Source organism: Nocardioides luteus, from assembly GCF_000960475.2.
Taxonomy (GTDB): domain Bacteria; phylum Actinomycetota; class Actinomycetes; order Propionibacteriales; family Nocardioidaceae; genus Nocardioides; species Nocardioides luteus_A.
The window spans coordinates 1-89283 of sequence record NZ_JZDQ02000028.1; the positions used below are offsets into that span (position 1 = coordinate 1).

The 89283-nt window shown below is 70.7% G+C and carries 76 protein-coding genes, 2 pseudogenes and 5 riboswitches; of the genes and pseudogenes, 42 read left to right on the top strand and 36 right to left on the bottom strand.

Features of this window, described 5'->3' with window-relative positions:
* The first annotated feature begins 284 nt into the window (after window positions 1-284).
* From kdgD to UG56_RS18895, 5 genes are all read left to right on the top strand, one after another.
* Window positions 285-1199 carry a 5-dehydro-4-deoxyglucarate dehydratase gene (gene kdgD, locus UG56_RS18875; protein ID WP_045550688.1) on the top strand — a complete coding sequence of 305 codons (915 nt, stop codon included), beginning with the start codon at window positions 285-287 and terminating at the stop codon, window positions 1197-1199.
* Between the two features lie 48 nt (window positions 1200-1247).
* On the top strand, window positions 1248-2741 hold the full coding sequence (locus UG56_RS18880; RefSeq protein WP_052693972.1) for an aldehyde dehydrogenase (NADP(+)): 1494 nt from the start codon (window positions 1248-1250) through the stop codon (window positions 2739-2741).
* Entirely contained in the window at window positions 2738-4063 is a 1326-nt protein-coding gene (locus tag UG56_RS18885) for an enolase C-terminal domain-like protein (protein ID WP_045550689.1), read from the top strand. The genes UG56_RS18880 and UG56_RS18885 overlap by 4 nt, the downstream gene beginning before the upstream one ends.
* Window positions 4053-4844 carry a sulfite exporter TauE/SafE family protein gene (locus UG56_RS18890; protein WP_071327195.1) on the top strand — a complete coding sequence of 264 codons (792 nt, stop codon included), beginning with the start codon at window positions 4053-4055 and terminating at the stop codon, window positions 4842-4844. The genes UG56_RS18885 and UG56_RS18890 overlap by 11 nt, the downstream gene beginning before the upstream one ends.
* Before the next feature lie 63 nt (window positions 4845-4907).
* A complete protein-coding gene (locus UG56_RS18895) occupies window positions 4908-5726 on the top strand; it encodes an ion transporter (RefSeq protein WP_084101292.1) in 819 nt (272 codons plus the stop codon).
* A 12-nt stretch (window positions 5727-5738) separates the two neighbouring features.
* On the opposite strand, the gene UG56_RS18900 is transcribed toward UG56_RS18895, so the two are convergent.
* The gene (locus UG56_RS18900; protein WP_045550690.1) at window positions 5739-6425 is read right to left on the bottom strand and encodes a response regulator; all 687 of its coding nucleotides are present in this window, start codon (window positions 6423-6425) and stop codon (window positions 5739-5741) included.
* Complete coding sequence (locus UG56_RS18905; protein WP_045550691.1) at window positions 6422-8014, bottom strand: ATP-binding protein; 1593 nt, start codon at window positions 8012-8014, stop codon at window positions 6422-6424. The genes UG56_RS18900 and UG56_RS18905 overlap by 4 nt, the downstream gene beginning before the upstream one ends.
* 157 nt (window positions 8015-8171) lie before the next feature.
* On the opposite strand from UG56_RS18905, the gene UG56_RS18910 reads away from it, so the two are divergent.
* From UG56_RS18910 to UG56_RS18920, 3 genes are read left to right on the top strand one after another with little or no spacing between them, the layout of a single operon-like run.
* Entirely contained in the window at window positions 8172-9179 is a 1008-nt protein-coding gene (locus tag UG56_RS18910; protein WP_045550692.1) for a Bug family tripartite tricarboxylate transporter substrate binding protein, read from the top strand.
* Window positions 9176-9703 (top strand): tripartite tricarboxylate transporter TctB family protein, encoded by a 528-nt coding sequence (locus UG56_RS18915; protein WP_143055109.1) that lies wholly within the window; start codon window positions 9176-9178, stop codon window positions 9701-9703. Before UG56_RS18910 ends, UG56_RS18915 begins: the two co-directional genes overlap by 4 nt.
* Window positions 9696-11222 (top strand): tripartite tricarboxylate transporter permease, encoded by a 1527-nt coding sequence (locus UG56_RS18920; RefSeq protein ID WP_045550693.1) that lies wholly within the window; start codon window positions 9696-9698, stop codon window positions 11220-11222. Before UG56_RS18915 ends, UG56_RS18920 begins: the two co-directional genes overlap by 8 nt.
* Before the next feature lie 48 nt (window positions 11223-11270).
* Here UG56_RS18920 and UG56_RS18925 read toward each other — a convergent pair whose 3' ends face one another.
* Window positions 11271-12437 carry an ABC transporter substrate-binding protein gene (locus UG56_RS18925; protein WP_052693976.1) on the bottom strand — a complete coding sequence of 389 codons (1167 nt, stop codon included), beginning with the start codon at window positions 12435-12437 and terminating at the stop codon, window positions 11271-11273.
* A gap of 104 nt (window positions 12438-12541) precedes the next feature.
* Window positions 12542-12745, top strand: a riboswitch (cobalamin riboswitch).
* 118 nt (window positions 12746-12863) lie between these two features.
* Here UG56_RS18925 and UG56_RS28890 point away from each other — a divergent pair.
* From UG56_RS28890 to UG56_RS18950, 6 genes and pseudogenes are all read left to right on the top strand, one after another.
* A pseudogene (locus UG56_RS28890) lies at window positions 12864-12992 on the top strand (nitrite reductase); the annotation flags it as partial.
* A 687-nt stretch (window positions 12993-13679) separates the two neighbouring features.
* Window positions 13680-14288 (top strand): precorrin-8X methylmutase, encoded by a 609-nt coding sequence (locus UG56_RS28475; RefSeq protein WP_256206752.1) that lies wholly within the window; start codon window positions 13680-13682, stop codon window positions 14286-14288.
* A complete protein-coding gene (gene cobJ, locus UG56_RS18935; protein WP_045550996.1) occupies window positions 14285-15832 on the top strand; it encodes a precorrin-3B C(17)-methyltransferase in 1548 nt (515 codons plus the stop codon). The genes UG56_RS28475 and cobJ overlap by 4 nt, the downstream gene beginning before the upstream one ends.
* Window positions 15829-16593 carry a precorrin-4 C(11)-methyltransferase gene (cobM, locus tag UG56_RS18940; protein WP_045550995.1) on the top strand — a complete coding sequence of 255 codons (765 nt, stop codon included), beginning with the start codon at window positions 15829-15831 and terminating at the stop codon, window positions 16591-16593. Before cobJ ends, cobM begins: the two co-directional genes overlap by 4 nt.
* Window positions 16593-17210, top strand: a complete 618-nt coding sequence (gene bluB, locus UG56_RS18945; RefSeq protein ID WP_045550994.1) for a 5,6-dimethylbenzimidazole synthase — start codon at window positions 16593-16595, stop codon at window positions 17208-17210. Before cobM ends, bluB begins: the two co-directional genes overlap by 1 nt.
* Before the next feature lie 17 nt (window positions 17211-17227).
* Window positions 17228-17863, top strand: a complete 636-nt coding sequence (locus UG56_RS18950; RefSeq protein ID WP_045550993.1) for an HAD family hydrolase — start codon at window positions 17228-17230, stop codon at window positions 17861-17863.
* A gap of 58 nt (window positions 17864-17921) precedes the next feature.
* On the opposite strand, the gene UG56_RS18955 is transcribed toward UG56_RS18950, so the two are convergent.
* Entirely contained in the window at window positions 17922-19112 is a 1191-nt protein-coding gene (locus tag UG56_RS18955; protein ID WP_045550992.1) for a bifunctional cobalt-precorrin-7 (C(5))-methyltransferase/cobalt-precorrin-6B (C(15))-methyltransferase, read from the bottom strand.
* Window positions 19113-19128: 16 nt separating this feature from the next.
* A riboswitch (cobalamin riboswitch) is annotated at window positions 19129-19269 on the top strand.
* Window positions 19270-19294: 25 nt separating this feature from the next.
* On the opposite strand from UG56_RS18955, the gene UG56_RS18960 reads away from it, so the two are divergent.
* From UG56_RS18960 to UG56_RS18975, 4 genes are read left to right on the top strand one after another with little or no spacing between them, the layout of a single operon-like run.
* Window positions 19295-21376 (top strand): VWA domain-containing protein, encoded by a 2082-nt coding sequence (locus UG56_RS18960; RefSeq protein WP_045550991.1) that lies wholly within the window; start codon window positions 19295-19297, stop codon window positions 21374-21376.
* Window positions 21376-21990 (top strand): cob(I)yrinic acid a,c-diamide adenosyltransferase, encoded by a 615-nt coding sequence (cobO, locus tag UG56_RS18965; protein ID WP_045550990.1) that lies wholly within the window; start codon window positions 21376-21378, stop codon window positions 21988-21990. Before UG56_RS18960 ends, cobO begins: the two co-directional genes overlap by 1 nt.
* Window positions 21984-24509 (top strand): cobyrinate a,c-diamide synthase, encoded by a 2526-nt coding sequence (locus tag UG56_RS18970; protein ID WP_045550989.1) that lies wholly within the window; start codon window positions 21984-21986, stop codon window positions 24507-24509. The genes cobO and UG56_RS18970 overlap by 7 nt, the downstream gene beginning before the upstream one ends.
* Window positions 24506-25429 carry a cobalamin biosynthesis protein gene (locus UG56_RS18975; protein WP_071327196.1) on the top strand — a complete coding sequence of 308 codons (924 nt, stop codon included), beginning with the start codon at window positions 24506-24508 and terminating at the stop codon, window positions 25427-25429. The genes UG56_RS18970 and UG56_RS18975 overlap by 4 nt, the downstream gene beginning before the upstream one ends.
* On the opposite strand, the gene UG56_RS18980 is transcribed toward UG56_RS18975, so the two are convergent.
* The 3 genes from UG56_RS18980 to UG56_RS18990 form a co-directional block, all read right to left on the bottom strand.
* Window positions 25417-25776 (bottom strand): hypothetical protein, encoded by a 360-nt coding sequence (locus UG56_RS18980; RefSeq protein ID WP_071327197.1) that lies wholly within the window; start codon window positions 25774-25776, stop codon window positions 25417-25419. The two genes, UG56_RS18975 and UG56_RS18980, sit on opposite strands and share 13 nt — an antisense overlap.
* Window positions 25777-25891: 115 nt before the next feature.
* Window positions 25892-27616 carry a ribonucleotide reductase N-terminal alpha domain-containing protein gene (locus UG56_RS18985; RefSeq protein WP_045551828.1) on the bottom strand — a complete coding sequence of 575 codons (1725 nt, stop codon included), beginning with the start codon at window positions 27614-27616 and terminating at the stop codon, window positions 25892-25894.
* Window positions 27616-28614 carry a ribonucleotide-diphosphate reductase subunit beta gene (locus UG56_RS18990; RefSeq protein ID WP_218145248.1) on the bottom strand — a complete coding sequence of 333 codons (999 nt, stop codon included), beginning with the start codon at window positions 28612-28614 and terminating at the stop codon, window positions 27616-27618. Before UG56_RS18990 ends, UG56_RS18985 begins: the two co-directional genes overlap by 1 nt.
* Window positions 28615-28738: 124 nt before the next feature.
* Window positions 28739-28956, bottom strand: a riboswitch (cobalamin riboswitch).
* Between the two features lie 233 nt (window positions 28957-29189).
* Between UG56_RS18990 and UG56_RS18995 the strand changes: the two genes are divergently transcribed.
* Both UG56_RS18995 and UG56_RS19000 read left to right on the top strand, forming a co-directional pair.
* Window positions 29190-29405: a CbtB domain-containing protein gene (locus UG56_RS18995; RefSeq protein ID WP_045551829.1), complete on the top strand. Its 216-nt coding sequence runs from the start codon at window positions 29190-29192 to the stop codon at window positions 29403-29405.
* Window positions 29406-29422: 17 nt separating this feature from the next.
* A pseudogene (locus tag UG56_RS19000) lies at window positions 29423-30190 on the top strand (CbtA family protein); the annotation flags it as partial.
* A 26-nt stretch (window positions 30191-30216) separates the two neighbouring features.
* On the opposite strand, the gene UG56_RS19005 reads toward UG56_RS19000, so the two are convergent.
* From UG56_RS19005 to pcaH, 10 genes are all read right to left on the bottom strand, one after another.
* On the bottom strand, window positions 30217-30888 hold the full coding sequence (locus UG56_RS19005; protein ID WP_071327198.1) for a (2Fe-2S) ferredoxin domain-containing protein: 672 nt from the start codon (window positions 30886-30888) through the stop codon (window positions 30217-30219).
* Window positions 30885-31610 carry a cobalt-precorrin-6A reductase gene (locus tag UG56_RS19010; RefSeq protein ID WP_071327199.1) on the bottom strand — a complete coding sequence of 242 codons (726 nt, stop codon included), beginning with the start codon at window positions 31608-31610 and terminating at the stop codon, window positions 30885-30887. Before UG56_RS19010 ends, UG56_RS19005 begins: the two co-directional genes overlap by 4 nt.
* On the bottom strand, window positions 31607-33082 hold the full coding sequence (locus tag UG56_RS19015) for a cobyric acid synthase (protein WP_045551452.1): 1476 nt from the start codon (window positions 33080-33082) through the stop codon (window positions 31607-31609). Before UG56_RS19015 ends, UG56_RS19010 begins: the two co-directional genes overlap by 4 nt.
* Window positions 33079-33864, bottom strand: a complete 786-nt coding sequence (gene cobF / locus UG56_RS19020) for a precorrin-6A synthase (deacetylating) (protein WP_045551451.1) — start codon at window positions 33862-33864, stop codon at window positions 33079-33081. Before cobF ends, UG56_RS19015 begins: the two co-directional genes overlap by 4 nt.
* Complete coding sequence (cobN, locus tag UG56_RS19025) at window positions 33861-37457, bottom strand: cobaltochelatase subunit CobN (RefSeq protein ID WP_045551450.1); 3597 nt, start codon at window positions 37455-37457, stop codon at window positions 33861-33863. The genes cobF and cobN overlap by 4 nt, the downstream gene beginning before the upstream one ends.
* A 33-nt stretch (window positions 37458-37490) precedes the next feature.
* Window positions 37491-37635, bottom strand: a riboswitch (cobalamin riboswitch).
* Window positions 37613-38173 (bottom strand): GNAT family N-acetyltransferase, encoded by a 561-nt coding sequence (locus tag UG56_RS19030; RefSeq protein WP_045551449.1) that lies wholly within the window; start codon window positions 38171-38173, stop codon window positions 37613-37615. It overlaps the preceding riboswitch by 23 nt.
* A gap of 67 nt (window positions 38174-38240) precedes the next feature.
* Window positions 38241-39392, bottom strand: coding sequence for a bifunctional 3-oxoadipate enol-lactonase/4-carboxymuconolactone decarboxylase PcaDC (gene pcaDC / locus UG56_RS19035; protein WP_045551448.1), 1152 nt, complete (start codon window positions 39390-39392; stop codon window positions 38241-38243).
* An 11-nt stretch (window positions 39393-39403) separates the two neighbouring features.
* The gene (locus tag UG56_RS19040; RefSeq protein ID WP_071327200.1) at window positions 39404-40663 is read right to left on the bottom strand and encodes a lyase family protein; all 1260 of its coding nucleotides are present in this window, start codon (window positions 40661-40663) and stop codon (window positions 39404-39406) included.
* Window positions 40664-40671: 8 nt separating this feature from the next.
* Window positions 40672-41220 carry a protocatechuate 3,4-dioxygenase subunit alpha gene (pcaG, locus tag UG56_RS19045; protein WP_045551981.1) on the bottom strand — a complete coding sequence of 183 codons (549 nt, stop codon included), beginning with the start codon at window positions 41218-41220 and terminating at the stop codon, window positions 40672-40674.
* Window positions 41217-42014: a protocatechuate 3,4-dioxygenase subunit beta gene (gene pcaH / locus UG56_RS19050; RefSeq protein ID WP_045551980.1), complete on the bottom strand. Its 798-nt coding sequence runs from the start codon at window positions 42012-42014 to the stop codon at window positions 41217-41219. The genes pcaG and pcaH overlap by 4 nt, the downstream gene beginning before the upstream one ends.
* A gap of 72 nt (window positions 42015-42086) precedes the next feature.
* Between pcaH and UG56_RS19055 the strand changes: the two genes are divergently transcribed.
* The 3 genes from UG56_RS19055 to cobS are packed head-to-tail and all read left to right on the top strand — an operon-like array spanning window position 42087 to window position 44685.
* On the top strand, window positions 42087-42830 hold the full coding sequence (locus tag UG56_RS19055; protein ID WP_045551979.1) for an IclR family transcriptional regulator: 744 nt from the start codon (window positions 42087-42089) through the stop codon (window positions 42828-42830).
* 32 nt (window positions 42831-42862) lie between these two features.
* Entirely contained in the window at window positions 42863-43912 is a 1050-nt protein-coding gene (gene cobT, locus UG56_RS19060; protein ID WP_084101307.1) for a nicotinate-nucleotide--dimethylbenzimidazole phosphoribosyltransferase, read from the top strand.
* A complete protein-coding gene (gene cobS / locus UG56_RS19065) occupies window positions 43912-44685 on the top strand; it encodes an adenosylcobinamide-GDP ribazoletransferase (protein WP_045550103.1) in 774 nt (257 codons plus the stop codon). The genes cobT and cobS overlap by 1 nt, the downstream gene beginning before the upstream one ends.
* Here the strand turns inward: cobS and cobU are convergent.
* Window positions 44682-45221, bottom strand: a complete 540-nt coding sequence (gene cobU, locus UG56_RS19070) for a bifunctional adenosylcobinamide kinase/adenosylcobinamide-phosphate guanylyltransferase (protein WP_045550102.1) — start codon at window positions 45219-45221, stop codon at window positions 44682-44684. The genes cobS and cobU overlap by 4 nt on opposite strands.
* Window positions 45222-45258: 37 nt before the next feature.
* On the opposite strand from cobU, the gene UG56_RS19075 reads away from it, so the two are divergent.
* Window positions 45259-46059, top strand: a complete 801-nt coding sequence (locus UG56_RS19075) for a metallophosphoesterase family protein (RefSeq protein ID WP_045550101.1) — start codon at window positions 45259-45261, stop codon at window positions 46057-46059.
* Window positions 46060-46101: 42 nt separating this feature from the next.
* On the opposite strand, the gene UG56_RS19080 is transcribed toward UG56_RS19075, so the two are convergent.
* From UG56_RS19080 to UG56_RS19110, 7 genes are all read right to left on the bottom strand, one after another.
* Complete coding sequence (locus tag UG56_RS19080; protein WP_045550100.1) at window positions 46102-46872, bottom strand: ABC transporter permease; 771 nt, start codon at window positions 46870-46872, stop codon at window positions 46102-46104.
* A complete protein-coding gene (locus tag UG56_RS19085; protein WP_045550099.1) occupies window positions 46869-47657 on the bottom strand; it encodes an ABC transporter ATP-binding protein in 789 nt (262 codons plus the stop codon). The genes UG56_RS19080 and UG56_RS19085 overlap by 4 nt, the downstream gene beginning before the upstream one ends.
* Entirely contained in the window at window positions 47654-48025 is a 372-nt protein-coding gene (locus UG56_RS19090; RefSeq protein WP_256206746.1) for a DUF1048 domain-containing protein, read from the bottom strand. Before UG56_RS19090 ends, UG56_RS19085 begins: the two co-directional genes overlap by 4 nt.
* Before the next feature lie 3 nt (window positions 48026-48028).
* Window positions 48029-48358, bottom strand: a complete 330-nt coding sequence (locus UG56_RS19095) for a PadR family transcriptional regulator (protein ID WP_045550098.1) — start codon at window positions 48356-48358, stop codon at window positions 48029-48031.
* A gap of 162 nt (window positions 48359-48520) precedes the next feature.
* Window positions 48521-49078, bottom strand: coding sequence for a hypothetical protein (locus UG56_RS19100; protein WP_045550097.1), 558 nt, complete (start codon window positions 49076-49078; stop codon window positions 48521-48523).
* A 28-nt stretch (window positions 49079-49106) separates the two neighbouring features.
* Window positions 49107-51446 carry a hypothetical protein gene (locus tag UG56_RS19105; protein ID WP_045550096.1) on the bottom strand — a complete coding sequence of 780 codons (2340 nt, stop codon included), beginning with the start codon at window positions 51444-51446 and terminating at the stop codon, window positions 49107-49109.
* The gene (locus UG56_RS19110) at window positions 51446-51754 is read right to left on the bottom strand and encodes a hypothetical protein (RefSeq protein WP_045550095.1); all 309 of its coding nucleotides are present in this window, start codon (window positions 51752-51754) and stop codon (window positions 51446-51448) included. Before UG56_RS19110 ends, UG56_RS19105 begins: the two co-directional genes overlap by 1 nt.
* Before the next feature lie 340 nt (window positions 51755-52094).
* On the opposite strand from UG56_RS19110, the gene UG56_RS19115 reads away from it, so the two are divergent.
* Window positions 52095-52424 (top strand): hypothetical protein, encoded by a 330-nt coding sequence (locus tag UG56_RS19115; protein WP_143055110.1) that lies wholly within the window; start codon window positions 52095-52097, stop codon window positions 52422-52424.
* A 27-nt stretch (window positions 52425-52451) separates the two neighbouring features.
* On the opposite strand, the gene UG56_RS19120 is transcribed toward UG56_RS19115, so the two are convergent.
* From UG56_RS19120 to UG56_RS19130, 3 genes are all read right to left on the bottom strand, one after another.
* Window positions 52452-53018 (bottom strand): DUF6199 family natural product biosynthesis protein, encoded by a 567-nt coding sequence (locus tag UG56_RS19120; RefSeq protein WP_045550093.1) that lies wholly within the window; start codon window positions 53016-53018, stop codon window positions 52452-52454.
* Window positions 53019-53130: 112 nt separating this feature from the next.
* Window positions 53131-54753: an alkaline phosphatase D family protein gene (locus tag UG56_RS19125; protein ID WP_045550092.1), complete on the bottom strand. Its 1623-nt coding sequence runs from the start codon at window positions 54751-54753 to the stop codon at window positions 53131-53133.
* A gap of 86 nt (window positions 54754-54839) precedes the next feature.
* A complete protein-coding gene (locus UG56_RS19130; protein ID WP_045550091.1) occupies window positions 54840-55724 on the bottom strand; it encodes an oxygenase MpaB family protein in 885 nt (294 codons plus the stop codon).
* A 76-nt stretch (window positions 55725-55800) separates the two neighbouring features.
* On the opposite strand from UG56_RS19130, the gene UG56_RS19135 reads away from it, so the two are divergent.
* From UG56_RS19135 to holA, 14 genes are all read left to right on the top strand, one after another.
* The gene (locus tag UG56_RS19135) at window positions 55801-56898 is read left to right on the top strand and encodes a hypothetical protein (protein WP_045550090.1); all 1098 of its coding nucleotides are present in this window, start codon (window positions 55801-55803) and stop codon (window positions 56896-56898) included.
* 8 nt (window positions 56899-56906) lie between these two features.
* On the top strand, window positions 56907-58349 hold the full coding sequence (locus UG56_RS19140) for a protein kinase domain-containing protein (RefSeq protein ID WP_052693836.1): 1443 nt from the start codon (window positions 56907-56909) through the stop codon (window positions 58347-58349).
* A 41-nt stretch (window positions 58350-58390) separates the two neighbouring features.
* Window positions 58391-59587, top strand: coding sequence for an MFS transporter (locus tag UG56_RS19145; RefSeq protein ID WP_045550089.1), 1197 nt, complete (start codon window positions 58391-58393; stop codon window positions 59585-59587).
* A gap of 31 nt (window positions 59588-59618) precedes the next feature.
* A complete protein-coding gene (locus tag UG56_RS19150) occupies window positions 59619-60050 on the top strand; it encodes a Fur family transcriptional regulator (RefSeq protein ID WP_008363669.1) in 432 nt (143 codons plus the stop codon).
* 40 nt (window positions 60051-60090) lie between these two features.
* A complete protein-coding gene (gene katG / locus UG56_RS19155; protein ID WP_045550088.1) occupies window positions 60091-62241 on the top strand; it encodes a catalase/peroxidase HPI in 2151 nt (716 codons plus the stop codon).
* Between the two features lie 294 nt (window positions 62242-62535).
* Entirely contained in the window at window positions 62536-64833 is a 2298-nt protein-coding gene (locus UG56_RS19160) for a transglycosylase domain-containing protein (protein ID WP_256206747.1), read from the top strand.
* Window positions 64834-64907: 74 nt separating this feature from the next.
* Window positions 64908-65021: riboswitch (SAM riboswitch) on the top strand.
* A gap of 56 nt (window positions 65022-65077) precedes the next feature.
* Window positions 65078-66397, top strand: a complete 1320-nt coding sequence (locus UG56_RS19165; RefSeq protein WP_071327202.1) for an aminotransferase class V-fold PLP-dependent enzyme — start codon at window positions 65078-65080, stop codon at window positions 66395-66397.
* Between the two features lie 39 nt (window positions 66398-66436).
* Window positions 66437-67492: a lipoate--protein ligase family protein gene (locus UG56_RS19170; RefSeq protein ID WP_256206748.1), complete on the top strand. Its 1056-nt coding sequence runs from the start codon at window positions 66437-66439 to the stop codon at window positions 67490-67492.
* Between the two features lie 573 nt (window positions 67493-68065).
* Window positions 68066-70549, top strand: coding sequence for a leucine--tRNA ligase (leuS, locus tag UG56_RS19175; protein WP_045550084.1), 2484 nt, complete (start codon window positions 68066-68068; stop codon window positions 70547-70549).
* Window positions 70550-70562: 13 nt separating this feature from the next.
* Window positions 70563-71300, top strand: coding sequence for an aminotransferase class IV (locus tag UG56_RS19180; RefSeq protein ID WP_256206749.1), 738 nt, complete (start codon window positions 70563-70565; stop codon window positions 71298-71300).
* 239 nt (window positions 71301-71539) lie between these two features.
* A complete protein-coding gene (locus tag UG56_RS19185) occupies window positions 71540-72400 on the top strand; it encodes a DegV family protein (RefSeq protein WP_045550083.1) in 861 nt (286 codons plus the stop codon).
* 103 nt (window positions 72401-72503) lie between these two features.
* A complete protein-coding gene (locus UG56_RS19190; RefSeq protein ID WP_143055111.1) occupies window positions 72504-73400 on the top strand; it encodes a helix-hairpin-helix domain-containing protein in 897 nt (298 codons plus the stop codon).
* Between the two features lie 98 nt (window positions 73401-73498).
* Window positions 73499-75685, top strand: coding sequence for a ComEC/Rec2 family competence protein (locus tag UG56_RS19195; RefSeq protein WP_256206750.1), 2187 nt, complete (start codon window positions 73499-73501; stop codon window positions 75683-75685).
* Window positions 75686-75842: 157 nt separating this feature from the next.
* The gene (gene holA / locus UG56_RS19200) at window positions 75843-76826 is read left to right on the top strand and encodes a DNA polymerase III subunit delta (RefSeq protein ID WP_045550081.1); all 984 of its coding nucleotides are present in this window, start codon (window positions 75843-75845) and stop codon (window positions 76824-76826) included.
* Window positions 76827-77081: 255 nt separating this feature from the next.
* Here the strand turns inward: holA and rpsT are convergent, their stop codons facing one another.
* Window positions 77082-77342, bottom strand: coding sequence for a 30S ribosomal protein S20 (rpsT, locus tag UG56_RS19205; RefSeq protein ID WP_045550080.1), 261 nt, complete (start codon window positions 77340-77342; stop codon window positions 77082-77084).
* Between the two features lie 309 nt (window positions 77343-77651).
* Between rpsT and UG56_RS19210 the strand changes: the two genes are divergently transcribed.
* Window positions 77652-79511 (top strand): AMP-dependent synthetase/ligase, encoded by a 1860-nt coding sequence (locus UG56_RS19210; RefSeq protein ID WP_045550079.1) that lies wholly within the window; start codon window positions 77652-77654, stop codon window positions 79509-79511.
* Here the strand turns inward: UG56_RS19210 and UG56_RS19215 are convergent.
* The 7 genes from UG56_RS19215 to UG56_RS19245 form a co-directional block, all read right to left on the bottom strand.
* A complete protein-coding gene (locus UG56_RS19215; protein ID WP_045550078.1) occupies window positions 79496-80446 on the bottom strand; it encodes a hypothetical protein in 951 nt (316 codons plus the stop codon). The two genes, UG56_RS19210 and UG56_RS19215, sit on opposite strands and share 16 nt — an antisense overlap.
* Before the next feature lie 45 nt (window positions 80447-80491).
* The gene (locus UG56_RS19220; RefSeq protein ID WP_071327203.1) at window positions 80492-81550 is read right to left on the bottom strand and encodes a WD40 repeat domain-containing protein; all 1059 of its coding nucleotides are present in this window, start codon (window positions 81548-81550) and stop codon (window positions 80492-80494) included.
* Window positions 81551-81645: 95 nt separating this feature from the next.
* Window positions 81646-82716: a hypothetical protein gene (locus tag UG56_RS19225; RefSeq protein WP_045550143.1), complete on the bottom strand. Its 1071-nt coding sequence runs from the start codon at window positions 82714-82716 to the stop codon at window positions 81646-81648.
* Window positions 82716-83213, bottom strand: coding sequence for a DUF4919 domain-containing protein (locus tag UG56_RS19230; RefSeq protein WP_045550144.1), 498 nt, complete (start codon window positions 83211-83213; stop codon window positions 82716-82718). The genes UG56_RS19225 and UG56_RS19230 overlap by 1 nt, the downstream gene beginning before the upstream one ends.
* Window positions 83210-84265, bottom strand: coding sequence for a hypothetical protein (locus tag UG56_RS19235; RefSeq protein WP_045550145.1), 1056 nt, complete (start codon window positions 84263-84265; stop codon window positions 83210-83212). The genes UG56_RS19230 and UG56_RS19235 overlap by 4 nt, the downstream gene beginning before the upstream one ends.
* A complete protein-coding gene (locus UG56_RS19240) occupies window positions 84265-84567 on the bottom strand; it encodes a hypothetical protein (protein WP_045550146.1) in 303 nt (100 codons plus the stop codon). Before UG56_RS19240 ends, UG56_RS19235 begins: the two co-directional genes overlap by 1 nt.
* Before the next feature lie 79 nt (window positions 84568-84646).
* Window positions 84647-86227, bottom strand: coding sequence for an alkaline phosphatase D family protein (locus tag UG56_RS19245; protein WP_045550147.1), 1581 nt, complete (start codon window positions 86225-86227; stop codon window positions 84647-84649).
* A gap of 91 nt (window positions 86228-86318) precedes the next feature.
* On the opposite strand from UG56_RS19245, the gene UG56_RS19250 reads away from it, so the two are divergent.
* Together UG56_RS19250 and lepA are read left to right on the top strand one after the other, a co-directional pair.
* A complete protein-coding gene (locus UG56_RS19250) occupies window positions 86319-87293 on the top strand; it encodes a hypothetical protein (protein WP_256206751.1) in 975 nt (324 codons plus the stop codon).
* Window positions 87294-87315: 22 nt separating this feature from the next.
* Window positions 87316-89169: a translation elongation factor 4 gene (gene lepA / locus UG56_RS19255; protein WP_084101305.1), complete on the top strand. Its 1854-nt coding sequence runs from the start codon at window positions 87316-87318 to the stop codon at window positions 89167-89169.
* Window positions 89170-89283: the final 114 nt, after the last annotated feature.

The window sequence follows — 89283 nt, forward strand, 5'->3', positions numbered from 1 at the left end:
CCCACACCGGCCAGGAAGAAGCAGCCCCGCACGGGGGTGGTCTCGACAAGCTCGACCACCGGGGCACCACCGGCCCGCGAGCCGGGTCTGTGGCTCACACCCGCCATGAAGAACAGCTCCACTAAGAAGGTGGTCTCGACAAGCTCGACCACCCACCCTCGCCATGCACCCAAGGCATCACGAGATTCAAATTCGGGCTTGGACAGGCATCATTGAGCGTACATAGCGTGATGGTCACCACCTTCCCCTCAGCAACACTCACCAACCTCCGAAGGACGTGACTCGTGACCGAGTACAGCCCGACCGACCTGGCCGCCCAGCTCAAGAGCGGGCTTCTCTCGTTCCCTGTCACCCACTTCACCGCGGACCTCCGGTTCGACGAGGAGGGGTACCGGAAGCACCTGAGCTGGCTGGCCGAGTACCCGGTCGCAGGGCTCTTCGCGGCCGGCGGGACGGGGGAGGGGTTCTCGCTGAACGCGGAGGAGACCGACCAGGTCGTACGTGCGGCCGTCGACGAGGTGGCCGGGGCCGTACCGGTGCTCGCGCCGGCGACGGGCAGCACGGCCAACGCGGTGGCGCAGGCGAAGGCGGCGGAGGCCGCGGGGGCGGACGGGATCCTGCTGATGCCGCCCTACCTCACCGAGGCGGGGCAGGCCGGCCTGGTCGAGCACGCCAGCCGCGTGTGCGAGGCGACCGGGCTCGGGGTGATCGTCTACAGCCGCGCCAACGCGGTGCTGCGCGACGAGGCCGTCGCGCAGCTCGCCGATCGCAACCCCACGCTGATCGGCTTCAAGGACGGTGTCGGCAACATCGAGCAGATGACCCGCACCTACGCCCGGGTCGGCGACCGGCTCACCTACATCGGCGGCCTGCCGACGGCGGAGACCTTCGCGCTGCCGCTGCTGCAGCTCGGCGTGAGCACCTACTCCTCGGCGCTGTTCAACTTCGCGCCGAGGTGGGCGATCGAGTTCTACGATGCCGTACGTGCCCAGGACCGCGACGAGGTCTACCGTCGTCTCAACGAGTTCGTGATCCCCTACCTCGACATCCGGGACCGTACGGCCGGCTATGCCGTCTCGATCGTCAAGGGCGGTCTGGCCGCGATCGGCCGGCCCGCCGGTCCGGTACGCCCGCCGCTCACCGACCTGCGCGAGGACGAGATCGCCGAGCTGCGCGACCTGATCGCCCGCATCTCCTGACGCCGACCGCCCGAGACGCACCGAGACCGACCCGATAGGAAAGGGACCATGAGCTACCGCTCGATCATCGCCGGAGCCGACTCCGAGCAGCCCGACGTCACCGCCGCCACCGGCGCCGCGGCCGAGGCCTTCGCCGGCTACCGCGCCACGTCCCCCGAGGCCCGGGCGGACTTTCTCGAGGCGGTCGCCGCCGAGATCGAGGCGGCCCGTGCCGAGATCGTCGAGGCCGCCGTCGCCGAGTCGCACCTGCCCGAGGGCCGGATCAGCGGAGAGGTCGGCCGCACCACGGGCCAGCTCCGGATGTTCGCCGGCGTCGTACGCCGCGGCGACCACCTCGGCGTACGCATCGACCCGGCCCTCCCGGACCGGACCCCGCTCCCGCGGGCCGACATCCGCCAGCGCCAGATCCCGCTCGGCCCGGTGGCGGTCTTCGGGGCCAGCAACTTCCCGCTCGCCTTCTCCACCGCCGGCGGCGACACCGCCTCGGCGCTCGCCGCGGGCTGCCCGGTGGTCGTCAAGGGCCACCCGGCGCACCCGCTCACCGGCTACCTGGTCGCCCAGGCGATCACCCGTGCGGTCGAGAAGGCCGGACTGCCCGCGGGCACCTTCTCCTTCCTCCTCGACACCACCAGCCAGGGAGGCATCGAGCTCGGCCAGACCCTCGTGTCGGACCCGCGGATCAAGGCCGTCGGCTTCACCGGCTCCCGCGGCGGCGGGCTCGCGATCGCCGCGGCCGCGGCGGCCCGGCCCGAGCCCATCCCGGTCTACGCCGAGATGTCCTCGATCAACCCTGTCGTCGTCCTCCCCGGGGCCCTCGACGGCGACCCGGACGCGCTCGCCACCGCCTACGTCGGCTCCCTCACCCTCGGCTCCGGCCAGTTCTGCACCAACCCCGGTCTGCTCTTCCTCCCGACGGGCGAGGCGGGCGACGCCTTCCTGGCCGCCGCCGGCCGCGCCACGGCCGAGGCCGTAGGCGCCACCATGCTGACCCCCGCGATCGCCCGGGCCTACGAGGCGGGCACCGAGAAGCTCCGCGCCACCGACGGCGTCACCGTCGTCGGCGAGGGCACCGCCGGGGACACGGACGCCCCCGCGCCCCAGATCGTCGAGACCGCCAGCCTCGCCGGCGTGACCGACGAGGTCTTCGGCGCCTCCGGCGTCGTGGTCCGCTACGAAAGCGTCGACGACCTCCTTCCCAGCCTGGGCTCCCTCGAGGGCCAGCTCACCGCGACGGTCCACGCGACCGACAGCGACCACGAGGCAGCTGCCCGGGTGGTCGAGGCCCTCGAGCTCAAGGCCGGCCGGATCCTCTTCAACGGCTGGCCCACGGGCGTCGAGGTCGGCCACGCGATGGTCCACGGCGGCCCCTTCCCGGCCACCTCCGACTCCCGCACCACCTCGGTCGGCAGCCTCGCGATCGAGCGCTTCCAGCGTCCGGTCGCCTACCAGGACGTCCCTGCGGCCCTCCTCCCGGAGCCCGTACGCGACGACAACCCCTGGCACCTCGCCCGCCGCATCGACGGGGAGCTCCAGCTGCCATGAGCACCACGACGATCGCCAAGGTCGAGGTCGTCCCGGTCGCCGGCCACGACTCGATGCTGCTCAACCTCAGCGGCGCGCACGCCCCGTTCTTCACCCGCAACATCGCGATCCTCACCGACTCCGAGGGACGCGAGGGGGTCGGCGAGGTCCCCGGCGGCGAGCCGATCCGCCGCACGATCGAGGAGGCCGCCGAGCTGCTCGTCGGCCAGCCGGTCACCCGCTACCGCAGCCTGCTGCGCCAGGTCTCGCACACCTTCGCCGACCGCGACGCGGGCGGCCGCGGCGCCCAGACCTTCGACCTGCGTACGACCGTCCACGCCGTCACCGCGCTGGAGTCCGCGCTCCTCGATCTCGCAGGTCAGGCCCAGGGGGTGCCGGTCGCCGAGCTGCTCGGCGAGGGCCAGCAGCGCGACTCGGTGCCGATGCTCGGCTACCTCTTCTACGTCGGCGACCCCGACAAGACCGATCTGCCCTACCTGCGGGAGGCCGACGCTGCCGACGACTGGGACGGCCTGCGCCGAGAGGTGGCGCTGACCCCCGAGGCGGTCGTACGCCTCGCCGAGGCCGCCCAGGCCCGCTACGGCTTCGCCGACTTCAAGCTCAAGGGCGGCGTCCTGGCCGGTGAGGAGGAGGTCGCGGCGGTGACCGCCCTTCACGACCGCTTCCCGGACGCCCGGATCACCCTCGACCCCAACGGCGGCTGGCTGCTCGCCGACGCGGTCCGGCTCTTGAGGGGCAAGGACGACGTGCTCGCGTACGCCGAGGACCCCTGCGGCGCCGAGGGCGGCTACTCGGGGCGCGAGATCATGGCCGAGTTCAAGCGCGCCACCGGGCTGCGTACGGCGACCAACATGATCGCCACCGACTGGCGCCAGATGGCGCATGCCATCCGCACCGACGCGGTCGACATCCCCCTCGCCGACCCGCACTTCTGGACCATGTCCGGCTCCGTCCGCGTCGCCCAGCTGTGCCACGAGTTCGGGCTGACCTGGGGCTCCCACTCCAACAACCACTTCGACGTCTCGCTGGCCATGTTCACCCACGTCGGCGCCGCCGCGCCGGGGGAGATCACCGCCCTGGACACCCACTGGATCTGGCAGGACGGCCAGGGGCTGACCGAGTCGCCGCTGGAGATCCGCGACGGTGCGATCGCGGTGCCGACCGCCCCGGGCCTCGGGATCCGGCTCGACCGCGAGCGGGTCGCGTCCGCGCACGAGCTCTACCTCGAGCACGGGCTCGGCGTACGCGACGACGGCGTCGCCATGCAGTACCTGGTGCCCGGGTGGAGCTTCGACCCCAAGCGCCCGTGCCTTGTCCGCTGAGCTCGCCTGGCTCCTGCTCGCCGGCATCGGGGCGGGACTGACCGGCTCGGTGGCTGGTCTGGCCTCGCTGGTCAGCTACCCCTCCCTGCTGGCCGCGGGGCTGCCGCCGGTGGTCGCCAACGTCACCAACACGGTGGCCATGTTCGGCGTCACCGGCGGCACCGTCGCCGGGTCACGGCGCGAGCTCCGCGGCCAGGGCCGCAGGATCGCCTGGCTGGCCCTGGCCTCCTTCCTCGGTGGCGCGGTCGGCGCGGCCCTGCTGCTCACCACACCCGCCGAGGCGTTCGAGGCGGTCGTGCCCTGGCTCGTCGGCGGCGGCGCGATCCTCCTCCTGCTCCGCGACCGCATCCGCCTCTGGGCCGCGGCGCTCGCGACCAGGAGGACGCCACGGCAGGACCCGGTCGACCAGGGGGAGCGGCGTACGCTCGCCCGAGCCCTCGGCTGGGGCGTGATCGTGTTCGTGCTCGGCATCTACGGCGGCTACTTCGGGGCCGGCGTCGGCATCATCGCGCTCGCGGTCCTCGTCCTCGAGCGCACCGAGGCGCTCGCCGTCACCAACGCGGTCAAGAACGTCGCCACCGGCGTCGCGAACGGCACCGCCGCGATCGCGTACGTCTTCTTCGCTCCTGTCCACTGGCCCGCCGCGGTCGCCCTCGGGATCGGCGCCGTGATCGGCGGCTACCTCGGCCCGGCGATCGTCCGGGTCGCCCCCGAGCGGCCGCTGCGCTGGCTCGTCGGTCTCGCCGGGCTCGGCCTCGCCGTGCACCTCGCGACGGCCTGAGGCCGGGCCGATAGGCTCCGGGCCGCTGTCACGGGTCACAGGTCTCAGGAGGACGAAGCGAACATGGGTTCGGGCAACATGCGCGGTCGGGTGCGCGCCTTGGTCGACGACGACACCTTCCAGAAGGTGATCATCGGGGTGATCATCCTCAACGCCGTGGTCCTCGGTGTGGAGACGATGGTCCCCGAGCACCTCGCGCACGAGCTGGCCCTCTTCGACATGGCCCTGCTCGGCGTCTTCGTCATCGAGCTGATGCTGCGGCTGGTGGCGTACGGCCCGAGGTTCTTCCTCGACCCGTGGAACATCTTCGACACCGTGATCGTCGCGATCGCGCTCGTGCCCGCCACCGGGCCGCTCTCGGTGCTGCGGGCGCTGCGGATCCTGCGCGTGCTGCGGCTGGTCAACTCGGTCCCGTCGATGCGCCGCGTCGTCGACGGCCTGATCGCGGCGATGCCCGGGATGGGCTCGGTCGCGGCGCTGCTGGTGCTGATGATGTACGTCGCGGTGGTCATCTCGACCAACCTCTACGGGGAGATCGCGCCGGAGTACTTCGGCGACCTCGGCACCAGCGCGTTCACCCTCTTCCAGACCATGACCGGCGAGGCCTGGCCCGACATCGCCCGCGAGGTGATGGCCGCGGACCCCTCGGCGTGGATCTTCTTCGTCGTCTTCATCCTGGTGATGACCTTCGCCGTCCTCAACCTCTTCCTCGCCGTCGTCGTCTCCGGCATGGAGAGCGTCGAGAGCCTCGCCCAGCACGAGGAGGAGTCCGACGCCGAGATGATGGCCGTGCTGACCTCGCTGCGCGAGGACCTCACCGCCGTACGCGAGGAGCTGGCCGCCACCCGGGAGGAGCTGCGGAGCACCCGCTCGGAGGTCTGAGCCGGGCCGTGGTCAGCGGCGCAGCAGGTAGCGGTGCTCGGGCCGCCCGGGCCCGCCGTACCGAGGCACGACCTCGGCCCGGCCGCGGTCGACGAGGTGCTCCAGATAGCGCCGCGCGCTGACCCGGGAGAGACCCACGTCCTCGGCCACCTCGGTGGCCGAGGCATCCTCGGGACGGCTCTCCAGCGCCCGCAGCACCAGTTCCAACGTACGCCGCGACAACCCCTTCGGCAGGCTGCTTCCCCAGGTGGCCCGTGGCTGGGCGAGCAGCCGGTCGACCGCCGCCTGGTCGAGCGGCTCGGACGCGCTGCGCTGGATCTCTCCCCGGTGACGCAGGTAGTCGGTGAGCCGCTCGCGCAGCGTCGCCGCCGAGAACGGCTTCACCAGGTAGTGGAGCACGCCACCCGCCATCGCCGCCCGCACCGTCTCCAGCTCACGCGCGGCGGTGATCGCGATGACGTCGACCTCGTCGGACCAGGGGGAGGACCGGATCGCGCGGAGCACGTCGATCCCGGAGATGTCGGGCAGGAACACGTCGAGCAGCACCAGGTCGGGCCTGGTGGACTCGACCAGATCGAGCGCGTCGGCGCCGGTGTAGGCGACCCCGGTCACCTCGAAGCCGCCGTGCGACTCGACGAACCGGCGATGCAGCTGCGCGACCGAGAAGTCGTCGTCGACGACCAGCACCCGGGGCTTCATCGCACGCCTCCCGTCGTGATCGCCGCCGGCGTGTGCTCCATGACCACCGCGAACCTGGCCCCGCCGAGCGAGGAGTCGTCGACCTCGACCGAGCCGCCGCGGCGCGCGACGATGCGCGAGACCAGCGCCAGCCCGAGGCCCCGGGCGTCCGCGCCGGAGGTGGAGTAGCCCGACCGGAAGATCCGCTCCCGGTCGGCGGCCGGCACCCCGGGCCCGTCGTCCTCGACGACCAGTCGCAGCACTCCGCTGCCCGGCTCGTCGGTGAGCGTGACCTGCACCGTGCCCCCGCTGCCCGCTGCGTCGACCGCGTTGTCGATCAGGTTGCCGACGACGGTGACCACGTCGGCGGTGTCATCGGGCGGGCAGGTCGACCCGGGGTCGACCTCCAGGCTCACCCCACGCTCGCGGGCGGTGGCCAGCTTGGCCATCAGCAGGGCCGTCACCGCCGGATCGGTGACCGCGGGCACCAGCCCGCCCGCGGTGAGCGCGCCGCCGTATCCGGAGCGGGCGATGAAGTCGACGGCCTCGCCGGGCCGGCCGATCTCGAGGAGACCCGAGACGGTGTGCATCAGGTTGGCGAACTCGTGCGCCTGGGCGCGCAGCGCCGAGGTGAGGTCGCGGGCGCCGTCGAGGTCACGCAGCACGGTGTGCAGCTCGGTGCGGTCACGCAGGATCAGCACCGTCCCGACCCGGTCGCCCTCCACGACCGCCTCGCTGCGCTGGGCGACCAGGATCCGCTCGCCCGAGAGCACCAGGCGGCGCGTGTCGGGGTCGGCGTCGAGCAGGGCGAGAACGTCCGGGTCGAGCACGGCACGGGCCTCCTCGCCGACGGCATCGGGGGAGAGCCCGAGCAGGCGCTGCGCCTCGTCGTTGAGCAGCGCCAGCCGCCCGTGGGCATCGATGGCGACCAGGCCCTCGCCGATGCTGTGCAGCATCGCGTCCCGCGTCTCGAGCAGCGCGGCGATCTCCTCGGGCTCGAGCCGGTGGATCCGGCGCCACACCACCCGGGAGACCCAGTAGGCGCCGAGCAGGCCCACCAGGGCGGCGCCGACCAGCCACAGGACCAGCCGGGGGAGCTGGGCCAGCAGGTCCGAGCGCAGCTGTGACTCCAGGATGCCGACCGAGGCGGTGCCGATGACCTTGCCGGCGTCGTCACGGATGGGCACCTTCACCCGCCAGGACTCGCCGAGGGTGCCGGTCTGGGTGCCGACGTACATCTTCCCCGACAGCGGGACCGAGGGGTCGGTCGAGACCCGCTCGCCGATCCGGTCGGGGTTGGGGTGGGAGTAGCGGATGCCGTGCTCGTCGGTGACCACGACGTACGTCACGCCCGACGCCTTCCGGATCAGCTCGGCGATCGGCTGGATCTCGGTCGCGGGCTCGGGGTCGTCCATCGCGCTGCGTACGGCCGGGAGCCGGGCCACGCTCTGGGCCACGCCGATCATCTGCTGCTCGTAGGACGCCCGGATCTGGTTCGCCTGGGCGATGCTCGCCGCCACGCCGACGCCGGCCACGGCGGTGAGCACGATCGCCACCTGCAGCAGCAGCATCTGCGCCCGCAGAGACATCCGGCGCCTGGTTCTGGCCATTGGCTGATTGTGCCCCCGTCACGCGGGCTTGGGGAGACCGTCGCGGATGACCAGAACGACCAAAACCACCATTACCTCCAGATGCTTCCGGCCACCTCGTGGGCGCACCTACGTTCTCCGCCATGAAGTGACGTACGTCACTCCCGAAGGAGAAGCAATGAACCCCCTCATCCGTACCGCCGCGATCGCCGTCGCCACGGCCGTGGCCGGCACCTCGCTCGTCGCCTGCAGCTCGGTCAACAAGTCCGGCTCGTCCGCCGACGAAGCACCGACGAGCGTGAACATCGTCGTCCCCGCCGACCCGGGCGGCGGCTGGGACCAGACCGGGCGCGCGCTCTCCGACGTGCTGACCGGCGAGAAGATCCTCGAGACCGCCTCGGTGTCCAACACCCCTGGCGCCGGTGGCACCGTCGGCCTGGCAGCGCTCGCCAACGAGACCGACCCGCACACCCTGATGGTGATGGGCCTGGTCATGGTCGGCGCGATCGAGACCAACAAGTCGGCCACCAAGCTCTCCGACACCACCCCGATCGCGAAGCTGACCGAGGAGCAGGAGGTCGTCGTCGTCCCGGCCGACTCGAAGTACCAGACCATCAACGACCTGGTCGACGACATCAAGGCCAACGGCCAGGGCGTCGCGATCGCCGGCGGCTCCGCGGGCGGCACCGACCAGATCCTCGCCGGCCAGCTCCTCAAGGCCTCCGGGGTTGCCTCCGGGGACATCGCCAAGAGCCTCAACTACGTGCCCTTCGACGGCGGCGCCGAGTCGGTGACCGCGCTGCTCGGCGGCAAGGTCGACGCCGGGATCTCCGGCGTCGGCGAGTACGCCGAGCAGATCAAGGCCGGCAAGCTCCGTGCGCTCGCTGTCTCCGGCGAGAAGCCCTCCGGCCTGCTGCCGGACGTGCCGACCCTCACCGACGAGGGCATCGACCTGGTGCTCACCAACTGGCGCGGCGTCGTCGCACCCGGCGACCTCGATGCCGCCGACAAGAAGGCCCTGACCGACGTCGTCACCGAGGCGGCCGAGTCCGACGCCTGGGCCAAGGTCCTCGAGACCAACGACTGGGACGACGCGTTCATGGCGGGCGACGAGTTCGAGACGTACGTCGACGAGGAGGTCGCCTCCGCACAGACCACGCTCAAGGAAATCGGTCTCGTCCAGTGAACCCCACGACCCCCACCCAGCCTGGCCGGCTCTCCTTCGGGGAGCCGGCCATGGCCGGGGGCATCCTGGCCCTCGGTGTGTTCGCGCTGGTCCGCGCGGGCAGCATCGCCGAGCCGGTCACCGCGGCCGGCGCGATCGGGCCGCGGACGATGCCCTACTTCGTCGGTGGCCTGCTGGTCGTCACCGGCGGGATCACCCTGGCGCGTGTCCTGCGCGGCGAGCGCGGTGAGGCCGAGGGCGGCGAGGACGTCGACCTCTCCGGCGGCACCGACTGGCTCACCGCCGTACTGCTCGCCGTGGCCGTCCTGGGCCACGCCCTCCTGATCGGCGTGATCGGCTGGCCGCTGGCCGGCGCGGCGCTGTTCACCGCGGGTGCGGTGATCCTCGGGGCCCGTCCCTGGTGGCGCGCGCTCGTGGTCGGTCTGATCATGGCGTTCGCGATCCAGCTCGTCTTCGCCGGCGGTCTCGGGGTCTCACTGCCGCCGGGCCCGTTGCTCGAAGGGGTGGCGTTCCTCCATGGATAACCTGAACCTGCTGCTGCAGGGGTTCGCCACCGCGGCGCACCCCGAGTACCTCGCCTTCGCCTTCATCGGTGTCATCCTCGGCACCGCGGTCGGCGTCCTGCCCGGCATCGGCCCGTCGATGACGGTCGCGCTGCTGCTGCCGCTGACGTACGCCCTGGACCCGACGGCCGCGCTGATCACCTTCGCCGGGATCTACTACGGCGGCATGTACGGCGGGTCGACCACCTCGATCCTGCTCAACACGCCGGGCGAGGCGTCCTCGATGATCACCGCGCTCGAGGGCAACAAGATGGCGAAGCGGGGCAAGGGTGCCGCGGCGCTCGCGACCGCCGCCATCGGCTCGTTCGTGGCGGGCACGCTCGCCACGGCCGCGCTCACCTTCCTGGCGCCGGTGGCCGCGGACCTGGCGGTCAAGCTCGGTCCCGTCGAGAAGGTGGCCCTGATGGTGCTCGCCTTCACCACCGTCGGGGCGCTGCTGGGCCGCTCGGTCTCCCGCGGGCTGGCGGCACTGGGCGTGGGCATGTTCATCGGGCTCATGGGCGTCGACGGCATGTCGGGCCAGATGCGGTTCACCTTCGGCGTACCCGTGCTCAACGACGGCATCGACGTCGTGGTCGTGGCGGTCGCGCTCTTCGCCGTCGGCGAGGCGCTGTACGTCGGTGCGCAGCTGCGCCGCGGACCGCAGCAGCTCGTCCCGGTGACCCGGGGCTGGCGCACCTGGATGACGCGTGAGGACTGGCGGCGTTCCTGGAAGCCGTGGCTGCGCGGCACCGCGATCGGCTTCCCGATCGGCACCCTGCCGGCCGGTGGTGCCGAGGTCGGCACGTTCCTGTCGTACTCCGCCGAGCGCAAGCTGGCTCGCGGGAAGGCGAAGGAGGAGTTCGGCCACGGAGCGATCGAGGGCGTCGCCGGGCCCGAGGCGGCCAACAACGCCTCGGCGGCCGGTGTGCTCGTGCCGCTGCTGACCCTCGGGATCCCGACCTCGGCCACGGCCGCGGTGATCCTGGTGGCCCTCCAGCACTACAACATCCAGCCCGGGCCGCTGCTGTTCAAGGACCACGGCGACCTGGTCTGGCCGCTGGTGGCGAGCCTCTACATCGGCAACGTGCTGCTGCTGGTGCTCAACCTCCCGCTGGTCGGGCTGTGGGTGAAGGTGCTCCAGATCCCGCGGCACTATCTCTACGCCGGGATCCTGCTGTTCGCGGCCCTGGGCGCCTTCGCGGTGCACTTCAGCCCGCAGGACGTCATCGTCCTGCTCGTGCTCGGCATCCTCGGCTTCTTCATGCGCCGCTACGGCTATCCCGTGGCGCCGATGGTGGTCGGGCTGATCCTCGGGCCGATCTTCGAGCGGCAGCTGCGCTCCGCCCTGCAGATCGCCCAGGGGGACTGGCTGACGCTGGTGCAGTCGCCGTTCGCGATCGTCGTGTACGTCGCGCTGCTGCTCGCGCTCGGCGGGTCGGTCCTGCTCCGGCGCAAGGAGGACGACCTGGAGCACGAGCTGGTCGAGGCGGCCAGGTGAGCCGGGCGGCTGCGACCGTGCCCCCGACCGGTCGCAGCCGTCCTCACCTCAGCTCCCTGTGGCGGCGATCTTCCGCAGCATGACGTTGCGCGGGCCGTCGGTGGTGTCCCTGACCACGCGCAGGAAGTAGGACTGGTCGGGGTTGTGGTTGGGGTCGAAGGACCAGTTCCCGCGGGGGCTGACGATGGTACCGACGGACCCGAGAGAGTCGGCGATCTCCGTGCGGCTGACGTCGTCGGAGAGGTCGAGGGCCTTGTCGAGCGCGGCCGCGGCGTCGTAGGCCTGCACCGCGTAGACCGTCGGGGTGGCGTCGTACGCCTTGCGGTAGGCCTTCACGAAGGCCTTGTTCGTCAGCGAGTCCATCGTGTCGCTGTAGTGCAGGACGGTCCTCACCCCGGCAGCGGCTGCGCCGAGGGAGGACAGCACGTCGCCCTCGGTGAGGAAGCCGGGGCCGTAGAGCCGGACCTTCCGGGCCAGGACGGAGTCGCGGTACTGCTGCACGAACGCCTCCGCCTCCTTCCCCGCATAGGCCGCGTAGATCGCGTCCGCGCCGGACTTCTCGACCTCGTCGAAGATGTCCGACCAGTCCTCGGTCTCGCCGGCCGGGGTGTAGCTCTGGCCCGCGACGCCGCCGCCCGACGCCTCCATCGCGATCATGAAGCTGTCGGAGAGCTCGTGACCGGCACCGTCGTCGGAGGCGATGACGTAGGCCGTGCCCTGCCTGGTCTCGTGGGCGATCGCCTTCCCGAGCGAGCCGCCCAGCTCGGCGTTGATCGAGGACGTACGCCACAGGTAGTCGGAGCCGTCGGCGAACTCGTCGGCTCCGGCACCGGTCACGATCAGTGGCGTCTCGCTGTCGTTCGCGACCTGCTTGGCCGCGAGCGCCGTCTCCGGGTTCACCACGCCGACGACCGCCTGGACCTCGTCGTCCTCGATCAGGCGGGTCACCGCGGCGACACCGGTCTTCACCCGCTCGCCCTCGTCGGCCTCGATGACGTCGACCAGCCGGCCACCGAGCTTCCCGCCGTGCTGGTCGAGGTAGAGATCGAACCCGCGGGTCATGTCGGTGCCGATCGCCTCGTGGGCGCCGGAGGCCGGCACCACCAGACCGATCGCGACCTTCGACCCCGACGTCGTCGCGCACGCCGCGAGGCCGAACCCGAGCGCCGAGACCGTCGCGAGCACGAACAGCTGTCGGCGGGGCGATCCGGTCACGGGAGACTCCATCTGTGGGAGGGCGTGGAGGAGGTTCCGAGTAGCCGAACACTGGCACAGCCCACCGCGGGGCGGCGAGCAATTCGGCGCCGTGTCCCCAAGTAGGTAGTCTCGCCCTGCCAGTCGTACTCCATGCCTGATGGGGTCAGGGAACCCGGTGAAAGTCCGGGACTGACGCGCAGCGGTGAGGATGACGGGCGGGGCACGCCCCTTCTCCGGGAGGGGCAGCCACTGGAGCCTGGCTCCGGGAAGGCGCACCGCACCGATCGATTCCGAGTCCGAAGACCTGCTGGCTCTGGCGGCGCCCGCCGCCAGGTCACCACGTGCCCCGCGGAAGGGCACCTGACCAGAGCAGGTGTGGCGATGTCCCGAGTCCGATCCGACCGGTGCCCAGGAGTCGGCCGTCCGTGGCCGGCCGAGGACGGCATGCTGGTGCGGCTGCGCCTGATCGGCGGCTCCGTCTCCTCGGCCTCCCTGCTCTCCTTGGTCTCCGTGGCCGAGACCTACGGCGACGGCAAGATCCATCTCACCGGCCGTGCCAACCTGCAGGTGCGTGGCCTGCCCGCCGTCGACGGTGGGCTCCCTGGTGAGGTGCTCACCGCGCTGAAGGCGACCGGCCTGGTGCCGGCGCAGACCCACGAGCTCGTCCGCAACGTGATGGTCTCCCCGCAGACCGGGCTCGCCGGGGGACGGGCCGACCTGCGCGGCGTGGCCGCGTCGCTGGACCGGCTGCTGTGCGCCTCGTCGCGGCTGGCGGCGCTGCCGGGACGGTTCCTCTTCGTGCTCGACGACGGTCGTGGCGACCTGGTCGCGCGGGAGTGCGATCTGGGCGTCGTGGCGCTGTCGGCCACCGAAGGCCAGCTGCGCGTGGGTGAGTCGTGGGGCCCGGTCGTGCCGCTCACCGAGGCCGCTGCCCGGCTGGTCTCGTTGGCCACCCGGTTCCTGGACGTACGTGGCGAGGGGCCGTCGGCGCCCTGGCACGTCTCCGAGCTCGACGCTCCTCTGGTCGAGCCGGTCGCGGCCGATGCTCGCGTCCCGGAGCCGGTGGCCGAGCTCGGGTTCGGCGAGGTGCCCGGCGGCGAGCACGTCGCCGCCCCCGACGGGGCCCTGGACCGGGCCGCCGTCGAGACGCTGGCGGAGCGGGCGCCGGCGGTCGTGGTGACACCGTGGCGTGGCGTACTCGTGCCGTCGCCGCAGGCCCGCCCGACCCGGCGCTACGACTACATCGACCAGGGGCCGGCGATCTACGTCGACTCCTTCGCGACCATCCGGCGCGAGGCCGACCTCTCCGCGGTGCCCGCCGACGCCGAGCGGCTCGCGGTCCGGATGATCCACGGCAGCGGACAGGTCGATCTCGCCGCAGACCTGGTCATCCACCCCGGCCTGGTGAAGGCCGCACGCGGTGCGCTGGAGGCCGGGGCCCCGATCCTGTGCGACGCGACCATGGTCGCGACCGGGGTCACCCGCAGCCGGCTGCCGCGCGAGAACGAGGTGCTCTGCATGCTCGGCGACGACCGGGTCCCGGCGCGCGCCCGCACGTGGGGCACGACCCGCACCGCCGCCGCCCTGTCGCTGTGGGAGCCCTACCTCGAGGGTGCCGTCGTCGCCATCGGCAACGCCCCGACGGCGCTCTTCCACCTGCTCGAGATGATCCTCGACGGCGGTCCGCGACCGGCCGCGATCGTCGGCTGCCCGGTCGGCTTCATCGGCGCCGCCGAGTCCAAGGAGGCGCTCGCCTCCTTCGCCGACGACCACGGGATCGACATCCCCTTCGTCACCGTGCGCGGCCGCCGCGGCGGCTCCGCGATGACCTCCTCCGCACTCAACGCACTCGCCCAGGAGCAGGAATGACCACCGACGTACGCGGCAGGTTCACCGTCGTCGGCATCGGCCCGGGCGACCCCGAGCTGATCACCCTCAAGGCCGCCCGGCTGATCGGCGCGGCCCCGGTGGTCGCCTACCACGCCGGGGTGCGCAAGCAGTCCCACGCCCGCCGGATCGCCTCCTCGCTGATCCCTGCGGGGGCGATCGAGGAGGAGCTGCGCTACCCGGTCACCACCGGGACCACCTCGCACCCGGGTGGCTACGTGGGGGCGATGGCGGAGTTCTACGAGTCCTGCGCGGTCCGGCTCTCGGCCCATCTCGACGCCGGCCGCGACGTGGTCCTGCTCGCCGAGGGCGACCCGCTCTTCTACGGCTCCTCGATGTACCTCCACGACCGGTTCAAGGAGATCTACGAGACCTCGGTCGTGCCCGGTGTCCCCGCGTTCGCGGCCGCCACCGCGGCCGTCTCGACGCCGCTGGTACGTCAGACCGACGTCCTCACGGTGCTGCCCGGCACCCTGCCCGAGCCCGAGCTCGCCCGGCGCCTGGCCGACACCGAGGCCGCGATCATCATGAAGCTCGGCCGGACCTTCCCCGCGGTCCGCTCCGCGCTCGAGGCCGCCGGGCGGCTCGAGGGTGCCTGGTACGTCGAGCGTGCCTCGCAGCCCGAGGAGCGCTGGCTGCCGGTGGCGGATGTGGACCCGTCGTCCGTGCCGTACTTCTCGCTCATCGTCGTTCCCGGGGACTCGGCTCCTGCTCCCGCCTCGCCTGCTGCGCGGCTGCGGCAGGAGTCCTCGGAAGAGCCGTCGGTCACCGAGCCTGTCGAGGTGACGTCCGGGGGTGGAGAGGTTCTGGTCGTCGGGCTGGGTCCGGGACCCGACGGGTGGCTGACGCCCGAGGTGTCGGCCGCGCTGGACGAGGTGGGCCACGTCGTCGGCTATGCGCCCTACGTCAACCGGGTGCCGCAGCGGGCCGGTCTGCAGCGGCACGCGTCGGGCAACACGGTCGAGGTCGACCGGGCCCGGCACGCCCTGGACCTGGCGCTCGCGGGAGAGCGGGTCGCCGTCGTCTCCGGCGGCGACGCCGGGGTCTTCGGGATGGCGTCCGCGGTGTTCGAGGCGGCCTCGGACCCGGCCTATGCCGGCGTACGCGTCCGGGTGCTGCCCGGCGTCAGCGCGGTCCAGGCGGTGGCCGCTCGGGCGGGCGCCCCGGTCGGCGCCGACTTCGCGGTGATGTCCCTCTCCGACCGGCTCAAGCCGTGGTCCGTCATCGAGGACCGGCTGCGCGCGGTCGCGGCCGCCGACCTGGTGCTGGCCATCTACAACCCGGCCTCGCGCTCGCGCACCGAGCAGATCGGGCTGGCCCGTGACGTACTCCTCGAGCAGCGCAAGCCCGACACCGTCGTCATCGTCGGCCGCGACGTCGGACGGGCCGAGGAGTCGCTGACCGTGACCACGCTCGGCGAGCTCGACCCGGACTCCATCGACATGAAGTGCCTGGTCATCGTGGGGGCGAGCTCGACCCGGGTGACCCCGGCCGGGCAGGTCTGGACGCCGAGGTTCGTCCGATGACCGACCCTGTGACCGATCCCGTGACCGTCCACTTCGTCGGCGCCGGCCCCGGCGCGGCCGACCTGCTCACCGTGCGCGCCACCAGGCTGCTCGAGGCCGCGGACGTGGTGCTCTATCCGGGCACCTACCTCGATCCCGAGGTGCTGGCCCACTGCAGTCCCGAGGCCGAGCTCGTCGACACCCAGAAGCTCGACCTGGACCAGATCGTCGCCGAGATCATCACCGCCCAGCGGGCCGGTCACCAGGTCGTACGCCTCGTCTCCGGCGACCCGTCGGTCTACTCGGCCGTCGCGGAGCAGACCCGGCGGCTGGACGCGGCCGAGGTGCCCTGGGACGTGACCCCCGGCGTCCCCGCCTACGCGGCCGCGGCCGCCCTGGTGGGACGGGAGCTGACCGTGCCGCTGGTGGCGCAGTCGGTCGTCCTCACCCGCACCCAGGCCCGGTCGACGGCGATGCCGGAGGGCGAGTCGCTGGCCGCCTACGCCGCGACCGGAGCCACGCTCGTGCTCCACCTCGCGATCCGGCGCACCCGCGAGCTGATGGCCGAGCTGCTGCCCTACTACGGACCGGAGTGTCCTGTCGTGGTCGTCTACCGGGCCAGCCAGCCCGACGAGCTGGTGCTGCGCGGGACCGTCTCGACGATCGCCGACGCGGTCGAGGAGGCCGGGCTCCGCCAGGCCGCGGTGATCCTCGCCGGGCCCGCGCTGGCCCGCGACGGCGGCGAGTCGTTCCTCTACGACGCAGCCAGGGAGCGTGCCTGATGGACCTCTACGACGCCATCAACCGCCGCCGCGACACCCGCGCGGAGTTCACCGGCGAGCCGGTCGCTCCCGAGGTCCTGGAGCGGCTCCTGTCCGCTGCCCACGCCGCCCCGAGCGTCGGCATGTCGCAGCCATGGGACTTCGTGCTCGTACGCGACGCCGACCGTCTCGAGCGCTTCCACGCCCACGTCGCGACCGAGCGGGAGACCTTCGCCGCCACCCTGTCCGGCGAGCGGGCCGAGACCTTCTCCCGGATCAAGATCGAGGGCATCCGCGAGTCCGGGCTGGGCATCGTGGTCGGCTACGACCCGACCCGCGGCGGTCCCAACGTCCTCGGCCGCCACGCCATCGCCGACGCCGGCCTCTACTCGGTCGTCTGCGCCATCCAGAACCTCTGGCTCGCGGCCACCGCCGAAGGCCTCGGTGTCGGCTGGGTCAGCTTCTACCGCGAGGAGTTCCTGCGGGACCTGGTCGGGATGCCCGAAGGCGTACGCCCCGTCGCCTGGCTCTGCGTCGGGCCCGTCGCCGACCTCCCCGACGTGCCCGACCTGGAGCGCTTCGGCTGGCGCCACCGCTCGCCGCTCTCGACGGTGGTCCACGAGGAGACCTTCGGGTAGTCCGTCAGAATCGGCGGGTGAAGAAGTACATCCTCTTCGACCATGATGGTGTTCTGGTGGACACCGAGCCCTGGTATTTCAGGGCCGGTGCACGAGCCTTGGCGGATATCGGCGTGACGCTGGACCAGGAGCGATACCTCCGGGACATGAGCCTGGGTCTGGGCACCTGGGAGCAGGCGCGAGCGGCCGGCGTCGACGAGCAGGTCATCACCAGGCTGCGGGAGGTTCGCGACGCCCGCTACCAGGAGTATCTGCGGACCGAGGCGATCGAGATCGAGGGCGTCGTCGAGGTGCTGGCGGAGCTGTCGGAGCACGTCCGGATGGCCATCGTGACGACGGCGAAGCGTGCGGACTTCGAGCTGATCCACGAACACCGCCGGATCAGGAGGTTCATGGACTTCGTCCTGGTCCGTGAGGACTACGAGCACTCCAAACCGCACCCGGAGCCCTATCTGACCGGCTTGAAGCGGTTCGGGGCGGCCACGGAGGAGACGCTCGTCGTCGAGGACTCGTCCCGAGGCCTGAGCTCGGCCGTCGCGGCCGGTATCGACTGCGCGGTGGTGCGCAACGACTTCACCAGCACCCAGGACTTCTCCCGGGCCACTCACCGGATCGACAGCCTGGGGGAGCTGAGGGGCATCGTCCTCGGATGAGATGCGGAGCTTTTACTAGACGATGACACCTTGTGAGTGCTTCACAAGGTGTCATCGTCTAGTAAAAGGCGCGCTGAAGCGTCCACTGCACGACCGTGCGCTGGGGTGCCCAGCCGCGGAAGGTGCCGATCATGTCGACGGACTCGACCGAGATCCGGGTCAGCTCGCCGCCCAGCTCGGCATGCTGTCGCGCCAGGAGCTGCTCGGTCTCCAGGGTGACGCCGTGGACGACGAGGCGGCCTCCGGGGCGGAGGGCGGCGAGGCAGGTGTCGAGCACGCCGGGGCGGGTCGCGCCGCCGCCGATGAAGATCGCATCCGGAGCCGCGAGGCCGGCCAGGGCGTCGGGTGCACGGCCCTCGACCACGCGCAGTCCCGGGACCCCGAGTCGGGTGGCGTTGCGGGCGATCCTGGCGGCCCGCTCGGCGTTGCCCTCGATGGCGGTCGTGGTGCAGGTCGGGTGCGCCCGCATCCATTCGATCCCGACCGAGCCGGCACCGGCGCCCACGTCCCACAGGTGCGCCCCGGGCGTGGGTGCCAGCCGTGCCAGCGCCGAGGCCCGCAGGTCGCGCTTGGTCAGCTGGCCGTCGTTCTCGAAGACGTCGTCGGGCAGGCCGGCGGCCCAGCCGCGAGCGGGTACGCCGACGCACTCGATCGCCACGATGTTGAGGCGTGGCGACTCGCCGGCCCAGGACGAGGCCGTCCCGGTCCGTGCGCTCTCGGTCTCCGCCCCCAGCTCGCCCAGCACGGTCATCGTCGATGCGCCGAACCCGGTCGTGACCAGCAGGTTCGCGACCGACGCGGCCGTCGACTCGTCGGCGGAGAGCGCCAGGATCCGGCGGCCGGGGGCGAGCTCGCGGGCGACCAGCGCCACGTCGCGGCCGACCAGGCTGACGGCCACGCACGACTCGGCCGGCCAGCCCATCCGGGCGCGGGCGAGGGCGACGGAGGAGACGGCGGGCTCGATGCGTACGTTCTCCCGGCCGAGGAGCGAGATCAGGGTCGTGCCGATGCCGGAGACCAGCGGGTCACCCGAAGCCAGGGCGACCGCGTCCCCGATGCCGTCGAGCAGCGCCGGCAGGCCCTCGCGCAGCGGCGACGGCCAGGGCTCGCGCCGCTGGCCGGGGACGTCCGGGACGAGGTCGAGATGACGCTTGCCGCCGAGGAGGACCGGGGACTCCCGGATCAGCTGCTGGTGACGTACGGGAATCTCGTCCCACCCTCCGGCACCGATGCCCACCACGACGATCATGAGGCCAGACGCTACAGTGACCGCACAGGCGCGAGGTGCCCCGACTGGGGAGAATCTGGGAAGCCGGTGGGAATCCGGCACAGGCCCGCTGCGGTGAATCGAGCCCCACACGGGGGACTCGACAAGTCCGAAGACCGGCCCCGCGTCCAACCATCCAACGCGATAGGGAGCGGGAGCCTCTCATGCCGGTGCACTACCCATTTTCTGCCGTCCTCGGCTGCCAGGCAGATGACCTCGACGACATGGGCCTCGCGCTCGTGCTCACCACGATCTCCCCGGAGATCGGCGGGGTACTGGTCCGTGGCGAGAAGGGGACCGCGAAGTCGACGGCCGTACGCGGCCTGGCAGCCGTGCTGCCCTCGATCTCCGTCTACGCGGGGGACCGGTTCTCGATCGACCCCGCCGACCCGTCCGCGGAGTCGCCCGACGGGCCCTTCGGGTCCGCGGCCGTCGTGGAGAGCCGGCCGGTGCGGCTGGTCGAGCTCCCGGTCGGTGCCACCGAGGACCGGGTCGTCGGCTCGCTCCACCTGGAGAGCGCACTCTCGCGCGGTGCGGTCGAGTTCGAGCCGGGGCTGCTCGCCCGGGCCCACCGCGGCCTGCTCTACGTCGACGAGGTCAACCTGCTCCACGACCACCTGGTCGACCTGCTCCTGGACGCGGCCGCGATGGGCCGGGTCTCGGTCGAACGCGACGGGGTCTCGGTCGAGCACGCCGCCCGGTTCGTGCTGATCGGCACCATGAATCCCGAGGAGGGCGAGCTGCGCCCGCAGCTGCTGGATCGCTTCGGGCTCACCGTCGAGGTCGCTGCGCCTCGTGATCCCTCCCTGCGAGCCGAGGTCGTACGCCGCCGGATGGCCTTCGACCTGGACGCCCCCGCGTTCGTCGAGCGCTACGTGGCCGCCGAGCGGGACCTGACCGCACGGATCTCCGCCGCTCGCGCCCTGGTCGGGAAGGTCCGGCTCACCGCGCCGGGCCTGCTCAAGATCGCCGAGGTCTGCGCTGCGTTCGAGGTCGACGGGCTGCGTGCCGACATCGTCACCGCCCGCACCGCGGTCGCCCACGCCGCCTGGGCCGGTCGCTCCGAGGTCACCCGCGCCGACATCCGCCGCGCCGCCCTGCTCGCGCTGCCCCACCGCCGCCGTCGCAACCCCTTCGACGCTCCGGGTCTCGACGAGGACCTGCTCGACCGCATCCTCGGCGACGAGGAGCTGCCGCCGGAGCCTCCGGAGGGTGGGCCTTCGGATGGCTCGGACAGCGAAGACTCTGTTGGTCCCGACACGCCTCCGCCTAGCGGCTCCGGCGGCTCGACCGACGCGGAACCCCCGTCGGTCGAGCCCGCGAGCGAAGCGAGCGGTGTCGAGACCAACACAGCCGATGACGCACCCGACCAGGCCCAGTCTCCTTCCGGTGTCGCACCCGAGTCCGTCACCGCCGCCGCCCCGGCCTACCGCCCCCGCCTCCTGACCGTCACCGGCCTCGGCACCGGCCGCACCGGCGGTCGCAGCAAGGCGATCGGCAGCAGCGGCCGCCGGATCGGGGCGAACACCAGCACCCGTGGCTCGCTCCATCTCGTCGAGACGCTCAAGGCGGCCGCGGGCAAGCAGGCCGCCCGCCCACGTACGTCTGCGAAGGTCGAGCTGCGGATCGAGGACCTGCGGACCGCGGTCCGCGAGGGTCGCGAGGCCAACCTGGTGCTCTTCTGCGTGGACGCCTCCGGGTCGATGGCCGCGCGCAAGCGGATGGCGCAGGTGAAGGCCGCGGTCCTCTCGCTGCTCCTCGACGCCTACCGGCGCCGCGACAAGGTCGGGATGATCACCTTCCGCGGCGAGGGCGCCGAGCTGGTGCTGCCCCCGACCGGCTCGGTCGACCTCGCGGCCGCACGTCTGGACGAGGTGCCCGCCGGAGGCCGTACGCCGCTGGCCGAAGGCCTCCTCGAGGCCGCCCGGGTGCTGCAGCGCGAGCACCTGCGCGACCCCGACCTGCGCCCGCTGCTGGTGGTCGTCACCGACGGTCGCGCGAACTCCAAGGCTCACGGCAAGGAGGCGGTGCGGCGCTCGCAGCAGGCCGCCGCGTACGTCGCCGGTCTGGGCGTCACCACCGTCGTCATCGACTCCGAGAGCGGGCCGATGCGGCTCGGGCTGGCCCGTCAGCTGGCCGAGCACCTTGGCGCCGAGCACGTACCGGTCGCCGAGGTGAGCGCCGAGGCGCTGACGTCGGCCGTGCACGGCTTCACCGGATCCACCATGGGAAGGGGCGCTGCCTGATGCCGAAGGGACAGCCGCTGAACGTACCCGACGACGGGCTCACCACCCGCCAGCGCCGCAACCGGCCGCTGGTGATGGTCCACACCGGTCCTGGCAAGGGCAAGTCGACCGCGGCCTTCGGTCTCGCGCTGCGCGGCTGGAACCAGGGCTGGCGGATCGGGGTCTTCCAGTTCGTGAAGTCGGCCAAGTGGCGCATCGGCGAGCAGACGGTCTTGGAGCGGCTCGGGCAGCTGCACGAGGAGACCGGCGAGGGCGGGCCGGTCGACTGGCACAAGATGGGCTCCGGTTGGTCCTGGAGCCGCAAGCAGGGTGAGGCCGAGGACCACGCCGCGGCCGCCGCCGAGGGCTGGGCCGAGATCAAGCGGTGCCTGGCCGACGAGCGCTACGACCTGCTGGTCCTCGACGAGTTCACCTACCCGATCAAGTGGGGCTGGGTCGACGCCGAAGAGGTCGCGTCGGTGCTCGCCGAGCGACCGGGACGCCAGCACGTCGTGATCACCGGCCGCGACGCCGACCCGGCGCTGCTCGAGGTCGCCGACCTGGTCACCGAGATGACGAAGATCAAGCACCCGATGGACGCCGGCCAGAAGGGCCAGAAGGGCATCGAATGGTGACCCTGCCCCGGCTGGTGGTCGCGGCTCCCTCGACGGGTTCGGGGAAGACGACGATCGCGACCGGGCTGATGGCCGCGCTGCGCGCTTCCGGGATGACCGTGAGCGGGCACAAGGTCGGACCGGACTACATCGACCCCGGCTACCACGCGCTCGCCACCGGACGTCCGGGCCGCAACCTCGACCCGCACCTGGTCGGTGTCGAACGGGTGGTGCCGCTGCTGCTCCACGGCGCCGCCGGGGCCGACGTGGCGGTCGTCGAGGGCGTCATGGGCCTCTACGACGGCCGCCTCGGCACCGACGGCTTCGCCTCCACCAGCCACGTCGCGGCCCTGACCTCCTCGCCGGTGGTCCTCGTCCTCGACGTCGCCCGGCTGTCCCGCTCCGCTGCCGCGATCGCCGCGGGGATGGCGGCCTTCGACCCGTCCGTACGCATCGGGGGAGTAGTCCTCAACCGCTGCTCGCCCGGCCGCAACGCCGACGAGATCCGGCGCGGGCTGGAGCAGGTCGGGCTGCCGGTCCTGGGCATGCTCCCGCGGGACGAGTCGCTCGCCTCCCCGTCGCGTCACCTGGGCCTCGTACCCGTCGCCGAGCGCGACGAGTCCGTCGCGCTGATCGAGCGCCTGGGGGAGCAGGTCGCCGCCCACCTCGACCTCGCGGCGCTCCTCGACGTCGCCCGCGCGGCCCCCGACCTCGGCGACGTCGCCTGGGACCCGACCCGGGAGCTGGAGACCGGCTCCTCGCCGGATCGGGAGCGCCCGGTGGTGGCCGTCGCCGGCGGCAGGGCGTTCACCTTCCGCTACCCCGAGACCGAGGAGCTCCTGGAGGCGGCGGGCTGCGACGTACGCTCCTTCGACCCGCTCACCGATCCCGCGCTCCCCGAGGGCACCAGAGGGATCTACCTCGGCGGTGGGTTCCCCGAGATGTACGCCGCCGAGCTCGCCGCCAACACGAGCCTCCTGCGCGACCTGAGGGCCGCCGTCGAGGCCGGGATCCCGACGGTGGCCGAGTGCGCCGGGCTCCTCTACCTGGCCGAGTCGCTCGACGGCGTACCCATGGCCGGCGCCATCCCCGCCCGAGCCGCCATGAGCGAGCGCCTGACCCTGCGCTACCCGGTCGCCACCGCCGTCTCCGACTCCCTCCTCACCCGCGCCGGCGAGCAGGTCACCGGCCACGAGTTCCACCGCACCACCACCTCGCCCCCGGCGGGGACCCAGGCGGCGTGGACCGTCGACGAGATGCCGACCGGCTTCAGCAGCGACACCGTCCACGCGTCCTACCTCCACGTGCACTGGGCCGGCCATCCGCACCTGGCCCGCCGCTTCGCCGAATCCGTCGGTCGGGCCGCCCCCGTCGGTCGAGCCGCGAGCGCTAGCGAGCGTGTCGAGACCAACACAGTCGAATCGAGCGCGACAGCGAACCGTGTTGGTCTCGACACGCCTCCGCCTAGCGGCTCCGGCGGCTCGACCAGCGGGGAATCCGGCTCGACCAGAGGTAAGGACGGCACAGTCGGCGATCCGCTGCGGCATCACGGCGACGTCGAGGTGGGCGATGGGCTGCTCGACTTCGCGGTGAACGTCTACCCGGACCCGCGGCCGGAGTGGCTGGACGAGGCACTCCGCGACTCGCTCGCACCGACCGCCTACCCCGACGAGGAGCCGGCTCGGGCGGCGCTGGCCAAGCACCACGGCCGCGAGCGGAGCGAGGTGCTCCCGACGGCCGGGGCCGCCGAGGCGTTCACGCTGGTCGCGCGGGCCAGGACGTGGCGAAAGCCGGTCGTGGTCCATCCGCAGTTCACCGAGCCCCACGCCGCGCTCGAGCAGGCCGGCCATGCGGTCACCGAGGTCCGCCTCCGCGCCGAGGACGGGTTCACCCTCGACCCGGCTGCGGTGCCCGCCGACGCGGACCTGGTCGTCGTCGGCAACCCGACCAACCCCACCGGCGTACTCCACCCGGCCGCCACCCTCCGCGCCCTCCTCCGCCCCGGCCGCCTGGTCGTGGTCGACGAGGCGTTCATGGACGCGGTACCGGGCGAGCCGGAGACCCTCACCGGCGAGCACGCCGAGGGTCTGCTGGTGATCCGCAGCCTCACCAAGCACTGGTCGATCCCGGGGGTCAGGGCCGGCTATGTCGTCGGCGACGCCACCGCGATCAGCGACCTCGAGGCCGTACGCACGCCGTGGTCCGTCTCGGCCACCGCCGCCGCTGCGATGCTCGCCTGCGCCACCGAGCGCGCGAGCGCCGAGGCCCGCGAGCGCGCCGAGCGGATCGCCGTGTGGAGGGACCACCTCGAGGCCGGCCTGCGCGAGCAGCAGATCGAGTACGTCCCCTCGACCGCCTCCTTCGTCCTGGCCCGCCCGGGCGCCGGAGTCCGTGAGACCCTGCGCGAGCAGGGCATCGCCGTACGCCGCGCCGACACCTTCCCGGGTCTCGGCCCGGACTGGGTGCGGATCGCAGTACGCCCCGAGGATCCGACCGACCAGCTCCTGGCCGCCCTGCGCCGGACCGGGGGAGACCGGTGAGCCCACGGGCGATCGGGCTGTTGGCCGGCTTCGCGCTCGACCGCCTGCTGGGCGATCCCCGGCGCTACCACCCGGTCGCCGGCTTCGGCACGGTCGCGATGAAAACGGAGGAGACGTGGTACGCGGACGATCGTGCCCGGGGAGTCCTCCACACCGCCACCCTCGTCGGGGGAGCGGTCGTCCTCGGCGCCGTCGCCGAGCGCCTCGCTCCCGGCCGGGCCGGGAAGACGTTGGTCACCGCCGCCGCCACCTGGGCGGTCCTGGGCGGCCGCTCGCTGGAGCGCGAGGCGCTGGCTGTCCACGAACATCTCGACAGCGCCGACCTGCCGGGCGCCCGACAGCGGCTGACCCACCTCGTCGGCCGCGACACCGACCAGCTCGACGCCTCCGAGGTCTCCCGCGCGGTCGTCGAGAGCGTCGCCGAGAACACCTCCGACGCGGTCGTCGCGCCGCTGGTGTGGGGTGCCGTGGCCGGCGTACCCGGCCTGCTCGGCTACCGCGCGGCCAACACCCTGGACGCGATGGTCGGCCACCACAACGAGCGCTACGAGCGCTTCGGCTGGGCGAGCGCCCGCCTCGACGACCTGCTCAACCTGCCCGGATCCCGGCTCTCCGGCCTGCTCACGATGGCCGCGGCACCGTCACGGGCGAAGCAGGCATGGCGGGCCTGGCGCCGCGACGCCGCGCGGCACCCGAGCCCGAACGCCGGCGTGGTCGAGGCGACCTTCGCCGGTGCCCTCGACATCCGCCTCGGCGGCACCAACCGCTACTACGGCAACCGGGTCGAGCACCGCGCGGTGATGGGCGACGGCCGCGCCGCCGCCCCCGCCGACGTCGTCAGCGCCACCACCCTGGCCCGCCGGGTCGGCATCGGCGCGGCCCTGGTCGCCGCGGCGTACGCAGCAGCTCAGCGCCCGTGACGGAAGGCCCGGGCCATGACCGCGGGCGGGGCATCGGCGATGCCCGGCCCGCCGGCGCGGGTCCACTGGGCCAGCGCGTCGGCGACATGGGCCGTGCCCGCCCGGGCGACCCAGACCGGCCGGGCGCCGCGCTCGCGACCAGCAGGTGAGGGGCCGACCACTACGACGTCGGCCCGCTCGCACGGGCCGAGGCAGTCGGCGACACGTACCGTCGCCGACTCCCCGGCCGCCGCGTTCAGCGTGCTGAGCACGGCGGCATGGTCCACCCCGGGCGACTTCCGCTCGGTCCCGCAGCAGCAGCCGCGGCAGACCGTCAGCGTCGGCCGCCCGCCCGCGGACTCAGTCACCCTTCGCAGGCCTCGCAGTCCGGGCCGTTCTCGATGGCACAGACCGCGGCGTCGCTCCAGTCGTCCCAGCTCAGGTCGTCGATGGCGTCGGTGGTGGTCGGGTTCTCGTTCATGGTCACGCCTTTGCGGTCGAAGTGGTCGAAGTGGTCGAAGCGGACTGCTTGCTGGCCTGGATGCCGGCACGCGAGCGCAGGTAGTACAGGCTCTTGATGTTCGGGTCGAGCAGCGCGAGCTTGTGGATCTTGCTGATGTACTGCGGGGTCGCGTCGGCCTGGAAGAACAGGTTGAGCGACTGGGACTGGTCGATGTAGACCTGCCGGTCGGAGGCCCGGGCGAGCAGGATCTCCTGGTCGATCTCGTAGCCGGTCCGGAAGACCTCCTTCTCGTGGTCGTCGAGCCACGAGACGTGCTGCACGGATCCACCGTGGTCGATGATGTCGGAGATGTGGGCCTGGTCGTAGACGCCACGCTCCTTCATCACCTCGACGAGGTTCTGGTTGGCCCGCGGCATCTCGCCGGCCGAGGTGGTCTGGTTCCAGACGTTGGCGACGTACGGCTCGATGCCCTGGCTGGTGCCGCCGACGATCACCGCGGTGCTCATCGTCGGCGCGATCGCCATCAGGTGGGAGTTGCGCCGGCCGACGCACCACTCCGGGATGCCCGCGACCGAGCCCATCCAGCGCGACGCCGCATCGGCGCGCGTGGAGATGCGCTCGAAGATGTCCTTGTTCAGCGCCGCCGCCTTGTCCGACTCGAACGGCACCCGGTGCTTCTGCAGGTAGTCGTGGTAGCCCATCACGCCCAGGCCCAGGCTGCGGGCCTTCTCGGTGTAGCGCACCGCCCGCTCCAGGCCGCGGATGGTGCGGGCCTTGCGTACGAACGCCTCGGCGACCGCGTCGAGGAAGACGGTCGCGACGTACGCGGTGTCCTGGTCCTTCCACTCGTCGTAGGTCGACAGGTTCAGCGAGGAGAGCACGCAGGTGTAGGAGTGGTCCTCGTCGCTGAACAGGGTGATCTCGGAGCAGAGGTTGGAGGCCTTGTTGGCCAGCCCGTTGGCCCGGTAGGACTCGGTCTGGGCCGCGTTGACGGTGTCGACCTTCCAGATGTAGCCCTTGCCCAGCACCACCCGGATCTTCAGCACCCGCTGGTAGCGCTCGAGCGCATCCTTGTCGCCGGCCAGCATCCGGTCGATGAACTCCTGGCTGAAGATCCAGCCGACGTTCTTGTTGGCCGGCTCGCGGAAGATCAGGTCGGCGAGCTCGTAGAAGTCCGGGTGGTCCACCGGCAGGTAGCCCGCCCAGGAGCCGCGGCGGGTGGCGCCCTGGCTGATCTGGTTGGTCATCTCCACGAAGTTGCAGAAGACCGGGACCACGCCGTTGGCCTTGCCGTTGTCGCTGAACTTCGCGCCGCGGGGACGGACGTCACCGAGGTAGGCCGAGGTGCCGAACCCGTTCTGGGACAGGATCGCGGCCTCCTTGAGCGTCTCGTAGAAGCCCCAGACCGAGTCCTCGACGTAGGAGCCCTCGCACGAGACCGGCAGGCCCCGGTCGGTGCCGAGGTTGGACAGGACCGGCGTCGAGGGGGAGAGCCAGCCGTTCCAGATCGCCTCGAAGAACCGCTCGGTCCAGGAGCCGCCGTCCTCGCGGGCGTACATCTCGTCGGCCAGCTCGCCGGCGGTCCGGGCGATGGTCTCGTAGCGCTCCCGGACGCTCTGGCCGGCCACGGTGTACTTGGCCTTGAACATGGCGTAGCCCGCCGTGGTCATGAAGGCAGGCACGGTGCCCTCGGCCTGCAGTGCCTTGCGCTCGGCGGAGAGCGCCTCCCAGCTGTTGCTGCTCATCAGAACTCGAACTCCGTCTCGCCGATGTTGCGGTTGTATTCGTTGCCGGTGACCTGGAAGAAGTCGTGGAACTGGGTGCCGTTGATGCCGTTGTAGAACCATTCGGCGACCGGGTTGGCCTCGACCCCGAACAGCGGCTCCATCCGCATGTTCTCCAGCGTCATGTCGACCCGGGACTTCACGAACGTCTCCAGGTCGGCCTGCTCGATGCCGGTGATCGGGCCGTCGGCGAAGAGCATCTCCACGATGCGGGCCTCGTGGGCATAGAGGTGCTCGGCCACGCCGCGGACGCGATTGATGAGGTCCTCACGCTCGGCCTCGAACTTGTCGGCCGGCACCGTGGCGGCGTACTCGTCCAGGGTCGTGTTGAACAGCCAGGCGCCGCCGGTGGCGTGCAGGTTCTCGTCGCGGGCGGAGAAGTTGATGCCGCTGATCACGTTCTGCAGCAGGTTCTTCCCGCCGGACTGGAAGTGCTTGAGGAAGGCGAAGTTCGAGTAGAGGACGCAGTTCTCCATCAGCGTGAAGACGCTCAGCGCGTAGAGCAGGTCCTCGTCGGCGATGGCGTCCCACACGAAGGCGATCCGCTCGGCCAGCACCGGGTCGTTCTTGTAGGAGTCGTAGAACTCCTCGGTGTCGATCATCAGCGTCTTGTTGAGCTTCGCGTAGAACGGTGCGTGCATGTTCAGCTCGGCGAACGAGAAGGCGTTGGTCATCATCTGGATCTCGGGCCGCGGGAAGGCGTGGAAGAGCCGGTCGCCCCACACCTCGCCGCCGAGGATCAGCTCGTAGATGGTGAACAGCTTCAGCGTGGTCTTGACCGCGGCCTGCTCGGCGTCGGTCATGTTGACCAGGAAGTCCTGCTTGTCGTTCTCGACCGGGATCTCCTCGGCGGTCCAGAAGATGCTCCGCTGCTTCTTGGCCAGGTCCTCGGCCATCGGATAGTCGAAGACGTACGCCGACTTCTCGGTGCGGATCGGTAGACCCTCGGTGTCGATCAACTCATCAGCCCTTCTTCCGCGCCCCCGCGGCTCGCTCGGATGTCTCGTGCATCCGTGCCGGGGCAGGAGAGGACGGCGTCGTACGCGCTCGATCCCCTGACCTTCCCTCGAGGTCGCGGACCCCACCATGAGGTGGGCACTGGCAGGTCTTCGGACTCGTGGGCGTGAAAGTGCTCGGTCCTAGTGGCCGTCGCTTCCCAGGAGCCGGCTTGCTCCCAGTGCTTCGTGACGGCGGTCGTTCCCACTCACCGCTGCGGGGCAGTCCCGGACTCGCACCGGGTTCCCTCTTGCCTCTCCCGCCCCGTCGCCGAGGTGGGAGAACCAGCTGCGAGGACCACTATATGCGGGAATTACACCAATGCAACTTCCTAGATGTTGTGCTTCTCCCGGTCGTTGGAACGGCGTGGATGCGGGCCCGGGCCGGACGTGGCATGATGCGGTCAACGGACATGAGGAAGCCGGTGGAACTCCGGCACAGTCGCGCTACTGTGACATCGCCTCGCGGCGGTGGAGTCAGACCCGAAGGTCCGTCCAACCCCAACGAACAGGGACGCAGGTATCCCTGAGGAGGACATATGTCGCAGCACGCTGTCGCACCCGTCGCCGGTGCGGAACTGCCCACCATCCCGCTCCGTGAGCTCGCCCCCTGGGCGCTCTTCTTCGGTCTGCTCGGTCTTCTGGCGCTCTTCTTCATCAGCGCCGACCAGGGCGCGATCTCGATCCCGTCCGGCACCCTGATCCACGAGTGGGTCCACGACGGGCGTCACCTGCTCGGCTACCCCTGCCACTGATGAGCCCGCGTGCCTTTCTCGTACGCGGCCTGCTAGCCGGCCTCCTCGCCGGAGTCGTCACCTTCCTGGTGGCGTACTCCGTCGGTGAGCCGCAGGTCGGTGCTGCCATCGCACTGGAGGAGGCCGGCGGCGACGGACACTCGCACTCGCATGCCGCCGAAGGCGCTGGGGGTGCTGAGGGTGAGGAGGAGACCGCCGAGGTCTCCCGCACCAACCAGAGCACCTGGGGCCTGCTGACCGGCACCCTGGCGATCGGCGTCGCGCTCGGGGGCATCCTCGGGCTGGTCGCCGCCGCCACGCTGGGCCGGCTCGGACGGCTCACGCCCGGCCAGTCGACGGCGCTCGTGACCCTGATCGGGTTCGTCGCGGTCGCGCTGGTGCCGTTCCTCAAGTACCCGGCGACGCCGCCGGCGGTCGGCAGCGGCGACACCATCGGCACCCGCACCGCGGTCTACTTCGCCTTCCAGGCCCTCTCGGTCGTGGCGGCGGTGGTCACGACGTACGCCGCCGTGCGGCTGCGCGGGCGGTTCGGCACCTACCTCGCCGTCGTCGGCGGGGTCGCGGCCTACCTGGTCGTGATGGTCGTCGCCGGAGAGCTGTTCACGACGGTCAACGAGGTCGGGGACTTCCCGGCCGACACGCTGTGGTTCTTCCGCCGGGCCTCGCTGATCACGCTCGCCACCATGTGGGGCGTGCTCGGGGTGGCGCTGACCGGGCTGGTCATTCGTCTGTACGCGGCAGAGCGCGCTGTCGCGGAGCGCAAGGCCCTGGCCGCCAGCCTGTGACATCCGCGCCCTCCGGGCGCGGCAGGCTAGCGGGGGAGGCGGTAGGCCTCCACCGGACGGCCGCCGTCCAGGTGATCACGCACGATCACCCGGGCGGCGGCCGCTTCCACGTGGCCGTACCAGACGTCGTCGGGCTGCACGCTGAGCACCGGCGCCTGGTTGCACGGGAACTGGCAGCCGGTGTGGGTGATCAGCAGGTCGTCGTCGCCGAGACCGGCCTCCATCGCGCCCAGGATCACGGCCCTGGCGGTCTCCTCGGAGCCCTTCGCGGTGCAGCGCGGGCCGCGGCAGATCAGCACCTGACGTACGTGGCCGGAGACGTGTTCCCAGGCCGGCGAGGTGAGCCCGGGCTCGGTGCCGGTGATCGGCCTGGTCTCGGCCAGCACCACGGAGAGCTCGTCGCGCGTGGTCGCCAGCGCGGTCGCCACCTCGATCGTGGGGCGGTCGCCCGCGCGCTCGCGCCACCAGTGGGCCGCGATCCGGCGCAGCCAGGAGTGGCCAGGCGCTAGCGGGCCGAGGCTGACCCCGGCCAGGGTGATGGTCGCCGCGCCGGCGTCGGCGAGCCGGGTCAGCTCGGCGGAGAGCGAGGGCCCGCCCATCTGCAGGAAGGCCAGGCTCGCCTCGAGCTCGCCGGCCCAGCCGAGCAGCTCCTGGCGCCGGTCGACGTCGGTCACCGACATCCCGACGACCACCCTCATCCGAGGCTCCGGACCCAGGCGACCGCCTCGGCGACGTCGTCGACCGTGCGGACGCCGTCGGCGGCCGTGGGGCGGCGTACGACCACGACGGGCACGCCGAGCTCGGCTGCCGCGGCCATCTTCGGCCAGGTGAAGGAGCCGCCGGAGTCCTTGGTGATGAGCACGTCGATCCGGTTCTCGCGCATCAGCGCGAGCTCGCCCTCGATCTCGTAGGGGCCACGGCTGGTCAGCAGCGTCCATGGCTCGGGCAGGTCGAGGTCGGGCGGGTCGACCACGCGGGCCAGAGCCGCGTGGCCGGCCAGCGCCGGGACGAAGCGCGCCAGCTCCTGGCGCCCGACCGTGATGAAGGGACGCCTCCCGAGACAGGCGGCGAGCGCGGCGGCCCGGTCGTGGGTGTCGGCGTAGGTCCAGGACGGGTCCGCCGGCCAGCCCGGCCGCTCCAGTCGGAGCAGCGGGTGTCCCGTCCGCGCGCAGGCCGCGGCCGCGTTGGCCGACATCCCGCGCGCGAACGGGTGCGTGGCGTCGACGACGGCGTCGAAGTGGTCGAGAGCCCCCCTCAAGCCCTCGACCCCTCCGAAGCCGCCGATCCGTACCGCCCCCACCGGCAGCCGCGGCCGGGCCACCCGGCCCGCCAGTGAGGAGGTGACCTCCACCCCCTCCTCGACCAGCCGCGCCGCCAGGTCCCGAGCCTCTCCGGTCCCGCCCAGGATCAGGAGTCTCATCGTTCGGTTCCCCCGCCGGCGCTCGCGGCTCGACCGACGGGGGAGACGGCGAGATCGAGCAGAGCGTCGACGTCGAGGTGCTCCTCGACGAGGTCTCCGATCAGATCCAGGCGCCGCTCACGGGCCGCTGAGAAGGAGACCGAGGACGGTTCGCGACCCAGCGTCGCGGCGAGGAACGCGCCGCGCAGGGCGTCGCCCTCCAGGGACCCGTGCCACATCGTCCCGAAGACGTTGCCGGCCTGAGCGCCACCGAGGAACTCGGCGACCCCGTCGCCGCGGGTGATCCGGCCGTGGTGGATCTCGTAGCCGCTCGCCTCGACCCCGAGCGCCGACCCGGTGGGCAGGCGGAGGTTCTTGGCGGGGGCGAAGTCGGTGCGTACGTCGAGCAGGCCCAGCCCCTCGACCTCGGCGACCGACCCCTCGACCCCGTCGGGGTCGGCGATCACGCCACCGAGCATCTGGAAGCCGCCGCAGATCCCGAGGAGCGGGCGGCCCCGGCGGACGTGCTCGAGGATCGCCACGTCGAGACCGCGCGAGCGCAGCCAGGCCAGGTCGCTGATCGTGGACCGGGTGCCGGGCAGGACGATCAGGTCGGCGTCGGCGACGTCGGCCGGCGAGGAGGCGAAGACGACGTCGAGGTCCGGCTCCAGGCCGAGCGCGTCGACGTCGGTGAAGTTGGAGATGCGGGGGAGGCGTACGACCGCGACCTTGCGGGTGGCGCCCGCCGGCGCGCGGCGCCCCTCGAGGTCGAGCGCGTCCTCGGAGTCGAGCCAGAGCGACGGCTCCCAGGGGAGCACCCCGAAGACCCGGCGCTGCGTGAGCGACTCCAGCGAGTCGAGCCCGGGCTTCAGCAGCCTGGCGTCACCGCGGAACTTGTTGATCACGAACCCGCTGATCAGAGCCTGGTCCTCGGGCTCGAGCAGGGCCAGGGTTCCGTACATCGCCGCGAACACCCCGCCCCGGTCGATGTCACCCACGACCACGGTCGGGAGTCCGGCGTGCCGGGCCAGCCCCATGTTGACGTAGTCGCCGGCGCGGAGGTTGATCTCGGCCGGGCTGCCGGCGCCCTCGGCGACGATCACCTCGAAGCGCGAGGCGAGGTCGTCGTACGCAGCATGGGCCGCGGTCGCCAGATGCCGGCGCCCCTCCTCCCAGTCGTGCGAGGACACCTCGCCGGCGGGATGCCCCATCAGCACCACGTGGCTGCGGCGGTCGGAGCCGGGCTTGAGCAGCACCGGGTTCATCGCCGGCTCCGGCGTGACCCGGGCGGCCAGCGCCTGGACCCACTGTGCCCGGCCGATCTCGGCGGACTTGCCGTCCGGCCCGGCACAGACCATCGAGTTGTTGGACATGTTCTGGGCCTTGTAGGGCACCACCTTGACGCCGCGGCGGGCGAACGCCCGGCACAGCCCGGTCGTCACGACCGACTTGCCGGCGTCGGAGGTGGTGCCGGCGACCAGCAGCCCGCTCATCGGCGGGGTGCTCGCAGCAGGTAGATGTCCATCACCCAGCCGGCCGACTCCCGCAGTCGCGCCCGAGCCGACTCGATCGCAGGCAGGACCTCGCCGACGGTGCCGGCGACCAGCTCCTCCTCGCGCGTGCCGAGGTTGCCGCCCCACCAGATCCGCCAGTCCTCGAGCCCGGGGAGCTCGACGACGCGGTTGAGCATCACCACGAGGTTGTCGTGGCCGGCCTCGACGGCTTCGAGCACGGCGCGGCCGGTGGTGACGTAGAGCGGACGGCCGACGTCGTGGAGCACCAGCCGGTGACGGGCGGCGAGCAGCTGCACCGAGGAGATCCCGGGGATGACGTCGACCTCGACGTCGAGCTGTTCGGCGATCTGGTCGACGACCCGGATCGTGGAGTCGTAGAAGGCCGGGTCGCCCCAGACCAGGAAGCCGACGTCGCCGGGGTGCTCGGCGAGCACGGCGAGGTAGCGCTCGACCCGGGCGCGGTGCCAGTCCCGGACGGCCGCCTGGTAGTCCTCGTCGGTCCCGGTGAACTCCTCGCGCCGCTCACGGGGAGCGTCATCGACCTTCACCACCCGCGCGGGCGTGGACAGATGGCGGTCGAGGAGCTCCTCGCGGGCCCGCACCAGCGGGTCGGGCATGCCCTTCTTCACCGTGCCGGACTTGTCGGTGACCAGGAAGTAGTCGACCGACCGCATCGCGGCCACGGCCTCGAGGGTGACCTGGTCGGGGTCGCCGGGACCGACGCCGATGATCTTGATCCGACGCTGCCCAGAAGATGTCACTGGTCGTCCTCCAGGTCACCTTCGATGTCGAGATAGATCTCCTGCATCTGCGCGACGAGATCGGGGTCGGGCTCCTCCCACAGCCCCCGCTCTGCCGCCTCGTGCAGCCGCTCCACGATCCCACGCAGCGCCCACGGGTTCGAGGTCCGCATGAACTCCTGGTTGGTCTCGTCCAGGACGTACTCGCGGGCGAGCTTCTCGTACATCCAGTCCTGCACGACACCGGCGGTCGCGTCGAAGCCGAAGAGGTAGTCGACGGTCGCGGCCAGCTCGAAGGCGCCCTTGTAGCCGTGGCGCTGCATCGCCGAGATCCAGCGCGGGTTGACCACCCGGGCCCGGAAGACGCGGTTGGTCTCCTCCTGCAGCGTGCGGGTCTTGATGGCGTCGGGGGAGGTGGAGTCGCCGACGTACGCCTTCGGGTCGGAGCCGGTCAGTGCGCGGACGGTCGCGACCATGCCGCCGTGGTACTGGAAGTAGTCGTCGGAGTCGGCGATGTCGTGCTCGGCGGAGTCGACGTTCTTGGCGGCGACCTTGATCCGGCGGTAGTTGGCGCGCATGTCGTCGGCCGCCGGGGCGCCGTCGAGGTCGCGGCCGTAGGCGAACCCGCCCCACGCCGTGTAGACGTCCGCCAGATCGGCATCGGAGCGCCAGTTGCCGGCCTCGATGACCTGCAGGATCCCGGCACCGTACGAACCGGGCTTGGAGCCGAAGATCCGGGACGTCGCGCGGCGCTGGTCACCGTGCTCGGCAAGGTCCTCCAGAGTGTGCGCCCGGACGAAGTTGTCCTCGGCCGGCTCGTCGAGGTCGGCCACCATCCGGACCGCGTCGTCGAGCATCGAGACGACGTGCGGGAACGCGTCGCGGAAGAACCCGGAGATGCGTACGGTCACGTCGATCCGCGGCCTGCCCAGCTCGTCCAGCGGGATGACGTCGAGGTGGGTGATGCGGCGGGAGGCCTCGTCCCATTCGGGACGGACCCCGAGCAGCGCGAGCACCTCGGCGACGTCGTCGCCGGACGTACGCATCGCGCTCGTGCCCCAGACGGAGAGCCCGACCGAGGTCGGGTAGTCGCCGGTCTCGTCCAGGTAGCGCTGCAGCAGCGAGTCGGCCATCGCCTGCCCGGTCTGCCACGCCAGCCGGCTCGGGACCGCGCGGGGGTCGACGGTGTAGAAGTTGCGCCCCGTCGGAAGTACGTTGACGAGCCCCCGCAGCGGCGAGCCCGACGGCCCCGCGGGGACGAAGCCACCGTCCAGCGCGTGCAGGACGGCGGACAGCTCGTCGGTCGTCCTCGCCAGCCGCGGCACGACCTCGGTGGCGGCGAAGGCGAGCACCTGCTGGACGGCCGGGTCGTCGTGGAGCGTCTCCGCGACGGCCGGGTCCCAGCCGGCCGCGTCCATGCGCTGCACGAGGTCGCGCGCCTGGGTCTCGATCTCGTCGACGGCCCGGGTGTCGGCGCCCTCCTTGAGGCCGAGCGCCGCCCGCAGACCGGGCACGGCGCCGCCGACACCGCCCCACACCTGCGCGGCGCGCAGGATGGAGAGGACCAGGTTGATCCGCGCCTCGCCCTCGGGGGCGCCGCCGAGCACGTGCAGCCCGTCGCGGATCTGGGCGTCCTTGATCTCGCAGAGCCAGCCGTCGATGTGGAGCATGAAGTCGTCGAAGTCGTCGTCTTCCGGCCGCTCCTCCATGCCGAGGTCGCGGTGGAGCTCGGCGGCCTTCATCAGCTGCCAGATCTCGCCGCGGATGGCGGGCAGCTTGGCCGGGTCCATCGAGGAGATCCGGTCGTACTCCTCCATCAGCGACTCCAGCCGCGCGATGTCGCCGTAGGACTCCGCGCGCGCCATCGGCGGCACCAGGTGGTCGACGATCGTGGCATGCGCGCGGCGCTTGGCCTGGGCGCCCTCGCCCGGGTCGTTGACCAGGAACGGGTAGATCAGCGGCATGTTGCCGATCGCGGCGTCCGGGCCGCAGCTCGCCGAGAGCGCGGCGTTCTTGCCCGGCAGCCACTCCATCGAGCCGTGCTTTCCCAGGTGCACGACCGCGTCGGCACCGAAGCCGTGCTCGAGCCAGCGGTAGGCACCGAGGTAGTGGTGCGAAGGCGGCAGGTCCGGGTCGTGGTAGATCGCGACCGGGTTCTCGCCGAACCCGCGCGGAGGCTGGATCAGGATGACGATGTTGCCGGCCTGGAGGGTGGCCAGCACGAGCTCGCCGTCGTCGTTGACGAACAGGTTCCCCGGCGTCGGACCCCAGGTCTCGACCATTTGTTCGCGCAGGTCAGCCGGGAGATCCTTGGTCCACTCGTCGTAGGACGCCTTCGAGATCCGCACGTGGGCGTCGGTGAGCTGCGCGTTGGTCAGCCACTCCTCGTCCTGGCCGCCGGCGGCGATCAGCGCGTGGATCAGCGCGTCACCCGCAGCGGTGTCGTCGGAGCCGTCGAGGATGCGTACGACCTCGTTGTCCTGGCCCAGGTCGTAGCCCTCCTCGCGGAGCCGGCGCAGCATCCGGATCGCGGAGACCGGGGTGTCGAGGCCGACCGCGTTGCCGATGCGGGCGTGCTTGGTGGGGTAGGCGGAGAGGACGAGGGCGAGGCGCTTCTCGGCGTTGGGCGTGCGGCGCAGACGCGCGTGGTTGACCGCGATCCGGGCCACCCGCGCGGCCCGCTCGGGCTCGGCGACGTAGTGGGGGAGACCCTGCTCGTCGATCTCCTTGAACGAGAACGGGGCGGTGATGATCCGGCCGTCGAACTCGGGGATCGCGATCTGGTTGGCCGAGTCGAGCGGCGTCACGCCGTCGTCGGAGGCCTCCCACTCCGCGCGACTCGAGGTCAGGCACAGACCCTGGAGCACCGGGATGTCCAGCGCCGCCATCCGCTCCACGTCCCAGGCCTCGTCCTCGCCGCCGGCGGAGGCGGACGCGGGCACGGAGCCGCCCGCCGCGAGCACGGTCACGATGAGCGCGTCGAGGGTGCCGAGCGCCTCGTAGAGGTCGTCGGGCGCGGAGCGCAGCGAGCCCGCGAAGACGGGTACGCCGGTGGCCGCTCCGGTCGCGTCGATGGCGTCGGCCAGCGCGTGCGCGAAGGCGGTGTTGCCGCTGGTCTCGTGGGCGCGGTAGTAGAGGACACCGATGCGAGGAAGGGCGTCATCGGCGGGCGCAGGGCGCTCCGCGAAGCCCCAAGCAGGCACCTCCGCCGGCGGCTCGAACCCGAACCCGGTCAGCAGGACCGTGTCGGAGAGGAACGCGTGCAGCTGGGCGAGGTTGGCCGGGCCGCCCTCGGCGAGATAGCGGTGCGCCTCCGCGGCGACGCCCATCGGCACCGTGGAGTGCTCCATCAGCTCGGCGCTCGGCTGCTGCTCACCGCCGAGGACCACCACCGGGGTGCCGCGCTCCTTGACCGCGCTCAGGCCGTCCCACAGATCCGTGGGCGAGCCGAGGAGCCGGAAGACCACCAGGTCGGCGTCGGCGACGACGGCCTCGAGGTCGGTCGCCCGCGACGGGTTCGCCCAGGTGTAGTCGGCGCCACTGGCACGGGCCGAGAGCAGGTCGGTGTCCGAGGTGGACAGAAGAGCGATGCGTACGCGTGCAGGGTCGGCCATGCCGGGGTCCTCCTAGGGGTTCTCGCCCCGTCGATCGGTCGGATGCCCGCGGCCAGTGTCTGGCTGTGTCCGTGCCCAGCATCGGAACGGACATCACAGTGGCGGAACCGCCCCGGACTCTCACCGGGTTCCTGCGCCACGAGCGTGCTCGCAGCCTACCCCGCGCGGCCCGCGAGCCAGGTCTCGCGGGTGATCTCGTACTCGACCTCGCCGTCGGCGTGACCGGCGAGCGGCTCCTCGAAGTCCTCGTGGAAGGCGCGCACGAAGCTCATCCCGACCGACGCCATGGTGGCCCGGGAGGGTTTGTTGACGGCCATCGTCTGCGCGATCACCCGGTCGAAGCCGAGGTCCTCGAAGGCGTGCCGGAGCAGCTCGAGCGACCCCTCCTTCGCGAACCCCTGGCGCCAGTGGCGCTGGGGCAGCCGGTAGCCCAGCTCGGCGGCATCGGTCCGGGGCGGGACGTCGGGCGGCTCGAGCATGTAGAGGCCCACGGCCTCACCCGCTGCGTACCCGATCCACTTGCCCTGCCCCTCGGTCTCCTTCGCCGCCCTGATCCACGCGTGCATCCGCGCCTCGGTCTCCTCCGCGGTGAGCGCGCGGGTGAACAGGTAGCGCAGCACCACCGGGTCCGAGTTGAGCTCGACGAGGAACGGCAGGTGCTCCTCGCTCAGCGGGACCAGGTCGAGGCGCTCGGTGCGCAGACGGGCTTGCGGCATGGGCGAGACGTTAGCCAGGACGTACGCCGCCGGCACCTGGTTTCCGCGTCGCCGCCAGGTGGCCGGATCACTCGTTCAGGACGCGGTTGGCGACGGCGAACGCGGTGTTGGCGGCCGGTACGCCGACGTAGATCGAGGTCTGCAGGAGCACCTCGATGATCTCCTCGCGGGTCAGCCCGTTGGTGAGCGCGGCGCGGAGGTGGAACTCGAGCTCCTCGAAGTGGCGTCCGGCGACGAGGGCGGTGAGCACGCCGATCGAGCGGTCGCGGCGGGCGAGGCCGGGGCGGGTCCAGATCGTGCCCCAGGCATAGCGGGTGATCAGGTCCTGGTAGTCGCGGTTGACGTCCGTGATCGCGGCGGTGGCCCGGTCGACGTGGGGGTCGCCGAGCACCTGGCGGCGTACGTTCATGCCGGCCGCATACGCGGGGTCCGACGTGGTCACGTGCGAGGTGATCAGGGTGGAGACGGCGTGCGGAGCCTCGGCGGGAGCGAGGTGGCCGACGGCGTCGAGGGTGACGAACCGCCCGTTGCGCACCCCGATGGCGATCTCCTCGAGCGAAGCCGGTGGCGTCGGGGCGTCGTCGACACCCGCGATCGTCAGGACCGGCGCGACGATCTCGGCGAGCCGACCCCGGACGTCGTACGCCGCCAGCGCCTCGCACACCAGCGCATAGCTCTCCGCGTCGGCGTCGCGCAGCGAGTGGAGCAGGGCACCGCCCCGGGCGGGCTCGCGCTCGAGGAAGCCGGGGGAGAACCAGCGCTGCGTGGAGCCGGCGATCTGGGAGGCGGTGCCGGCGGCGCGTACGGTCGCAGCGCGGTCGGTCCAGCCCGCGGGCTCGCCGATCTTGGCGCCGGTGTTGGTGAGCACTGCGCCGCTCACCCGGGCGGGTGCGTCGAGCAGGAGCTGGAGGCCGACGGCCCCGCCGACCGAGTCGCCGGCATAGGCGAACGTGCCGTGGCGCTCGCCGCGGTCGGTGAGCACCCGGTCGACGCAGGCGAGCACTCCGGCAGCGAGGTCCGCCATGGAGAACGGCTCCGTGGTGGGGGCGCCGTGGCCGTGGCCCGGGAGCTCCCAGCCGATGACGTGGAAGCTGTCCGCGAGCAGCTCGGCGGTGGCGGACCAGAGCGCGGTCACCGAGGTGCCGAGCGACGGGCCGACGACCAGGATCGGCTTGCTCGGGTCCCCGGCCAGCTCGACGGGGGTGATTCTCGGGGTCATGACCCATCCCTTCAAGGTTCGGTCTTCCAGATTTCGTGGGCGCGGGTGAGGGCGGAGTCGATGAGGGCGTCGGTGGCGCCGAGATAGTCGTCGAGACCGGTCGCGGCATCGGTGCCGGCCAGTACGTCGCCCCCGACGAACCCGGTCAGCGACCGCTGCTCGGCCAGCAGGTCCGCCCCCGCGGCCTCGGCCGTGGCCCGCATCCGGGCGGCGTCGACGCGGAGCCCGGCGAGCAGCTCGGTGGTCTGCGAGGCGGCGACGACGCTGCGCCGGGCCAGCGTGGCCAGGGTCTCCCACTCGACGTGCCAGGCGCCGTCGGGCCGCTCGTCGACGTAGGTCGCCGCCGCGGTGTGGAGCGTCGCGGCCAGCGGGGGAGCGGCGAGCGCGTGGCGGCGGACGAGCACCGAGAGCACCGGGTTGGACTTGTGCGGCATCGTCGAGGAGCCACCGCGCCCCTCGCCGGCCGGCTCGGCGAGCTCGCCGATCTCGGGCCGGGTGAGCAGGGTGACGTCGGTGGCGATCCGGCCCCAGGCGTCGGCCGCGGTGACGAGCGCGTCGCCCGCGGCGGTCAGCGGGGCACGGTTGGTGTGCCAGGGCGCCCGCGCGGTCAGCCCGAGGGCGGCGGCCGTCGCGTCCGCCGCGGTCTGGGCGGCACCCACCGGGTCGGCCAGACCCCGGAGCCGGGCCAGTCCGACGACCGCGGCCAGGGTGCCGGCCGCGCCGCCGATCTGGGCGGGCAGCGACGTACGTGTCCGGCGGAGCGCCTCGGCCGCGTCGCTCAGCCCGGAGAGCCAGGTCGCCGCCTTGAGGCCGAAGGTGATCGGCACCGCGTGCTGCGTCAGCGTGCGGCCGGACATCACCGTGGCCCGGTGCTCCCGGGCGAGGCCCACCAGCGAGGTGGCCTGGGCCGCCAGTTCGTCCTCGACGCGGTCGAGCACATCGCGCAGGCAGAGCACGAGCGCGGTGTCGACCACGTCCTGGCTGGTCAGGCCCTTGTGCAGCCACCGCGCGGCCTCACCCTCGAGGCGGCCGCGCAGGAGCTTGACCAGGCCGATGACCGGGTTGCCCCCGGCCTCGGCACCCTCGGCAAGTCCCGGGAGGTCGGCCTCGGAGACGAGGCCGGCCAGCGGCGTACGCGCTTCTTCGGGGGCGATCCCCGAGGACGCGGTCGCGGCCAGCCAGGCCTCTTCGACCCGCACCATCGCGGCGAGGTAGGCCGCCTCGGAGAAGAGATCCCCGGCGCGCTCCTCGCCTGGCCACAGCAGCGACATTCGACTCCTCAGCCGTAGTTGAGAAAGGTGGTCTCGCGGTCGCCCTGGAGGTGGATGTCGAACCGCAACCCGGTTGCGTCCGCGGTGGCCACCAGCGTCGCACGCTCGTCCTCGGACAGCGACACCAGCAGGGGGTCACCGGCGTTGGCGGGGTGCTCGGGCAGGTAGATCCGGGTCTGCAGCTTGTCGAGCAGACCACGGGCGAAGACGGTGAGGGCGAAGAACGGTGCCGTGCCCTCCTCGGTCGGACCGGGAAGAACCGTCGTGAACGAGTAGTGGCCGTTCAGGTCGCAGGCGGCGCGGCCGAAACCGGTGAAGGTCCAGCCGTCGCGGTGCAGCGACCCCTCGGCCTGCGGGACGTTGCCCTCGGCGTCGGTCTGCCAGATCTCGAGGAGCGCGTCGGGGATCGGCCGGCCGGCACCGTCGTAGATCGTGCCGTGGAGCCGGATGGCGTCGGGGCGAGCCGACGGGACCAGGTCGGCGTCGCCCTCGTAGGGCAGCGCGTAGCCGAAGAACGGGCCGATCGTGTGTCCCGGAGTGGGGAGAGGGTTGCTCACTTGTCGTTCTCCTCGGGCTCGGTCCAGGTGCGGCTCGGGCCGGTCAGGACGATGTCCCAGTTGTAGCCCATGGAGTATTCCGGCACGGAGAGGTCGTGGTCGTACGTCGCGACCAGGGCGTCACGAGCCTTCTGGTCGGTGATCGACTGGTAGATCGGGTCGAGCGCGAAGAGCGGGTCGCCGGGGAAGTACATCTGGGTGATCAGCCGCTGCGTGAACGCCCGGCCGAAGAGCGAGAAGTGGATGTGGGCGGGACGCCACGCGTTGAGGTGGTTGCCCCACGGGTACGGGCCGGGCTTGATCGTCTGGAAGCGGTAGCGGCCCTCGTCGTCGGTGAGGCAGCGGCCGACGCCGGTGAAGTTGGGGTCGAGCGGGGCCGGGTGCTGCTCGTGCTTGTGGATGTAGCGACCGGCCGAGTTCGCCTGCCAGATCTCGACCAGCTGGTTGCGCACCGGACGGCCCTCGCCGTCGAGGACGCGGCCACTGACGGTGATGCGCTCACCGATCGGCTCCCCGGTGAACTGGGTGTTCCAGCTGGAGTCGACGCCGATGGTGAGATCGGCCTCGAGCGGGTTGACGTCGGAGTGACCGAAGCAGGGCGACCACAGCTCGATCGTCTCCGGGTCCGCGTGGCGCGGGTCCTTGGTGGGATGGCGCAGGGCGCTGGATCGATAGGGCGGGTAGTCCAGCAGGGGCTGGCGGCTGGGCTTGCCTTCCTTGGCTAGGCCCTCCGCGTCGGCCTTGATCTTGTCGATCTCAGCCGAGATGTCAGCTTGAGTCTCGGGAGTTGTCACCCTCCGAACGCTAGGTGCGGGAGGCGTACGATGAAAGCACGGACTTCTGCTGAGCGAAAGTGGGCGGGTCGAATGGCAGGTGGCAGCGGAGGGCGCACCGTCACCTCGCGCGTCCTCGGTCTCATCGGCGCCTTCGACGCCACCCATCGCCGGCTCACGCTGAGCGAGCTCGCGTCCCGGGCGGACGTCTCGCTCCCGACCGCCCACCGCCTGGTCGCCGAGCTGGTCGAGTGGGGCGCCCTGGTGCGGAACGAGGACGGCACCTACGCCGTCGGCCGGCGGCTGTGGGACGCCGGCCTGCTCGCCCCGGTCGCCACCGACCTGCGCTCGGTCGCGGCGCCGTTCCTCCACGACCTCTACGGCGCGACGCTGGAGACGGTCCATCTGGCCGTGCGCGAGGACGACCACGTGCTCTACCTCGAGACGCTCCGCGGCACCCGCAACGTACCCATCGTCTCCTCCGTTGGCTCCCGCCTGCCGATGTACTCCACCGGCGTCGGCAAGGTGCTGCTGGCCCATGCGCCCGAGGACGTACGCACCCGGGTGCTGTCCGGCCCGCTCCGGCCGTTCACCCGCCACACCATCACCACCCCCGGCCTGCTGCGCCGTCAGCTCGACCGGGTGATCACCGAGGGCTACGCCACCACCGCCGAGGAGATGACGCTCGGCGCCTGCTCGGTCGCGGTCCCGATCACCACCTCGTCGGGGGTCGTCGGCTCCCTCGGCATCGTCGTCTCGGACCTCCGCCGCAACCGCCTCCGCCTCGTCTCCGCCCTCCGCGTCGCCGCCCAGGGCGTCTCCCGCGGACTCGCATGAAGCCGCTCGGAGGGGTGGGGTACCTTGCGCTGGTGACGATCGAGACCCCGAACGAAGACGTACGCCGCGCCGCCGCCGAGCGCCTCGGAGCCCTCGCGACCCCGCCAGGTGCCCTGGGCCGCCTCGGAGAGCTGGCGGTCTGGGTGGCGGCCTGCCAGGGCGAAGTGCCGCCGCGACCGGTCGACAACGTCCGCCTGGTGATCTTCGCCGGCGACCACGGCGTCGCCCAGCACGGGGTCTCGGCGTTCCCGCCGGCGATCACCGGCGCGATGGTGCGTACGTTCCTGGGCGGCCGCGCCGGGGTCAGCGCGCTCGCCAAGGCGCACGGCGTCCAGGTCCGGGTGCTCGACCTCGGTGTCGACGAGGAGTTCGAGGACCTCGACGCGGCGACCCGCGAGGCGCTGACCGCGCACAAGATCCGGCGGGGGAGCGGTGCCATCCACCTCGAGGACGCGCTGAGCGCCGAGGAGACGACCGCCGCGCTGGAGGCCGGCGCCGCCGTCGCCCGCGAGGAGATCGCGGCCGGCGCGCAGCTGCTGATCAGCGGCGACATGGGCATCGGCAACACCACGCCCGCGGCGGCGATGGTGGCCGCCGGGCTCGGCCTGCCCGCGAGCGAGGTCACCGGTCGTGGCACCGGCATCGGCGACGACGCGCTGCGTCTGAAGGCAGACGTGATCACCACCGCGCTGGCCCGCGCCGGTGAGCGCACCGCCGACCCGGTCCAGACCCTCGCCGCGCTCGGCAGCGCGGACCTCGCCGCGACCACCGGCTACCTCCTCGAGGCCGCCCGGCGCGGCACCCCGGTCCTCCTCGACGGCCTGATGAGCGTCGCCTGCGCCCTCACCGCCGACCGGATCGAGCCGGGTGCGGCGGCATGGTTCGCCGCCGGACACCGCTCCACCGAGCCCGCCCAGTCGATGGCCCTGGAGAAGCTCGCCCTGGTGCCGCTGCTCGACCTCGACCTGCGGCTCGGCGAGGGCTCCGGCGCCGTCGCCGCAGTGCCGGTCGTCCGCAGCGCCGTCGCTCTCCTGCGTAACGTCGCTCTGCTCTCCGAGCTCGCTCCGGGAGACCCCGCCTGATGCTCGTGCGGGACGCCTGGCGTCTTGCGGTCGGCACGCTGACCGCGATGCCCGTGCCTCCTCCCGAGCTCGTCGACCGCCGCCGTGCCGCGGCGGCGATGACGCTGGCGCCGCTGGCCGCACTGCCGCTCGCACTGGCCGCCGGCGCTATCGCACTGCTGGGGCAGCTCGCCGGGCTACCGCACCTGGTCACCGCCCTGCTCGCGATCGGCGCGGTGGTCGCGGGCAACCGGGCGTTCCACCTCGACGGTCTCGCCGACACGGTCGACGGCATGGCCGCCTCCTTCGACCGCGAGCGCTCGCTGGCGGTCATGAAGACCGGCACCTCGGGACCGGCGGGCGTCACCGCGATCGTCCTCGTCCTCGGTCTCCAGGTGGCGGCGCTCGCCTCGCTGCTGGACGGGTCGGTCCTCCGGTCGTCGGTGCTCGTCGCCGTCGCCGTCTGTGCCTCGCGCGCGGCCCTGGCGCTCTGCTGCACCCGCGGCATCAAGCCGGCGCGTGCGGACGGGCTGGGGCGTACGTTCACCCAGACCCTGCCGCCCCTCGTGACGGTCGTCGTCTGGATCGTCGTCGCGGCCGCGCTCGCCGGTGCCGGCGCCTGGGCCGGTCTGCCGTGGTGGCGGGGAGCCGTCGCGGTCGCCGCTGCCGCAGCCGTCGTCGGCGTGATCGTCCGGCGGGCGGTCAAGCGGTTCGGGGGAGTGACCGGCGACGTCTTCGGCGCCGCCGTCGAAGTGGCGCTGGCGACCATCCTGGTCACGCTGAGCGCCGGCTAGAGCTTCAGCACCCGTCCGGCGATCACCAGGTGCACCTCGTCGCAGGCGGCCGCGAGCCGCTGGTTGACCAGCCCGAGCAGGTCGCGGAAGAGACGGCCCGAGCGATGGGCCGGCACGACCCCGAGGCCGACCTCGTTGGTCACCAGCACCACGTCGCCACTGTGGCGGTCGAGGACCGCGACGGCATCGTCGACCTCCGCCGAGACGGCAGCGGTCGCCTCCTCGGACGTCGCCTCCCACAACCCGCGCGAGTCCATCACCGCGGTGAGCCAGGTGCCCAGGCAGTCGACCATCACCGCGTCGCCGCTGGTCAGCCCCTCCGCCAGCGCCCCCGCGAGATCACGCGACTCGACGGTGCGCCACCGCTCCGGCCGCCTGGCCCGGTGCGAAGCCAGCCGCGCGGCCCAGTCCGGATCCGGCTCCTCCTCGAGCGTCGGCCCCGGCGCGACGTACGCCACCGACGGCGCGGCCGCGAGCAGCGACTCGGCGTGCCGGGACTTCCCCGACCGCACCCCACCCGTCACCAGAATCCTCACCGGGCCAGTCTCCCAGCCATCGCATAGCCTGCGACCCATGACCCCAGAGCGCATCGCGCTGATCTCGGACGTACACGGCAATCTCACCGCCCTCGAGGCCGTCCTCGCCGACATCGAGGCGCGCGGAATCACCAGGATCTTCAACCTCGGCGACTACGTCGGCAAGGGCCCGCGAGGACGCGAGGTCGCCGAGCTCTGCCGGGAGCGGTGCGAGGTGAACATCCTGGGCAACTGGGAGGACTTCCTGCTCACCCCCGAGCCCGACTTCGGCCGCGAGTCGGTCGGGCTGATGTGGTGGCGGCTGCAGGCGTGGGAGCAGGCCGAGTGGCTGCGTACGCTCCCGTTCAGCCACGACTTCTGGATCAGCGGTCGTCGGGTCAGGCTCTTCCACGCCTCCGAGGAGACGGTCCACCGCCGGGTCAGGTTCGACCACGACGAGAAGGAGTTCCTGGGCCTGTTCCAGAACACCGAGGCGACCGGCTTCGACCTGCCGGAGCCCGACATCGTCGGCTACGCGGACACCCACGATCCCTACTACGAGACCGACCGCAACCGGCGCACGGTCTTCAACACCGGCAGCGTCGGCAACTGCATGAGCGACCCGACCCCGGTCTACGTGATCCTCGAGGGCGTCATGGACAGCGACCAGGAGGCGCCGTTCGGCATCCAGTGGGTCCGGGTCCCCTACGACGCGGAGGCCGAGATCGCGTACGCCGCCGAGGTCGGGATGCCGGAGCTGGAGGAGTACACCTACGAGCTGCGCACGGGCTTCTACCGGGGCAACCTGAGGGAAGGCCTCGAGGACGGCGAGCAGCCGACCTACCACCGGAAGGGGTAGATCGGCTCTTCACCGCTCTCGCAGTGCTTGTGATGGCCCGGCTCAACTGATCTTGCGCCGGTAGGCAACCATGGCGAAGGCGTACGAGACCACGAGGATGCCCACGCACCAGGCCAGGGCCACCCAGATGTCGTCACCGACCGGCCGCTCGGCGAAGAGCGCCTGGATGGTGTTGACGATCGAGGTCACCGGCTGGTTCTCCGCGAAGGCGCGCACCGGGCTGGGCATCGTCTCCGTCGGCGCGAACGCCGAGCTGATGAACGGCAGGAAGATCAGCGGGTAGGAGAACCCGGTCGCCCCCTCCATGGTCTGCGCGGCCAGCCCGGGGATGACCGCGAGCCAGGTCAGCGCCAGGGTGAGCAGCGCCAGGATCCCGGCGACCGCGAGCCAGGCACCGAGCCCCGCCGAGGTGCGGAAGCCCATCACGAACGCGACGCCCAGGATGATCACCAGAGTGAGCATGTTGGCCACCATCGAGGTCCCGACGTGCGCCCACAGCACCGCCGAGCGGGCGATCGGCATCGACTGGAACCGCTCGAAGATCCCGCTCTTCATGTCGGTGAAGAGCCTCAGTGCCGTGTACGCGATGCCCGAGGCGATCGCCATGATCATGATCCCGGGGAGCACGTAGTTGACGTAGCTGCCCGGGCTGCCCGGGCCGGTGCTGATCGCGCCGCCCAGCACGTAGACGAAGAGCAGCATCATCGCGATCGGGGTGAGCGCGGTGGTGATGATCGTGTCCGGGCTGCGGGTGATGTGGCGCAGCGAGCGTGCCAGCAGGGTGCCGGCATCGGCGAGTGCGTACTTGTTCATGAGTGGTCTCCTTGCTTGGTGGAGCCGGTGAGCGAAAGAAATATTTCTTCCAGCGACGGCTGCTTCTCGACGTACTCGACCTTTGCCGGCGGCAGCAGCGCCTTGAGCTCGGCGAGGGTGCCGTTGGCGATGATCGTCCCGCCGTGGAGGATGGCGATCCGGTCGGCGAGCTGCTCGGCCTCCTCCAGGTACTGCGTGGTCAGCAGCACCGTCGTGCCCTGCTCGGTCAGCTCCTTGACGACCTTCCACACCTCCAGCCGCGCCTCCGGGTCCAGCCCGGTCGTCGGCTCGTCGAGGAAGATCACCGACGGCGAGCCGATCAGCGACATCGCGATGTCGAGCCGCCGCCGCATGCCGCCGGAGTAGGTCGCGACCTTCCGCCCGCCCGCCTCGACCAGGTCGAAGCGCTCGAGCAGCCCGTCGGCGATGTCGCCGGGGGAGGGCAGGTGGCGCAGCTTCGCGACCAGCACCAGGTTCTCCCGCCCGGTCAGGATCTCGTCGACCGCCGCGAACTGGCCGGTCAGCGAGATCGCCTCCCGCACCCGCTGTGCCTCCTCGACCACCGAGGCACCCTCGACCAGCGCCGTGCCGGCATCAGGCTTCAGGAGGGTCGAGAGGATGCGTACGGCCGTGGTCTTGCCGGCTCCGTTGGACCCGAGCAGCGCGAAGATCGAGCCCCGCGCCACCTCGAAGTCCACGCCCTTCAATACCGGTGATCGAGCTTGTCGAGATCCCTTGTAGGACTTCTCCAATCCCCGTACGGAGATCGCGGCTGTCGCGCTCATGACTCCTCCTCCTTGTTGATGGTCTCGATGGCCTCGTTGAGCCGGGCGCGCTCCTTCTTGATCCAGGCGCCCTCGGCGTAGTTCCTGCCGAACTCCTCGGCGAACTCGACCGGGTTGTCACCGACGATCGCGCTGACCGGGGTGCCGTCGGCGGCGCTCTGCTCGAAGAGCTCGAGGAGGTCCTCGGCCATCGCCGTCAGGATCGCGCCGTCGGCGATGCCGGCGGAGTACATCAGGTAGCGCTCGACCGCGTCGTGCGCCTTGCGGTGGTTTTCCGGAAGCTGCTGCTTGCGGGCCTTGAGCTGCCGCCAGCGCTTCTTCAGCTCGAGCTCGCCGACGACGGTCTCGAACATCGATCGGATGGACATTCCTTACTTCCCTTCCGTACGGAGGCTCTCCAGCCGTTCGGCCAGGAACCCCCAGGTGGTCCAGAACTCTTCGAGGTACTTCTCGCCGTCTGAGTTGAGCGAGTAGACCTTCCGCGGCGGCCCCTTCTCGCTCGGCCGCTTCTCCACGTCCACCAGCCCGTTCTTCTCGATCCGGACCAGCAGCGCGTAGACCGTGCCCTCGGCGATGTCGGTGAACCCCTGGCTCCGCAGCCAGGTCGTGATCTCGTATCCGTACGCCGGGTTGCCGGTCAGGAACGCCAGCACGATCCCCTCCAGCGTCCCCTTGAGCATCTCGGTCATCTGCTTGCCCATCGGGCACCTCCTCCCACTACTCAGTGTTGCTGACTACCGGTACATAGTAGCGCTGAGTAGTGACGGAGGGTCAAGTCCTTATCGCCGACGGAAATGCCAGCGGCGCTGGTACGACGGGATCAGCCGTCGTACCAGCGCCGCTGGTCTTGTCTCGAGATGGACTCAGCTCTTGCCGTTCACGTCGGCAGCTCGCTCGAGTGCTGTGGAGAGGAGGTCCGCCACCTTCACGGATGCCTCACCACTCCCGCTGTGTGTCACTCCGACGCCGACGAGTCGTCCGTCTTCGGTCTCGGCGAACGCGATGCTGCCGACTTCAACGGGGTTTGACGACTTGCTCGTGAATGTGAACCCGACGGCGCCGTCGGGAAGCCCGCTGATGGGCTCTGACGTCGCCTCGCCGTAGTCACCCTGGTCGGCATCTGCCGAGCACTCGTCCACGGCCTCCTTGATGGCAGCGATCATCGACTCGGCGTCTGGGTAGCTCCCGCCCCCGGGAACGAACAGGGTGGCGCCTACGACATCCTTGTTCTCGAGTACATACTGCTCGCCGGTGGTCCCCTCGTCGGCGCTCGACAGCTTCGTCTCCAGATAGCCAAGTGCGTCACACCAGCCGGTCCCTGGCGCACCCATGGTTCCGTCAACGGTCTCGTCGACCTGGGGAAGCGCGTCGGTGTCCAGCAACGTCGAGTCGGTGCCGCAGGCGGTCATCAGGAATGGCATCGCGCACAGTGCGACGGCCAGGCGGACCCTACTTCGGGTAGTAGGCCAAGAACGCATTCTTGTAGCTCCCCTCGAAGTCGGCAGAGGTCACGTACTCGTTGAGGTAGTTCATCGCCTCGTGAGCGTAGCGATCAACGTCACCAGCCGGGACGTCCGACAAGCTGATGACCTTGCCGTCCTTCATGAAGGTTTCGTCCGAAGCCGGGATGTCGACCACACCGGCTCGCTCCAGAGCGAAGAGGGCATTGAGCTCGACGCGGTTGACCCCCTCGGAAGCGCGGGTCTCGGCGTTCGAGGTCGCTGCGGCAGCCTCGTTCGCGAACTTCTCCCCGGCTGCGTCCGTACCGAGGTCGATCGCCTGGCCGACTCCGTAGTCGATCACCTTGCTGCCGAGCTCGCCGACCTGTTCCGCGCCCGGAAGCGGGATCATCCCGGCGACTTCGCTGGTCAGGTCGATGAAGGCCTGCCGCTGGGCGTCCTTGTCCTTCGCGCCGTCGATCTCCACCTCGCCGACGGCGTGCTCCGCGAAGCCCTGGAGGTGGCCACCGCGCTCGAGGACGTCGCGCAGCTCGGTGCGTAGGCCCGGGTCGTCCGGATTCTGTGCCAGCTCGACGGCGATGTTGTTGATCTGGGTCTGCTGGAACGCCCCGACGCCCTCGGCGATACTGGTCATTCCGTCCTGTGTGCTCATGGAGACCTTCATCATGTTCTCGAGGTCGTCCTTGTAGAACTTCGGGTAGGGATCCATGTTGCCGTAGTGGTCGAGCTTGAACGGCTCCGTGCCGGGTTCCCCGTCTCCAGGGTTGTTGAGCGCGGCGTCGACCCCTGGCGTGTAGAACTTCATCAGCTCGGCAACGTGGGGCGAGGCTGCCTTCGCGTCCTCTGCGTTGAAGCCCTCGTTGTCGGAGACGTCGTGGAAGAACTTCGACACCAGGCCGGTGGTCTCCTCCGGGTGCTCCTTGAGGAGCTCCTGGTTGGTGCCGATACCCTCGGCCAGCTCCGAGATGCCGGCGTAGCCGTCGGCCTGCCAGGTGCGCTTGTCGAAGTAGAAGTCCTGACGCTCGGCCCCGTGCTCGCCAGTGAAGAACTCCAGGCCTTGCTTCGGGTGGTCGCCGAGGTTGCCCATGATGGCGGCCATCGGGTCGTCGCCCCAGCCGCCGTCGTTGCCGGTGTCGAGAGGGCTGTGGCCGGTGTGCCCGTACCAGTACTGAGCGTTCATCGGGCCGTCCGCCTGCTCGAAGCGGTCCAGCTCCTCGGCAGCCCCGAGCACGAGGTCTCCGTTGAGGCCGTGGTCCTTCATCAGGTAGGTGAGGACCGAGGCGCCACCGGTGCCGCCCCAGTTCGGGTAGCGGTCCCGAAGGGCGTCCTGCTCGTCATCAGAGAGGTAGACCCCTGAGGGGCCGGCGTACTTCACGATGTCGTGGCCGAACTTCTCGGCCGGGAAGCCGGGGTCGTTCGAGGCCGATGCCAGACCACTTCGGAGGTTGGAGGCGAGTGTGTTGAGGGAGCCGGAATCCGGCGACTGCATCCGCAGGTATTCCTCGATCCTCGCCATGCTGGCGACGGTGCCGTCCGCCCCGAGGTCCTTGTAGAGCCCAGCGGCGACGGTCGAGTCGTCGGTGTAGGCGCTCAGCATGGCGTTGAGACGGTCGGCCTCTTCCTTGCTGAGCTTGTAGTCGTCGTCGTTCAGCGTGCTGTCGAGGCGGTCGCTGATCTCCTTGCCGAGCCGCTCCTGAGCATCCGGCGGAAGCGCGTCGATGTAACCGTCGTACTTGCCCGGCTCGCTGAGCATCTTGTTGATGAGCTCTTCTTCGGGCAGGTTGCGCAGCTCGGGCGGGAGGCTCGCCTGCTCGATCGTGCCGTCGCCGCCGTCGTAGTCGCCCTTGGTCGCGTGATTGAGGACCGCCGTCAGGTCGGCGTCGGCAGATTCCGCGTCGGTCAGCGCATCCTGGATGGTCTGGGCGAGCTGCTGCATGGTGCCCTTGTCCTTGTCCGGATCCTTCTCGTCCGGGCTCGGGTCGGTGATCTGGACGCCGCCGGAGAAGGTGACCTTCCAGCCGCGTCCGGTCGCGTCGTCGTAGGCGTGCTTGGCGCTGTCCTTGGCCTTCTTGATGGAGGCGGCAGCCTCGTCGAGGGCGTTGATGACCTGAGACAACGGTGCCGCCATGTCGTTGAGGTCGGCGATCAGACGACGGTGCCGGTTCTCTGCGCGCGTGGCCGCCTCGCCGATCCAGGTGTTCGGCACCTTGCCGGCGTCCATCTCGTCCTGCTGGTCCTGGAAGCTCTTGCGGGCGGTGTTGAGCTGGTCCGCGGCGGTGTCGAGCTCTTCGGGCTTCCAGCTCTGCAGCTGCTCGTAGGTGACGGCCATCAGTCTCTTCCGATCATCGCTTCGCGGTAGCGCGCCTGCTGCGCGGTGATGGTGTCGGCCTCAACGATCGCGTCGGCATCGGTGACGGTGGTCGTCTTGTGGTCGCGGGCATCCTTGACCCACTTGTCCTTGTCGCTCTTCCACTCGGTCTTGAGTCCGTTCGCGGCGCCCGCGGACGTACTTCCCGGCAGCGCAGAGGCGACCTTGCCCATGGGGCCTTCGAGATCGAGACCGGCGACGGCGTCGGCCGCGGTCCCGATGGAGTTGGCCGCGGTCTTCACCTGCGGCGCCACGATTTCGACGTTCACGAAAGGATCCCCCAAGACGTTCGGAGCGATTGGTACCTATCTCCTACCCCAAATCTCGGGTTTCAAACACAAAGAGACGAAAAATCTTGTACGCGCCCGGCCGACCGTCCCGGCCGGCACGTCTGCAGGATGACCGGCGATGCCCAACGCCTGGGATAGCGTGTCCGCGTCGTACGACGGCGCCCGTCGATCCCGGGGCGAACTCCATCTGGCGTGAGAGAAGAAGGGCGCGATGTCACAACCGAACGAGGCGGCAGTCTCTGTCAGTCCGCGAAACGGCGGATGGGTCGGGCCGGCCGGGCTGGGGCTCGGGGCAGGAATGCTGGGGATCGTCGCCTTGGTGCGCGTGATTGTCGGCATCCCGAAGGTCAGCCAGGGCTACTACAACTCGCTCTACCAGTTCGAGGACCGTCCGGTCGTCTGGGTCGTCCTCGGGCTGCTGATGATCGCCTCGATCGTCCCGATCGCCGTCGCGGTCGTCCTTGGCCACGCTGGCGTCAGCCGGGCCAAGGCGGCCGGAACCAGCGCGGCAGTCTCCGGCATCGCGCTCGGGATCGGCTACACGCTGGCGGTCTTCTGGGTCGTACGCCTCATCAACGCGATTGCGAATGTGGCGCAGTTCAACGGCGGAGTCAGGATGGCCATCGAGTACGTCGGGCTCTGGGCATAGGACGAGCCAACGCGTCGATCGCCTCGATCAGGGCATGCAGGTCGCGGCTACTGGGGTCATGAAGAAGAGGACGCGGCCGCGGGATGAGCCGGCGTACTCGGCTTCGCTGCCGCGCACCGTGACCACCTCGCCGTTCGCACGCGATTCGATCTCCACCGAGGCGCCCTCGCTGCCGGCCAGGGCGTGCAGGGCGTCGGGGTTGGCGACCTTGTCCTGGGCGTTCCACTTCACCGTCTGCTCGAACTTCGGCTTCAGCCGAAGGCACTCCTCCTTGGCGCGCGCAGCCGCCTCGTCCTCCTTCTCCTGCGCTCGGGCGAAGCCTTCCGCCATGGGGTCCGAGGTCGCTGTTCCGGACGGGGAGTCGTCCGACTCCGACGTACCGCCGCCCGGGCCGCCCAAGGCGAAGATGGCGGCGAAGACCAGGAGGGCGATACCGAGGACGGCCGAGCCGAAGCGGGTCACGCCGAGGTAGAGGTCGGAGGGTTCCGCGTCGCGGAACTTCCAGCCTTCCTCGAGGAAGAAGCCGACCTCCGGCCGAGCGGCGATGAAGAAGGACCACGCGGCCCCGAGAACCAAGATGATCGCGAGCAGCATCACGGGATACGTATACCCCGAGTCGGGCACCGGCCGCGCGCGCGGTGAACGAAAGTTCGTTCGCCCGGGATACGCCACGAGCGTGGTCCGGCACCCGCCTCGGCAGGATTCGCTACGCCGGAACCAGCCCGGGCTTGCCGGACGCGGTGAAGAAGCGTCCACCGACGGTCAGCGGCGCGCCGGGCGTGCTGACGTACGGGACGTTCTTGTAGGTGATCTCCGCACCGGCCGCGTCGAGCGAGACGGTCGTGTAGCCGCGGAGGCCGTTGTAGAACTTCATGTGCGGGTTGCGCTCCAGGTACGCGGCCCAGTTGGCCGGGTGCTCGGCGCCGTTGCCGCCTGAGGTGATGGACGACGTCACGATCTCGGTGCCCATGATCCGCGAGGACGGGTCGTCGAAGTCGTCGTGGATGTCGAAGCCGTAGTGGACGTGCACGTCCCCGGTCAGCACCATCAGGTTCGACTGCTCGGACGCCTTCCAGCCCTCGATGATCCGGCGCCGGGATGCGGGGTAGCCGTCCCAGGAGTCCATCGAGCGGGTGCCGTCGCCGGACGGGTGGTCGCGGCGGGAGAAGGTGACCTGCTGCGGGACGACGTTCCACAGCGCCGAGGAGCGGCGCCAGCCGTCGATCAGCCATTGCTCCTGCTCGTTCCCCGGCAGCGTCATCGACTCCGCCTCGGACTCGGCCGACGGCACCTTCCAGCCGTCGCCGTTGGCCTGGTTGGTGCGGTACTGGCGGGTGTCGAGGATGTCGAACTGCGCCAGCCGGCCCCACTGCAGCCGCCGGTAGAGCTTCAGGTCGGGACCGGACGGCTGCTGGGGAAGACGCAGCGGCTGGTTCTCCCAGTAGGCGCGGTAGGCGGCGGCGCGGCGCACCAGGAACTCCTCGGGCGGCACCGAGTTCTCCGGGATGTCGCCAGCGTAGTTGTTCTCGGTCTCGTGGTCGTCCCAGGTGACGATGAACGGGTGCGCGAGATGCGCGGCGATCTGGTCCGGGTCGGACTTGTAGAGCCCGTAGCGTGCCCGGTAGTCGTCGAGCGTGACGGTCTCGTGGTTGAGGTGCGCCGGCAGCGGCTCGGTGTAGGCGCGTGCCCCGCCGGAGGAGTTCACGGCGTACTCGTAGAGGTAGTCGCCCAGGTGGAAGACCGCGTCCACGTCCTCGCGGGCGAGATGCGCGTACGCGGTGTAGTAGCCCTGGTCGTAGCGCTGGCACGAGGCGAGGGCGAAGGTCAGCGACGACACCGCGGCACCGACCGGCGGGGCGGTGCGGGTCCGGCCGACCGGGCTGATCCAGCGGCCGACCCGGAAGCGGTAGAAGTACTCGGTCGCCGCGTCCAGGCCGCGGACCTCGGCGTGCACGGAGTGGTTGAACTCCGTGTGCGCGGCGGCGGTGCCGCGGCGTACGACCCGGGTGAAGGCGGCGTCGCGAGCCACCTCCCAGGCGACGTCGAAACGCGCGGGCGGCATCCCACCGGTGGGCTCGAGCGGGAGCGGAGCGAGCCGGGTCCACAGCAGCACCGAGTCGGGCAGCGGGTCGCCGGAGGCGACGGCGAGGGTGAACGGGTCCGAGGTGATGTCGGCGGCGGAGCCGGCCGGGGCGGCGAAGGCACCGGTACGCGGCAGGCCGGTGGTGAAGGCCAACGCGGTCGCGGCGGCGGAGACGGTCAGGAACCGGCGGCGGTCGAGGCCGTGGAGGGCGCCGCGGAGATCAGGAGTGTTGCTGGGGGCAGGCACGGACGTGCTCCTGTCGACATGGGGGTTATCGACATCAGCGAAGCGGTGCCTGGTGTCCGCTTCGTAAAGTCCGGGGGATGGGCGGGCTACGCCTCAGCGGCAGCCTGGTGCACCGGACATCCCGGCACGAAGGTGCCGAGCTCCTCCGTGTCGAACCCGTGGGGATAGCTGCGGATGCGCGGCATGTCCCGGACGTACGCCGGCTTCCGCCGTGCCGGCAGCAGCGCGACCACGCGTGCGCGTGCCTTCAGTGCCCCACGGGACAGCGCACGCGGCAGCGGCCCCGGCTCGGGGTAGCCGAACGCCTCGAGCAGGTGCGGCTCCATCAACGACAGCGAGAAGATCCGGATGAGGGGCGCGAGCGGGCGCGGGTAGAAGGTGGTCAGCAGCTCGAGGGTCGAGTCGGCGACAGCACGGCCGCCCTCGTCGTACCCGAAGTGCTCGGCCTCGTAGGAGTCGAGGAGCTGCTCGAACTCCTCGTAGGTCGCCGGGATGTCCTTGATCCCCATCCGCTTCCCGAGCGCCTGGTAGTAGCGCAGCGCCGCGAGCTGCTCGTCGGGGGTCGACTGCCGCCAGCCGAACTCCTGGTTCCAGCGCCGCGGGATCACCACGAACGTCGAGAGGACGTAGCGCATGTCGTCGTTGGAGATGTCGTACATCCGGTGCATCTGGTTGATCCGCCGCACCGCCGCCCGGCCGCGAGGGCTGTCCAGGTCCTCGATCGCCGCATCCTCCAGCAGCAGCGCGGTGTCGTCGTAGCGCTTCTGGGTGTTCTCGGTGAACTGGTGCGTCCCGGCCAGCAGCCGGCCGATCGAGGGCACCGCGTACGTCCGGAACAGTGCGAAGCTGAGCGCCTGGGTCGTGTCCCACGGGAACTCGTAGAGGCCCAGAAGCCTGGAGATCTCCTGGAACTCGGTCTCCGGGTCCAGCCCTGCCGTGCGGGCCCGCCTCTGACAATTCAGCTTGGGCATCGTGCCTCCTCGAGCGATACATAACTGTATCGTGATCTGGGTCACTTGTCGTGGCTCTCCCCGTAGTGTCTTCGGCATGGAGAAGTCGGGAACGCAGACGCCCCTGTCCCTCGCTGCCGCCCAGGCCGTCCGGACGTACGCCGCCACCACCCGCTCCGCTCTGGGGTCGGCCGAGTCCCCGGTGATCTCGTACGCCGGCCTGTGGCTGCTCCTCGCCTCGCTGGCGCCGGTGGCGGCGACCGAGACGGAGGAGATCCTCGGGCTGAACCGCGCCGACGCCCGGGCGGCCGCGCTGAGGCTGCTGGAGGCGCCGCACCCCACGATCGGGGCTGCCGTCGCAGGCTGGCTGCGCCCCGGTGTCGAGCTGAAGAAGGGGCTGCCGGTCGTGCTCGACCCGCTCCCGGAGCAGGCCGGGCTCGACGCCTGGGCCGAGGAGAACACCCGCGGCCTGATCAACGAGTTCCCGCTCGAGATCGACGCGCAGACGCTGATCGTGCTCGCCTCCGCGCTGGTGGTGACGCCGCGCTGGAGCGAGCCGCTCGACGACGACGGCAACGGGTTCCTGCTGCTCGAGGGCGGGTTCCAGGCGGTGGTGGAGACCGAGGCGGCCGGCCCGGTCGCGGTCGCCTGCCCGGCCAGCGAGGACGGCATCTCGGTCTACTCCGTGATCGCCGCCGACGGCGTCGCCGCCGAGGACGTGTGGCGTGCCGCCGACGAGGTCGTCCGGAGGATCGACGCGGGCGAGGTGCGCAACCACGGCTTCGACCCCGACGGCGTGGCCCCCGGCCACGCCTGGACGGTCCAGGAGATCACCGTCCTCGGCGGCGCCCCGTCCGACCGCTGGCGCAGCCATCTCCCTGCGTGGAGTGCGGAGGATCGCCACGACCTCTCGGCCGCGCCCGGGGTCGCCGAGATCGCCCGCGGCGTGATGGCCGCCGTCGAGGAGGAGTCGGAGGCGACCTGCGTACAGAAGGCGGTCGCGTCCTACACCAGCGAGGGATTCGAGGCGGCCGCGGTGACCGGGATGATGGTCCGGGCGGCCGCCGCTCCGCGCGAGACGACGGTGCGGCAGATCGACCTGAGGTTCGACCGGCCGCACGCGGTGGTGGCGCTCGCGCGCGGGGGAGCCTGGGAGGGCATCCCGCTCTTCGACTCCTGGGTGACCCCGGCATAATTTCCGGCATGGACGCGCACCCCCCGATCGCTGGCCGCTACCAGCTCCTCGCCCTGCTCGGAGCCGGCGGCATGGGGGAGGTCTGGCGGGCGCGTGACACGGTCCTCGACCGCGATGTCGCGGTGAAGCTGCTGCGCGATGTCGACGACCCGACGATGGCCGAGCGGTTCCGTCGCGAGTCGCTCTCGACCGCCCGGGTCGTCCACGACGACGTGGTCAAGATCTTCGACGCGGGCAGCGACGACAACGACGTCTTCCTGGTCATGGAGCTGCTGCCCGGACCGACCCTGGCCGAGCCGCTCCAGCAGCGCGGCGCGATGCCGGTCGAGATGGCGGTCGAGTACGCCCGCCAGGTCGCCGGCGCCCTCGGCGCCGCTCACCGGGCCGGCGTGGTGCACCGCGACATCAAGCCGGCCAACCTCATGTTCGACGGTGACGGCCGGCTGACCGTGCTCGACTTCGGCATCGCGTACGCCATGACGGGGGTCGACGCCGGGCTGACCCAGACGGGCCACGTGATCGGCAGCCCGTCCTACCTCTCGCCCGAGCAGGCTGCCGGCGACCCGGTCGGACCGCCCGCCGACGTCTACTCGCTGGGCTGCGTGCTCTTCGAGATGCTCACCGGGAAGGTGCCCTACTCCGCGCCGCACCCGGTCAAGATCCTGCACATGCACCTCAGCGAGCCGGTGCCGCGCATCACCGACTTCCGGGCGGTGCCGCCGCCGCTGGCGCGGCTGGTCACCCGGATGCTCGACAAGAACCCGGCCGCCCGGCCGTCGATGGACCAGGTCGGCCACGAGCTCGGCTACGTCCTCAACGGCGCCGACCCCGACGCCACCGACCGGCTCTCCGCCGGGCAGGCACCCCGCCTGACCCAGGCGATGCCGCAACGCCCGCTCGACGAGCCGATGGCGCTGCCCGGCTCCCGCACCGGCGTCCTGCCCCGCCCCGACGCCCCGCCTCCCGTCCGTGGTCCGCGCCCGGGGTCGCTGCGGAAGTTCCCCACCGGCCGGCTCGTCGGCGCGGTGGCGATCGTGATCGCCTGCGTCTTCGCCGCCTCCTGGCTGGCCGCCTACGAGCCCGCACCCGCCGAGGCCGACCAGCCGTCCCAGAGCTCCGACGACTCCAGCGGGTCGGACGGCACCGACAGCAACCCCGACAGCAACAGCGACAACACCGCCGACGAGAACACCGACGCCTCGGACAACAAGACCCTCAACCGCCTCGACAAGCTCGACCGCTGGCGCGAGAACCTGGAGAGCTGGAACGTCATCGACGAGGACCAGTCCGAGGAGTGGGGCGACCAGATCGACCAGATCCGCGACCTCGTCGAGGACGGCGAGAGCGCCAAGCGCGAGATGCGAGAGCTCCGCAAGGAGTTCGACAGCCTGGGCAAGGGTGACGGCAAGGACGGCGAGCGGATCCTCGACGGGCTGCTCAAGGGCAACTGACCCCTCGACGGGGAGGGCGTGAGGGTGCAGACTTCGCGTCCATGACCCGACTCCAGCTGGCCCGGACGGCGGTCTTCGTCGCCTTCGCGATCCAGGGACTGACCTTCGCCTCGCTGATCACCAGACTCGAGTCGATCGCGACCAAGATCGACCTCAGCGCCGGCGACGTCTTCGTCGTGCTCGGGATCACCACCGCGGTCGGGGCGGTCGGCAGCGTCGTCGCGGGTCATCTCGCCACCAGGATCGGCAGCGCGGCCACCCTCTCGCTGATGCTCGGCGGCGCCTCGCTGACCGCGGTCGCACCCGCCTTCGCGCCGACGATGGCGACCCTGCTGGTCCTCAACGGGGCCTACGGCTTCTTCCTCGGCGGCGTCGACGCCTCGATGAACATGCAGGGCACGGCCACCCAGGACGCGTACGCCCGGCCGTTGATGAACGGCTTCCACGCGATGTGGAGCGCGGCGGCCGTCCTCGGTGCCGTCTACGCGACCGTGACGATCGCCCTCGGCGTACCTCTGGGTCTGGACATGATCCCGATCGCGCTCATCGGCCTGGCCGCCAACGCCGCCACGTTCCGGCTCCTGCTGCCGCCGGAGGCGGTCGACGCGGCCGAGCACCGCGCCAGCAGTACGCAGCGCCCCAAGGTCCAGCTGCCGTGGCTGCCGCTCCTCCTGGTCGCGGTGCCGACGTTCGCGATGTGGTTCATCGACTCGGCGGCCTCGGCCTGGGGCGGCATCTACGTCGTCGACGGCCTGGGTGCCGCCGCGGCGGTCGGGCCCGCGATCTACGCGGGCTACCAGCTGGTCCTGCTGGTCGTACGCCTCCCCGGCGACCGCCTCGTCGCCCGCTTCGGTCCCGAGCGGGTGATCCGCACCGGCGGCATCGTCGGCGTCGGAGCGCTGGTGCTGATCGTCGCCGCCCCGCACTGGAGCGTGGCCGCTGTCGGGTTCGCGATCCTCGGCGGCAGCCTGGCGATGGTCCCGCCGCAGTCCTTCGTCGCCGCCGCCCACATCTCCCCGGACAACGCCGAGGACGCGATCGCCCGGGTGAACCTCGCCAACTACGCCGGCTACCTCGCCGCCGCCTCCCTGATCGCCGGCGTCGCCGAGCTCTTCGGCGAGCGCTCGATGTTCGTCATCCCGCTGGCGATCTCGGTGCTGATCCCGCTGATGGCCCGTCGCTTCGCGACCCGTCCGGCGGCGACGAAAGAAACCAAAGAATCTCCCTCCGTTTCTTGACTCATTCAAGATTTCGCGTAGGCTCAGGTCTGTGGGGAACGCGGACTACGAACAGCTGCTGAGAGGTGCCTCCCTGCGCGTCACTCGCCCGCGAGTGGCCGTTCTGGGGGCCGTCACCGAGAACGCGCACGCCGACACCGAGACCATCCTCGGAGCGGTGCGCGAGCGGCTTCCGGACGTCTCCCATCAAGCCGTCTACGACTCTCTGGCCGCCCTCTCGGCAGCCGGGATCGTACGCCGCATCCAGCCGTCCGGCTCGGTGGCTCGTTACGAGACCCGGGTCGGGGACAACCACCACCACGTGGTCTGCCGCTCCTGCGGGAGCATCGCCGACGTCGATTGCGCCGTCGGCCATGCGCCCTGCTTGACGGCATCGGACGACAACGGCTTCGTCGTCGACGAGGCCGAGGTCATCTACTGGGGCACCTGTCCGCAGTGCCAGGCCGCCCAGCGCAAGAACTGAGCAGCGCAGCAATGATCCGAACAAGAAGGACTGGAATCTGATGTCTGAAGAGTCCGTGAGCAAGTGCCCGGTCATGAACGCCGGCCGCGTTCACCCGACCGTCGGCAGCGCCAACCAGGAATGGTGGCCCAACAAGCTGAACTTGAAGATCCTGGCCAAGCATCACCCCGCGGCCAACCCGGTCGACCCCGACTTCGACTACAAGACGGCCTTCGAGGCGCTCGACCTGGCCGCCGTGAAGGCTGACATCGCCGCGGTCCTGACCGACTCCAAGGACTGGTGGCCCGCCGACTTCGGCAACTACGGCCCGTTCATGATCCGTCTCGCGTGGCACGCCGCGGGCACCTACCGCAGCCACGACGGCCGCGGCGGCGCCGGCAGCGGTCAGCAGCGCTTCGCGCCGCTCAACTCCTGGCCCGACAACGTCTCCCTCGACAAGGGCCGCCGCCTGCTGTGGCCGGTCAAGGCGAAGTACGGCCAGGCGCTCTCCTGGGCCGACCTGTTCGTGCTGGTCGGCAACGTCGCGCTGGAGACCATGGGCCTGAAGACCTTCGGCTTCTCCGGTGGCCGCGAGGACGTCTGGGAGGCCGACGACGACGTTTACTGGGGCCCCGAGAAGGTCTGGCTGGACGACGAGCGCTACTCCGGCGACCGGGACCTCCAGGCGCCGCTGGCCGCCGTCCAGATGGGTCTGATCTACGTCAACCCGGAGGGCCCCAACGGTGAGCCCGACCCGCTGAAGTCCGCGGTGGACATCAAGGAGACCTTCCGCCGGATGGGGATGAACTCCGAGGAGACCGTCGCGCTCATCGCCGGCGGCCACACCTTCGGCAAGACCCACGGCGCCCACCCCGACGACCTGATCGGTCCCGACCCGGAGGCCGCGCCCCTGGAGAACCAGGGCCTGGGCTGGAAGAACGGTCACGGCACCGGCGTCGGTCCCGACGCGGTCACCTCGGGCCTGGAGGTCACCTGGACCTACCACCCGACCCGCTGGGACAACGAGTTCTTCCACATCCTCTACGCCTACGACTGGGAGCTCACCGAGTCCCCGGCCGGCGCCAAGCAGTGGAAGCCGAAGAACAACGGCGGCGCCGACCTGGTGCCCGAGGCCTTCGGTGACGGCAAGCGCGAGCCGCGCATGCTCACCTCCGACCTCGCCCTGCGCATGGACCCCGAGTTCGACGAGATCTCGCGCCGCTTCAAGGACGACCAGGACGCCTTCTCCGACGCCTTCGCCCGCGCGTGGTTCAAGCTGACCCACCGTGACATGGGTCCGAAGAGCCGCTACGCCGGCGCCGAGGTCCCGGCCGAGGACCTGCCCTGGCAGGACCCACTCCCGACCGGTTCGGCTGCGACCGACGACGCCTCCATCGCTGCCGCGAAGAAGGCGATCGCCGAGTCCGGTCTCACCGCTCAGCAGCTCGTCTCCACCGCCTGGAAGGCCGCGGCCACGTTCCGCAGCTCCGACAAGCGCGGTGGCGCCAACGGCGGTCGCATCCGCCTCGAGCCGCAGGTGTCGTGGAAGGTCAACCAGCCCGACGAGCTCAAGCCGGTCATCGCCGCCTACGAGCAGATCGCGGCCTCGACCGGGGTCTCCTTCGCCGACGTACTCGTCCTCGCCGGTGGCGTGGGTGTCGAGCAGGCCGCCAAGGCTGCCGGCTACGAGGTGACCGTGCCGTTCACGGCCGGCCGCGTCGACGCCACCCAGGAGCAGACCGACGTGGAGAACTTCGCCTGGCTCGAGCCGGTGGCCGACGGCTTCCGCAACTACGACTCCGGGTTCCTCGACCTGCCCTCCGAGTTCCTGTTCATCGACCGCGCCAACCTCCTGAGCCTCTCCGCCCCCGAGGCGACCGTCCTCACCGGCGGCCTGCGCGTGATCGGCAACAACTGGGACGGCTCCGACCTCGGTGTCTTCACCAAGACCCCGGGCGCGCTGACGAACGACTTCTTCGTCAACCTGCTCGACTACGACCAGCAGTGGACCCCGTCCGCCGACGAGACGACCTACACCAGCACCAACGGCTGGACCGGTTCGCGAGTGGACCTGGTCTTCGGCGCCAACTCCGAGCTCCGCGCCATCGCCGAGCTCTACGCCGGCGACGACGCCAAGGAGAAGTTCGTCAACGACTTCGTCAAGGCGTGGGTCAAGGTCATGGAGAACGACCGCTTCGACCTGAAGAAGTGATGATCTGAGGCCGTACGCCGCTGCGTACGACCGACACGGAGGCCGGCCCCTTGCGGGGTCGGCCTCCGTCGTCATACCCACCCGGGTAGGATCAACGGCCGCCGCAATCAGTTGCCGAGGTCAGGTGGAGCAATGGAACACCGGAGCGCAGAGCCTCCGAAGGGTCCTACCGGTCCGCCGCCGTCGTGGCGGCCGCCCCCGCCGCCCCCGCCTCGGGCCCCTCGGATCGCGGCCGAGCCGCCCCGAGCCGCCCCCAGTCGGCCGGGTGCGCGTCGAGCCGCGCCCACGCCGTCGGTGGCGCGGGAGCTGCTGGCCAAGGTCGAGCCGGCGATGGGCTGGGCTGCCGAGCGGTGGACGGCGGCCAGGGAGTCCCTGGGGACGAGATCCGGCACCTCGAGCCCGTCGAGCCCGTCGAGCTGGCGACGCTGGGGGAGGCTCACCGCGAAGGTGGCGCTGGTCGGGTTTCTGGCGATCGCCCTGATCGGGTCGGTGACGGCGATCGTGGCCTACAACCGGATCACGGTGCCGGACCCCAACGCCGCGTTCGAGGTCGAGACCTCGTTCGTCTACTACGCCAACGGCAAGACCGAGCTCGGCCGCTACCAGGAGGGCGACCAGAACCGGATCAAGCTGGATGCCGACGAGATCCCGGAGCTGGTCAAGCACGCCGTGGTCGCCGCCGAGGACCGTACGTTCTACGAGAACAGCGGCGTCGACCTCAAGGGCATCGTGCGGGCCGCCTTCTCCAACACCACCGAGGGCACCGCCGGGGGCGCGTCCACGATCACCCAGCAGTACGTCAAGAACTACTACCTCAACTCCGAGCGGTCCTACTCGCGCAAGCTGAAGGAAGCGGTCATCGCCCTGAAGCTGACCCGGCAGAAGAGCAAGGACCAGATCCTCACCGACTACCTCAACACGATCTACTTCCACCGCGGCGCCTACGGCATCGAGGCGGCCGCGAAGGCCTACTTCGCCAAGCCCGCCAAGGACCTCTCGCTCCAGCAGGCCGCGGCGCTCGCCGCGATCCTCAACAACCCGAGCGGCTTCGACCCGGCCAGCTCGACCTTCCGGGGTGAGAAGGAGCTGCTCGGCCGCTACCAGTACGTCCTCTCCGGCATGGTCGCCCTCGGCTACCTGAAGCAGGCCGATGCCGACAAGGTGAAGAACACGCTGCCGAAGTTCCCGGCGAAGACGGTGCCGAGCCGGCTCGGCGGCCAGCGGGGCCACGCGCTGACCATGATCAAGGCCGAGCTGCTCGGTCTGAAGGGTGCCGAGGGCAAGCCGCTGTTCACCGAGGAGGAGATCGACAGCGGCGGCCTGCGGATCACCGCGACGCTCTCGCCGAAGGTGATGAAGGCGTCGGCCACGGCCGCGAAGACGGTGAAGCCGAAGAACCGGAAGGCGTACGTCAAAGACGACCCCGACCAGAAGAACGCCCTGCACGTCGCGACCGCCTCGGTCGACGTCGCGTCCGGCGCCCTGCTCGGTTTCTACGGCGGCCAGGACTATCTCGACAGCCAGCACAACTGGGCCGCGACCGGTGGCCACGCCGGGTCGACGATGAAGGTCTTCGCCACCGCGGCGGCGATCGCGAAGGGCTACTCGCTCGAGTCGACGTGGGCGGGCGACTCGCCGTTCACGACCTACACGGGCGCACCGGTGGTCAACGAGGGTGAGCAGGCCGGGGTCGCCGACGGGATGGACTACGGCGAGCACATCACCATGCTCAAGGCGCTGGAGCAGTCGGTGAACACGGCCTACATCGACATGACCGAGTCGATGGGCGGTCCCGCGGAGGGCCGCAAGGCGATCTACCAGACTGCGCTCGACGCGGGGCTCACGCCCGAGAAGGCGGACCCGAAGCATCCCGGTATCCCGAGCACGTCCAGCTACCTCACCGACCACGACGACCGGATCGCCCTGGGCGGAGCCAACGTCAGCCCGATCAACATGGCCAACGCCTACGCCACGATCGCCGACGGCGGCTATCGGCATGACGTGCACGTGGTGAAGAAGGTCCGCGACCGGGCCGGCAACGTCCTCTACAGCTGGAACGGCCGCAAGAACGCCCGGCACGCGATCTCCGAGGACATCGCGGCCGACGTGACGTACGCGATGCAGGGTGTCGTGCAGAACGGGTCGGGACAGAAGGCGCAGAGCATCGGCCGGCCGGTGGCCGGCAAGACCGGCACCGGCACCTGCACCAACGAGCAGTACGTCTGCTCGTCCTGGTTCGTCGGGTTCACGCCGCAGATCGCCACCGCCGTCCGCTACTCGCGGGGCAACGGTGAAGGGAGGCTCGACGGTGGCTGGATGCCGTCCTACTTCGGCGCCGACTATCCCACCGAGACCTGGGCGGCCATCATGGCGAAGGCCATGGAGGGCAAGGAGGTCGAGAACTTCCCGGAGCCGGTCTACGTCGACGGCCAGGACCCCGAGCCCGGTCACGAGAAGCAGCTGATCGCGCCGCCGCCTCCTCCGCCGAAGAAGGACGACGGCGAGGAGTGCGACCCGATCGCGGAGTTCTTCGGCGCCTGCGACGGCAAGGGCAAGGACAAGGGCGGAGACCCCTGGGGCGGGCGTCCGTGATCTGAGATCCGTGCCCACGGATCGAGACGACGAGTTGGTGGGCGCGCTCCGGTTCGGGCACCATCTTCGCCGAAGGTCACGACTGCCAGCGCGAAGCCCCGGCTTGCTGGCGGGCAACCCTCCCACGCGGTGGGGTGCTCCGGGTGACGACCAGGCCCACGCCGAGGTGGTGCGGGCAAGCGCGTGCTTCGCCGGGCAGCCGTGGTGCGGCCCTGGGGAGCCATGACCCCTGAAGGGTGCCCCCATGTCCCTGCTCCCGCTCGTCGGCTCGAACACCCAGGTCCCGCTGCTGGACGGCACGACCACGACGTACGCCAACCTCGATGTGGCCGCCTCGGCGCCGGCGCTGCAGGCGGTGGCTGACCGGGTGGCCGAGGTCCTGCCCTGGTACGCCTCGGTGCACCGTGGCGCCGGCTACCTGTCCCAGGTCTCGACCGCCCTCTACGAGGAGTCGCGCGCGACCATCGGCGCCTACGTCGGAGCCCGCGAGGACGACGTCACCGTCATCACCCGCAACACCACCGACGCGGTGAACCTGCTGGCCGGCTGCGTACCGGGGCGGGTGCTCGTCCTCGACATCGAGCACCACGCCAACCTGCTCCCGTGGCACCGGGTCGAGGCGGGCGTCACCGCGATCGCCGGGCGCGACACCCTCGCCGGCACCATCGAGGCCCTGGCCGCCGAGCTGGCCCACGACCGCTACGCCCTGGTGGCAATCACCGGCGCCTCCAACGTCACCGGCGAGGCGCTGCCGATCGGAGAGATCGTCACCCTGGCCCACGCCCACGGCGCCCGGGTCCTCGTCGACGGTGCCCAGCTGCTCGCCCACCGGCACTTCTCGCTGGCCGCGACCGGCGCCGACTACGTCGCCTTCTCCGGCCACAAGCTCTACGCGCCCTACGGCGCCGGCGCCCTCGTCGGCCGCCGCGACTGGCTCGACGTCGGCACCCCCTACCTCGCCGGGGGAGGGGCGGTCGACGACGTGGAGGTGGGCGAGACCACGTGGCAGCCCGCCCCCGCACGCCACGAGGGCGGCTCGCCCAACGTCATCGGCGCTGCCGCCCTGGCCGCGGCCTGTACGACTCTCGGCGACCTGTCGGCCGCCGAGCTGGACCGCCACGAGGCGTCGCTGAGGGGGCGCCTCGTGGCCGGCCTGTCCGTGCTCGACGGGGTCGACGTCGTCCGCCTCTGGCCCGACTCCGACGAGCCGGTCGGGGTCGTCACGTTCACCGTCGACGGCATCGAGCCCGGCCGGGTGGCGGCCTACCTCTCCGCCGAGCACGGCCTGGGCGTACGCGACGGCCGCTTCTGCGCCCAGCCGCTCCTCAAGCGCCTGGGGCTCGCCGGCGGCGCGGTCCGCGCGAGCATCGGCATCGGGACCTCGGTCGCCGACGTGGACCGGCTGGTGGCCGGCGTACGCGCCCTTCTCGCCGGTGACGTCCGGGGTGACTACATCCTCCGCGACGGCGCCTGGACGCTCGCCGAGGACCCGCGGCCGCTGGTCGGGCCGGTCGGTCTCACTCGGCTGGCCGACACCGCCGGATCCTGCGGCGTGGCGGTGTAGCGCCGGGATGATTCCGCTCGCTCACGGCGTTGAGAAGCTGTGAGCGAACGAGTGCATGGCGAGCGGAAGGTACGCGGCGGCAAGCTGGTCGTCGTCGACGCGACGGTCTCCGCGGACACGATCATCGATGTCGTCCTCTCGGGCGACTTCTTCCTGGAACCCGACGAGGCGCTGGGGTGGCTGACCGCGGCGCTGGAGGGACAGCCAGCCGACGCGTCCCTCGACCGGCTGACGGCCTCTCTGGACGCCGCCGCCCGTGACGCCGTGCTGGTCGGTTTCGGCACCCGCGACATCGCCCTGACGGTGCTGCGGGCGCTCGGCCGGGCCACGACGTGGGACGACCTCGACCTCGAGATCGTCGAGACCGGGCCGCTGTCCCCGACGATGCAGATGGCCCTCGACGAGGTCATCGTCCGCCAGGTCGCCGAGGGCCGCCGCGCCCCCAACCTGAGGTTCTGGGACTGGGCCAGCAGCGCGGTCGTGATCGGCAGCTACCAGTCGCTCTCCAACGAGGTCGACGAGGCCGCCGCCGAGCGTCACGGCATCGAGGTCGTACGCCGCATCTCGGGCGGTGGCGCGATGTTCATCGAGCCCGGCAACACCATCACCTACAGCCTCGCCGTGCCCGACACGCTCGTGGCCGGGATGTCGTTCCAGGAGTCCTACGCGTTCCTGGACGAGTGGGTGCTGCGCGGCCTGCGCAGCGTCGGCATCGAGGCCGCGTACGCCGGCCTGAACGACATCGCCTCGCCGGTCGGCAAGATCGCCGGCGCCGCGCAGAAGCGGATCCCCGGCGGCGTCCTGCACCACGTCACGATGGCCTACGACATCGACGCCGACAAGATGCTCGAGGTGCTTCGGATCGGCCGGGAGAAGATGTCCGACAAGGGCACCAGGAGCGCTGCCAAGCGCGTCGACCCGATCCGTTCGCAGACCGGGCTCGGGCGCGAGAAGGTCATCGCCGCGCTGCTGGCCGAGTTCGAGCAGAGCTTCGGGGCTGCGTACGTCGGGCTCGATCAGGCCACGATCGACGAGGCGGCGGCGCTGGTTGTTGGTAAGCACGGCACCAGGGAATGGATCACTCGGGTGCCGTAGGCGGGGTGCTGCCGCACGTACGCGACTGGATCTCGACCCGCTTCGCGGCTTCGCAGGCTCAGCCGCTGCGCTCGCTCGATCTCCAAATCGTTTTGAGGCCGGCGACTTCGTCGCCGGCCTCAAAGATTTGGACTCCGCTGCTCGGAGCGTTCCTTGGATGAGATGGGGGGGTCCTCATTCACGACCGACATCACGAGCAGCGGAGCGTCGCCAGTTTGGCACGCTCGAACTGGCCGTCGCAATAGGTGAAGGCCCCTCTGACCATATTTTCTGTCGGTCGATCCGCAGGGCAGAACTCATGAGGTATCGAAAGTGCCTTTCTAGAGGCCTTCGACCCTGTCACCGGGCCCTGGCGCGGGAGTATGGCCGGGGCTGCGAATGACGATGGCGGCGGTGGTCGGCTACCCTGGACACATGCAGATGTCTGTCCTGCTTCTTAGGCAGCCGCGCTGACCCTGAGGGACACACCCCGGTCACGCGGCTACCCCTCCATGTGAGGGGCCTTTTTAGTTCTACGGAGCTTTGTTCCAGAAGCAGTTTTGACGCACGACACTCGACAAGGACGAAAGACCAATGACGCAGGAGCAGGCCGAGCAGGCGACGTACGACGTCGTGGAGCTGCAGGACAAGTGGCGCCCCATCTGGGAGAAGCTGGAGCCGTTCAAGGCGGGCCAGCGCGAGGGCGCCGAGAAGCGCTACGCGCTCACGATGTTCCCCTACCCCTCGGGCGACCTGCACATGGGCCACGCCGAGGTCACCGCGCTGCACGACGTGCTGGCGCGCTACTGGTGGCTGAAGGGCTTCGACGTCCTGAACCCGATCGGCTGGGACTCCTTCGGCCTGCCCGCCGAGAACGCGGCGATCAAGCGCAACGAGAACCCGGCCGGCTGGACCTACGCCAACATCGAGACCCAGGCGGAGTCGTTCAAGCGCTACGGCATCTCCTTCGACTGGTCGCGCCGGCTGCACACCTCCGACCCGGAGTACTACAGGTGGACGCAGTGGATCTTCCTGAAGCTGTACGAGGCCGGTCTGGCCTACCGCAAGAAGTCCCCGGTCAACTGGTGCCCCAACGACCAGACCGTGCTGGCCAACGAGCAGGTCGTCAACGGTGAGTGCGAGCGCTGTGGGGCGACGGTCACCAAGCGTGACCTGACGCAGTGGTACTTCCGCACGACTGCGTATGCCGAGGAGCTGTACAACGGCCTGGACACGCTGCAGGACACCTGGATCGGCAAGGTCGTCAACATGCAGCGCAATTGGATCGGCCGGTCCGAGGGTGCGCACGTCGACTTCGACATCACGCTGACTGACGGCGGGACGAAGAAGGTCACCGTCTTCACGACCCGTCCCGACACGCTGTACGGCGCGACCTTCATGGTCGTCGCCGCCGACGCGGACCTGGCCGCCGAGATCGTGGCGCCGGACCGGGCGGCTGCGCTGGAGAGCTACCTGGAGGACGTACGCAAGGCCTCCGACATCGACCGGCTGGCGACCGACCGTCCCAAGACCGGTGTCGACCTGGGGGTCACCGCGACCAACCCGGTCACCGGTGAGCAGATCCCGGTGTGGGCCGCCGACTACGTCCTGGCCGACTACGGCACCGGCGCGGTCATGGCCGTCCCGGCCCACGACCAGCGCGACCTGGACTTCGCCAAGGCCTTCGACCTGCCGGTGCGCCGCGTCGTGGACGTGCCGGGGGCGGACAACCCCGAGGAGACGTACGTCGCGACCGCCGGTGACGGTGCGTACGTGAACTCGCCCGAGCTGGAGGGCGTCGCCGACAAGGCGAGCGGCATCCACAAGATCATCGAGAAGCTGGAGGCCGAGGGCCACGGCAAGGGCACGATCAACTACCGGCTGCGCGACTGGCTGCTGTCGCGGCAGCGCTACTGGGGCGCGCCGATCCCGATCATCCACTGCCCGGTCGACGGCGAGGTGCCGGTGCCCGAGGACCAGCTGCCGGTGCAGCTGCCCGAGCTGAAGGGCGCCGACCTGAAGCCGAAGGGCGTCTCGCCGCTGGCGGCCGCCACGGAGTGGGTCAACGTGACGTGCCCGAAGTGCGGCGGGCCGGCCACGCGCGACTCGGACACGATGGACACGTTCGTGGACTCGTCGTGGTACTTCCTGCGCTACCTGTCGCCGACGGACGAGACCCAGGCGTTCTCCTCCGAGGCGGCCCGCGAGTGGGGCCCGGTCGACTTCTACCTGGGTGGCGACGAGCACGCGGTGCTGCACCTGCTGTACGCCCGGTTCTTCACCAAGGCGCTGCGCGACATCGGCCTGATCGACTGGGACGAGCCGTTCTCCGCCTACCTGTCCCAGGGCAAGGTGATCAACGGCGGCAAGAAGATGTCGAAGTCACTGGGCAACGGCGTCAACCTGAGCGACGTGCTGGAGGAGTTCGGCGTCGACGCGACCCGGCTGACGCTGGTCTTCGCCTCCCCGCCGGAGGACAACATCGACTGGGCCGACGTCTCGCCGGCCGGCTCGGTGAAGTTCCTGCAGCGGGCCTGGCGCCTGGCCGGGGACGTGACCTCGGAGCCTGGCGTGTCCTTCGACGACGGGGACGTGGCGCTGCGGCGTACGACTCACAAGACGGTCGCCGAGGCCGAGCAGCTGATCGACTCCTACCGGTTCAACGTGGTCGTGGCCCGGGTGATGGAGCTGGTCAACGCCACCCGGAAGGCGATCGACTCGGGTTGCGGGCCGGCCGATCCTGCCGTGCGTGAGGCCGCGGAGACGGTCGCGATCCTGCTCTCGCTGGTCGCTCCGTACACCGCCGAGGAGATGTGGGAGCGTCTGGGGCACGAGCCGACGGTCGCGCGAGCCGCGTGGCCGACGCCTCTGCCCCACCTGCTCGTGGAGGACTCCGTGACCGCCGTCGTGCAGATCAAGGGCAAGGTGCGTGCGCGCCTGGAGGTCTCGCCCTCGATCTCCGAGGCCGACCTGGAGGCCGCCGCGCTGGCCGACCCGTCGATCGCCGCCGCGATCGAGGGTCAGACCGTACGCAAGGTCATCGTCCGCGCGCCCAAGCTGGTCAACATCGTCGTCTGATAGAAGGACCGGAGTGGGGAGGATTCACGGACGGGAGGCGACCGCCGCCGATCTGTCTGCGCTCGCCCTCACCGGCTTCGGACACTTCACCTCGATGCATGTCGAGGGCGGTGGGGTCAAGGGACTGGATCTCCATCTCGATCGGCTGGCGCGGGATTGCCGTGCAGTCTTCGACGCCGAGCTGGATCGCGCGGCCGTCCTCGGAGCGATTCGGAACGCGATCGCTGCCGGCGCCGGCGACTGCACGCTCCGAGTGACGGTCTTCGACCCGGACCTCACGTTGGCCAACCTGGGCACTGCCCAAGCACGTCCGATCCCGATGGTCACCACTCGCCCGAGTGCGTCGAGCGTCCTGGCGCCGATGCGTGTGCTGAGTGTGGCGTTTCAGCGAGAGATGCCTTCGGTGAAACACGTCGGCCTCTTCGGCCAGTTGCGTCACCGGGTCGCCGCGAAGCGTGCGGGGTTCGACGACGTGCTCTTCGTTGATCCCGCCTCGGGTCGGGTGAGCGAGGGCTGCACCTGGAACGTAGGCTTCGTCACTCAGGACGGTGAGGTCGTCTGGCCGGATGCGGCGGTACTCCCAGGAGTGACGATGGCGCTCGTTGCGGATGCGGCTGGCGCGCATGTGACTCGGCCAGTCCTGAGAGACGACGTACTGGGGATGCGTGCTGCGTTTGCACCAACGCGAGCATCGGCGTACGTCCGATCAGTTCCGTCGACGACCGTTGTTTCGATGTCGAGGATCCGATGATCGCTGAGCTGCAATCGGCGTACCGCCAGATCCATGTTCAGTCGCCGTAGGTGACGTTCTTGCAGAATCACACATGTGCAGGGTTCTGTCGTCGCCCGGACAAACGCGCGCGATGACTTCCATGCACGTGTGCGATTCTTGGACGCCGATGTCCAGGTCCGGTGAGGTCGGTGGACAACGGGTTCGTGCGACGAAACGGTTGGTTCTGGCCACGTGGTGAAGCCCGATAGGCTGCGGGCATGGCCCGGGTAGCGATCGTGACCGACTCGACCGCGATGCTTCCATCCGATCTCGGGGATGCCACGGAGCTGATCACGTCGGTGCCGTTGCAGGTGATCGTGGATGGGACGTCGTACGACGACGGGGTGGAGGAGACGTCGCCTGAAGCCCTTCTGACGGCGTTGGCCGCGCACAAGACCGTGACGACCTCGCGGCCCTCGCCGGCGCTCCTGGCGGAGGTCTACGCCAAGCTCGCGGCGCAGGGCTTCGACGAGATCGTCTCCATCCACCTCTCCGCTGAGCTGAGCGCGACCTGTGAGTCCTCGATGCTCGCGGCGCGGGAGGTCTCCATCCCGGTGCTCACCGTGGACACGCGGCTGGTGGGGCCGGGGGTCGGGTTCGCGGTGATGGCGGCCGCGGCGGTGGCCGCGCGGGGCGGGACTGCTGCCGAGGCGCGAGAGGCCGCGTTGTCGAGGATCGCTGCGACGCGTTCCTACTTCTATGTCGACACCCTCGAGTATCTGCGCCGGGGCGGGCGGATCGGTGCTGCCGCGGCGCTGCTGGGGACCGCCTTGGCCGTCAAGCCGCTGCTCACGATCGAGGAGGGCCGCGTCGTGCCGCACGAGCGGGTGCGTACGGCTGAGCGGGCGATCGCGCGGCTGCAGGCACTCGGCGTGGAGGCCTGCGAGGACGCCGACGGCGTCGAGGTCGTCGTCGCGCATCTGGGCAGCCCCGACCGGGCGGCCGCGGTGACCGAGGGACTCTCTTCGGAGCTGGACGGCAAGATCGACGGCGACGTACGCGTCGGGGAGCTGGGTGCGGTGCTCGGTGCGCACGTCGGGCCGGGGTGCGTGGCCGTCGTCGTGGGGCCTCGGGTCTGATTTCGGGCCGGTTGCCGTCCACAGGGGCGGTTGAGGATCGGGTTCTCCACAGGCGCTGGAAACGCGCTCGGAACTGTCGGCGCGGGCGCATAGCTTCGGCGTCATGCGGACCCGACCGAGCCCTGACCACGCCGACGCCGTAGCCCGGCGGCTGGAGCAGCTGCGCGCCGAGCTCGAACCGCCGGGGGAGGAGGACGAGGGCGAGGAGGACTGGCAGCCACCGTGGTGGGACGGGCCCGGTGCGACCGACACCGCGGAGCTGGATCCGATGGTGCCGGTGCCGGGGCGGCACGCGTCTCGGCGTCAGGTCGTGATCTCGCCCGACGCGGTGCTGCCGGAGCCGTTGCGCGGACGGGTGAGCCTCGGGCCGTGGCATCTCGTGGTGGTCTCACTGGTCCTGGTCGCCGGGCTGGCGGTGGCGTGCTGGTGGATGATCCGGGCCGACCCGGAGGTGGTGCCGGCTTCCCGGGCCTCGCCGTCGGCCTCGGCCTCCCCGCTGGTGTCCCTGCCGACCGGCTCGGCTGCGCCCGGTGGCGTCGCTGCGATGCCTTCGGGTGGGGCGTCGGCCGGGACCGTGACGGTCGACGTGGAGGGCAAGGTGCCCAAGCCCGGCATCGTCGTGCTGCCGGTGGGGTCGCGAGTGGTGGACGCCGTCGAGGCCGCCGGCGGGGCGCCGCACAAGCACCTCACCGGGCTTAACCTCGCTGCCGTCCTCAGCGACGGCCAGCAGATCGTGGTCGGCGCGCCCAACGGGGGAGCGGGTGCCGCGGCGCCCGGTTCCGGCGGTCCTGCCGCGGCGGCGCCCGGGGCAGGGGTGAGCCTCAACGCCGCGTCCCAGGAGGAGCTGGAGACGCTGCCGGGGGTCGGGCCGGTGACGGCGCAGGCGATCATCGACTGGCGCACCACCAACGGCGCGTTCACCTCGATCGACGAGCTGCTCGAGGTCGATGGGATCGGCCCGAAGACCTTCGACTCCCTCGAACCGCTGGTCACGTTGTGAACGACCTGCGGCTGCCGCTTCTCGGGGCCGGTGCGTGGGCAGGAGCGTTGGCCGGGCCCGCTGTCGTGGGTGGCGGACGGCTCGGGGTGGTTCTGCTGGTGCTGATTGCCGCTGTCGTGGGGATCGGTGGCGGCTGGGCGATCCGGAAGCGCCGCTCGACCGCGCTGGCGTTGGTGCTGATGATCGCCGCAGCGGCGGTCATCGCGGGTCTGCATGCCGCGCGGGTCAGCGACAACCCGGTCGCCGACCTGGCCGCGCGAGAGGCGCAGGTGCGGGTGATCGCCACGGTCACCACCGATCCGAAGGAGGTTCGGGGGCAGCACACGACCTACCAGCTCCGGCGTGCCGGCGTGCGGGAGATCAGGGGACGTGGGGTGGTCTACCGGCTGCGTACGCCGGTGGTGGTGCTCGGTGACGATGCGTGGGCAGAGGTGCCTCTGGGGGCGACGGTGTCGACGTCGGGGCGGCTGGCGACGAGCGACTCCCACGAGGAGTCCGCACTGCTCATCGCTGGTGAGCCGACGATCCTCACCGAGCCGGGGATCTGGTGGCGAGCCTCCGATGCGCTGCGCGGCTCGATCCGGGACGCGGTGGCTCACCGGCCGCCGGATCAGGCCGCGCTCGTGCCTGCTCTCGTCGACGGTGACGACACCGGTCTCTCCGACGACCTCGCCGACGACTTCCGCACCACCGGCCTCACCCACCTGCTCGCGGTCTCGGGCACCAACCTGACGCTCGTGGTGGGGTTCCTGCTCATCGTCGCCCGCTGGGCCGGGGTGCGGGGCAGAGGGCTCTACGCCGTCGGTGTGCTCGGCATCGTCGGGTTCGTCGTGCTCGCCCGCACCGAGCCGAGCGTGGTGCGGGCGGCGGCGATGGGTGCGGTCGGGCTCCTGGCGATGACGCACAACGGGCGCCGACGAGCGCTGCGGGGGCTCGGCGCGGCGGTGATCGGCCTCCTGCTGATCGACCCGGGGCTGGCGACCTCGATCGGGTTCACCCTCTCGGTGCTGGCCACGGCCGGGATCCTGCTCTTCGGACCGTCCTGGCGTGACGCGTTGCGGCGCTGGATGCCGCAGTGGTGCGCGGAGGCGATCGCGGTCCCGGCCGCGGCCCAGCTGGCGTGCACTCCGGTGGTGGCCGCGATCTCCGGCCAGGTCAGTCTGGTCGCGGCGCTCGCCAACCTGCTGGTCGAGCCGGCCGTCGCGCCGGCGACGGTGCTCGGTCTTCTCGGCGGGCTGCTCGGGCTGGTGTGGGACCCGCTCGGGATGGTCGCCGGCACCATCGCGACCTGGTGCGTCGCCTGGATCATCGCGGTGGCCCGCTTCGGTGCCGGGCTGCCGACCGCGGAGGTCGGCTGGGCGACCGGACCGTTCGCGCTGGTGTTGTTGGTCGCCGTCTGCGCCGCGATCGCGTGCTTGGCGCCGCGGGTCCTGCGACATCCGGTCACCGGAGTCGCCGGCTGCCTGGTGCTGCTCGCGGTCGCGCTGGTCCGGCTGCCGAGCCCGGGCTGGCCTCCGGCGGGGTGGGTGCTGGTGATGTGCGATGTGGGCCAGGGAGACGCGCTGGTGGTGCGTACGGGGGCGGGGAGCGCCGTCGTCGTGGACGCCGGCCCCGACCCGGATCTCGTCGACGACTGTCTCGATCGGCTCGAGATCGAGGACGTGCCGCTCGCGGTGATCACCCACTTCCACGCCGACCACGTCAACGGGGTCGAGGGCCTCTTCGCGGGGCGACGGGTCGGTGAGCTGTGGACCTCGCGCCTCCAGGACCCGCCCGAGGGCGTGCGGGTCCTCGGCGAGACCGCCGGCGCGGCCGGAGTGGTGCCGGTCCCGGCGCCCTACGGAGCCACGATCACCGTCGGCGAGGCGCGGATCCAGGTGCTCTGGCCGACGGCCGACTCCGACACCCGGGGACCCGGCGACGGCTCCACGGCCAACGAGGCGAGCGTGGTCCTTCTCGTGGAGTCCCACGGCCTGCGCCTGCTGCTGACCGGCGACATCGAGCCGGAGGGCCAGGACCAGCTCGCCGACGACCTGGTCGGGCTCGACATCGATGTCCTCAAGGTGCCTCATCACGGCTCCCGCTACCAGGACCTCGACTGGCTGCGTGCGCTGCACGCGCAGGTCGCGCTCACCTCGGTCGGGGCCCACAACGACTACGGCCATCCGGCCGCTGCCACGATCGAGGGGCTCGAGACCCGCGGCACCAAGGTCTACCGGACCGACCGCGACGGGGCGGTCGCGGTCGTCGAGTCGGACGGGGAGGTGGCGGCTGTTACTCGGTAGCGTTGGTCTCGACCCGCTTCGCGCCTTCGCAAGCTCAGCCGCTGCGCTCGCTCGACCCTTCGACAAGCTCAGGACATCGCCTTCTCGCGTTGCGCCGCCGCTCGTTCCTCGCGGCGCCGCAGGCTCGAATGTCGGTGCCGTGTGGGAGGGTTTGAGCATGGCACGCACCGCCTCCGCACCGAGCCCCACCGGCAACCTGACGGCCTCCGACGTCCTGGGTCGGGTGACACTGGTGACCGGCAAGGAGGAGTTCCTGGGTGAGCGTACGGTCGCCGCGGCGAAGGCGGCGGTGAAGGCCTACGACGCCGAGGCGGAGGTCTCCGAGGCGACCGCCGCCGATCTGACCCTGGCCACGCTCGGCGAGCTGAGCGCGCCTTCGCTCTTCTCGAGCATCCGCTGCGTCGTGGTGCGCAACCTGGAGAACCTGCCCGACGAGTCGGTGGAGGGTCTGCTGGACTACGCCGGGATGCCGGCAGAAGAGGTCGCGCTCGTCCTCGTGCATGGCGGCGGGCAGAAGGGCAGCGGCACGCTGGCCAAGCTCCGCAAGCTGCCGAAGGTGACCGAGCACAAGTCGGTCGAGCTGAAGGCGCGCGAGTTCGGCAGCTTCGTGAAGGCCGAGCTGCGGCTGCACGGGGCGACCATCGACGAGGAGGGCGCCGACTTCCTGATCCAGGCGGTCGGCCAGGACCTCCGTGCCCTGGCCGCCGCGGCGAGCCAGCTCGCCGGCGACAACGACGCCAAGCGACTCGGCCTGGAGCACGTGAAGCAATACTTCGGCGGCCGGGCCGAGGTGAAGAACTACGTGATCGCCGACGCGATCATCTCCGGCGACCGGGTCAAGGCGCTCGAGGAGATCCGCTGGGCCCTCGACACCGGCTCGTCCCCGGTCTACGTCCTCTCCGCCGTGGCCGGCCAGCTGCGCACCGTCGCCAACCACGTCGCCGGCATCCGCGACAGCGGCACCCCGCCCTGGAAGCAGAAGTCCATCGCCGGCCTCGCCCGCGGCTGGTCACGCGAATCCATCGGCGAAGCCCTCCGCTCGGTCGCCCGCGCCGACGCCGACCTCAAGGGCGCCGCCAGCGACCCCGCGTACACCCTCGAGCGCCTCGTCCTCACCATCGCCGCCCTCCGCCAGCGCTGACGACACCCAAGCGAGCCGTCACCCCTGCCGAGGCGTCACCCCCGTCGGCCGAGCCGTCAGGCCGGTCGGTCGAGGCGTCAGGCCGGTCGGTCGAGCCGTCAGCGAGGTGCCCACTCGGCCGACGCAAGTGACGTCTCGGGCAACGCCGGTGACGTTTCGGCCGACGTACGTGACGCCTCGGCCGACGTACGTGACGCCTCGGCAGGAATGACGAAAGCCCCGTCCAACAGGACGGGGCTTGTCAGAGAAGGAACCTCAGAGGGAGGCGGCCTTCTTGGCGATCGCCGACTTGCGGTTGGCGGCCTGGTTCTTGTGGATGACGCCCTTGGAGACGGCCTTGTCGAGCTTCTTGGTGGCGACCTTGGCGGTCTCGACCGCAGCGTCCTTCTCGCCGGCCTCGGCGGCAGCGTGGAACTTGCGGATGACGGTCTTGAGCTCGCTCTTGACGGCCTTGTTGCGCTCGTGCGCCTTCTCGTTCTGCTTGTTGCGCTTGATCTGCGACTTGATGTTCGCCATGGGTGAATGATCTCCAGTGCTTCGACGTGTGGTGGTGCGAGCTCTCAATCCGGCCCCTCGGGGAAAGTGAGAGGGGAGAGGCCTACGCGAACACGCTTGCGGTCAAGATTACAGACTCGCGTCGTTCGGCCTCAAATCGCCGTACCTCCAGTAGCTACTCCGGGGTAGGCTTTGGTGATCTCGGTCACGAGATTTCCGAGCGGGACCCCTGTTGTGGCGTGACTCGAGCGTCTAAGGTCCCCCGCGCGGCGCCCTCGTGCACACCGCCCATTGCTCACCCCCACGCACATACTGCAGGCCAGGAGAATCATGCCGACCCAGTCCGCGATCGATCTCGCATTCCTCGACGAGATGCCGGCGAACTTCGCCCTTCACTTCCTCAACCGGGTCAAGGCGACCCCGGATGCCGAGGCGTTCCGCTATCCCGTGGTCGGCTCGACGGCCCCCGACGGTGGGGAGGAGTGGAAGTCGCTGACCTGGAAGGAGGCCAGCGACCAGGCCAGCCGGCTCGCCGCGGGCCTGGTCTCGCTCGGCCTCGAGCTGGAGCAGCGCGTGGGCATCGCCTCGACCACGCGTTACGAGTGGATCCTCGCCGACCTGGCCGTGATGCTCGCCGGCGGCGCCACCACGACGGTCTACCCGACGACCAACGTCGAGGACACCGCCTACATCCTGGGTGACGCCGAGTGCCGTTTCGTCTTCGCCGAGGACGACGGCCAGCTCGCCAAGATCGCCGAGAAGGCTGCCGACCTGCCCGAGATCGTCAAGGTGATCACCTTCGACGGCGCCACCGACGGCGAGCGGGTCATCGGACTGGACGACCTGGCCGCGATCGGCGACAAGTATCTCGCCGACCACCCGGACCTGATCGAGGAGACCGCCGCCAAGATCACCGCGGACCACCTGGCCACGCTGGTCTACACCTCGGGCACCACCGGCCGGCCCAAGGGCGTCCGCCTTCTCCATCGCGCATGGGTCTACGAGGGCGAGGCCGTCCGGGTCCGGGGCGACGTCCTCGGCCCCGACGACCTGCAGTTCCTGTGGCTGCCGATGTCGCACGTCTTCGGCAAGGTGCTGCTCTCGATCCAGATCGCCTGCGGCTTCCCGACCGCGATCGACGGCCGGATGGACAAGATCGTCGACAACCTGAGCATCGTGAAGCCGACCTTCATGGGTGCGGCCCCGCGCATCTTCGAGAAGGTCCACTCCAGGATCGTGATGATGACCGAGGCCGACGGCGGCATCAAGAAGAAGCTCTTCGACGCCGCTTTCGCCAACGGCATCGCCCGCGACCGGCTGCTGCGCGAGGGCAAGCCCGTGCCGGCCAAGATGGCGCTCCAGCACGCTGTGCTCGACAAGCTCGTCCTCAGCAAGGTCCGTGACCGGTTCGGTGGCCGCGTACGTTTCTTCATCTCCGGCTCCGCCCCGCTCAACCGCGACATCGCCGAGTGGTTCCGGGCTGCTGGGATCCTGATCATGGAGGGCTACGGCTCGACCGAGAACGCCGCCGGTGCGGCGGTCGGCACGCTGGAGGAGAACAAGCTCGGCACCGTCGGCAAGGCGTTCCCGGGCAGCGAGGTGAAGATCGGCGACAACGACGAGCTGCTCATCCGCGGCCCGCACGTGATGCCCGGCTACCACAACCTGCCCGAGGAGACCGCGAAGGCGCTCGACGCCGAGGGCTGGTACCACACCGGTGACAAGGCCTCGATCGACGACGAGGGCTACATCACCATCACCGGCCGGATCAAGGAGCTGTTCAAGACCTCGGGCGGCAAGTACGTCGCGCCGCCGGCGATCGAGTCGAAGTTCGCCGCGCTGTGCCCCTACGCCAGCCAGTTCCTGGTCTTCGGTGCCAACCGCAACTTCGTCAGCGCCCTGATCACCCTCGACCCCGAGTCGATCACCGCCTGGGGTGCCTCCCACGGGCTGGAGGGCAAGTCCTACGAGGAGATCGTCACCTCGCCGCAGGTGCGCGAGCTGATCGGCGGCTACGTCGACGAGCTCAACGCGGGCCTCAACCGCTGGGAGACCATCAAGAAGTGGGAGATCCTCGAGCACGACCTGACCGTCGAGCGCGGTGAGCTGACCCCGTCGCTGAAGGTGAAGCGCAACGTCGTCGAGGAGCGGGAGCAGGCGCGCATCGACGCGTTCTACGCCGGTTCCTGATCCGTCGACCATCGGCGGCGCTCCGCCAGCCAGTCCAGACACACCTCGCCCTGCCACCGCTGCATCCTGCGGAGGTGGGGCGAGGTCGTCTTCACCGGCTGGTCGGCGGCGGCCAGGAAGTAGCCGGCGAAGAGCGCGAGGACCGAGTCGATGGCCTCCGGGTCCGCCTTCGACAGCAAGGGATGTGAGGCCAGGAACGACTCGGCGTCGAGACCGTCGCCGCGCGGACCGACCAGCAGCAGGAGCGAGTCGATCCAGTCGGCGCCGAGCACCGGCCAGGTCCACTCGACCAGCAGCACCTCGCCGTCGGGCCGGATCAGGACGGTGTCGTCGCGTACGTCCAGGTGCACCAACGTCTCGCCGGCGGTGTGCTCCGCGAAGCCTGCCGCGAGCGAGGCCGCCCGGTCGGCGTGCGGGTAGCCGGCGACGCGGTCCCACAGTGCAGGGTACGAGGCGTGCTCCTCGGCGAAGGTCGGCCAGCCGATGCCCGGGGCCGGGGTGAGCGCGGCGGCGGTCTCGACCAGCGCCTGCGAGACGGTCTCGAGATCGGCGGTGGTCCACGGCCGCGACGGCAGCCGCGACTCGACGTGCTCGAAGGCCAGGACGACCCACTCGCCGTCGTCGAACCACTTCAGCTTCGGGCTCGGGATCCAGCCGGCGAGCTTCTTCAGCTTCGCCGCCTCCTCCCGGAAGAGCGTCGCGGAGTCGCGCTGGGCCTTGGCGGAGGCCGCCTTCACGAAGTGCCGGGAGCCGTCCTGGCAGGTCAGCACCGAGGCGAACCCCGGCGTGAAGCCGGCCCCGTGCGACTCCGCCGAGACCACCGGCCCTCCGCCGAGCCGCTTCTCGATCGAGGCTCGCAGGAACGGCGGCAGGTGGGGCCACTCCAGGCGGCGGGCGGTCTGCCCGTGCGGGATGTTCGTCGGGATCGCGGTCACGACGAACATCCTTGTGTACGCCGCCCAGAATGCGCCAGGGGAGAGCTATTCGGGCATCGGCGGCTGGTCGAACGTCCCCGCGGGCTTCCCGGTGGCGACGTCCCAGGCGGCCACGCCGGCCTCGGCGGATGCGGTGTAGAGGGTCTTGCCGTCGGGGCTGAAGACCACCTTCGAGGTCAGCGCAGGAGCTTGCGTGACCTCACGGGCCCCACCCGAGCCGCCCAGTGCGCCGGGTGCCCACAGCGTCAGCGCGACGTTGCCGCTGTCAGCGGTGACGGCCAGGGACCGGGAGTCGGGTGAGAACGCGACCGCCGTGGCCGGGTGACCGGGCAGGGTCTCGACGGCCTTGAACGTCGTGGCATCCCAGACCGTGGGGTAGCCCTCGGTGGTGACTCCGGCGATCCAGCGCCCGTCCGGGCTCCAGACCGGGTCGGCGCCGCGCCCGGCGGCGACGGTGCCGACCTCGTCGCCCGATTCGGCCTCGAGAACAGACACGCTGTCGCCGGAGGCGATCGCCACCAGCGAGCCGTCGGGGCTGAACGAGATCGACCCGATGCCGTTGCCGAGGTCGTCGCTCGCCACCTCCTCGCCGTCCTCGACCGACCAGACGATCAGGTCGCCCTCGAGCCCGGCACCGGCCACGAACCGGCCGTCGGGGCTGAACGCGATCTCGCCGACCGGGCTCGCGTCGGTGACCTTCGGGTTGGGCAGGCCCTCGAGTCGCTGGACCTCCTTGTCGCCGTCGACCTCGACCAGCGCGATGTCCGAGCAGCCGACCTTCCGCGCGACCAGCGTGAGGTCGGGGCTGATGGCGCTGTAGCCGGTCTCCGAGATGGTCTCGTACGCACCACCGCCGGCGTGCCACCGACAGGTGCCGTCGGTGCAGCTGGCCACGACGTACGTCCCGTCGGCCCCGGCGGTCAGCGAGCCGGGAACCAGCCGCGCGGGCGCCACGGCCGCGGCCAGGGTGAAGGGGCCACCGGCCGTCCCGGTCGCGGAGATGTCGCAGCCGTCCCGGTCGGGGTCGCTGGCGCACCCGGCGAGGAGCGCGGCGGCGAGCACGCCGATGAGCGGGACGCTGAGAACGTACGTTCGGGGTTTCATCTGTCCTTTTCGAGATCTGTCAGGCGAACGAGGTCACGTCGAAGGCGACGTGCTCGTCGCAGATACGCAGCACCGGCCGCGGATGTTGCTCGTCGTCATCGCGACTCGGCCAGGATCTTGTCGAACTCCTCCTTGGTGAGGTTGTTCAGGTAGTCACGGCCGGAGTTGCGGGCGTCGACCTCGACGGGCTGGTTGTAGTACTCGTCGAACGTGGCGCCGTTGTCGGTGCTCTTGTAGTCGTCGAAGTTGTCCTCCCACTCCTCGGCCTGCTGCTCGGTGATCCCGTCAGCCTTGTGCTCGTCGAAGGGGTCGTCCTCCCACCAGAACTGCCAGTCGTTCATGTCGTCGATGGCCTCGTGCTGGCGGCCGTGCCGGACCTCGTGGGCGACGGTGTTGATCAGCTGGCCGGGGTCGTCGAGGACGTTGGGGTTGAGCGCCATCTTGGGCCCGTCGTCGCTCCAGTAGCCGTAGGTGATGCTGTTGTCGTCCCAGGTGTCGTTCTCCAGGTCGGTCCAGTCGATCGTGGGCATATCGACGCCGCTGTCGGCGGCGATCTTCCTGACCATCTCCGCGAGCACCGCCTTGCGCTGCTCGACGGTGAGCGTCTCCCACTCCTCGGCGATCGCCGGGTCGATGGTGCCGTACTCGTCGCCCTGCTCGTTGATGCCGGTCGGCAGGCCGCGGGTGAGGATGGCGTCGACGCCGACGGCCTTGGCTAGGGCCTTCTCGATCTCGTCGGCGAGCTCCTCGGCGATGGTCTGGCGGCTGGTGCCCCATTCCTCGGCCTCGTAGCGGTTGTGGAAGGTCGGCGGCGTGGCCGTGCTCGTCACCGAGCCGTCGTCGCCGACAGTGAACTCCTGGGTCTTGGCCCGGTCGAGGATGCCCTGGACGAGGCGTTCGATGGCCTCGACCTCGGGCTCGGCCGAGTAGAGGGCCTTCTGCATCTCCTGCTTGGCCGTGATGTGGCTGCTCAGGTCCTTGACGAGGCTGTCACGGTGGCCGCGGGCGGCATCGGCGGCGGCACCGGTCCAGGACTTGGCGACGCCGTTGGCCTCGAGCTCGTCGCGGCTGGTCTCCAGCAGGCGGAGGTCGGCCTTGAGGCCGTCTCCGGCGTCGCCGAGGGGTGCCGCCTTCCAGGTCTTGACCTGGCCGAACGTGATCGCCATCAGACGAGCGCGGTCGCGTCGAAGTGAGCGACGGTCCCGTCGGTGCAGGTGTGGCGGTCGATCCGCCGGCCGCCGGTCTCGAGGAGATCCTGTCGGCCGGGCACCTTGTGGAGGGCGCGGAGCAGGTCGTACTCGTCGTTGATCCGCAGCACCGTCCAGGGGTGCTCCGCGGTGCCGTCGCCGGTCGCCCGGATGCTCCGCAGGGCGGCGCTGGCCACCTGGCGCTCGCGGGCGGCGGAGCGCTCCTCACCGGAGCGCTCCAGCGCGGTCGCCAGACGCAGGTGGGCCGAGGGGCTGAAGATCGCCCCGGGCATGAGCGCCCGCAGCGCCGTCGCGGCCTCGGCGTACGCGCCGTCGGCGAGCAGCTTGTCGATCGCGGCCAGGTCGAGATCGACGGTGAAGTTGGCGGAGTTGCGGACCGCGCGGCGCAACGGCGCGAGCGTCTCGGGGCCCGGGTCGTCGAGGTAGGCGGTGACCAGGTCGGCGTACGTCGTCATTTCGACTCCTTCAGGAGACGGTCGAGCTCTTCGGTGGTCAGGTTGTCGAGATATGCGCGGCCGGACTTGCGGGCGTCGGCCTCGACGGGCTGGTTGTAGTACTCGTCGAACGTGGCGCCGTTCTCCGTGCTCTTGTAGTCATCGAAGTTCTCCTCCCACTCCTCGGCCTGCTCCTCGGTGATGCCGTCCTTCTCGTGCATCTCGAAGGGGTCGTCCTCCCACCAGAACTGGAAGTCGTTGTTGTCGTCGATCGCCTCGTACTGCCGGGCATGGCGCATCTCGTGCGCCACGGTGTGCAGGATGTCGGGATTGCCGACGTTGCCCGGATTGAGGTGCACGGTGTGGTCGTCCTCGCTCCAGAAGCCGTTGGTGCTGCCCTGCGCGTCCCAGACGATGTCCTCGACGTCGACGCCGTACTCCTTGGCGAGCTCCTCGATCTTCTGGTCGATGATCGCTTTGCGCTCGGCATCGGTGAGCTGGGCCCAGCGCTCGGCCACTTCCGGGGAGGCCATGCCGCGCTCGTCACGGGTGTGATCGAGATCCGCGTCGGTGCCGGTCGGGATGCCGTCGGTGAGGAGCTGGTCGACGCCGGCCGCCTTGGCGAGGGCGTCGGTGATGTCGTCGGCGAGCTCTTGGGCGATGGTCTGGCGGCTGGTGCCCCATTCCTCGGCCTCGTAGCGGTTGTGGAAGGTGGGTGGTGTGGCGGTGCTGGTGACCGAGCCGTCGTCGCCGACGGTGAACTCCTGGGTCTTGGCCCGGTCGAGGATGCCCTGGACGAGGCGTTCGATGGCCTCGACCTCGGGCTCGGCGGCGTAGAGCGCCTTCTGCATCTGCTGCTTGCCGGTGATGTGGCTGCTCAGCTGGGCCACCAGGGCGTCGCGGTGGCCGCGTGCGGCATCGGCGGCGGCACCGGTCCAGGACTTGGCGACTCCGTTGGCCTCGAGCTCGTCGCGGCTGGTCTCCAGCTGGCGGAGGTCGGCCTTGAGGCCGTCGCCGGCGTCGCCGAGGGGTGCTGCCTTCCAGGTCTTGACCTGGCCGAACGTGATCGCCATCAGTTCGGGCCCATGACCTTTCGGCCCTTCTCGCCCGCGGCATGGTCGGCGGCCTCGAACTCGTCGAGTGCCTTCTGCGTCTCCGCGGCGAGCTTCTGGGAGCTGTCGGCGGCGGCCTTGGTCTCGTCGGTCCAGCGGGTGCCGAGCTCGGACAGGTAGGCGACCGAAGCCGCCCCCGGGACCGCCGCGCCCGCCTTGGTCAGATGGCCGGCCGAATCGGCTTTGCGTACGTTGCTCTCTGCATCTGTGGCGATCGTGATGGACGCCTTCATGTCCTTGGGGACGACATGAACTTCGGTCATGGGTCTGCTGGTCCTCCTGGGCCCGAACGGGAGACGGCTGGGGCGTGTCTGCACAGAGACACGCCCCAGCCCGGAGACCCTAACGGAAACTCGGGTCCAGCGTCTTCGTAAAAAGAGCCCCGCCGTCGATGTCGCGCAGGGTGACGGTGAGCTGCTGCGTACGTCCGTCGATCTCGACCTCGCCGAAGAACTGGAAGCCGTCGGCGGGCGGCGTGTTCGCGGCCGGGGGAGCGGCCACGAACTCGGCGGCCGGACCGAAGGTGGCGTCCAGCTTGTTGGGACCGAAGGCGCCGGCGTTGAGCGGACCGGAGACGAACTCCCAGAACGGGTCGAAGTCCTGGTAGGCGGCGCGGTCGGGGTGGTAGGAGTGCGCTGCCGTGTAGTGGACGTCGGCGGTCAGCCAGACGTGGTTGCGGATGCCCAGGCGCTTGAGGCCGGTGAGCACCTTCGCGATGTCGAGCTCGCGGCCGAGCGGAGCACCGCCGTCGCCCTGGGCGAGGCCCTCCTGCAGAGGGCCGTCGGGGACGACCAGGCCGATCGGCAGGTCGGCGGCGATGACCTTCCAGGTGGCGCGGGAGGCGGCCAGCTCGCGCAGGAGCCACGCCGTCTGACGTTCGCCGAGGACGCCACCGTCGGCGCTCGTCTCCGTGTCGGCCGTGTTGGCGTCCTTGTGGGTGCGCATGTCGAGGACGAAGAGGTCCATCAGCGGGCCGTAGGAGAGCTTGCGGTAGATCCGGCCGTCCGGGTCGGGGGAGGCGTCGCCGACCGGGATGTACTCGTGGAAGGCCTGCCTCGCGCGGGCCGCGAGGACGTCCACACGGCGCTCGGTGTAGCGACCGTCGTCGGGAAGGATCTCGCCCGGGTACCAGTTGTTGGTGACCTCGTGGTCGTCCCACTGCGCCACGATCGGCGTCTGGGCGAGGAAGGCGCGCCAGTTGTCGGCGAGCAGGTTGTAGGCGAACTGCCCGCGGAACTCGGTCAGCGTCTCGGCGACCTTGTGCTTCTCCTCCGTGACGATGTTCTTCCAGACCCGTCCGTCGGGGAGGGTCACGGTCGCGGTGATCGGGCCGTCGGCGTAGACGTTGTCGCCGGAGCTCAGGAAGAAGTCCGCGTCGCGCGCCGCCATCGCCGGTGCGATCCGGAAGCCGCCGAAGTCGGGGTTGGCGCCCCAGCCCTGGCCGGCGATGTCGCCGGACCACAGGAACCGGATGTCCTGGCGGGTGGCCGGTGCCGTGCGGAGACGGCCGATCTCCCAGGCGCTGCCGCGTCGCGGGTCGTCGGGGTCGACGGCACGGACCCTGTAGAAGTAGTCGCGCCCCGCCTCGAGGCCGTCGACCTTCAGCTCGCCGGTGAAGTCGCTGCGTCCGGTCACCACCGGGCCGCTGACCGGGCGCGCCCGGCGGAACGACTCGTCGGTCGAGATCTCCGCGACCAGGCGCGAGGTCGTGTCCGCCCGGCTCCACAGCACACCGCCCCGGGCACCGACGTCGCCCGACTGGACGCCGTGGGTGAGGGTCGGGCGGTTGCCGCGGACGAAGGCGGGGGCAGAGGTGGGGACCGCGCGGGCGGCGTGAGCGGCTGCGGCGGTCGTGGGGACGACGAGTCCGGCACCGGCGGCGGCACCGAGGCCGAGGACGGAGCGGCGGTTGAGTGGGGTCATGAGCCAAACCTGCCGATTCCGTCGGAACTACCGGTGAGTTCCGCGGGTCATGTCGGTGAACACGTCAACGGTGTGACCCGCTGGGTCGTGGATGGCAGTATCTGCGGTGATGTGGGCACGGAAGAAGACGTACGCCGCTGCGCTGCTGCTCCTGGCGGCGCCGGCGTTGTTCGGCTGCGCCGCCGAGCCGAGCGCCCGAGCCGAGGCCTCGCCGTCCACGTCCGCTGAGCCGGAGACCGGAAAGCCGGAGGCCGGGAAGCCGGACACCGGGAAGAGTGCCAGCGCGGCGCCGCGCGCGCCGGAGTCGCTCGAGATCCCGTCCGTCCCACCCGTCGAGGACCGCGGGATCGTCGAGGGCGGTGACGTGAGCTGGCCGCAGTGCCCGACGGGGATGGGCATCAAGGAGCGCCGGACGCTGGGGCTGCCGATGCCGCTCGGCACCTCGGAGTACGTCGTCATCGGGCTCACCAACGGTCCGGCCTTCACCCCCAACCCGTGCCTGGCCTCGCAGGTCGAGTGGGCGACGAAGAACAAGGTGATGACCTCGGCGTACGCGGTCGTCTCCTACCCCGACGCCGCCACGATCCGTGAGCGCGGCAGCGAGGGGCCGGGGGATCCGGAGACGGAGGTCGGCCGGCTGACCAACGTCGGCTACCAGCAGGCGCGCTGGAACCTCGAGACGATGGCGCGAGCCGGACTCGAGTCGCCCTCGGTCTGGATGGACGTCGAGCCGGTCCCGGGGTGGGAGTGGTCCGACGACATCGCGGCCAACCAGGCGGTCGTCAAGGGCGCCGTGGCCGGTTATCAGGAGGCCGGCAAGCGGGTCGGGGTCTACTCGATCGAGGGGCTGTGGACGCCGATCGTCGGCGACCTGCAGCTGCAGCTGCCCGAGTGGCGTCCGGCGGGGGAGACGTCGCGGGACGCGGCGCTGGAGCGCTGCGACGGCGAGTGGATGTTCCAGGGTGGTGCCGCGGTGATCGTGCAGTGGCTCGAGGACGGCCGCGACCGCAACGTGACCTGCCCGGGCGAGTCGGTGCAGCTGCCGCTTTGGTTCCACCAGTACTGAGCGTGGGAGGATGACTCTCATCATGAGTGCTGCCCCGAAGCCCGGCTCCACGCCCCCGGCGATCATCCGCAACTTCTGCATCATCGCCCACATCGACCACGGCAAGTCGACGTTGGCCGACCGGATGCTGCAGCTGACCGGAGTGGTTGGCGAGCGCGAGGCGCGGGCGCAGTATCTGGACCGCATGGACATCGAGCGCGAGCGCGGGATCACGATCAAGTCCCAGGCCGTGCGGATGCCGTGGACGGTCACCGAGGGCGGCGACGCCGGTCAGACGTTCGTGCTCAACATGATCGACACCCCCGGCCACGTCGACTTCACCTACGAGGTCTCCCGCTCCCTGCAGGCGTGCGAGGCGGCGATCCTGCTCGTCGACGCGGCCCAGGGGATCGAGGCGCAGACGCTCGCGAACCTCTATCTGGCGATGGGCGCCGACCTGCACATCATCCCGGTGCTCAACAAGATCGACCTGCCCTCGGCCAACGTCGAGAAGTACTCCCTGGAGCTGGCCAACCTGGTCGGCTGCGAGCCGGAGGACGTGCTGAAGGTCTCCGCCAAGACCGGGCACGGCGTCGAGGACCTGCTCAACCACATCGTCTCCGAGACCCCGCCGCCGGTGGGCGACCCGGACGCGCCCGCGCGGGCCCTGATCTTCGACTCGGTCTACGACACCTACCGCGGCGTCGTGACGTACGTCCGGGTCTTCGACGGCTCCCTGAAGCACCGCGACAAGATCAAGATGATGTCGACCGGTGCCGTCCACGAGATGCTCGAGCTCGGCGTGATCTCGCCGGAGCCGGTCAAGGCCGACCACATCGGCGTGGGCGAGACCGGCTACCTGATCACGGGTGTGAAGGACGTACGCCAGTCGCGCGTGGGTGACACCGTCACCAACAACGGCAAGCCCGCCGAGGAGATGCTCGGTGGCTACTCCCACCCCAACCCGATGGTCTTCGCCGGGCTCTACCCGATCGACGGCGACCAGTACCCCGACCTGCGCGAGGCGCTCGACAAGCTGCAGCTCAACGACGCTGCGCTGACGTACGAGCCGGAGACCTCCGGTGCCCTCGGGTTCGGCTTCCGCTGCGGCTTCCTCGGCCTGCTCCACATGGAGATCACCCGCGACCGGCTCGAGCGCGAGTTCAACCTCGACCTGATCTCGACCGCGCCCAACGTGGTCTACGACGTGGTCATGGAGGACGGCACCGAGCACATCGTGACCAACCCGTCGGAGTTCCCCGAGGGCAAGATCAACGAGGTCCGCGAGCCGGTCGTGAACGCCACGATCCTGGCGCCGTCGGACTACATCGGCACCATCATGGAGCTGTGCCAGAACAAGCGCGGCACCCTGCAGGGGATGGACTACCTCTCCGAGGACCGCGTCGAGATGCGCTACGTCCTGCCGATGGGTGAGATCGCCTTCGACTTCTTCGACCAGCTCAAGTCGAAGACCAAGGGGTACGCCTCGCTCAACTACGAGTTCTCCGGCGACCAGGCCGCCGACCTGGTCAAGGTCGACATCCTGCTGCAGGGTGAGCCCGTCGACGCCTTCTCCGCGATCGTCCACCGCGACGCCGCCTACAACTACGGCGTGATGATGGCCGGCAAGCTCAAGGAGCTCATCCCACGGCAGCAGTTCGAGGTGCCCATCCAGGCCGCCATCGGCGCCCGCGTCATCGCCCGGGAGAACATCCGCGCCATCCGCAAGGACGTCCTCGCCAAGTGCTACGGCGGCGACATCTCGCGTAAGCGCAAGCTGCTCGAGAAGCAGAAGGAAGGCAAGAAGCGGATGAAGATGGTCGGCCGCGTCGAGGTTCCTCAGGAAGCCTTCGTCGCCGCGCTCTCCACCACCCAGGCCTCCTCCGACAAGAAGTGACGTACGAGGTCCTGGCTGTCGGCGACGACCAGTGGTCGATCGTCGCCGGTGGTCGAGCTTGTCGAGACCACCCTTGAGGAAAGCTCGGTTGGCGACTGCGTTTTCGTTTCAGGG

Coding starts and splice junctions, on each gene's coding strand:
- UG56_RS18880 (WP_052693972.1), top strand. CDS start 1,248: ATGAGCTACCGCTCGATCATCGCCGGAGCCGACTCCGAGCAGCCCGAC.
- UG56_RS18885 (WP_045550689.1), top strand. CDS start 2,738: ATGAGCACCACGACGATCGCCAAGGTCGAGGTCGTCCCGGTCGCCGGC.
- UG56_RS18895 (WP_084101292.1), top strand. CDS start 4,908: ATGGGTTCGGGCAACATGCGCGGTCGGGTGCGCGCCTTGGTCGACGAC.
- UG56_RS18900 (WP_045550690.1), bottom strand. CDS start 6,425: ATGAAGCCCCGGGTGCTGGTCGTCGACGACGACTTCTCGGTCGCGCAG.
- UG56_RS18905 (WP_045550691.1), bottom strand. CDS start 8,014: ATGGCCAGAACCAGGCGCCGGATGTCTCTGCGGGCGCAGATGCTGCTG.
- UG56_RS18910 (WP_045550692.1), top strand. CDS start 8,172: ATGAACCCCCTCATCCGTACCGCCGCGATCGCCGTCGCCACGGCCGTG.
- UG56_RS18920 (WP_045550693.1), top strand. CDS start 9,696: ATGGATAACCTGAACCTGCTGCTGCAGGGGTTCGCCACCGCGGCGCAC.
- cobJ (WP_045550996.1), top strand. CDS start 14,285: ATGACCACCGACGTACGCGGCAGGTTCACCGTCGTCGGCATCGGCCCG.
- cobM (WP_045550995.1), top strand. CDS start 15,829: ATGACCGACCCTGTGACCGATCCCGTGACCGTCCACTTCGTCGGCGCC.
- bluB (WP_045550994.1), top strand. CDS start 16,593: ATGGACCTCTACGACGCCATCAACCGCCGCCGCGACACCCGCGCGGAG.
- UG56_RS18955 (WP_045550992.1), bottom strand. CDS start 19,112: ATGATCGTCGTGGTGGGCATCGGTGCCGGAGGGTGGGACGAGATTCCC.
- UG56_RS18960 (WP_045550991.1), top strand. CDS start 19,295: ATGCCGGTGCACTACCCATTTTCTGCCGTCCTCGGCTGCCAGGCAGAT.
- cobO (WP_045550990.1), top strand. CDS start 21,376: ATGCCGAAGGGACAGCCGCTGAACGTACCCGACGACGGGCTCACCACC.
- UG56_RS18970 (WP_045550989.1), top strand. CDS start 21,984: ATGGTGACCCTGCCCCGGCTGGTGGTCGCGGCTCCCTCGACGGGTTCG.
- UG56_RS18985 (WP_045551828.1), bottom strand. CDS start 27,616: ATGAGCAGCAACAGCTGGGAGGCGCTCTCCGCCGAGCGCAAGGCACTG.
- UG56_RS18995 (WP_045551829.1), top strand. CDS start 29,190: ATGTCGCAGCACGCTGTCGCACCCGTCGCCGGTGCGGAACTGCCCACC.
- UG56_RS19005 (WP_071327198.1), bottom strand. CDS start 30,888: ATGAGGGTGGTCGTCGGGATGTCGGTGACCGACGTCGACCGGCGCCAG.
- UG56_RS19010 (WP_071327199.1), bottom strand. CDS start 31,610: ATGAGACTCCTGATCCTGGGCGGGACCGGAGAGGCTCGGGACCTGGCG.
- UG56_RS19015 (WP_045551452.1), bottom strand. CDS start 33,082: ATGAGCGGGCTGCTGGTCGCCGGCACCACCTCCGACGCCGGCAAGTCG.
- cobN (WP_045551450.1), bottom strand. CDS start 37,457: ATGGCCGACCCTGCACGCGTACGCATCGCTCTTCTGTCCACCTCGGAC.
- UG56_RS19030 (WP_045551449.1), bottom strand. CDS start 38,173: ATGCCGCAAGCCCGTCTGCGCACCGAGCGCCTCGACCTGGTCCCGCTG.
- pcaDC (WP_045551448.1), bottom strand. CDS start 39,392: ATGACCCCGAGAATCACCCCCGTCGAGCTGGCCGGGGACCCGAGCAAG.
- UG56_RS19040 (WP_071327200.1), bottom strand. CDS start 40,663: ATGTCGCTGCTGTGGCCAGGCGAGGAGCGCGCCGGGGATCTCTTCTCC.
- UG56_RS19055 (WP_045551979.1), top strand. CDS start 42,087: ATGGCAGGTGGCAGCGGAGGGCGCACCGTCACCTCGCGCGTCCTCGGT.
- cobS (WP_045550103.1), top strand. CDS start 43,912: ATGCTCGTGCGGGACGCCTGGCGTCTTGCGGTCGGCACGCTGACCGCG.
- UG56_RS19075 (WP_045550101.1), top strand. CDS start 45,259: ATGACCCCAGAGCGCATCGCGCTGATCTCGGACGTACACGGCAATCTC.
- UG56_RS19080 (WP_045550100.1), bottom strand. CDS start 46,872: ATGAACAAGTACGCACTCGCCGATGCCGGCACCCTGCTGGCACGCTCG.
- UG56_RS19085 (WP_045550099.1), bottom strand. CDS start 47,657: ATGAGCGCGACAGCCGCGATCTCCGTACGGGGATTGGAGAAGTCCTAC.
- UG56_RS19090 (WP_256206746.1), bottom strand. CDS start 48,025: ATGTCCATCCGATCGATGTTCGAGACCGTCGTCGGCGAGCTCGAGCTG.
- UG56_RS19095 (WP_045550098.1), bottom strand. CDS start 48,358: ATGGGCAAGCAGATGACCGAGATGCTCAAGGGGACGCTGGAGGGGATC.
- UG56_RS19100 (WP_045550097.1), bottom strand. CDS start 49,078: ATGCCATTCCTGATGACCGCCTGCGGCACCGACTCGACGTTGCTGGAC.
- UG56_RS19105 (WP_045550096.1), bottom strand. CDS start 51,446: ATGGCCGTCACCTACGAGCAGCTGCAGAGCTGGAAGCCCGAAGAGCTC.
- UG56_RS19120 (WP_045550093.1), bottom strand. CDS start 53,018: ATGCTGCTCGCGATCATCTTGGTTCTCGGGGCCGCGTGGTCCTTCTTC.
- UG56_RS19130 (WP_045550091.1), bottom strand. CDS start 55,724: ATGCCCAAGCTGAATTGTCAGAGGCGGGCCCGCACGGCAGGGCTGGAC.
- UG56_RS19135 (WP_045550090.1), top strand. CDS start 55,801: ATGGAGAAGTCGGGAACGCAGACGCCCCTGTCCCTCGCTGCCGCCCAG.
- UG56_RS19140 (WP_052693836.1), top strand. CDS start 56,907: ATGGACGCGCACCCCCCGATCGCTGGCCGCTACCAGCTCCTCGCCCTG.
- UG56_RS19145 (WP_045550089.1), top strand. CDS start 58,391: ATGACCCGACTCCAGCTGGCCCGGACGGCGGTCTTCGTCGCCTTCGCG.
- katG (WP_045550088.1), top strand. CDS start 60,091: ATGTCTGAAGAGTCCGTGAGCAAGTGCCCGGTCATGAACGCCGGCCGC.
- UG56_RS19165 (WP_071327202.1), top strand. CDS start 65,078: ATGTCCCTGCTCCCGCTCGTCGGCTCGAACACCCAGGTCCCGCTGCTG.
- leuS (WP_045550084.1), top strand. CDS start 68,066: ATGACGCAGGAGCAGGCCGAGCAGGCGACGTACGACGTCGTGGAGCTG.
- UG56_RS19185 (WP_045550083.1), top strand. CDS start 71,540: ATGGCCCGGGTAGCGATCGTGACCGACTCGACCGCGATGCTTCCATCC.
- UG56_RS19190 (WP_143055111.1), top strand. CDS start 72,504: ATGCGGACCCGACCGAGCCCTGACCACGCCGACGCCGTAGCCCGGCGG.
- holA (WP_045550081.1), top strand. CDS start 75,843: ATGGCACGCACCGCCTCCGCACCGAGCCCCACCGGCAACCTGACGGCC.
- rpsT (WP_045550080.1), bottom strand. CDS start 77,342: ATGGCGAACATCAAGTCGCAGATCAAGCGCAACAAGCAGAACGAGAAG.
- UG56_RS19210 (WP_045550079.1), top strand. CDS start 77,652: ATGCCGACCCAGTCCGCGATCGATCTCGCATTCCTCGACGAGATGCCG.
- UG56_RS19220 (WP_071327203.1), bottom strand. CDS start 81,550: ATGAAACCCCGAACGTACGTTCTCAGCGTCCCGCTCATCGGCGTGCTC.
- UG56_RS19225 (WP_045550143.1), bottom strand. CDS start 82,716: ATGGCGATCACGTTCGGCCAGGTCAAGACCTGGAAGGCGGCACCCCTC.
- UG56_RS19230 (WP_045550144.1), bottom strand. CDS start 83,213: ATGACGACGTACGCCGACCTGGTCACCGCCTACCTCGACGACCCGGGC.
- UG56_RS19235 (WP_045550145.1), bottom strand. CDS start 84,265: ATGGCGATCACGTTCGGCCAGGTCAAGACCTGGAAGGCAGCACCCCTC.
- UG56_RS19240 (WP_045550146.1), bottom strand. CDS start 84,567: ATGACCGAAGTTCATGTCGTCCCCAAGGACATGAAGGCGTCCATCACG.
- UG56_RS19245 (WP_045550147.1), bottom strand. CDS start 86,227: ATGACCCCACTCAACCGCCGCTCCGTCCTCGGCCTCGGTGCCGCCGCC.
- UG56_RS19250 (WP_256206751.1), top strand. CDS start 86,319: ATGGCAGTATCTGCGGTGATGTGGGCACGGAAGAAGACGTACGCCGCT.
- lepA (WP_084101305.1), top strand. CDS start 87,316: ATGAGTGCTGCCCCGAAGCCCGGCTCCACGCCCCCGGCGATCATCCGC.